92 protein-coding genes, 1 tRNA gene and 1 riboswitch (1 of these 94 running past the window's edge) are annotated in these 115,343 nt (G+C 66.1%); of the genes, 51 read left to right on the plus strand and 42 right to left on the minus strand.

Annotation, left to right across the window (positions count from 1 at the left end; all coding sequences use genetic code 11):
* The first annotated feature begins 32 nt into the window (after positions 1-32).
* From QY325_08220 to QY325_08265, 10 genes are all read left to right on the plus strand, one after another.
* Entirely contained in the window at positions 33-1,088 is a 1,056-nt protein-coding gene (locus QY325_08220) for a class I fructose-bisphosphate aldolase (GenBank protein WKZ67901.1), read from the plus strand.
* Between the two features lie 102 nt (positions 1,089-1,190).
* The gene (gene accD / locus QY325_08225; GenBank protein ID WKZ67902.1) at positions 1,191-2,036 is read left to right on the plus strand and encodes an acetyl-CoA carboxylase, carboxyltransferase subunit beta; all 846 of its coding nucleotides are present in this window, start codon (positions 1,191-1,193) and stop codon (positions 2,034-2,036) included.
* 74 nt (positions 2,037-2,110) lie between these two features.
* Positions 2,111-2,380, plus strand: a complete 270-nt coding sequence (rpsO, locus tag QY325_08230; protein WKZ67966.1) for a 30S ribosomal protein S15 — start codon at positions 2,111-2,113, stop codon at positions 2,378-2,380.
* 167 nt (positions 2,381-2,547) lie between these two features.
* Positions 2,548-4,821, plus strand: a complete 2,274-nt coding sequence (locus QY325_08235; GenBank protein ID WKZ67903.1) for a polyribonucleotide nucleotidyltransferase — start codon at positions 2,548-2,550, stop codon at positions 4,819-4,821.
* Positions 4,822-4,955: 134 nt separating this feature from the next.
* Entirely contained in the window at positions 4,956-5,822 is an 867-nt protein-coding gene (locus tag QY325_08240) for an RNA polymerase sigma factor RpoD/SigA (GenBank protein WKZ67967.1), read from the plus strand.
* 103 nt (positions 5,823-5,925) lie between these two features.
* Complete coding sequence (gene rpe / locus QY325_08245) at positions 5,926-6,579, plus strand: ribulose-phosphate 3-epimerase (protein ID WKZ67904.1); 654 nt, start codon at positions 5,926-5,928, stop codon at positions 6,577-6,579.
* Between the two features lie 121 nt (positions 6,580-6,700).
* Positions 6,701-7,306, plus strand: coding sequence for a porin family protein (locus QY325_08250; GenBank protein WKZ67905.1), 606 nt, complete (start codon positions 6,701-6,703; stop codon positions 7,304-7,306).
* A 33-nt stretch (positions 7,307-7,339) separates the two neighbouring features.
* A complete protein-coding gene (locus QY325_08255) occupies positions 7,340-8,497 on the plus strand; it encodes a 5-(carboxyamino)imidazole ribonucleotide synthase (protein WKZ67906.1) in 1,158 nt (385 codons plus the stop codon).
* Between the two features lie 13 nt (positions 8,498-8,510).
* Complete coding sequence (gene purE / locus QY325_08260; GenBank protein ID WKZ67907.1) at positions 8,511-9,014, plus strand: 5-(carboxyamino)imidazole ribonucleotide mutase; 504 nt, start codon at positions 8,511-8,513, stop codon at positions 9,012-9,014.
* A complete protein-coding gene (locus QY325_08265) occupies positions 9,011-9,436 on the plus strand; it encodes a DNA-binding protein (GenBank protein WKZ67908.1) in 426 nt (141 codons plus the stop codon). Before purE ends, QY325_08265 begins: the two co-directional genes overlap by 4 nt.
* A gap of 3 nt (positions 9,437-9,439) precedes the next feature.
* Here the strand turns inward: QY325_08265 and QY325_08270 are convergent, their stop codons facing one another.
* The 3 genes from QY325_08270 to QY325_08280 all read right to left on the minus strand — a co-directional run bounded on the left by QY325_08270 (position 9,440) and on the right by QY325_08280 (position 13,171).
* Complete coding sequence (locus tag QY325_08270) at positions 9,440-10,045, minus strand: L,D-transpeptidase (GenBank protein WKZ67909.1); 606 nt, start codon at positions 10,043-10,045, stop codon at positions 9,440-9,442.
* 35 nt (positions 10,046-10,080) lie between these two features.
* Entirely contained in the window at positions 10,081-10,665 is a 585-nt protein-coding gene (locus tag QY325_08275) for a type 1 periplasmic binding fold superfamily protein (protein ID WKZ67910.1), read from the minus strand.
* Between the two features lie 184 nt (positions 10,666-10,849).
* On the minus strand, positions 10,850-13,171 hold the full coding sequence (locus QY325_08280; GenBank protein ID WKZ67911.1) for a TonB-dependent receptor: 2,322 nt from the start codon (positions 13,169-13,171) through the stop codon (positions 10,850-10,852).
* A gap of 485 nt (positions 13,172-13,656) precedes the next feature.
* Here QY325_08280 and QY325_08285 point away from each other — a divergent pair, with 485 nt between their 5' ends.
* The 3 genes from QY325_08285 to QY325_08295 all read left to right on the plus strand — a co-directional run bounded on the left by QY325_08285 (position 13,657) and on the right by QY325_08295 (position 19,706).
* Positions 13,657-14,880: a hypothetical protein gene (locus tag QY325_08285; GenBank protein ID WKZ67912.1), complete on the plus strand. Its 1,224-nt coding sequence runs from the start codon at positions 13,657-13,659 to the stop codon at positions 14,878-14,880.
* Positions 14,877-15,863, plus strand: a complete 987-nt coding sequence (gene pfkA, locus QY325_08290; GenBank protein ID WKZ67913.1) for a 6-phosphofructokinase — start codon at positions 14,877-14,879, stop codon at positions 15,861-15,863. The genes QY325_08285 and pfkA overlap by 4 nt, the downstream gene beginning before the upstream one ends.
* Positions 15,864-15,926: 63 nt before the next feature.
* Positions 15,927-19,706, plus strand: a complete 3,780-nt coding sequence (locus QY325_08295) for a gliding motility-associated C-terminal domain-containing protein (protein WKZ67914.1) — start codon at positions 15,927-15,929, stop codon at positions 19,704-19,706.
* 59 nt (positions 19,707-19,765) lie between these two features.
* On the opposite strand, the gene QY325_08300 is transcribed toward QY325_08295, so the two are convergent.
* Positions 19,766-26,872 (minus strand): Ig domain-containing protein, encoded by a 7,107-nt coding sequence (locus tag QY325_08300; GenBank protein WKZ67915.1) that lies wholly within the window; start codon positions 26,870-26,872, stop codon positions 19,766-19,768.
* Positions 26,873-27,055: 183 nt separating this feature from the next.
* Positions 27,056-32,338, minus strand: coding sequence for a thrombospondin type 3 repeat-containing protein (locus QY325_08305; protein ID WKZ67916.1), 5,283 nt, complete (start codon positions 32,336-32,338; stop codon positions 27,056-27,058).
* Between the two features lie 323 nt (positions 32,339-32,661).
* Here QY325_08305 and QY325_08310 point away from each other — a divergent pair, with 323 nt between their 5' ends.
* The 4 genes from QY325_08310 (at position 32,662) to QY325_08325 (ending at position 44,749) form a co-directional block, all read left to right on the plus strand.
* Entirely contained in the window at positions 32,662-39,141 is a 6,480-nt protein-coding gene (locus QY325_08310; GenBank protein WKZ67917.1) for an amino acid adenylation domain-containing protein, read from the plus strand.
* Positions 39,142-39,178: 37 nt separating this feature from the next.
* Positions 39,179-43,123 carry an amino acid adenylation domain-containing protein gene (locus QY325_08315; GenBank protein ID WKZ67918.1) on the plus strand — a complete coding sequence of 1,315 codons (3,945 nt, stop codon included), beginning with the start codon at positions 39,179-39,181 and terminating at the stop codon, positions 43,121-43,123.
* A gap of 121 nt (positions 43,124-43,244) precedes the next feature.
* Positions 43,245-43,991, plus strand: coding sequence for a thioesterase domain-containing protein (locus QY325_08320; protein ID WKZ67919.1), 747 nt, complete (start codon positions 43,245-43,247; stop codon positions 43,989-43,991).
* Positions 43,988-44,749, plus strand: a complete 762-nt coding sequence (locus QY325_08325) for a 4'-phosphopantetheinyl transferase superfamily protein (protein ID WKZ67920.1) — start codon at positions 43,988-43,990, stop codon at positions 44,747-44,749. Before QY325_08320 ends, QY325_08325 begins: the two co-directional genes overlap by 4 nt.
* On the opposite strand, the gene QY325_08330 is transcribed toward QY325_08325, so the two are convergent.
* The gene (locus tag QY325_08330; protein WKZ67921.1) at positions 44,750-46,222 is read right to left on the minus strand and encodes an AAA family ATPase; all 1,473 of its coding nucleotides are present in this window, start codon (positions 46,220-46,222) and stop codon (positions 44,750-44,752) included.
* Positions 46,223-46,325: 103 nt separating this feature from the next.
* Between QY325_08330 and QY325_08335 the strand changes: the two genes are divergently transcribed.
* The 5 genes from QY325_08335 to QY325_08355 are packed head-to-tail and all read left to right on the plus strand — an operon-like array spanning position 46,326 to position 50,383.
* Positions 46,326-47,078 (plus strand): hypothetical protein, encoded by a 753-nt coding sequence (locus tag QY325_08335; GenBank protein WKZ67922.1) that lies wholly within the window; start codon positions 46,326-46,328, stop codon positions 47,076-47,078.
* 5 nt (positions 47,079-47,083) lie between these two features.
* A complete protein-coding gene (locus tag QY325_08340) occupies positions 47,084-47,878 on the plus strand; it encodes a DUF3822 family protein (GenBank protein ID WKZ67923.1) in 795 nt (264 codons plus the stop codon).
* On the plus strand, positions 47,866-48,426 hold the full coding sequence (gene rsmD, locus QY325_08345) for a 16S rRNA (guanine(966)-N(2))-methyltransferase RsmD (protein ID WKZ67924.1): 561 nt from the start codon (positions 47,866-47,868) through the stop codon (positions 48,424-48,426). Before QY325_08340 ends, rsmD begins: the two co-directional genes overlap by 13 nt.
* Entirely contained in the window at positions 48,423-48,890 is a 468-nt protein-coding gene (coaD, locus tag QY325_08350; protein ID WKZ67925.1) for a pantetheine-phosphate adenylyltransferase, read from the plus strand. Before rsmD ends, coaD begins: the two co-directional genes overlap by 4 nt.
* Positions 48,887-50,383 carry a TlpA disulfide reductase family protein gene (locus QY325_08355; GenBank protein WKZ67926.1) on the plus strand — a complete coding sequence of 499 codons (1,497 nt, stop codon included), beginning with the start codon at positions 48,887-48,889 and terminating at the stop codon, positions 50,381-50,383. Before coaD ends, QY325_08355 begins: the two co-directional genes overlap by 4 nt.
* 7 nt (positions 50,384-50,390) lie before the next feature.
* Here the strand turns inward: QY325_08355 and QY325_08360 are convergent, their stop codons facing one another.
* Positions 50,391-51,017: an NUDIX domain-containing protein gene (locus QY325_08360; protein ID WKZ67927.1), complete on the minus strand. Its 627-nt coding sequence runs from the start codon at positions 51,015-51,017 to the stop codon at positions 50,391-50,393.
* Here QY325_08360 and pyrE point away from each other — a divergent pair.
* The 3 genes from pyrE to QY325_08375 all read left to right on the plus strand — a co-directional run bounded on the left by pyrE (position 51,016) and on the right by QY325_08375 (position 54,137).
* Complete coding sequence (pyrE, locus tag QY325_08365; GenBank protein ID WKZ67928.1) at positions 51,016-51,669, plus strand: orotate phosphoribosyltransferase; 654 nt, start codon at positions 51,016-51,018, stop codon at positions 51,667-51,669. The genes QY325_08360 and pyrE overlap by 2 nt on opposite strands.
* 122 nt (positions 51,670-51,791) lie before the next feature.
* On the plus strand, positions 51,792-52,193 hold the full coding sequence (locus tag QY325_08370; GenBank protein ID WKZ67929.1) for a hypothetical protein: 402 nt from the start codon (positions 51,792-51,794) through the stop codon (positions 52,191-52,193).
* 117 nt (positions 52,194-52,310) lie between these two features.
* Positions 52,311-54,137: an ABC transporter transmembrane domain-containing protein gene (locus tag QY325_08375; GenBank protein ID WKZ67930.1), complete on the plus strand. Its 1,827-nt coding sequence runs from the start codon at positions 52,311-52,313 to the stop codon at positions 54,135-54,137.
* Positions 54,138-54,149: 12 nt separating this feature from the next.
* Here the strand turns inward: QY325_08375 and QY325_08380 are convergent, their stop codons facing one another.
* From QY325_08380 to QY325_08395, 4 genes are all read right to left on the minus strand, one after another.
* Entirely contained in the window at positions 54,150-54,893 is a 744-nt protein-coding gene (locus QY325_08380) for a hypothetical protein (GenBank protein WKZ67931.1), read from the minus strand.
* Positions 54,890-55,501, minus strand: a complete 612-nt coding sequence (gene rsmG / locus QY325_08385) for a 16S rRNA (guanine(527)-N(7))-methyltransferase RsmG (protein ID WKZ67968.1) — start codon at positions 55,499-55,501, stop codon at positions 54,890-54,892. The genes QY325_08380 and rsmG overlap by 4 nt, the downstream gene beginning before the upstream one ends.
* Before the next feature lie 230 nt (positions 55,502-55,731).
* Positions 55,732-56,340: a sigma-70 family RNA polymerase sigma factor gene (locus QY325_08390; GenBank protein WKZ67932.1), complete on the minus strand. Its 609-nt coding sequence runs from the start codon at positions 56,338-56,340 to the stop codon at positions 55,732-55,734.
* Complete coding sequence (locus tag QY325_08395; GenBank protein WKZ67933.1) at positions 56,331-57,431, minus strand: glycosyltransferase; 1,101 nt, start codon at positions 57,429-57,431, stop codon at positions 56,331-56,333. The genes QY325_08390 and QY325_08395 overlap by 10 nt, the downstream gene beginning before the upstream one ends.
* A gap of 148 nt (positions 57,432-57,579) precedes the next feature.
* On the opposite strand from QY325_08395, the gene tgt reads away from it, so the two are divergent.
* The 9 genes from tgt to QY325_08440 all read left to right on the plus strand — a co-directional run bounded on the left by tgt (position 57,580) and on the right by QY325_08440 (position 65,928).
* Positions 57,580-58,710, plus strand: a complete 1,131-nt coding sequence (tgt, locus tag QY325_08400; GenBank protein ID WKZ67934.1) for a tRNA guanosine(34) transglycosylase Tgt — start codon at positions 57,580-57,582, stop codon at positions 58,708-58,710.
* 115 nt (positions 58,711-58,825) lie between these two features.
* Positions 58,826-59,905: an LptF/LptG family permease gene (locus tag QY325_08405; protein ID WKZ67935.1), complete on the plus strand. Its 1,080-nt coding sequence runs from the start codon at positions 58,826-58,828 to the stop codon at positions 59,903-59,905.
* 87 nt (positions 59,906-59,992) lie between these two features.
* Positions 59,993-60,322 carry a metalloregulator ArsR/SmtB family transcription factor gene (locus QY325_08410; protein ID WKZ67936.1) on the plus strand — a complete coding sequence of 110 codons (330 nt, stop codon included), beginning with the start codon at positions 59,993-59,995 and terminating at the stop codon, positions 60,320-60,322.
* A gap of 79 nt (positions 60,323-60,401) precedes the next feature.
* A complete protein-coding gene (locus tag QY325_08415; protein WKZ67937.1) occupies positions 60,402-61,322 on the plus strand; it encodes an arsenite methyltransferase in 921 nt (306 codons plus the stop codon).
* Between the two features lie 18 nt (positions 61,323-61,340).
* Complete coding sequence (locus QY325_08420; protein ID WKZ67938.1) at positions 61,341-62,018, plus strand: protein-tyrosine-phosphatase; 678 nt, start codon at positions 61,341-61,343, stop codon at positions 62,016-62,018.
* Positions 62,019-62,124: 106 nt separating this feature from the next.
* Entirely contained in the window at positions 62,125-63,165 is a 1,041-nt protein-coding gene (gene arsB / locus QY325_08425) for an ACR3 family arsenite efflux transporter (GenBank protein ID WKZ67939.1), read from the plus strand.
* Positions 63,166-63,180: 15 nt separating this feature from the next.
* Positions 63,181-63,636, plus strand: coding sequence for a DinB family protein (locus QY325_08430; protein ID WKZ67940.1), 456 nt, complete (start codon positions 63,181-63,183; stop codon positions 63,634-63,636).
* 15 nt (positions 63,637-63,651) lie between these two features.
* Positions 63,652-64,419 carry a sulfite exporter TauE/SafE family protein gene (locus tag QY325_08435; GenBank protein ID WKZ67941.1) on the plus strand — a complete coding sequence of 256 codons (768 nt, stop codon included), beginning with the start codon at positions 63,652-63,654 and terminating at the stop codon, positions 64,417-64,419.
* An 18-nt stretch (positions 64,420-64,437) separates the two neighbouring features.
* Positions 64,438-65,928 (plus strand): MFS transporter, encoded by a 1,491-nt coding sequence (locus QY325_08440; protein WKZ67942.1) that lies wholly within the window; start codon positions 64,438-64,440, stop codon positions 65,926-65,928.
* Between the two features lie 66 nt (positions 65,929-65,994).
* Here the strand turns inward: QY325_08440 and QY325_08445 are convergent, their stop codons facing one another.
* Complete coding sequence (locus tag QY325_08445) at positions 65,995-68,178, minus strand: T9SS type A sorting domain-containing protein (GenBank protein WKZ67943.1); 2,184 nt, start codon at positions 68,176-68,178, stop codon at positions 65,995-65,997.
* A 137-nt stretch (positions 68,179-68,315) separates the two neighbouring features.
* Between QY325_08445 and QY325_08450 the strand changes: the two genes are divergently transcribed.
* From QY325_08450 to QY325_08460, 3 genes are all read left to right on the plus strand, one after another.
* Entirely contained in the window at positions 68,316-68,765 is a 450-nt protein-coding gene (locus QY325_08450; GenBank protein WKZ64798.1) for a rhodanese-like domain-containing protein, read from the plus strand.
* A 223-nt stretch (positions 68,766-68,988) separates the two neighbouring features.
* Positions 68,989-69,393, plus strand: a complete 405-nt coding sequence (locus QY325_08455; protein ID WKZ64799.1) for a clan AA aspartic protease — start codon at positions 68,989-68,991, stop codon at positions 69,391-69,393.
* 520 nt (positions 69,394-69,913) lie between these two features.
* Positions 69,914-70,390, plus strand: a complete 477-nt coding sequence (locus QY325_08460) for a Dps family protein (protein WKZ64800.1) — start codon at positions 69,914-69,916, stop codon at positions 70,388-70,390.
* A 364-nt stretch (positions 70,391-70,754) separates the two neighbouring features.
* On the opposite strand, the gene QY325_08465 is transcribed toward QY325_08460, so the two are convergent.
* From QY325_08465 to QY325_08480, 4 genes are read right to left on the minus strand one after another with little or no spacing between them, the layout of a single operon-like run.
* Positions 70,755-70,994 (minus strand): hypothetical protein, encoded by a 240-nt coding sequence (locus QY325_08465; GenBank protein ID WKZ64801.1) that lies wholly within the window; start codon positions 70,992-70,994, stop codon positions 70,755-70,757.
* Complete coding sequence (locus tag QY325_08470; GenBank protein ID WKZ64802.1) at positions 70,991-71,278, minus strand: hypothetical protein; 288 nt, start codon at positions 71,276-71,278, stop codon at positions 70,991-70,993. The genes QY325_08465 and QY325_08470 overlap by 4 nt, the downstream gene beginning before the upstream one ends.
* A 16-nt stretch (positions 71,279-71,294) precedes the next feature.
* On the minus strand, positions 71,295-71,606 hold the full coding sequence (locus tag QY325_08475) for a M48 family metallopeptidase (protein WKZ64803.1): 312 nt from the start codon (positions 71,604-71,606) through the stop codon (positions 71,295-71,297).
* Positions 71,606-73,258 (minus strand): hypothetical protein, encoded by a 1,653-nt coding sequence (locus QY325_08480; GenBank protein WKZ64804.1) that lies wholly within the window; start codon positions 73,256-73,258, stop codon positions 71,606-71,608. The genes QY325_08475 and QY325_08480 overlap by 1 nt, the downstream gene beginning before the upstream one ends.
* Positions 73,259-73,345: 87 nt before the next feature.
* Here QY325_08480 and QY325_08485 point away from each other — a divergent pair.
* A protein-coding gene (locus QY325_08485; GenBank protein WKZ64805.1) for an IS3 family transposase occupies positions 73,346-74,417 on the plus strand; the annotation gives its coding sequence in 2 pieces (ribosomal slippage) (positions 73,346-73,611 and positions 73,610-74,417; 1,074 coding nt in all).
* Between the two features lie 311 nt (positions 74,418-74,728).
* Here the strand turns inward: QY325_08485 and QY325_08490 are convergent.
* The 7 genes from QY325_08490 to QY325_08520 form a co-directional block, all read right to left on the minus strand.
* Complete coding sequence (locus tag QY325_08490) at positions 74,729-77,086, minus strand: DEAD/DEAH box helicase family protein (protein WKZ64806.1); 2,358 nt, start codon at positions 77,084-77,086, stop codon at positions 74,729-74,731.
* Entirely contained in the window at positions 77,083-77,925 is an 843-nt protein-coding gene (locus QY325_08495) for a transposase (protein WKZ64807.1), read from the minus strand. The genes QY325_08490 and QY325_08495 overlap by 4 nt, the downstream gene beginning before the upstream one ends.
* Before the next feature lie 104 nt (positions 77,926-78,029).
* The gene (locus tag QY325_08500; GenBank protein ID WKZ64808.1) at positions 78,030-78,905 is read right to left on the minus strand and encodes a GIY-YIG nuclease family protein; all 876 of its coding nucleotides are present in this window, start codon (positions 78,903-78,905) and stop codon (positions 78,030-78,032) included.
* Between the two features lie 135 nt (positions 78,906-79,040).
* On the minus strand, positions 79,041-79,439 hold the full coding sequence (locus QY325_08505) for a hypothetical protein (GenBank protein ID WKZ64809.1): 399 nt from the start codon (positions 79,437-79,439) through the stop codon (positions 79,041-79,043).
* Entirely contained in the window at positions 79,436-80,530 is a 1,095-nt protein-coding gene (locus tag QY325_08510; GenBank protein WKZ64810.1) for a hypothetical protein, read from the minus strand. The genes QY325_08505 and QY325_08510 overlap by 4 nt, the downstream gene beginning before the upstream one ends.
* A 159-nt stretch (positions 80,531-80,689) precedes the next feature.
* Positions 80,690-81,832: a restriction endonuclease subunit S gene (locus QY325_08515; GenBank protein ID WKZ64811.1), complete on the minus strand. Its 1,143-nt coding sequence runs from the start codon at positions 81,830-81,832 to the stop codon at positions 80,690-80,692.
* Positions 81,832-83,775 carry an N-6 DNA methylase gene (locus QY325_08520; protein ID WKZ64812.1) on the minus strand — a complete coding sequence of 648 codons (1,944 nt, stop codon included), beginning with the start codon at positions 83,773-83,775 and terminating at the stop codon, positions 81,832-81,834. Before QY325_08520 ends, QY325_08515 begins: the two co-directional genes overlap by 1 nt.
* Before the next feature lie 1,068 nt (positions 83,776-84,843).
* Between QY325_08520 and QY325_08525 the strand changes: the two genes are divergently transcribed.
* The gene (locus QY325_08525) at positions 84,844-85,464 is read left to right on the plus strand and encodes a fibronectin type III domain-containing protein (protein ID WKZ64813.1); all 621 of its coding nucleotides are present in this window, start codon (positions 84,844-84,846) and stop codon (positions 85,462-85,464) included.
* 1,381 nt (positions 85,465-86,845) lie between these two features.
* On the opposite strand, the gene QY325_08530 is transcribed toward QY325_08525, so the two are convergent.
* The 3 genes from QY325_08530 to QY325_08540 form a co-directional block, all read right to left on the minus strand.
* Positions 86,846-88,222: a hypothetical protein gene (locus QY325_08530; GenBank protein WKZ64814.1), complete on the minus strand. Its 1,377-nt coding sequence runs from the start codon at positions 88,220-88,222 to the stop codon at positions 86,846-86,848.
* A 127-nt stretch (positions 88,223-88,349) separates the two neighbouring features.
* Positions 88,350-88,655, minus strand: a complete 306-nt coding sequence (locus tag QY325_08535) for a DUF202 domain-containing protein (GenBank protein WKZ64815.1) — start codon at positions 88,653-88,655, stop codon at positions 88,350-88,352.
* A gap of 79 nt (positions 88,656-88,734) precedes the next feature.
* The gene (locus tag QY325_08540) at positions 88,735-89,916 is read right to left on the minus strand and encodes an MFS transporter (GenBank protein ID WKZ64816.1); all 1,182 of its coding nucleotides are present in this window, start codon (positions 89,914-89,916) and stop codon (positions 88,735-88,737) included.
* A 17-nt stretch (positions 89,917-89,933) separates the two neighbouring features.
* Here QY325_08540 and QY325_08545 point away from each other — a divergent pair, with 17 nt between their 5' ends.
* Positions 89,934-90,536: a hypothetical protein gene (locus QY325_08545; protein ID WKZ64817.1), complete on the plus strand. Its 603-nt coding sequence runs from the start codon at positions 89,934-89,936 to the stop codon at positions 90,534-90,536.
* A gap of 63 nt (positions 90,537-90,599) precedes the next feature.
* Here QY325_08545 and QY325_08550 read toward each other — a convergent pair whose 3' ends face one another.
* From QY325_08550 to QY325_08570, 5 genes are read right to left on the minus strand one after another with little or no spacing between them, the layout of a single operon-like run.
* Positions 90,600-91,139, minus strand: coding sequence for an inorganic diphosphatase (locus QY325_08550; GenBank protein WKZ64818.1), 540 nt, complete (start codon positions 91,137-91,139; stop codon positions 90,600-90,602).
* 41 nt (positions 91,140-91,180) lie between these two features.
* Complete coding sequence (locus QY325_08555; protein WKZ64819.1) at positions 91,181-91,924, minus strand: sulfite exporter TauE/SafE family protein; 744 nt, start codon at positions 91,922-91,924, stop codon at positions 91,181-91,183.
* Entirely contained in the window at positions 91,924-92,364 is a 441-nt protein-coding gene (locus QY325_08560) for a 6-carboxytetrahydropterin synthase (protein WKZ64820.1), read from the minus strand. The genes QY325_08555 and QY325_08560 overlap by 1 nt, the downstream gene beginning before the upstream one ends.
* A gap of 54 nt (positions 92,365-92,418) precedes the next feature.
* Positions 92,419-94,287, minus strand: a complete 1,869-nt coding sequence (locus tag QY325_08565; protein WKZ64821.1) for a proton-conducting transporter membrane subunit — start codon at positions 94,285-94,287, stop codon at positions 92,419-92,421.
* A 49-nt stretch (positions 94,288-94,336) separates the two neighbouring features.
* Positions 94,337-96,841: a DUF2309 domain-containing protein gene (locus QY325_08570; GenBank protein ID WKZ64822.1), complete on the minus strand. Its 2,505-nt coding sequence runs from the start codon at positions 96,839-96,841 to the stop codon at positions 94,337-94,339.
* A 136-nt stretch (positions 96,842-96,977) separates the two neighbouring features.
* On the opposite strand from QY325_08570, the gene QY325_08575 reads away from it, so the two are divergent.
* On the plus strand, positions 96,978-97,493 hold the full coding sequence (locus tag QY325_08575) for a hypothetical protein (protein ID WKZ64823.1): 516 nt from the start codon (positions 96,978-96,980) through the stop codon (positions 97,491-97,493).
* Positions 97,490-97,843: a nuclear transport factor 2 family protein gene (locus QY325_08580; protein ID WKZ64824.1), complete on the plus strand. Its 354-nt coding sequence runs from the start codon at positions 97,490-97,492 to the stop codon at positions 97,841-97,843. Before QY325_08575 ends, QY325_08580 begins: the two co-directional genes overlap by 4 nt.
* Before the next feature lie 31 nt (positions 97,844-97,874).
* Here the strand turns inward: QY325_08580 and QY325_08585 are convergent, their stop codons facing one another.
* Both QY325_08585 and QY325_08590 read right to left on the minus strand, forming a co-directional pair.
* A complete protein-coding gene (locus tag QY325_08585) occupies positions 97,875-99,233 on the minus strand; it encodes a HAMP domain-containing sensor histidine kinase (GenBank protein ID WKZ64825.1) in 1,359 nt (452 codons plus the stop codon).
* Positions 99,230-99,910 (minus strand): response regulator transcription factor, encoded by a 681-nt coding sequence (locus tag QY325_08590; protein WKZ64826.1) that lies wholly within the window; start codon positions 99,908-99,910, stop codon positions 99,230-99,232. Before QY325_08590 ends, QY325_08585 begins: the two co-directional genes overlap by 4 nt.
* Before the next feature lie 165 nt (positions 99,911-100,075).
* Between QY325_08590 and QY325_08595 the strand changes: the two genes are divergently transcribed.
* Together QY325_08595 and QY325_08600 are read left to right on the plus strand one after the other, a co-directional pair.
* Positions 100,076-101,713, plus strand: coding sequence for a SulP family inorganic anion transporter (locus QY325_08595; protein ID WKZ64827.1), 1,638 nt, complete (start codon positions 100,076-100,078; stop codon positions 101,711-101,713).
* Positions 101,714-101,717: 4 nt separating this feature from the next.
* Positions 101,718-102,503, plus strand: a complete 786-nt coding sequence (locus QY325_08600) for a DUF2490 domain-containing protein (GenBank protein ID WKZ64828.1) — start codon at positions 101,718-101,720, stop codon at positions 102,501-102,503.
* 133 nt (positions 102,504-102,636) lie between these two features.
* On the opposite strand, the gene QY325_08605 is transcribed toward QY325_08600, so the two are convergent.
* From QY325_08605 to QY325_08615, 3 genes are all read right to left on the minus strand, one after another.
* Positions 102,637-104,049 carry an MBL fold metallo-hydrolase gene (locus QY325_08605; GenBank protein ID WKZ64829.1) on the minus strand — a complete coding sequence of 471 codons (1,413 nt, stop codon included), beginning with the start codon at positions 104,047-104,049 and terminating at the stop codon, positions 102,637-102,639.
* A gap of 193 nt (positions 104,050-104,242) precedes the next feature.
* Positions 104,243-104,632: a hypothetical protein gene (locus QY325_08610; GenBank protein WKZ64830.1), complete on the minus strand. Its 390-nt coding sequence runs from the start codon at positions 104,630-104,632 to the stop codon at positions 104,243-104,245.
* A gap of 111 nt (positions 104,633-104,743) precedes the next feature.
* Complete coding sequence (locus QY325_08615) at positions 104,744-105,289, minus strand: DUF1599 domain-containing protein (GenBank protein ID WKZ64831.1); 546 nt, start codon at positions 105,287-105,289, stop codon at positions 104,744-104,746.
* Positions 105,290-105,336: 47 nt separating this feature from the next.
* Here QY325_08615 and folP point away from each other — a divergent pair, with 47 nt between their 5' ends.
* Entirely contained in the window at positions 105,337-106,194 is an 858-nt protein-coding gene (folP, locus tag QY325_08620) for a dihydropteroate synthase (protein WKZ64832.1), read from the plus strand.
* On the opposite strand, the gene QY325_08625 is transcribed toward folP, so the two are convergent.
* The gene (locus QY325_08625) at positions 106,185-106,766 is read right to left on the minus strand and encodes a hypothetical protein (GenBank protein WKZ64833.1); all 582 of its coding nucleotides are present in this window, start codon (positions 106,764-106,766) and stop codon (positions 106,185-106,187) included. The two genes, folP and QY325_08625, sit on opposite strands and share 10 nt — an antisense overlap.
* A 72-nt stretch (positions 106,767-106,838) precedes the next feature.
* On the opposite strand from QY325_08625, the gene QY325_08630 reads away from it, so the two are divergent.
* A complete protein-coding gene (locus QY325_08630) occupies positions 106,839-107,195 on the plus strand; it encodes a hypothetical protein (GenBank protein ID WKZ64834.1) in 357 nt (118 codons plus the stop codon).
* Positions 107,196-107,248: 53 nt separating this feature from the next.
* Positions 107,249-108,331 carry an adenylate/guanylate cyclase domain-containing protein gene (locus QY325_08635; protein ID WKZ64835.1) on the plus strand — a complete coding sequence of 361 codons (1,083 nt, stop codon included), beginning with the start codon at positions 107,249-107,251 and terminating at the stop codon, positions 108,329-108,331.
* Here the strand turns inward: QY325_08635 and QY325_08640 are convergent.
* Positions 108,325-109,425 (minus strand): hypothetical protein, encoded by a 1,101-nt coding sequence (locus tag QY325_08640; GenBank protein WKZ64836.1) that lies wholly within the window; start codon positions 109,423-109,425, stop codon positions 108,325-108,327. The genes QY325_08635 and QY325_08640 overlap by 7 nt on opposite strands.
* Complete coding sequence (locus tag QY325_08645; protein ID WKZ64837.1) at positions 109,422-110,465, minus strand: adenylate/guanylate cyclase domain-containing protein; 1,044 nt, start codon at positions 110,463-110,465, stop codon at positions 109,422-109,424. The genes QY325_08640 and QY325_08645 overlap by 4 nt, the downstream gene beginning before the upstream one ends.
* Positions 110,466-110,520: 55 nt before the next feature.
* Here QY325_08645 and QY325_08650 point away from each other — a divergent pair, with 55 nt between their 5' ends.
* Positions 110,521-111,084: a Crp/Fnr family transcriptional regulator gene (locus QY325_08650; GenBank protein ID WKZ64838.1), complete on the plus strand. Its 564-nt coding sequence runs from the start codon at positions 110,521-110,523 to the stop codon at positions 111,082-111,084.
* Positions 111,085-111,139: 55 nt separating this feature from the next.
* Positions 111,140-111,712, plus strand: coding sequence for a DinB family protein (locus QY325_08655; protein WKZ64839.1), 573 nt, complete (start codon positions 111,140-111,142; stop codon positions 111,710-111,712).
* Positions 111,713-111,754: 42 nt separating this feature from the next.
* Here QY325_08655 and QY325_08660 read toward each other — a convergent pair.
* The 3 genes from QY325_08660 to QY325_08670 form a co-directional block, all read right to left on the minus strand.
* Positions 111,755-111,826: transfer RNA gene (locus tag QY325_08660), tRNA-Thr, on the minus strand.
* Between the two features lie 64 nt (positions 111,827-111,890).
* Positions 111,891-113,174: a T9SS type A sorting domain-containing protein gene (locus QY325_08665; GenBank protein WKZ64840.1), complete on the minus strand. Its 1,284-nt coding sequence runs from the start codon at positions 113,172-113,174 to the stop codon at positions 111,891-111,893.
* Between the two features lie 109 nt (positions 113,175-113,283).
* A riboswitch (cobalamin riboswitch) is annotated at positions 113,284-113,463 on the minus strand.
* A gap of 5 nt (positions 113,464-113,468) precedes the next feature.
* The gene (locus QY325_08670) at positions 113,469-114,128 is read right to left on the minus strand and encodes a hypothetical protein (protein ID WKZ64841.1); all 660 of its coding nucleotides are present in this window, start codon (positions 114,126-114,128) and stop codon (positions 113,469-113,471) included.
* Between the two features lie 185 nt (positions 114,129-114,313).
* Here QY325_08670 and QY325_08675 point away from each other — a divergent pair, with 185 nt between their 5' ends.
* Together QY325_08675 and QY325_08680 are read left to right on the plus strand one after the other, a co-directional pair.
* Positions 114,314-114,523, plus strand: a complete 210-nt coding sequence (locus QY325_08675) for a hypothetical protein (GenBank protein WKZ64842.1) — start codon at positions 114,314-114,316, stop codon at positions 114,521-114,523.
* 203 nt (positions 114,524-114,726) lie between these two features.
* Positions 114,727-115,343, plus strand: the 5' end (the start) of a protein-coding gene (locus QY325_08680) for an elongation factor G (protein WKZ64843.1). Its footprint extends 1,513 nt past the window's final position; the window shows 617 of its 2,130 coding nt (coding positions 1-617); its start codon is at positions 114,727-114,729; its stop codon lies beyond the right edge, outside the window.

Below are 115,343 nucleotides of genomic sequence, written 5' to 3' on the forward strand. Positions count from 1 at the left end.
GCGGTAAACGGAATCCACCGCATCTGCCGACCATGAGCAAGATCGAAGAACTCCTCGGCGCCGACGCCAAGAGCCTGCTGGGACACCAGTGCAAGACCATCGACAAGGGCGCGCTCAACCTGCCGGGCCCGGATTTCGTGGACCGCTGCTTCATGCAGAGCAACCGCAGCCCCCAGGTGCTGCGCAGCCTGCAGGCCCTCTACGGCACGGGCCGCCTGGCCAACACCGGCTACATGAGCATCCTCCCGGTGGACCAGGGCATCGAGCACAGCGCCGCGGCCAGCTTCGCCCCCAACCCCATCTACTTCGACGGGGAGAGCATCGTTAAGCTCGCCATCGAAGGCGGCTGCAACGCGGTGGCCAGCACCTACGGCGTGCTGGGCAGCGTGGCGCGCAAGTACGCCCACCGGATCCCCTTCATCGTGAAGATCAACCACAACGAGCTGATGACCCTGCCGAACAAGTTCGACCAGGTGCTCTTCGGCACGGTGGAGAGCGCGTGGGACATGGGCGCGGTGGCTGTGGGCGCGACCATCTACTTCGGGAGCGACGAGAGCACCCGGCAGATCACCGAGATCGCCGAGGCCTTCCAGCTCGCTCACGAGCTGGGCATGGCCACTATCCTGTGGTGCTACCTGCGCAACCCGGGCTTCAAGAAGGATGGCGTGGACTACCACACCGCCGCCGACCTCACCGCACAGGCCAACCACCTCGGTGTCACCATCCAGGCGGACATCATCAAGCAGAAGCTCCCCGAGGTGAACGGCGGCTACAATGCGCTGAGCGGCTACGGCAAGACGCATAAGAAGGTGTACAGCGACCTGACCACCGACCACCCGATCGACCTGTGCCGCTACCAGGTGGCCAACTGCTACATGGGCCGCATCGGCCTGATCAACAGCGGTGGCGCCAGCAGCGGTGCCGGCGACATGGCCGAGGCCGTGAGGACCGCCGTGATCAACAAGCGCGCCGGGGGCCAGGGCCTCATCAGCGGCCGCAAGGCCTTCCAGCGCCCCATGGGCGAAGGCGTGCAGCTGCTCAACGCGATCCAGGACGTGTACCTGGACAAGGGCATCACCATCGCCTGATCCGGGGAGGACCGGGCAATGGCTGAAGGCGAGCATCCCCGCCTCATCCCAGGCCCGGCCCCGCGGCACAGGAACTAACTTCGTCATCCCGAACACGCACCCATGGGCTGGTTCACACGCACCAAGGAAGGCATCACCACCTCCACGGAGGAGAAGAAGGAGACGCCGGAGGGCCTCTGGTACAAGTGCCCGAGCTGCGATGAGATCGTGACCAGCGAGGACCACGAGAACAACCTCTGGGTCTGCGCGAAGTGCAGCTACCACGAGAAGATCGGCAGCGCGGAGTACTTCGCCATCCTCTTCGATGACCAGAAGTACACGGAGGTCGGCGCCGACCTGGTCGCCGGCGACCCGCTCGCCTTCGAGGACACGAAGAAGTACACCGACCGCTTGGTGAGGACGCGCAAGGAGACGGGGCTGAACGATGCCCTGCGCGCCGCCGAGGGCAAGCTGGACAAGCACTCGGTGGTGATCGCCTGCATGGACTTCCGCTTCATCGGCGGCAGCATGGGCAGCGTGGTGGGCGAGAAGATCGCCCTGGCCGCCGACCAGGCCTTGAAGCGCAAATGCCCGCTGGTGATCATCAGCAAGAGCGGCGGCGCCCGGATGATGGAGGCCGGCTTCTCCCTGATGCAGATGGCCAAGACCAGCGCGAAGCTGGCGCAGCTGGCTGCGAAGAAGCTGCCCTACATCAGCATCCTCACCGACCCCACCACCGGGGGCGTCACCGCCAGCTTCGCCATGCTGGGCGACCTGAACATCGCCGAGCCCAAGGCCCTGATCGGCTTCGCCGGCCCGCGTGTGGTGAAGGAGACGATCGGCCGCGACCTGCCCGAGGGCTTCCAGACCAGCGAATTCGTATTGGAGCACGGCTTCTTGGACAAGATCGTGGAGCGCAAGGACCTGAAGGCCACCCTGAGCCGGCTCTTCACCCTATTCCGGAGCTGATACCCAGTATTTTACGCCGGAGCGGTGGCGGGTAAGGCTCCTCCGCTTATCTTCGCGGCCTGTTACGAATGACCATGTACCTGACCACGGAGGCCAAGAAGGCCATTTTCAAGGAGCACGGCGGCAGCGAGACGAACACCGGTGGGGCCGAGAGCCAGATCGCGCTGTTCACCAAGCGCATCGACCACCTGACCGGGCACCTGAAGCAGAACAAGAAGGACCACGGCACCGAGAAGGCGCTGATGGACCTGGTGGGCAAGCGCAAGCAGCTGCTCAACTACCTGAAGACGCACGACATCGAACGCTACCGGGCCATCATCGGCAAGCTCGGGCTGCGCAAGTGAGCCGGCACATGGCCGCCCACGCGGCACCGGCATCTGTATCCTGATCGAAGGGGGGCGATCGCGAAACGGTCGCCCCTTCTCTTTTGGATCCACCGGCCGCCGAGAACGGGGGCCTTATTGAGGAGAAACACAACCACAAAACCGGCGCGAAAGGCGCGCCCAAGAACATGAGACCACAAGGCATCACCAAGACCATCGACCTGGGCGATGGCAAACCCCCGATCATCATCGAGACCGGCGTCCTGGCCAAGCAGGCGGACGGCAGCGTAACGGTGCGGATGGGCGACACCATCCTGCTGGCCACCGTGGTGGCCACCAAGGAGGCCCGCGAGGGCATCGACTTCCTCCCCCTCCAGGTGGAGTACCGCGAGAAATTCAGCGCTGCCGGACGCTTCCCCGGCGGCTTCTTCAAGCGCGAGAACCGCCCCAGCGACCACGAGATCCTCGTGAGCCGCCTGGTTGACCGCGCGCTGCGCCCGCTCTTCCCCGACGATTTCCACGGGGACACGCAGGTGCAGGTGATGCTGATGAGCACCGACAAGAAGAACCACAGCGACGCCCTGGCCTGCCTGGCCGGCGCCGCCGCCCTGGCCGTGAGCGACATCCCCTTCGGCGGGCCGGTGAGCGAGGTGCGTGTGGCCCGCATCGATGGCCGTATCGTCATCAACCCCGATATGGAGGAGGTGGCCAAGGCCGACATGGACCTGATCGTGGCCGCCACCGAGCGCGACATCCTGATGGTGGAGGGCGAGATGAAGGAGGTGCAGGAGGCCGACATGATCGAAGCGATCAAGGCCGCCCACGAGGCCATCAAGGTGCACTGCCGCGTGCTCAACGAGCTCAGCGCCGCTGTGCCCAAGAGCCAGACGAAGCGCACCTACAGCCACGAGCACAACGACCCCGCCGTGGAGCAGCTGATCCACGACTTCTGCTACCAGCGCTTCTACGACATCGCGCTGGTCCCCTCCGCCAAGGAGCAGCGGCATGAGAGATTCAACGCCGTGAAGGAGGAGTGCCTGGCCACGCTGACCGACGAGCAGAAGGCTGACAAGGCCATGCTGGCGCGCTTCTTCAAGAAGACGCAGAAGAAGGCCGTGCGCAACGTGGTGCTCGACAAGGGCATCCGCCTCGACGGCCGCAAGACCACCGAGATCCGCCCCATCTGGTGCGAGATCGACATGCTGCCCGGCACGCACGGCAGCGCCATCTTCACCCGGGGCGAGACGCAGGCCATCAACACGGTGACCTTGGGCAGCAGCATGGATGAGCAGACCATCGACCTCGCCACCCGCAAGGGCAGCGAGCGCTTCATGCTCCACTACAACTTCCCCAGCTTCAGCACCGGTGAGGTGAAGCCCATCCGCGGGCCCGGACGCCGCGAGGTGGGCCACGGCAACCTGGCGCTGCGCGCCCTGAAGCCGGTGATCCCCGGAACGGAGTCCAACCCCTACACCATCCGCCTGAACTGCGACATCCTGGAGAGCAACGGCAGCAGCTCCATGGCCACCGTATGCAGCGGCACCCTGGCCCTGATGGACGCCGGCGTGAAGATCACCGCCCCGGTGAGCGGCATCGCCATGGGCATGATCAGCGACGGCAAGCGCCATGCGATCCTCAGCGACATCCTCGGCGACGAGGACTTCCTGGGCGACATGGACTTCAAGATCTGCGGCACCGCCAAGGGCATCACCGCCACGCAGATGGACATGAAGGTGGACGGCCTGCCCTACGAGGTGCTGGCACAGGCGCTCGAGCAGGCGCGCCAGGGCCGCATGCACATCATGGGCGAGATGCTCAAGACCATCGACAAGCCGCGCGCCGACTACAAGGACCATGCGCCGCGCATCATCACCATCACCATTCCGAAGGAGAGCATCGGCGCGGTGATCGGACCCGGCGGCCGCGTGATCCAGGAGATCCAGGCCGAGACGGGCGCCCACATCAGCATCGACGAGATCGACGGCATGGGCCATGTGGAGATCATGAGCGAGAACAAGGCGAGCATCGACGCCGCCCTGGCCCGCGTGAACGCCATCGCCAACCCGCCGCAAGCGGAGGTGGGCGCCACCTACAAGGGCAAGGTGAAGACCATCATGCCGTATGGCGCCTTCGTGGAGGTGCTGCCCGGCACCGATGGCCTGCTGCACGTGAGCGAGCTGGACTGGAAGCGCATCGAGCGCGTGGAGGATGTGCTGAAGGAAGGCGACATGGTCGAGTTCCAGGTGGTGGGCAAGGACCCGCGCAGCGGCAAGCTGAAGCTGAGCCGCCGCGTGCTGCTGCCCAAGCCCGAGGGCTGGGTGGACCGCGAGCCCGCCATGGCCGGTGAGCGCCGCGACCGTGGCGACCGCCCGCGCCGCGATGACCGCCCCCGCCGTGACGACCGCCCGCGCCGCGACGACCGGCCCCGCCGCGATGACGGCGGCGAGCCCAGCCACAACTGAGGCCCGCCCGGATGATTCCATGCGAAGGCCGCCCCCAGGGGCGGCCTTCGCCGTTCGGCGCAGCATCGGTAACCCTGCCCCGAGCGCCGCCGTTCAAAGCGCCTCATCCCATATCCCACGCCCGAATGGCACGCATGCGTCAGTTGAAGATCGTGAAGCAGGTGACGAACCGCGACACCCCGTCCCTGGACAAATACCTCCAGGAGATCGGCAAGGTGAAGCTCATCACCGCGCAGGAGGAGGTGGAGCTGGCGCGCCGCATCAAGCAGGGCGACAACGATGCCCTGGAGGCCCTCTGCAAGGCCAACCTGCGCTTCGTGGTCTCCGTGGCCAAGCAGTACCAGGGCCAGGGCCTGAGCCTGCCGGACCTGATCAGCGAAGGCAACCTCGGCCTCATCAAGGCGGCCGGCCGCTTCGACGAGACACGCGGCTTCAAGTTCATCAGCTATGCCGTGTGGTGGATCCGCCAGCAGATCCTGCAGAGCCTGGCCGAGCAGGCCCGCATCGTGCGCCTGCCCCTGAACAAGATCGGCTCCATCAACAAGATCAACAAGGCCTTCGCCAAGCTGGAGCAGGAGCACGAGCGCCCGCCCACCGCCCATGAGCTGGCCGAGGTGCTGGAGATGACCCTTGAGGAGGTGAAGACCAGCCTCAACAACACCGGCCGGCACCTGAGCATGGATGCCCCCTTGCGCGACGACGGCGACAGCGGCACCATGATGGATGTGATGTCGAACGACGACCTCCCCAGCCCGCTGGAGAGCCTGATGACCGACAGCCTCAGGAACGAGATCGAGCGCAGCCTGCGCGCGCTGGCCGGCCGCGAGGCCGATGTGATCCGCCTCTATTTCGGGCTCAACGGCAACCAGCCGCACACCTTGGAGGAGATCGGCCAGAAGTTCGACCTCACCCGCGAGCGTGTGCGCCAGATCAAGGAGAAGGCGATCCGCCGCATGAAGCATACGAGCCGAAGCAGCGTGCTGAAGGCCTACCTGGGCTGAAGGGTACCTCATTGTCGGTTGTCAGTTGCCGGTTGCCGGGGTGTGTTGTACCCGGTAATGGACAGCTGACAACTGCTTTTCAGGGTCCACCTACCTTCGCGCCATGCCCCACCTCCTCGCCCCCTCCCTGCTCTCCGCCGACTTCGCCGAGCTGGGCGCAGCGGTCCGGCTCATCGAGGAGAGCGATGCGGGCTGGCACCACATCGACGTGATGGACGGCGTCTTCGTGCCCAACATCAGCTTCGGCCTGCCCGTGATCAGGAGCATCCGCAAGCATGCGAGGAAGCCCTTCGATGTGCACCTGATGATCGTGGAGCCCGATAAGTACATCGGCGCGTTCCGCGATGCGGGCGCGGACCACCTCACCGTGCATTACGAGGCCTGCCCGCACCTGCACCGCAGCATCCAGGCCATCAAGGCGGCAGGCATGAAGGCGGGCGTGGCCATCAATCCCCACACGCGTGTCGACCTGCTCGAGGACGTCCTCGCCGACATCGACCTCGTCTGCCTCATGAGCGTGAACCCCGGATTCGGCGGCCAGCGGTTCATCGAGCGGACCTACGAGAAGATCGCCGCGCTGAAGCTGCTGCGCAGCAGGACCGGGTCCGCTGCCCTGATCGAGATCGACGGTGGCGTGGATGCGGGCAACGCCGCGCGGCTGGCGGATGCCGGCGCCGATGTGCTCGTGGCCGGCAACAGCGTGTTCGGAGCGGGGGATCCGCGCTCGGCCATCACTCAGTTGGCCGCCGCGCGGTGAGCGCATCCGTCGTAGCCTTGGCCCGATCCGTGGGCGACCGGGCGACGATCGGCGAATTGCCGGCCATTGCGGAAACCCGCGGGGACCTGGCCTGCGTAAAGCACCCGTGAAACCGGTCCCGATGCGTCCCCTGCTGCTCCCCCTGCTCGCCCTCACCGCAGCGCCCCTGTGCGCGCAACGCTCCGGCCTCGGCGTGAAGGGCGGCATCCTGGCCTGTGAGACACGCACCGGAGCGGTATCCACCCGCATGATCCCCGGCGGGGCCGCTGGCGCCTATTTCGCGCTGCGGGCGGCTCCGCGCATGGAGATCCAGCCGGAGCTGCTCATCACGGCTCTGGGCTCCGGCTACACCCTGCCCGATGGCGACCGCAGCAGCGTGCGCACGCTGTACGCCCAGGTTCCGCTGTCCGTCAAGCTCTACGTGGGCAACGCGTTCAACGTGCAAGGCGGCTTCCAGGTGGGACGCCTGCTGCTGGCGCAGCAGCACGGCCCCGAGGGCGATGCCGACGTGACGTCCAGCTACAAGAGCTGGGATCAGGGCCTCATCCTCGGCGCCGGCGTGGACCTCGTGAGCGGCCTCGACCTGGGCGTGCGCTACTACAACGGGCTCTCCACCATCCTCGCGGATGACCAGGCCATCTTCCCGCGCAACCGGTCGCTGATGCTCTCGGCCGGCTACCGCATCACCGGCATGCGGGCCCCAAAGCTGATCCGCAAGCGCCACTGAGCGCTCCGGTGCCACCGGGTATCTTCGCCCCCGATGGCCAAGGCACCCGTCATCGCATTGCTGGGCGGCGGCCAGTTGGGCCGCATGTTCATCGAGAATGCCCTGCGCTACGGCGTGGCGGTGCATGTGCTCGATCCGGACGCCAAAGCACCCTGCGCAGGGATCGCCACGCGCTTCGTCACCGGCGATTTCCGCGACCGCGACACGGTGCTGGCCTTCGCCCGGGATGCGGATGTCGTCGGCATCGAGATCGAGCAGGTCTCCGTGGAAGCGCTGGAGGCGCTCCAGCGCATGGGCAAGCGCGTCATCCCCGACCCCGGGGTGCTCCGAATCATCCAGGACAAAGGGCTGCAGAAGCGCTTCTATGCCGAGCACGGCATACCCACCGCCCCCTTCGCGCTCATCGAGGCGCCCGGCGGGATCGCTGCGCATGCCCGGCTGCTGCCCGCCTTCCTGAAGACGCGGACGGGCGGATACGACGGGAAGGGCGTGATGCCCATCGACACGGTAGCGGATGCTGCCAAGGCCTTCGACGCACCGGCGGTGCTCGAGGAGCGCGCTGACATCGCGCTCGAACTGGCCGTGATCGTGGTGCGCAACGAAAAGGGCACCGAGGCCGTGTACGACCCCGTGGAGATGGTCTTCGACCCGCGGCTCAATCTGGTGGACCACCTGAGGGCGCCGGCCCGCATACCGCATCACACGAGCGATGCGGCGCGCCGGCTCGCGAAGCGCGTGGCGGAGGCCTTCGGCGCGCCCGGGCTGTATGCCGTGGAGATGTTCCTGACCAAGGATGATGAGCTGCTCGTGAACGAGACGGCGCCCCGCGCCCACAACAGCGGCCACCACACCATCGAGGCCTGTGCCAGCTCCCAGTTCGACCAGCTGCTGCGGGTCTACATGGGATGGCCGCTGGGCGATACGGCCTTGCGGGGCCGCGCGGCCATGATCAACCTGGTGGGCGAAGGCGGAACCGGCGAACCCGAGGTGAAGGGCCTGGACGACATCCTGCACATCCCTGGCACCTTCGTGCACCACTACGGCAAGCACGAGACGCGCACCGGCCGGAAGATGGGCCATGTGACCGCGATCGCCGCGGACGACTCCGGCCTGGACCAGGCCATCGCCGTCACCAAGGTGCATGGGCGCGTGGTACCGCGCACCTCTCCCCCGAGCAACGCAACAACCTGACAACCCCAACCGCATGGTAGGCATCATCATGGGCAGCCGCAGCGATCTGGAGACGATGCGCGAGGCCGTGGACACGATGAAGGAATTCGGCGTACCGCATGAGCTCACGGTGGTGAGCGCGCACCGCACGCCCGACCGCATGTTCGCCTACGCCAAGGGCGCTGCCGCGCGCGGCGTGAAGGTGATCATCGCCGGAGCCGGAGGCGCCGCGCACCTGCCGGGCATGGTGGCCTCGCTCACCACCCTTCCTGTCATCGGCGTGCCCATCAAGAGCCGGAACAGCATCGATGGCTGGGATTCGCTCCTCAGCATCGTGCAGATGCCGGCCGGCGTGCCGGTGGCCACCGTGGCGGTGAATGGCGCGCGCAACGCAGGGCTGCTGGCGGTGCAGATCCTCGCCATCCACGATGCGCAGCTCGCCGGCCGGCTGGCCGCCTTCAGGGGCGAGCAGGAGGACCGGGTGCGCGATGGCATCGCCGCACTCAAGCAGCAGTTCCCCAACGGCTTCGACGCATGATCACGGCCGCCGGCAGGCCCTATGCGCTGCATGCCCTGCGCTTGCTGCCCGGCGCCGATGTGAGAGCGACGCTGCGCGACTGGGCCCATCAGAACGGCTTGGAGGCCGGCGTGATCGTGAGCGCGGTGGGCAGCCTGAGCATCGCAGCATTGCGGTTCGGGGGGCGCTCATCCGCCGAATCCATCAGCGGCGACCTGGAAGTGTGCGCGCTCAGCGGCACCTTGTCACGGCATGGGCTGCACCTTCATCTGGCCGTGGCCGACAGCGAGGGGCGCATGAGCGGCGGCCACCTGCTGGAGGGCTCCCTTGTCCGCACCACCTTGGAGGTGGTCATCCAGGAGATCGGGGGCATGCGCTTCGCGCGACGGCGCGATGAGCGCACGGGATACGACGAACTCTTCCCGGAAGCCATCGTGCCCTGAGCCTCACGGCACCACCTCGATCAGGGTGCGTCCCGGGATGATCCAGGGGTAGATCTCGTCCACGTCGGCATTGCGCAGGGCGATGCAGCCCCAGGTCCAATCGGCGCCGGCTGTGATCCAATGGTCCATGCCCTCCGGCACGCCATGGATGCCGATCTCCCCGCCGATATCCCTGCCGGCCGGAATCAGCCCCTTCGCCTTCCGCTCACGATAGCGCCTCCAGCTTTCGGCATTGGGGTAATCGAGCCAGATGAAACGGTGCCAGCGGTCGTGAACGCGCTTGCCACGGATGCCGAAGACGCCCTCGGGGGTGCGGCGGTCGCCTTGATGCCGCTTGTCGCCCTCAGGCACCTCGCCGAGCACGCAGGGATAGCTCTTCACCACCGCACCGCCCGCCAGCACGGAGAAGCGGCGCTCGCTCTTTTCGACCCGGAAGGACACCTCGGCGGGCCGCGCCACGAAGGTGTCCAGCAGGGCCTGCAGCGTCGCGCGCTCGCGCTGTTCGGTGGCTGCTGCGGGCGCTTCCGGAGGGGAACCGCCGCTCTGGCAGGCCAGCAAGGCCGGCACCGCCCAGGCCAGGAGGAGGGGCGCGATGCGCGCTCGCTTCATGGCCATGCAATGCGCTCCCCCTTCCGGCGTAACGGCTATTGGATGACCAGCGGGAAGGTCACCTCGATATCGGTCTCGCCGCCCGCATTGGTGATGTCGCCGGCCGCAACGCCAGGCGCGCCCTTGTTCGGTTCGTGGCGCAGGGTGACGGTGATGGTGCCGGTGCTGGATGCGCCGGTGATGGCCGTATTGAGCACGCCGACTGGCTGGCCGTTGGCATCCTGGTCGGCGTAGGCCACAGTCATCGCCGCGCCGCTCACCTGGAAGAAGAACTGGTGTTCCTCGTCCTCGGCCTGCACTTCATGGGTCACCGTGTCGGCGGGGTTGACGCTCTCATCGAGCAAGCCCACGAGCAGCCCAAAGGTGCGCCCGGCGGGCAGGGTGTCGATGTGCAGCACGGCTGCGGCACCGCCGTCGCCGTCGCTATCGGTGAAGCGCAGCTCGTAGGTCTGCGACGGGTCGGCGATGTCGGCGAAGGTGAGGATCAGCGTGGTGATGAGCTCCTCCTCATTCGGCGGGCCGCCTCCGGAAGGACGGTTCGGCTCCTCCTCCTTCTTGCAGGCGGTGAGGCTGGCGGCAGCGGCCATGGCGATGGCCAGAATGATGCGGTTGGTCTTCATGGTCTTCGGGTTTCAAGGTTCTTTGTCGATTCTGCTGCTTCGATTGCTGTTGCGTGCCCGCTGCGCGGTGGCGCGCGGGCCGGCGATGCAGGCGGTGCGGCCGGCTGAAGGGCATTCGCTTGCACCGGCATCGGTGATGGACGGCGCGGCGCGCAGTGTGAGGCGATGCATAGGCACTTTGGGTTCATGGTCGGGCCACGCGGCCGAAGCGGTATGTGATCCACAGGCTCACATCCAGCCCGCGGGCATCGGCGTAGTACCTGAAGCGGTCGAGGTAGTCGCGGTAGGCCATATTGAGCGCATTGGCGGCACGCAGGCCGAAGCGGATCTCGCCGGTGCCCCAGGGGCGCGCGGCGGAGGCCGTGAAGCCCAGCAGGTGGTAGCCTCCTGGCGGAGCGGCGAAATCGAGGGCTTCGGGGATGCGCTGCTGGCGGCCTACGATGCCGCTGATGGCACCTGCGGCCAGCTCGGTCCAGGCGCCGCGGGGCCGGTTCAGGCGCAGCTCTTGCTCCACCCGGTCGGAGGGCATCTGGAAGAGCCATTCATCGCGGCCGAGGTCGCGTCCGCGCACCGTGGAGCCGCGCAGATGCCAGGCGAGGCCGCGAGCGAGGCGCACGCGCACGGCAAGGTCGGCACCGGTGACCCAGGCGTCGGTGGCCACGTAGCGAAACACGGGGAAGGCACCGCGGATGGTGAGGCGCGTGCCGTCAGGGCGCAGGTAGATGAAGTCGTCGATCAGCGCGGCGTGGAGGGTGGCATCGATCCGCACGCGACCAGCGGAGGCCTGGGCATCGAGCACGCCCTTCAGAGCGCGCTCGCTGCCCAGCGCGGGGTCGCCCAGCTCGATGGCGGCGGCGCCATGGTGGAGCCCTTCGCTGTAGAGCTCGCTCACATGCGGCGGGCGGAAGGCGGAACTGAGGTTGAAGCGGAGACCGACTCTGTCGGCGGGGCTCCAGTTGGCACCGATGCTCAGCGCATGGTTGAGGAAGGCGTGCTCCGGTTGCTCGAGCCGGCCATCGGCGGCAAATCGGGCCACGGCCAACCGCGTGGTCTCGATGCGCGCACCGGCCTCCAATTCGAAGCGGTCGCCTACCGGCAGGTGCTCCAGGATGAAGAAGCCCGTGCTCTCCTTCCGGTAGTCGGGCAGAAGCGGGCGCACGCCGGTGCCCGGGATATTCGCGTTGTCCTGAAGCAGGGCATTCACACCAACCTTGCCGTGCAACCGGGGCCCGATCCAGTGCTTGAGGACGGCCTCGGCGGTGTGCGTAGCCAGATAGAGGTCGAGCGAGGGCAAGGCGCTGCGGCCGCTGCGCCGGATATCGTACTCCTGCCGATCGTTGGCCTGGTAGGCATAGGTGAGCGCCAGGCGGCTGCGGTCGCTCACGGCCATGGTGGCCTCGGCCTTGAGAAGATGGTGCTGCACCACCTGCCGCGGGGCTTCGATGGCATAAGTGGGGTCGGCGATGTACCAAGGACGCCCTGATGCGATGGCGTTGGCCAGGTCGGTGAGGTTGCCGATGTGAGCCGCTCGCAGTATGCCGAGCTCCCGGCCGAACCAGCTGTAGTAGAGCTGCGCGCTCCAGCGGTGGTCGCGGTAGCCGATTGCGGCCGAGGCGCCCGCCTCACGGAGTCCGGTGTTGCTCAGGGTGTAGCGGGCCGATTCGCTGTCGCCCAGCATGCGCCCGCTTCCCTGCACGCGCCAGCCCAGGCCGCGCAAGCCCTTCACGCCGCCCTGCAGCACGCCGCTCGCTCCGCCGCCGCGTCCGTTGAGCACGCCAAGGCTGCGCAGCTCGCCGCCGATCCCCGCTTCGCGCGGGAGCTCCACCGGCTCGGTGACCACCACCCCTCCGATGGCATCACTGCCGTACTGCACGCTGGCAGCGCCCTTCACCACGGTGATCCGGTCGCTGCTCAGCGGATCAAGGCTGGGCGCATGCTCCGTTCCCCACTGCTGGTCCTCCTGGCGGACCCCTTGGTTGAGCGTTAGCACCCGGTTGCCGCTGAGCCCGTGCACCATGGGCTTGGCGATGGTGGGCCCACTGGACTGGATGGCCACGCCGGGCACCACGGTGATCATATCGGCCAGCGCACCGCCTGCACGTTCATCCATGGCGCGCCGATCGAGCCCTTGCCGCGCATGGCCCACATTCTCGTCAGGCCGCTTCTGGACCACCTCCAGTTCGCGCAGCTCCTCCGCGTGATGCTCCAGCATGAAGTCAGCGGTGATGGACCGGCTCAGGGTCATCTGGCGCATCACCGGCTCGCATCCGAGGTGCGCGACCTTCACCAGGTAGGTGCCGGCGCAGAGGCCTTCGATCCGGTACCGGCCCATCGCGTCGGCCACGCTGCCCTTGCCCAAGGCAGGGATGAATACCTCGGAATAGGAAAGAGGCTGCCGGTCATGCTCGTCCAGGACGACGCCGGAGAGCACGATTGCGCACGAATCCGCCGGTTGCGCCGTCACCCCTTGGGTGGCGACGAACGTCAGGACGAGGAAAAGGGACAAGAGCCGATGCAACGACATGGTTTGGATTCGACCTGAAAGGCGGGAATGCATGCAGCAGCATGCGGAATGGTGCGCCTCAGCGCATCACTGCGTCAGCAGCGGGTCACGCTTGCGGCGGACCTCTTCCCTTGTGGTCGAATCCGGGGGCCGGCAGGACCTGCTGTGCGCAGGGAGCCCATCGCCCTTCCATGGGCTGCTCAGGCTCGGCCATCCCAATGGCTGGAGCAGCCAGGAAGCCCGGCAGGACGAGATCGCAGATGCTGCAGTCACCGTGCACGATTGCCGCACCGGAGGCCCCCTCGACGGGCACAGCCTCGGCGTGCTCGTCGCAATGGTGCGGAATCACAGGCCCGACGAGCAGGACCCCCATGAGCAACGCCATGAGAGCGGCCGTACCCCTTTCGAGCAGCAACCTGAGCATTGTGCAAAGTTACAGTGCCCCAGATACGTTCCAGACCTATTTTCGCAGCCCCACCCCCCTCTCCATGAATCGACTTCTCCTCTCGGCTGCCGCAGCGGCCATCATCTTCGTGAACAGCGCCATTGCGCAGTGGACGCAGATCAACCACCCCGGCTACACCGCCGTTCAGAGCATCACCACCTCACCCGGTGCCATCTACATGGTTAGCTACCCCAACGGGGTGATCATGAGCACGGATAACGGCGCATCCTGGAACCCGGCGAACACGGGGCTGCCCACCACCCTCACGCAGATCCACTCGGTATTCTACAACGGCACCGTCCTGCTTTGCGGAACGGAATCGGGCATCTACCGCAGCACCAATGGCGGCGCTTCCTGGAGCCTTGCGAATACCAGCCTGCCGACCGCGAGTTCCTCGAACTACGCGAAGAAGTTCATCCGTGCCGGGTCCACCACCCTTGCGGTGTACAGCGCCACCATCGGCGGCGGCGGCGGCATCTACCGCACCACCGACAATGGCGACTTCTGGTTCAGCGGCAACAATGGCCTGGCCCTGAACATGACGGTCTACCAAGTGGCGCAGGTGGGAAGCCTGCTCTATGCGGCCACGAGCACCGGCCTTTCCTCCTCCAGCAACCTGGCGGTGACGTGGAGCCCGATCGCCTCGGCCAACTTCACGTGCTACGCCGTGCAGGGCACCCCTGCGCGCCTCATGGTGATCTCGGGGCTCGGCTTCCGCTACAGCAACAATGGCGGCTCCACCTGGATCGGTTCCAGCGGGGCACCAGCGGCGCCGCAGGCAGGGGAGCTCATTCTCTACGATGGGAAGTATTGGGCGCTCACCGGGGCGCCGGACAACAATGTGCTTCGCTCCACCGACAATGGTGCGACCTTCAGCGTCTACGAGACCGGACTCAACGGCCCCGATGTCATCTCCCAGAACACCTTCCACGCCAGCGGCAACACGCTGTACCTGGGCTGCATCTTCAACCTTTACAGCCACCCTGGCACCACCACCGGAATCGAACAGCCGGCGGCAGGCGCGATGGCCAAGCCCTATCCCACCGTCTTCACCGATGGCTTCAACCTGGACCTCGGCCGGACCAGCCAGGGTGCGCAAGTGGTCCTGATCGATGCGGCAGGCCGTGAGGCTGCTCGGCATCCTCTGGTCTTCGGCCCCACGGCGTGGATCGAGCGCGGCAACCTGCCGGGGGGCACCTACCGGGTGCTGCTTGCCGAGGGGCTCAACGGCCAGCCCCGCTGGGTGGGCACGGTGATCGCCCAATGAGCGCAGGCCCGGGCATCGGGCACATCGGCGTCTTCACCTCGGGCGGAGACAGCCCAGGGATGAATGCCGCGATACGCGCCGTGGTGCGCAGCGCGGCCTATCATGGGCTGCGGTGCTCGGGCATCATGGGCGGCTACGATGGGATGATCCGCGATGAGGTGCGACCGCTCGGGCCGCGTGATGTGAGCAACATCATCCAGCGCGGAGGCACCATCCTGCGGTCGGCGCGGAGCGATGGGTTCCGGACGCTCGAGGGCCGCAGCCAAGCGACCGCCACGCTCCAGCGGCACGGCATCGATGCCCTCGTGGCGATCGGCGGGGACGGCACCTTCGCAGGAGCCCGCGCGCTGTTCCAGGAGCATGAGATCCGCATCATCGGCTTGCCTGGCACCATCGACAACGACCTGGCCGGAACGGACCGCACCATCGGTTTCGATACCGCCGTGAACACCGCGGTGGAGGCCATCGACAAGCTGCGCGATACGGCGGCGTCCCACGACAGGCTCTTCTTCGTGGAGGTCATGGGACGGGATACAGGATTCATTGCGCTGGCCAGCGCAATCGCCGCCGGAGCGGAGTACGTGATGCTCCCAGAAGTGCCGCAACGCATCGAGGAACTGGCGGCCGCATTGGCCCGTGCCGAGCAGAGCAAATCATCCAGCATCGTGGTGGTGGCCGAAGGCGATGAGGAGGGCGGCGCCGCCGAGGTTGCGCGGAAAGTGAAGCTCATCCATCCGCAGTATGACATGCGCGTGACGGTGCTGGGCCACCTGCAACGTGGCGGCTCGCCCACCGTGGTCGACCGTGTGATGGCCAGCCGGATGGGCGTCGCTGCCGTGGACCAGCTGCTCCAGGGCGCGCGCGATGCCATGGTCGGCGAGGTCTGCGGGCAGATCGTGCTCACCCCCTTCGCTGAAGCCATCGGCCATCGGAAGCGCATCCCGGATGACCTCCTCCGGTTGATGCCTGTGCTGGCAACTTGAGGACAGGCAACCTTGCGGGTTGGGCGGCGGTCGTTATACTTGGAACACCTAGCCCCTTCCCGCGTGCCCTCCTTCCGATCGCTCCTCTGCATTGCAGCGCTCGCCATCGGCATTGCAGGCCATGCACAGCCCTGCCTGGTCGCCTACAATTTCACGCAATCGCCGCCACCGGTGAACGGCACCTATGGTTGCGGAGAGACGGTCACCTTCTGCTTCACCGTCACCAACTGGAATTCCACCAACGCCAATTGGTTCCACGGCATCGCGGCCAGCTTCGGCCCGGGCTGGGACCTGAGCACGCTCACTCCCGGACCTCCGCCGGCCTCATGCTCCGGCACCGGCACCTGGGCCTGGTACCCCAGCGTGCAAGGCACGGCGGGCACGAACATCGGACCGCAGGGCCCGGGGTTCTTCTACAACTATTCCGTCCCGGCCGATGGCAACCCGGGGAACAACTTCGGCGATTTCTGCGTGGGCGCCGTGAACTGGCAGTTCTGCTGGACGATCAGTGTGCTGAGCGGCCCAGCGTGCTTGAATGGCCTGGGCCTCGGCGTCACCTTCAACACCTTCGGCGACAGCGAGACCGGCGGCTGGAGCGGCGCCGGCTGCGGCGGGGATGCCGTGGTGCCCTCCTCGCCCGCGGTCATCCAGGCGTGCCCGGCCAACGCAGGCTCCAACGGCAGCCTTTCGGCATGCAGCAGCGGGGCGGCGCAATCGCTCTTCAGCGCCCTCGGCGGCTCGCCGCAAGCCGGTGGCGCATGGACCGGACCTTCGGGCGCAGCGCACAGCGGCTCGCTCGATCCGTCCGTTGATGCAAGCGGGGCCTATGTCTACACCGTGACCAGCGCAGCACCGGTTTGCTCTGCTTCCGCGACGGTGACGGTGACCATCGCGCAGCAGCCCGATGCAGGAGCCGATGCGACCACCACCGTGTGTGCTGGCGATGCCCCCTTCGGATTGACCAGCGCCCTTGGAGGCACTCCCGCACCGGGTGGGAGCTGGTCCGGCCCCGCCGGTGCCTTCGCCGGTCTCTTCAGCCCTGCCACAGATGCATCTGGCGTGTACACCTACACGGTGAACGGCACCGCCCCATGCCCGAATGCGAGCGCCAGCGTTACGGTCACCGTGAATCCTTCGCCGAGCGCTGGGTCGGATGGGGCCCTCACCCTCTGCTCCAGCGATGCGCCGGTGGACCTCGTCACCGCCTTGGGTGGAAGCCCCGACCCCGGTGGTGCCTGGACCTCGCCGAGCGGCACAACGGTCACCGGGCTCTTCTCCCCGGGCATCGATGCGGCTGGCGCCTACACCTATGCCGTGCCCGGAACACCCCCTTGCCCCACGAGCTCAGCGACGGTGGCGGTAACGGTGAATGCCTTGCCCAACGCTGGTTCCGATGCGACGGCGGTGCTCTGCGAAACAGCAGGGCTCACCGACCTGCTCGGCCTTCTGGGAGGTAGCCCCGACGCCTCGGGGCAATGGACCGACCCAACCGGTGCTGCGATCGGCGGCTCGGCGCTTCCTTCAGCGCTCGTGGACGGGGATTACCAATACACGGCGACGGGTGCGGTACCCTGTCCGAACGCTGTGGCGACCTTGAGCCTGACGGTAAGCGATCAGCCGGATGCCGGATCGGATGCTTCCGTCACCTTGTGCGAAGCCTCGGCACCGTTGGACCTCCTTTCCGCGCTGGCCGGTGCACCGGATGCCGGCGGTGATTGGACGGGGCCCGGCGGTGCGGCAGTGAGCGGAACGTTCTCGCCGGGATCCTCCACCCCTGGCGTCTACATCTATACCCTCTCCGCTTCACCGCCCTGCACCACTGCTCAAGCCATCCTTACGATCACCGTGAACCCCGAGCCCTATGCCGGTATTGACGGCACCGTGGCGGTATGCAGCGAGGATGCTGCCGTCGATCTGCTGGCCGCACTGGGTGCCGGGGCGCAACCCGGTGGCACATGGACCGACCCGGTCGGCGCCCCCACCAGCGGAAGCTTCTCGCCCGGGTCATCAGTTGACGGAACCTACACCTATACGATTCCAGCAGCGGCACCCTGTCCAGCAGCCAGCGCCACGGTGAGCATTACCACCACTCCCGCAAGCGACCCGGGAACCGATGGCGTCCTCTCGATATGCAGCAGCGATGCGGCAATCGCGCTGATCGACTACCTCGGCGGCGCACCGCAGGCCGGGGGGACTTGGACGGGCCCTGGTGGATGGGGCGTGGCCGGAACGCTGGACCCGGCGATTGAAGCCAGCGGCGTGTATTCCTATACCCTTCCGTCGAACGGACCGTGCCCAGCGGCTACGGCGGCCGTGACCGTGACCATCGCTCAAGCGGTAAGCAGCGGACTGGATGGCTCGCTGACGGTGTGCAGCAGCGCTGGAGCCCCTGCCAGCCTATTCAACGCACTTGGAGGCTCGCCTGCGGCCGGAGGCGCATGGTCAGCCCCGGATGGCAGTCCGCATGGCCCCACGTTCGCTGCTGCTGCTGACCAGCCAGGTATCTATACCTATTCGGTACAGGGCATCGCCCCCTGCCCCGCCGCATCGAGCACCGTGGATGTTGCCGTAACCCCGGCGCCATCCGCCGGCACGGGGGGAAGCGTAACCCTTTGCGCGGACGAACCGCCGGTGGACCCCTTCAGCTGGCTTGGGGGATCACCGGAGGCCGGCGGCTCGTGGACAGGGCCTGACGGACCTGTGGCCGTGCCGATCGATCCGCCTACCGCTGCAGCCGGGGCTTACACTTACACCGTGCCCGGCACCGCGCCCTGCCCTTCCGCTCAGGCGGTCATCCAGCTGACCGTTGACCAGCTGCCGCAAGCGGGCGTGGACGGCATCCTGAACATCTGCGCCGATGGACCATCGACCAATCTGCTGGGCCTGTTGAGCGGCGCGCAGGCGGGCGGCACATGGGCAGGCCCCGCAGGCACCGCCAGCGGCACCTTCTCGCCGGGTTCTGACATCCCTGGCACCTACACCTACCTCCTTTACGGTACCGGGGCCTGCGCGGGGGCCTTCGATCAGGCCACCGTGGCCGTCACCGTTCACCCGCTGCCCTTGCCCTCCTTCTCGGTGGCGGAGGGCGCTGGTTGCGCACCGCATCAAGCGGAATTCACCAATACCACGGCCGGCAGCCTGCTGAGCGCGGCTTGGGCATTCGGGGATGGCGCGGCGGGGAACAGCACGGCCGTGGCCTATCACACCTATACGGGTGCAGGCGCTTACGATGTCGCCCTCACCGTGACCGACGCGAACGGATGCGTTGGAAGCACCACCATGGAGGGGGCCGTGCTCGTCTCCGCGGGACCTGAAGCCTCCTTCTATGCCTTGCCGCCGCGGGTCAGCATCGAGTCACCAACCGTCACCGTATTCCACGCCGCGGATTCACTCGCCCTCTACAGCTGGACGATAGATGACCTTGTGCTGGACACCAGCGGGACCTTTCAATGGACCTTCAGCGCGGAGGTGGGTGAGCGCGTGATCTGCCTGACCGCAACGGATACGCTCGGGTGCGCGAACTCGGAATGCCTGCGTGTGCTGGTGGACGACAACCTCACCATCCATGTGCCCAATGCATTCACCCCGAATGCGGATGACATAAACGAGGTATTCCGCCCCTCCATCATCGGCGTCCAGGAGGACTGGTATGAATTCATGGTCTTCGACCGATGGGGGCAGCTGGTCTTCCGGACAACCGATCCTGCGCAGGGATGGGATGGCAGCTACCTGAACGGCGGGCAGGAACTCCCGACAGGGGTGTACGTGTGGACGCTGAAGGCCAAGGATCAATTCACGCCGGATAAGGCGGACCTCATCGGATCGGTGACCCTGCTGCGGTGAGGGCGTGAAAAGGAAAGGCCCCGGCATCCGCCGAGGCCCGTCCATCCAACACAGGTCCATCATTGATTGACGAACCGGGCGTGCGCCAGCGGTCTGCCTTCCGCATCCAGCGCAACGATCGTATACAGGCCCGGCGCCAGGGCATCCACATCCAGGAACCGGTGCCAGGGAATATCCAGGACCAGGCTGCCCGTGGCGCTCAGCATCCGCAAGCGCTGAACATGCCTGTCATCCATATCGAGCCTTACCAGGCCGCCGCGGGCCGGATTCGGGATGACGGCCAGGACTGACTGCTGACCGGGCTCTTCCAACCCCGTGGTGATATCGCAGGCATCGCCCTGCCCATTCACATCCGTATCGGCCTGGTCAGGATTGTAGACCCAGACGCAATTGTCGCAGGCATCGCCGATGCCGTCACCATCGAAGTCGTCCTGGCCAGGGTTGAAGGAGGTGGCGCAGTTGTCCATGCAGTCAAGCAGGCCATCGCCGTCGCCATCCGGGTTGGGGATGATGCCTGTGGTGCCGCCCGCACAGGTGCCGCAGGCATCCAGGAAGGCTCCGCCGCCGACCACACCCGCGCAATCAACAGCCTGCAACACGCCCACGCAGAAGCACTGCTCATTCCAGGTGTCGTCCACCGTATTCGGGTTCCCGTCGTTGCAGGGCGTACCAGGGAGGGCGCTGCCGCCGATGGTGCCCGTGCAATCGATGAGGACACCCGTGCATTCGCAGTTGGCATTCCACGTGTCGTTGCCGGTGTTCGCGTTGCCGTCGTTGCAGGGCGTACCGGGCAGGGCCGTGCCGTTCGCCACTCCGAGGCAGTCGAAGGTCACGGGCGTTCCGGCACAGGTGCAGTTCGCACCCCACACGTCGTTGATGGTGTTCGCATTGTTGTCGTTGCAGGCCGTGCCAGGTAGAGCGCTTCCACCGGCCACGCCAAGGCAGTCGATCACTTGACCCACGCACTGGCAGCTGGCGTTCCACGTGTCGTTGCCGGTGTTCGCGTTGCCGTCGTTGCAGGGCGTACCGGGCATGGCCGTGCCGTTCGCCACTCCGAGGCAGTCGAAGGTCACGGGCGTTCCGGCACAGGTGCAGTTCGCACCCCACACGTCGTTGATGGTGTTCGCGTTGTTGTCGTTGCAAGCCGTGCCGGGCAGAGCGCTTCCACCGGCCACGCCCAGGCAGTCGATCACTTGACCCACGCACTGGCAGTTGGCGTTCCACGTGTCGTTGCCGGTGTTCGCGTTGCCGTCGTTGCAGGGCGTACCGGGCATGGCCGTGCCGTTCGCCACTCCGAGGCAGTCGAAGGTCACGGGCGTTCCGGCACAGGTGCAGTTCGCACCCCACACGTCGTTGATGGTGTTCGCGTTGTTGTCGTTGCAAGCCGTGCCGGGCAGAGCGTTTCCACCGGCCACGCCCAGGCAGTCGATCACTTGACCCAGGCACTGGCAGCTGGCATTCCACGTGTCGTTGCCGGTGTTCGCGTTGCCGTCGTTGCAGGGCGTACCGGGCAGGGCCGTGCCGTTCGCCACTCCGAGGCAGTCGAAGGTCACGGGCGTTCCGGCACAGGTGCAGTTCGCACCCCACACGTCGTTGATGGTGTTCGCGTTGTTGTCGTTGCAAGCCGTGCCGGGCAGAGCGCTTCCACCGGCCACGCCAAGGCAGTCGATCACGTCACCCACGCACTGGCAGTTGGCATTCCACGTATCGTTGCCGGTGTTCGCGTTGCCGTCGTTGCAGGGCGTGCCGGGCAGCGCAGTGCCATTGGCCACACCCAGGCAGTCGAAGGTCACGGGCGTTCCGGCACAGGTGCAGTTCGCGCCCCACACGTCGTTGATGGTGTTCGCGTTGTTGTCGTTGCAGGCCGTGCCGGGCAGCGCGGTGCCACCGGCCACACCGAGGCAGTCGATCAGCTGGCCCACGCACTGGCAGTTGGCATTCCACGTATCGTTGCCGGTATTCGCGTTGCCGTCGTTGCAGGGCGTGCCGGGCAGCGCAGTGCCATTGGCCACACCCAGGCAGTCGAAGGTCACGGGCGTTCCGGCACAGGTGCAGTTCGCACCCCACACGTCGTTGATGGTGTTGGCGTTGTTGTCGTTGCAGGCCGTGCCGGGCAGCGCGGTGCCGCCGGCCACATCGAGGCAGTCGATCAGCTGGCCCACGCACTGGCAGTTGGCATTCCACGTGTCGTTGCCGGTGTTCGCGTTGCCGTCGTTGCAGGGCGTACCGGGCAGGGCCGTGCCGTTCGCCACGCCGAGGCAGTCAAATACCACCGGGGTACCAGCGCACTGGCAGTTCGCGCCCCACACATCGTTGATGGTGTTCGCATTGTTGTCGTTGCAGGCCGTGCCAGGCAGAGCGGTGCCGCCGGCCACACCGAGGCAGTCGATCAGCTGGCCCACGCACTGGCAGCTGGCATTCCACGTATCGTTGCCGGTGTTCGCGTTGCCGTCGTTGCAGGCCGTGCCGGGCAGGGCCGTGCCGTTCGCCACGCCGAGGCAGTCGAAGGTCACGGGCGTTCCGGCACAGGTGCAGTTCGCGCCCCACACGTCGTTGATGGTGTTGGCGTTGTTGTCGTTGCAGGCCGTGCCGGGCAGCGCGGTGCCGCCGGCCACATCGAGGCAGTCGATCAGCTGGCCCACGCACTGGCAGCTGGCATTCCACGTATCGTTGCCGGTGTTCGCGTTGCCGTCGTTGCAAGCCGTGCCGGGCAGGGCCGTGCCGTTCGCCACTCCGAGGCAGTCAAATACCACCGGGGTACCAGCGCACTGGCAGTTCGCGCCCCACACGTCGTTGATGGTGTTTGCGTTGTTGTCGTTGCAGGCCGTGCCGGGCAGAGCGCTTCCACCGGCCACGCCAAGGCAGTCGATCATTTGACCCACGCACTGGCAGCTGGCATTCCACGTATCGTTGCCGGTGTTCGCGTTGCCGTCGTTGCAGGGCGTGCCGGGCAGCGCAGTGCCATTGGCCACACCCAGGCAGTCGAAGGTCACGGGCGTTCCGGCACAGGTGCAGTTCGCACCCCACACATCGTTGATGGTGTTCGCGTTGTTGTCGTTGCAAGCCGTGCCGGGCAGCGCGGTGCCGCCGGCCACGCCAAGGCAGTCGATCACTTCACCCACGCACTGGCAGTTGGCATTCCACGTATCGTTGCCGGTGTTCGCGTTGCCGTCGTTGCAGGGCGTGCCGGGCAGCGCAGTGCCGTTCGCCACTCCGAGGCAGTCGAAGGTCACGGGCGTTCCGGCACAGGTGCAGTTCGCACCCCACACGTCGTTGATGGTGTTCGCGTTGTTGTCGTTGCAAGCCGTGCCGGGCAGAGCGTTTCCACCGGCCACGCCCAGGCAGTCGATCAGCTGGCCCACGCACTGGCAGCTGGCATTCCACGTATCGTTGCCGGTGTTCGCGTTGCCGTCGTTGCAGGCCGTGCCGGGCAGGGCCGTGCCGTTCGCCACGCCGAGGCAGTCAAATACCACCGGGGTACCAGCGCACTGGCAGTTCGCGCCCCACACGTCGTTGATGGTGTTCGCGTTGTTGTCGTTGCAGGCCGTGCCGGGCAGCGCGGTGCCACCGGCCACACCGAGGCAGTCGATCAGCTGGCCCACGCACTGGCAGCTGGCATTCCAGGTATCGTTGCCGGTATTCGCGTTGCCGTCGTTGCAGGGCGTGCCGGGCAGCGCAGTGCCATTGGCCACACCCAGGCAGTCGAAGGTCACGGGCGTTCCGGCACAGGTGCAGTTCGCGCCCCACACATCGTTGATGGTGTTCGCGTTGTTGTCGTTGCAAGCCGTGCCGGGCAGCGCGGTGCCGCCGGCCACACCGAGGCAGTCGATCAGCTGGCCCACGCACTGGCAGCTGGCATTCCACGTATCGTTGCCGGTGTTCGCGTTGCCGTCGTTGCAGGCCGTGCCGGGCAGGGCCGTGCCGTTCGCCACGCCGAGGCAGTCAAATACCACCGGGGTACCAGCGCACTGGCAGTTCGCGCCCCACACGTCGTTGATGGTGTTCGCGTTGCTGTCGTTGCAGGCCGTGCCGGGCAGCGCGGTGCCGCCGGCCACACCGAGGCAGTCGATCAGCTGGCCCACGCACTGGCAGCTGGCATTCCACGTATCGTTGCCGGTGTTCGCGTTGCCGTCGTTGCAGGCCGTGCCGGGCAGGGCCGTGCCGTTCGCCACGCCGAGGCAGTCGAAGGTCACGGGCGTTCCGGCACAGGTGCAGTTCGCGCCCCACACGTCGTTGATGGTGTTGGCGTTGTTGTCGTTGCAGGCCGTGCCGGGCAGCGCGGTGCCGCCGGCCACACCGAGGCAGTCGATCAGCTGGCCCACGCACTGGCAGCTGGCGCCGATCGCATCATTACCGGTTGCGGGATTGCCATCATTGCACGCGGTTCCCGGCTCAGGGTTCCCGCAACCGCAACTGCCCGGGGAGGTCTTCTGCGGGTCGCTGGGGCAGCCGTCCCCACCAGCAGCGATGTAGCCGTTGGGTGCCGTGCAGGCCTGAGTTGCCGTAGCCGGATCACCGGCGCCATCGCCATCCGCATCGGCGTACCAGGTGCTGGCCGCCACAATGGTCACATTCGCCGTGGTGCTGAAGGCGGAGCAGCCGCCGCTGGCCGCGATGGCATAGGTCACCGTATAGTTCCCGGGCGAGCTGCCCGAAGGGTTAATTGCTCCGGTGCTGCTGTTGATGGAGAGCCCGGTCGGTGAGGCGCTGTACGCGCCACCGGCCGTTCCTGTCCGCACCACACTGACCGGACCGCCAGCTGAACAGACCGGTGCAGCCCCGTAAGAGATTGTGGCCGACGGCGATGTCATGATGACAACCGTCGCCGTGGTGCTGAATGCCGGGCATCCACCCGAAGCGGCCAGCGTGTAGGTCACCGTGTAGTTGCCTGGTGTGCTGGAGACCGGCGCGATATTGCCATTGAAGGTGTTGATGGAAAGGCCTGCAGGGGTCACGCTGTAGGATCCGCCGGAAGCCCCGGTGCGCGTGACGCTCACACCCGCCACCGTGGTGCAGAATGGAGAGCCCACGTAGTTGATGGTGGAGGACTGCTGGGCGTTCACGGCCACATTGATGCTCTGCTGGGCGCTGCCGCAACCGTTGCTCACGGTCACCGTGTAGGTTCCTGCTGCAGCCGTCGTAGCTGCTGCAATGGATGGGCTCTGCTGGCTGGAGGTGAAGCCGTTGGGGCCCGTCCAGCTGTAGGAAAGGGGAGCGGCACCCGTGACGGAGAGCGTGAAGGCCAGGTTGCTGCCGGTGCACACCGGGCTGTTGCTCACAAGGGAGGCGATCACCGGCGCCGAGGCATTCACACCGACGCACTGGCAGCTCGCATTCCATGCATCGTTGGTGGTGCAGGGGTTGCCATCGTTGCAGGCGGTGCCCGGCACGGCCGCACCACCGGGAACGCCCAGGCAATCATTCGCCGTAGCGCCTCCTGCGGTGCCGATGGCGCCGAGCGAGAGGTTGTAGTAGCTGCCGCTCGTGCTCACCTGCAGCTTGACCGCCCGAACCATGTACTGGCGCCCGTTCACGAAGGGAATGGCGGGGTTGACATAGCTGTTGCCCGTGACCGGTGAGCCCGTCAACCGCGTGACTCCCCCATCCGAAGCGAGCTCGTATACATGATAGCCCGCGAGCCCGGGCTCGCTGCTCGCTGTCCAGCTGAAGGCCGCCGCTCCCGCGCTATTGCTGACGATGAGGTCCTGAGGAGGAGCGACCATGGCCATCCGCAGCGAGGGATCGCCCATCAGGCCCAGGTGGACCCGTCCAATCGAGCCTTGCCAGCCATCCGTCAGCGGCGTGTAGAGGCTCGTGTTGTTCATGGTGACCCATGTGCTGTAGCCGATGTTCTCTCCCAGGCCCATGTGGTGGAAGTACCAGCCCGGGATGGCCGACCACACATTGGTGAGGGCCTGACCGCTGCAGAGCGGGGCCCGCAGGAAGTTGTTCTTGTTGTCCCAGTCGCCGAAGTAGCTGCCGAAGGCCATGTTGAACACGCCGTTCATGTTGCTGGCGGCATAATCATGGACCGAACCCACATTGCCGGCGCCGTGATAGGTGATGACACCCTGGTAGGTCTCCTGCGCGCCACCGCCGCTGCTGTAGGTCCAGAGGTAGCTGTTGTTGTTCACCAGCGTATAGAACGGCCAAGCCGACTGCTGCGCGGTGGTGATGTTGGATGGTCCAACGAGCGGCGCGATGCTCCGCCAGCCCGAGGCCGCCAAGGGATTGCTCACCCACTGGAGATTGTCGAACATGATGCCCCGCACCTGGGGCGTCCATGTCTTCACCTTGAAGTCATGCGCCTTGTTGAGGTAGTTGCGCATCAGCTGCACATAGGAGGCGCTGAAGGCAGGCATGTCCGAGAGGTCCACACGGCCCACCTGCAGCTCAACCGCCGTGGGGAAGTTGTTCTGGTCGAACTTGCCGTCGCCCGGGACATTGGTATTCTGCGGGCGCTGCATGCCGCCGCTGTTCACCGTGTTGTCTGTCCAGGTGCCGTTGAGCTCGCCGTAGTAGCCGTCGCAGGGCCAGGCGCCGCTGTGCTCGCCATGGCCATCGGGGGCCTGGTTCCCCGAATAGGGTACCGGTACATGGCCGACGATGTACACGGCCCTCACATTGGCGGGGTCGCTGTTGTAGTGGCCGATGATGGTGTTCCGCACGCTCGACACGGTGGCCGTGGGCGCCACATCGCTCCGCAGCACCCCCCAGCCATCGGCGCGGAGGTCCTGCTCGAGCTGCTGCAGCTCGGTGTAGAGGGGCGTGCTGAGCGTGTTGTCGACGAGCAGCACCATCTTGCCGCGGTAGTCCACCGCCGGGACCTCGATGCCGGTGCAGATGTAGCCGTTCCCGGTCACCCCGTTGCTCACGCGCACCACCCGGTACTCGTAAGCCGTGCCCACGGCAACGGCGTTATCCTGCCAGCTCAGGTCGCTCGCTGCGGGGTTGGCGATGGCGCTGCCCCAGCTCGTGGCCGACTTGAGCTTGCGGTAGATGGTGATGCTGGTGGTGCCGGCCATGGTGGGCCAGGCCAGGGTGATGCGCGCCGGAGCGGCCTGCACCGTGGCGGAAAGCTGGACGGCCGCCCGTTGAGAGCTCGTCTGGCCGAGCAGGAGCGCAACGGACAGCACGAACGTGAAGGACAGGATGTAGCGCAGCATGGGATGCGGTGTTGGATGGACCAACCGGGCATCACCGTCGGCTTTCGCCGGGAGCGTCGCGAGGCAGCGCGAGCGTTCCCCGATGGATGAGCGGCTGAACCGAGGCTTTCTACCCCGGAAGCCGGTATCGGGTTACATGGAGCGGCCCGGGCTTGCAGGGGCGCCCCCCTGCCCACCCGTTGATCAGTGCTTCACGATGCGTGCGCGGCCAAGGACCTGGCCGTTGGCATCGAGCACGGCCAGGGTATAGGTGCCTGGGGCAAGCCCCTGCAGGTCCACCTGCGGCGTGAAGCGGAGGTCGAGCGCCCGGCGGCCCACGGCATCCCAGAACAGGATGCGCTGCGCGAAGGCGACCCGTCCGATGTGGAGGATGTCCCGTGTCGGATTCGGATGCACGACGAGTTGCGGTGCCGCCGCCACCTCATCGATGCCGATGTCCTCGCAGGCATCGCCCACGCCATTCCCATTGGCATCCGCCTGCGCGGGATTCGCCACCCAGGGACAATTGTCGCATACGTTCCCGATGCCGTCCCAATCGAAATCCTCCTGGTCGGGGTTGGACAGGCCCGGGCAATTGTCCAGGCAATCCGCAACCTGGTCGCTATCGGCATCGGGATTCGGCTCCACCCCGGTGGTTCCGCCTGCGCAGGCCCCGCAGTCATCGATGAACGCCGTTCCGTTCGGCACTCCGGCGCAATCCAGTGGCAGGCCCAGGCAGGTGCAATCCAGGGTCCAGGCGTCATCGACCGTCTGCGGATTCCCGTCATCACAAGGGGTGCCGGGCAAGGCTGTGCCACCGGCGGCACCGGTGCAATCGAATGCTTCCCCGAGGCATTGGCACAGACTGTTCCAAGCGTCATTGCCCGTTGCCGGATTGCCATCATCACATGGAGTGCCCGGCAAAGCGGCTCCGCCAGGCTCGCCCTCGCAGTCGATGAGCAGGCCCAGGCATTCACAATCGGCCGTGAAGGCATCGTTCGCTGTCGCCGGATCACCATCATCGCAGGGGGTGCCGGGCAGATTGGGGCCTGCGATCACCCCCAGGCAGTCGGGGTACTGACCGAGGCAATCGCACCCATCGGTCCAGGCATCGTTCACCGAGACCGGGTCCCCGTCATCGCAAGGGGTGCCGGGCTGAGCGGGCCCGCCGGGCTCACCCTCGCAGTCGTAGACGAGGCCGGCGCATGTGCAGTCCTGCTGCCACCGGTCGTCGCCTGTGAAGAAGTCCCCATCATCGCAGGGCGTTCCAGGGAGCGCTGCGCCGCCCGGGACACCCGTGCAGTCGATAAGCAGGCCGGCACAATCGCAATCCGCCGTCCACGCATCGTTCGCTGTGGCCGGATCGCCGTCATCGCAGGGCGTCCCTGCGAAGGAAGCCCCCCCGGGGACGCCGGCGCAGTCGATCAGGAGGCCGGCGCACGCGCAATCAGCGGTCCAGCGGTCATCGCCGGTCAGGGGGTCGCCGTCATCGCAGGGACTTCCAGGCAGGGCGGAACCGCCCGGCACGCCTGTACAATCGATGAGGTCGCCGCTGCATGCGCACGCGATGGTCCACTGGTCATTCCCGGTTGCGGCGTTGCCGTCGTCGCAGGGTGACCCGGGCAGCGCCGGGCCGCCGGCCATACCGAGGCAATCGATCACCTGGCCTTGGCATTGGCAGTCCGCTGTCCAGGTATCCCCCCCGGTGCCGGCATCGCCGTCGTCGCACGGGGTTCCGGGCAGTTGCGGCCCACTCGGAACACCCTCGCAATCCAAGGGCACGCCCATGCAGATGCAGGCTTCGTTCCAGGCATCACCACCGGTCGAGGGATCGCCATCATCGCATGGGCTTCCTGGAAGCGCTGCCCCACCCGGAACGCCGGCACAGTCCAGCGGGAGCCCGGCGCAGAGGCAGTCGGCGTCCCAGGTGTCCCCTCCGGTGGCCGGGTCACCGTCGTCGCAGGGGGTGCCGGGCAGCGCGGTGCCACCGGGCAGGCCAGCGCAATCCAGCGGCAGCCCCACGCAGCTGCATTGATTCGACCAGAGGTCCCCACCGGTGAGCGGATCCCCGTCGTCGCAAGGGGTGCCGGGCAGCGCGGCGCCGAATGGCGTGCCCTCGCAATCCGCATCCAACGGCTGGCCTGTGCACAGGCAATCCACGCCATAGGCATCGCCGATGGTGAGCGCCAGGCCATCATCGCAAGGAGTACCGGGCAGAGCGGAGCCACCGGCCTCTCCTGCGCAGTCCAGCGGCAGCCCAGCGCAGGTGCAATCAATTTGCCAGGTGTCCGCCCCGGTAGCGGGATCCCCATCGTCGCAGGGGCTCGCGGGAAGCGCGGAGCCACCGGGCACGCCGGCGCAATCCAGCGGCAGCCCGGCGCAGGTGCAATCCGATTGCCAGGTATCCAGCCCCGTCAAGGGGTTGCCATCGTCGCACGGTGCACCCGGCACTGATGGACCGCCGGCAACGCCTTCGCAATCCAAGGGTGGCAGGGCGTAGTCGACGCAGAGCCGCGCCGACCGTGCGGGGTCCTGGTCCCAGCTCCAGCTCGAGCGCCGGCCGGTGCCCCTGACGATGGCTACCACGCTGTTCCCCTGCTGCCATCCCTGCCGGTCGATGACCGCCTGCAGGATGCCGGCCAGGTTCGGTGTGCGCTGGGCCGCACCGGCCTGGTTCGCGGTAGGCCATAGCGGAGGGGCCCAAGGCACGGCTGCGGTGAGCGGACGGCTGCTGAAGTTGAATGGTGTCCATCCCAGGGTCGCCGCATCATCAGCATCCTGGAAGGCCACTTCCAGCGCGCAGGGATTGATGCCGCTGGTGCCCCGCGAGGTGAACTGCAGGTATGCATTGACGATGGTGGATCCAGCGGGGATGCCGACATCGCCGTAATGGAGGGCGGTCACCTGGTGCCCGCGCCACGGATTCGACTCGCTGTCGAACACCAGATCTAGCGCCCCGGTGTTGTTGTAGATGTTGCCGTTTCCGGCCTCCTCCCCATCCGGGTTGGAGGGCCCCGCCAGCGTGAAGCACGTGCTGACGTCGATGCAGTCGTTGCTGCCTCCGCACACCCCGCAGAGGTCGAACATGGCGGTGCCTCCGGGTACACCGTTGCAGTCGATCGGCAGGCCTGCGCATTGGCATTCGGTGCTCCAGGCATCATTGCCGGTGGCTGGATTCCCGTCGTCGCATGGCGCTCCCGGAAGAGCAGGCCCATTGAGCGTCCCCTGGCAATCGACCGGTAGGCCAGCGCACTGGCAATCCGTGCTCCATGCATCGTTCGCCGTGAGCGGATCGCCATCGTTGCAAGGCGTTCCGGGCAGCGCCGGACCACCGGCCACGCCCAGGCAATCGATCAGCTGGCCCACGCACTGGCAGGCAGCGCTCCACGCATCACCGCCCGTTGCCGGGTTGCCGTCATCGCATGGGGTACCGGGCAATGCCGGACCGCCTGGCGTGCCGAGGCAATCCACCAGTTGGCCGGCACAGACGCAGTTGGGCCCCACCACATCACCGGTGGTGGAGGGGTTGTTGTCGTTGCACAGCGCGCCTGGCTCAGGATTCCCGCATCCGCATTGGCCAGGGGCGGTCTTGTTGGGGTCGCTGGGACAGCCGTCCTGCGCATTGCACACCCCATCGCCGTCAGTATCTCCGCTGAATACCCCTGCGCACTGGCAGGTGGCGCTCCAGACATCGTTGAGCGTGCAGGCATTGCCGTCGTTGCACGGGGTTCCGGGCAGGGCACTGCCGCCCGGCTGACCGGTGCAGTCCGTGACCGTCTGATTGAGGTTCACCTGTCCGGATGCGCCCAGGCTGAGGTTCCAGTAGCTGCCGCTCGGGGACACCTGCAGCTTGAGCGCCCGTACCATGTACCGCACGGTGCCGCCAAGCCCGGTGGTATTGTCCGTGAACGAGGTGCCGGTAACCGCAGCGGACGTCCGCCGCTCCCACAGCTGCGTGGCCGTGTTGAAGCGGTAGACATGGTAGCCGGCAAGGCCGGGCTCCGGCGAGGCGGTCCATGCAACAGTGGTGCTGGTGCCATTCGCCGAGGAGGCCTGCACGGCGCTGGGCGGCGCCACCACATGCATGCGGAGGCTGGGATCGCCCAGGAGCGAAATGTGCACACGGCCTGCCTGGGGGTTCGCCGGCTCGTAGTGGCCGTTGCCGTTGTTCTGGGTGAGCGTGGTGGCGTAGCCGATGGTCTCGCCCATGCCCATGTGGTGGAAGTACCAATTGGGATATCCCGCCCAGAAATTGGTGAGCGCCGTGCCCGAGGCAAGCGAGGCCCGCATCAGGTTGTTGGTGAAATCCCAGTCTCCGAAATAGCTGCCGAAGAGAATGGTGAAGATGCTCTGCGGGCTGGTACTGGCGAACTGCGCGGTGTTGCCCACGCCGTTGGAGTTGGTCCACCATCCGCCGCCGCAGCCATAGCTCCAGAGGTAGCTGCCTGAGGTGAGCGCTGTGAAGTAATCGCCGGCGGCCACGTTGTTCGGGTTCACCAGCGGCGCGAAACCCCGCCACGCATTCTGCGAGAAGGCATCGCCATAGCCGGTGAAGTTGTCGTCCACCACGGCCCGCTCCTGCGCGGTGATCTGCTTCACCTTCCATTGATGGAGCTTGTTCAGGTAGCTCGCAGTGAGTTGGGTCTCGGTCTGACTGAACGCTGGCAGGTCGTAGAAGTCGATCCGGCCCACGGCCAGTTCAACGGCCGTAGGGATGATGCTCTGGTCGAACTTGCCGTCGCCGGGCACATTGTGGTTCCGTGTCCAGGCTGCGGACGTGCTGTTCACGCTATTGTCCGTCCAGTTCCCGTTCATCTCCCCGTAGTACGCATCGGCCACCCAGGCGCCGTAATGCTCACCATGGCCATCGGGAGCCAGGTTCCCGCTCATGGGGATGGGTACGTGCCCGACGATGAAGACCGCCTTCACATTGGCCGGGTCAGCGCTGTAGGCCGATGACACCAGGGCCTTCACCGAAGTGACAGGTGCCGTCCGGCTCACATCGTGCCGTATCACCCGCCATCCGTCGGCCTCGAAGTCCTCCGTGAGCTGGGTGAGCTGGGCGGCCAGCGATGCCGTGAACGTGTTGTCCACCAGCAGGATGAGCTTGCCACGGCTCTCCACCATCGCCAGTTCGATCCCTGCGTTGATGTAGCCGAAGCCATTGCCCAGATTGCTGGTGGTGCGCACCACTTTGTACTCGTAGCTGGTATTCACCGCCACGTTGTCATCCACGTATTGTTGCGCCCCAGCACCCAAGGTGGCGACGGCGCTACCCCAGGAGGTCCCGCCCTTCAGCTTCCGGAAAACGGTGAATCCCGTGGTGTTGGCATGCCCCAGCCAGTTGAGGGTGATGCGGGGCGGTGATGCCTGCACAGCGGCCCACATCCGTACCGACCGGTCATGGCCGACCGTTTGAGCCATGGCTGCATCCAGCAGGAACAGCAGGGGCAGAAGAAGGCCGGCTCTGCGCAAGTAGGCGGTCATGGTCCGGAAAAGGCCGGCTAAGATAGGTCCCATGGCAAGCATCGGAGTAGACGGCGGTGGTGATATTCCCGGTTGGACGAAGGAGCCGAATGAATCGACCAAGGCCCGCCAGCCTCCAACCAATACCACTCAAGACCGAAGCATGGCCAGCACCGCAGGCTACCTTCGCCAGCGTTCGGAACCACTGGCAACCCGGGCACCTGCACTGCCGTTGAAGGTCCTCTTCATGCAATCTAGCATCACGGTTGATTCCAGCAGGCGACTCACGCCATGGGCTCCGTGACCTGAATCCTGAATCCACCCGCATGGCACGTCCTCGCCCAATGAATCTCACGGAACTGGTCGATCTCAACCGCATTCTCCTCGCCGACCGCCCCGCACTCATAGCCGATTCGAAGACGCTGACCTACACCGCATTGCGTGCTCATAGCGGGCGTATGGCACAGCTACTGATCCATGCTGGCACTGGCCCCGGCTACACCATCGGCCTCTGCCTCGACCGCTCCCCCGAGCTCATCGTCTCCGTCCTCGGCATCGTGCAGGCCGGCGCCGCCTACGTGCCCATCGACCCCACCTACCCCGCCGAGCGCATCGCCGGTATGCTGGAGGATGCGAACCCGCCGGTGGTGATCACCAGCAAGGCCCACCAGCACCTCTTCAAGGGCACCTCGGCCAAGGTCATCCTCATCGAGGAGATCGACCTGAACAATGGACCCGTGTTCGAAGGCCCCTGCCCCGCCACGGCGGACGACCTGCTCTACGTGCTCTTCACCAGCGGCAGCACCGGCCGGCCCAAGGGCGTGGCCATGCACCACGCGCCGCTCACCAACCTGATCCAATGGCAGCTGCGCACCAGCGTGTGCAAGGCCGGTGACCGAACGCTCCAATTCGCGCCCATCAGCTTCGACGTCAGCTTCCAGGAGATCTTCACCACGTTCGCCCAGGGCGGCACACTGGTGCTGATCACCGATGAGGACCGCCTGAACAGCACGCAGCTGCTGCGGAAGATCATCGCGCAGAAGATCAACCGCATCATCGTGCCCTTCGTGGCGCTGCAGTACCTCGCGGAAGCGGTGGAGCGCACGGGCGAAGTGCCGTCCACGCTGAAGGAGGTCTTCACAAGCGGCGAGCAACTGAAGATCACGCCTGCCATCGCGAACCTCTTCAAGCATTTGCCCGGCTGCCGCTTCTGCAACCAGTACGGCCCCACCGAAGGCCACGTGGTGAGCGAGCTCGAGCTGAAGGGTGACCCCTCCAGCTGGCCTGCGCTGCCCAACATCGGCACCGCCATCGACAACGTGAAGCTCTACGTGCTCGATGAGCAGATGAAGCCCGTCGCGAAGGGCGAGGAAGGTGAGCTGTACCTCGGCGGCGCCTGCGTGGCAAAAGGCTACATCGGTCGCGACGACCTCACGGCGGAGCGCTTCCTGGCGGATCCGTTCATCCCCGGCGGACGCCTCTACAAGACCGGCGACCGCGCGGCGGAACTCCCCAACGGCGAGGTCGACTACAAGGGCCGCATCGACGGCCAGGTGAAGGTGCGAGGCTACCGGATCGAACTGGGCGAGGTGGAGGTGGCCATGGAGAAACATCCCGCGGTGGAGCAGGCCGTGGCCACCGTCCGCGAGGACCGTCCGGGTCTCAAGCGCCTGATCGGTTACTACGTCGCCAAGAGCGAGTTGAGCACGAACGAACTGCGGAAGCACCTCGCCTCCCTCCTGCCCGACTACATGCAGCCTTCCGCCTTCGTGGCCGTGAAGGAACTGCCGCGCACGCCCAGCGGAAAGATCGACCGCAAGGCCCTGCCCGCACCCGATGTGAAACGCCCCGACCTCGACGTGGCCTTTGCCGCACCGGCGACCAGCGTGCAGAAGACGCTCACCAACGTATGGGCCGACCTGCTCGGCATCGACCGCGTGGGCATCGACGACAACTTCTTCGACCTCGGTGGCAACTCGCTCCTGAGCATCCAATGCGTGGCGCAGCTGGAAGGCCACGGCCTGAAGCTGCCGATCGTGAAGCTGTATCAGCACCCGACGGTGCGCGCCTGCGCAGCCTTTCTGGAAGGGGATGCAACGGCAATATCCCCCGCCGAAATGGCGTCGGCACGCGTAGGGGCGCGTCATGACGCGCCCAAGCGTGCCGACGTAGCCATCATTGGCATGTCGGGAAGGTTCCCCGGCGCCGAGAACGTGGAGCAGCTCTGGAAGAACCTGCTCGCGAAGAAGAACAGCATCAGCACGTGGACGGTGGACGAGCTCGACCCGAGCATCCCCGCCGAGCTGCGCAACGACCCGGATTACGTGAAGGCCCGCGGCGTGATCGCCGATGCCGACAAGTTCGACCATGCCTTCTTCGGTGTGAACCCCAAGGTGGCCGCGCTGATGGACCCGCAGCAACGCGTGTTCCTGGAGACCGCCTGGGCCGCGCTGGAGGATGCCGCCTACGACCCTGCGCAGTTCGCCGGGCTCATCGGCGTGTACGCCGGCATGGGCAACAACACCTACTTCACCCGCAACGTCATCGGCCACCCCGAGCTCATCGAGCAGGTCGGCGACTTCGCGGTGATGACGGCCAACGAGAAGGACTACATCGCCACGCGCCTGGCCTTCGAGTTCGACCTGCGCGGTCCGGCCCTGAGCATCCACACCGCGTGCAGCACCTCGCTCGTGGCGATCGCACAGGCGTTCAAGGCGCTGCGCGATGGCGAGTGCGACATGGCGCTGGCCGGTGGCATCGCCCTGACGGTGCCGTTCAACAGCGGCATCGTGTACAACGAGGGCGGTATGTACAGCCCCGACGGCCACACGCGCACCTTCGACGCCAACGGCAAGGGCACCTCGTTCAGCGACGGTTGCGGCATCATCGTGCTGAAGCGCCTGGACGATGCAGTGCGCGACAAGGACCACATCTACGCGGTGATCAAGGGCGCCGCGCTGAACAACGACGGCAGCGACAAGGCCAGCTTCACCGCACCCAGCGTGCGTGGACAGGCCGAAGTGATCGCCATGGCGCAGGCCGATGCGGGTGTGGCACCGGGCCAGATCACCTATGTCGAAGCGCACGGCACCGCCACACCCCTCGGCGACCCGATCGAGGTGGAGGCGTTGACGTTGGCCTTCCGATCAGATGATCAGACGATCAGACGATCAGATGATGGGAATGCACACCCTTGTGCGATCGGTTCGATCAAATCGAACATCGGTCACCTAACCGCCGCCGCTGGTGCTGCGGGTGTGATCAAGACCGCGCTCGCCCTTCAGCAGGAGAAGATCCCGGCGAGCATCGGCTTTGAGAAGCCGAACCCCGCGATCGACTTCGCGAATTCGCCGTTCCGCGTCGCGCAGGACAACCTCGCCTGGCCGCGTGTACCGGGCACACCGCGCATCGCCGGCGTGAGCAGCTTCGGCGTGGGCGGCACGAACGCGCACGTGATCCTCGCGGAACCGCCGGTGGCCGTGGCCTCCAGTGCCTCGCGCAGCAAGCAGTTGTTCCTGCTCAGCGCGAAGAGCAAGACCAGTCTCGACGCCATGACGGACAACCTCCGCACCTGGCTTGAGGCACACCCGGAAGCATCGCTCGCGGACGCCGCGTACACCCTGCAGGTGGGCCGCCGACACTTCAAACACCGTCGCCTCATCGTAGGCGGTTCGCATGGTGAACTGATCGAGGCCATCGCCAACAAGGACACCAACCTGATCGGCACGCGCGAGCTGCACGAGGCCGCGCCCGGCGTGGTGTTCATGTTCCCCGGCCAGGGTTCTCAGTACGTGAACATGGGCCGCGACCTCTGCGACAGCGAGCCCGTCTTCAAGCAGCACTTCGATCAGTGCTGCGAGCTCTTCACGAAGGAGTTCGGTACCGACCTCAACGCCATCATCTTCCCGAAGGCCGGTGAAGAGGAGAAGGCCGCCGAGCAACTGAAGCAGACCATCTACACGCAGGCCTCGCTCTTCACCATGCACTACAGCCTCGCCAAGCTGTGGATGCACTGGGGCATCACGCCGGATGCGATGATGGGCCACAGCATCGGCGAGTTCGCCGCTGCCTGCCTGGCCGGCGTGTTCTCGCTGGAGGATGCCGTGAAGCTCGTGGCCAACCGCGGCCGCATGATGCAGGAACTGCCCGGTGGCAGCATGCTCAGCGTGCGCGCGGCGGAGGAGGATGTGCTGAAGAAACTCCCCGCCGGCTGCAGCATCGCCGCTAACAACGGTCCGCAGCTCTGCGTGGCCAGCGGTCCGCACGAGGCGATCGCGAAGCTGCAGGCCGACCTGGAGAAGGATGGCATCACCTGCAAGCTACTGGTGACCAGCCATGCGTTCCACAGCCCCATGATGGACGCCATCGTGGAGCCCTACCGGAAGGTGGTGGAAGGCGTGAAGCTGAGCGCGCCCCGCATCCCGATCGTCAGCACCGTGACCGCCGATTGGCTGAAGGACGACGAGGCCACCTCACCCAAGTACTGGAGCGACCACCTGCGCGCCACGGTGCGCTTCGCACAGGCCGTGAAGTTCGCCTGGAGCGATGCCGACAGGGTGATGCTCGAAGTGGGTCCGCGCACCACCGCGACCACGTTGGCACGCCAGCAGAGCGCGGACACCAAGAAGCAGGTGGCCGTGGCTTCGCTGGGCGATTCCGCCGGCAACGGCAACGAGCTCACGCAACTGTTGAAAGCCGTCGGCGGCCTGTGGCAGAGCGGCGTGCTCATCGACTGGAACAAGTTCTACGAGCGCGAGGAGCGGTGCCGCATCTCGATGCCGACCTATGCCTTCGAGCGCATCCGCCACTGGGTGGACCCCGTAGCCATGGTGGCCGATGGTGGAAGGGCAGTTGCCTCCACCGCGATCGAGGCACCCGTTCCCAACAGTGGCGATGCCAACCTCAGCCCCAAGGAGGCGCTGATCGCACAGATCAAGCACCTGCTGGAAGAGAGCTCCGGCCTGGAACTGGCGGAGGTCAGCAACGAGGAGACCTTCCTGGAGATGGGCCTCGACTCGTTGTTCCTCACGCAGGTGGCGACCTCGCTGAGCAAGAAGTTCGGCGTGAAGATCTCGTTCCGTCAACTGAACGAGGAAGTGCCGAACCTGGACAAGCTGGCGGACTACATACTGCCACATTGGAACGGTGGCACGTCTTCCGCAGCGGCAAGCGGCACGTCACAAGCGGCAAGTGCTGCCCCTGCAGTGAATGCGCTTGAAGACGCCCCCGAACTGAAGAAGGTATTCGGTGCGCAAGCGCGGATCAGCAAGGAGAAGGTGGACGACATGACGCCGCAGCAACGCGCGTGGTTCGATGCCTTCGTGAAGCGCTACGTGGCGAAGACCGCGAAGAGCAAGGCCTTCACCCAGGAGAACCGCAAGCCGATGGCCGACCCGCGCGTGGTCACCGGGTTCAAGCCACAGACCAAGGAGCTCATCTACCAGGTGGTGGTGGACAAGAGCGTGGGCTGCCACCTGTGGGACATCGACGGCAACGAGTACGTGGACATCCTCAGCGGCTTCGGCTCATCGATGTTCGGCTACATGCCCGACTTCATCAAGAAGGCCTGCCACGAGCAGCTGGAGCAAGGCATCGAGATCGGCCCCATGCATCCGCTGGCCGCAGAGGTCTCGAAGCTGTTGTGCGAGCTCACCGGCGCCGATCGCGCAGCGGTGTGCAACACCGGTTCCGAAGCGGTGCTCGGCGCCATGCGCATGGCCCGCACGGTGACCGGTCGCAGCCTCATCATCTCCTTCAGCGGCAGCTACCACGGCATCAACGACGAGGTGATCATACGCGGCAGCAAGAGCAAGAAGAGCTACCCCGGTGCGCCCGGCATCATGCCCGAGAGCGTGCAGAACATGCTCGTGCTTGACTACGGCACACCCGAGAGCCTGGAGATCATCAAGCAACGCTGCCATGAAGCAGCGGCCGTGCTGGTGGAGCCGGTGCAGAGCCGCCGCATGGAGTTCCGTCCGGTGGACTTCCTCCGCGAGGTGCGCCGCATCACCCAGGAGAACGGCACCGCGCTCATCTTCGACGAGGTGATCACCGGCTTCCGCACGCACCCCAACGGCACGCAGGCGCTCTTCGGCATCCAGGCCGACATCGGCACCTACGGCAAGGTGATCGGCGGCGGCATGCCCGTGGGCGCCATGATCGGCAAGAGCGAATGGATGGACGCCCTCGACGGCGGCCACTGGCAGTATGGCGACGACAGCGTGCCGCCCGCCGGTGTGACCTACTTCGCCGGCACCTTCGTGCGCCACCCGCTGACGCTGGCCGCGATGAAGGCCGCGCTGGTGTACATGAAGAACGAAGGCCCGGCCCTGCAGGAGCGCCTCAACACCATCACCGAGGACATGGTGGCCCGCGTGAACGGGCTCTTCGACCAGTACCAGCTCCCCTACCGCTGGGTGAACTTCGGCAGCGCCTTCAAGACGAAGTACGACGAGAGCGTCAACTACACCGAGCTCTTCTTCATGCTGATGCGCTACCACGGGGTGCACGTGCTGGACTTCCCGCACTTCATCACCACCGCGCACACCACGGCGGACATCGAGTTCATCATCAATGCGGTGGAGAAGACCTGCAAGGAGCTGCGTGAGAGCGGATTCATGCCGGAGCGCACCTACCCCATCCCCGTGGTGAACAGTGTGCTGGGCGGGCATCTGCGCAAGCTGAGCGAGCGCGTGATCAGCGCCATGGAGCCGCCGGTGCCGGGTGCGCGCATGGGCCGCACGCCGAAGGGCGAGCCCGCGTGGTTCGTACCCGACCCGAAGCGGGAAGGCAAGTACCTCATGGTTGAACTGGACGAGAACTGAGCGAATAGCACCTACGCCGAGGCTTCGGCGCTTGAAAATGGAGAAGTTCATCCAAGACCCCCGATTCGTCGCCGTCGACTTCGACCCCTTCACCGGGCCGGCGATCGAACGCACCATCCCCACCACGGAAGCACAGCGCGAAGTGCTCACCGCCTCCGAGATGGGCGTCGATGCCAGCTGCGCCTACAATGAGAGCGTGTCGCTGGAACTGAAGGGCACGCTCGACCGGTCCGCCCTGGAGCACGCGATGCACGAGCTCGTGAAGCGCCACGAATCACTGCGCTCCACGCTCAATGCCAGCGGCACACGCATGCTGGTGACCGACGAGGTGAAGTTCGAACTGCCCTTCACCGACCTCTCGGTGCTGAGCGAGGCGGACCGCACCAGGCAGCTCGACGCCATCGCGCAGAAGGACATGACCACGCCCTTCGACCTGCGCAACGGCCCGCTCTTCCGCGCGCAGCTGATCCAGGTCGCGAGCGATGTCCATCTGCTCCGCCTCTCCGGCCACCACGTGGTGTGCGACGGCTGGAGCCTCGGCATCATGATGGCCGAGATCAGCGCGTTGTACAACGCAGCGAAGAACGGCGGTGCACCGAAGCTGCCCGAAGCGAGCACCTTCAGCGCTTACAGCCTGGCGACGATCGACTTCGCCAAGAGCCCCGACCACGCGGCTGTCGAGCGCTACTGGCTCGACCTCTACAAAGGGTCCGTCCCGCGCCTCGACCTGCCCACCGACCGTCCGCGGCCCAAACAGAAGACCTACAAGGGCCACCGCCTCGACCTGCTGCTCCAGCAGGACCTGGTACGCGGTCTGAAGGAAGTGGCCACGCGCAGCGGCGCCAGCTTCGTGACCACCTTGATGACCACCTTCGAGGTGCTGCTTCACAAGCTCACCGGCGACAGCGACATCGTGGTGGGCCTGCCCGCCGCCGGTCAGAGCGACCTGGGCATGAAGCACCTGGTGGGCCATTGCGTGAACCTGCTCGCGCTGCGCAGCCGCATCGATGAGGAAAGACCCTTCATCGAGCACCTGAAGGCCCGGCGCACCGGCGTGCTCGACGCCTTCGACAACCAGAAGTACACCTTCGGCACCCTGCTGCGCAAGCTGAACGTGCCGCGCGAGCCCGGCCGCATCCCGCTCTGCCCGGTGGTGTTCAACATCGACATGAACATGGACGATGGCGTGGCCTTCGACGAGCTGCAGCATCGCTTCATCAGCAACCCGCGCGCCTTCGAGAACTTCGAGCTCTTCCTCAATGCCACCGGCAACGAGGGGCACCTCACGCTCGAATGGAGCTACAACACCGACCTCTTCGACGAGGCCACGGTGCGCGGCTGGATGGACCAGTTAGTGTCGCTGATCAAACGCGTGAGCGCCGCGCCGAATGCCACCATCGCAGACCTGATCAGTGACGCTGCCCTTGTTGGTGAGCAACAGATGCCGAAGCCTGAGTGGACCGGTCGTGCCACGGCGTATCCGAAGGTGGACATCGGCAGCCTCTTCGATGAGGTGGCTGTGAAGCACGCCGATCGCACCGCCGTGGAACTGCTCGATCAAAAGCTGAGCTACCGCGAGCTGCAGCAGCGTGTGCATGCGTTGAGCGCCGCGCTCATCGGCATGGGCGTGAAGCCCGGCGAGCCGGTGGGCCTGTGCATGGACCGCAGCTTCGACATGGTGGTGGCCATGCTCGCCACGCTTCGCGCCGGCGGCTGCTTCGTGCCCTTCGATCCCGCCTACCCAGCCGACCGCCTAGCCTTCATGTTCAGCGACACCGACGTGAAGGTGATGCTGACGCAGCGCCACCTGGCGAATGCATTGCCGAGGCACAACGCGCGCAGCATCTTCCTCGATGAAGTGAAGCCAAGCGGTGATTCACCCGCGCCTAAGGTCTCGCCGGACTCACCCGCTTACATCATGTACACCAGCGGGAGCACCGGCACACCGAAAGGCGTGGTGGTGCCGCATCGTGCCATCCTCCGCCTGGTGCGCGAGCAGAACTTCGTCGCCTTCGGCCCCGACCTCTGCTGGCTGCAGCTCTCGAACATCAGCTTCGATGCGAGCACCCTGGAGATCTGGGGCGCCCTGCTCAACGGCGGAAGGCTCGCCCTGCAAGCCCAGCAGAAGCCCACGCTGCCGGAGATCTGCGATGCCATCGCCAAGCACAAGGTCACCAGCGCGTGGTTCACCGTGGGGCTCTTCAACATGCTGGTGGATGAGCAGCTCGACCGCTTGCGCGGACTGAAGCACATCCTCACGGGTGGCGATGTGCTGAGCGTGCCGCACGTGAAGAAGGCCTTGAAGGCACTCGGCCCCAACGTGCTCATCAACGGCTATGGCCCCACGGAGAACACCACCTTCACCTGCTGCTTCCCCATCAACAGCGAAGCGAGCATCACCGACAGCGTGCCCATCGGCTTCCCGCTGAACAACACCACCGTGCATGTGCTCGACGAGCAGCGCAATCCCGTGCCCGTGGGCCGCAAGGGCGAGCTCTACACCGGTGGCGACGGCGTGGCGCTGGGCTATTGGAGGCGCGACGACCTCACGGCGGAGAAGTTCATCGACGACCCCTTCAGCGGGAAGAGCGGCGCCAAGCTCTACCGCACCGGCGACATCGTGAAGTGGCAGGCCGATGGCAGCATCGCCTTCGTCGGCCGCGCCGATGGGCAGGTGAAGATCCGCGGCTTCCGCGTGGAGCTCGGCGAGATCGAGAACGCGCTGAACGACCTGCCCGCCGTGAAGGACAAGGTGGTCATCGCCCGTCAGGATGGTCCTGGCGAGAAGCAGCTGGCCTGCTATGTCGTGCCCTCGGAAGCGCACAAGGGCCCACAGGACGAGCTCCTCGACACGGTGCGTGAGCACTTGCGCGGGAAGCTGCCCACCTACATGGTGCCCACGGGTTTCGTGGTGATGACCGAATTGCCGCTCACCGCGAACGGAAAGGTCGACCGCCGATCCTTGCCCGCACCCACCGCGCAGACCAGCGCGCTGAAGGCCGAGCACGTGGCGCCGCGCAACAACATCGAGCGCGCGCTCGCCGCCATCTGGGGCAAGGTGCTCAACACAGCGGACATCGGCATTCACGACGACTTCTTCGACCTCGGCGGCCACTCGCTCATCGGGATCCAACTGCTCGGGCAGGTGGAGCAGCAGTTCAACCGGACGCTGCCGCTGAAGTCGCTCTTCGAGGCCCCGACCATCGCGCAGTTCGCGGAGCTGCTGAAGGGCGAAGGCGCAACCCACGATTGGAAGAACCTCTCGCTCATCCAGCCCGAGGGCGATGGGCTTCCGCTATTCTGCGTGCACGGCGATGAGGCCAGCCACTTCATCCCGAAGCACCTCGGAAATACGCGGCCTTTCTATGCCTTCTTCCACCAAGGCGAGGACGGCAGGCGCATCGAATACGCATCCGTGGAAGCGATCGCCGCGCACTTCATCCGCGAGTTGAAGCAGGCGAAGCCCAAGGGCCCGTACCTCCTCAGCGGATACTCCTTCGGCGGCATCGTGGCCTACGAGATGGCCCAGCAGCTCACCGCGGCTGGCGAGGAAGTGCCGGTGCTCGCCGTGTTCGACACCTATGCGCCCGGGCTGCACATGAAGGCGGTCCAGGCGGATGCGAAGCCCTGGGACGGCCTGAAGAAGGCGGTGATGCGGGGCATCGTGGGCAGGGCCTTGCGCAACGGGGGCATCGTGCCCGCGCGATTCCGGAACTTCTACATCACCGATACCTACGACCAAGCGGTCATGTCCTATCGCGCGAAACCATACCGCGGCAGGCTCACCGTGTTCAAGGCCGAACGGTCATGGGGCCCCCAACAGATGGGATGGGAATCCCTCGCCTCAGGCGGCCTTGAGGTGGCGGTGGTGCCCGGCGACCACTACGACCTGATCAAGGAGCCCAACGTGGCCGTGCTGACGGAGCGCCTGACCGCGATCCTCGACCATGCCGGTGCACTCGAGCGCCGCGCCGCAGGCTGAATCCGGCAGGCCGTGCATCCATCGAATCGGCCGATGCATCGAACGGGATGCCGTCTCGGTCGAAGTGGCACGGCCGGCACCGGCTGAATCCTAAAGTTCGCGTGGTGATAACGCTGGACGGATGGGCTGGACGAACCTGATGGTCATCCGTCGGTCGGGAAAAGGCGCGCCCTTGGTATGCGTGCAATGCGACGCGGGCAACCGCCTGCTTCCTAGATACCTTCAACAGGACCGTCCGGCGTTCGCATTCAAGCACCAGGGCGATGACGGCAAGCGCATCGCCCTGAAGACCGTGCCCGCCATCGCCGCGCACTACCTCGACGAGCTCCGGGAGGCGCAACCGAGCGGCCCCTATATCCTCTGCGGCTATTCATTCGGAGGCATCGTGGCCTACGAGATGGCGCAGCAGTTGTCGGCTGCCGGTGAGCGGGTGCCCCTTTTGGCCATCATCGATTCCTACGCCCCATCGCTGCACAGCGAGGCCATGCGCGAGGGACGTCGGCTGCATACCCTCCTGAAGGATGCGGTGATGCGCCGGATCGTGGAGGATTGCCTGGCAAAGGGACTGCCCCTCTCCGGGAAGCTCCGCCACTTCCACATCATCGACACTTACAGCAAGGCGGTGACGGCGTACCGCCCGCTTCCGTATGCCGGGCACCTCGCCGTGCTCCGCTCAGCCGACGGCTGGGGCCGCGTGGACCTGGGCTGGAAGCCATTGGCCGCAGGAGGGTTCAGCCTCCACCTCGTGCCCGGCGATCACTACGACCTGGTGAAGGAGCCGAATGTGCGCCGCCTGGCGGGCTACCTCGGGGAGTGCATCGCTGCGGCGGAGGATCTGCCGCCCTCCGCCGTTCCTTCGCGGTCGTGACCGTCCGGACCATCACCCTTCATTGCGCCCTGCCTGAGCCGGCCGGCACCGTCGCCCACCGTGCGCAGGGCCTTCCAGCGCCCGGCTCCGTCCACCTGTGGTTCGCCCCCCTCCGCGATCTGGAGGCCTTCCATGACCGCTACCTGGGCATGCTGGATGCCGAGGAGCACGAGCGTGCAGCCCGCTTCAGGCAGGAAGCGGACCGCATGCGCTACATCCTCGGCCATGGATTCCTGCGCGAAACGCTTGCGCACTGCCTCCAGGCGCAGCCCGAAGCCCTCCGCTTCAGCCGCGGGCCGTTCGGCAAGCCCGCCGTTGACGGGAGCGGAATTCGGTTCAACTTCAGCGACACCAAGGATGCCGTGCTCATCGGCGCTTCCTCCGACGAGGAGATCGGGGTGGACCTGGAGACGGCGCACCGGCGCGTGGAGCACGATGCCGTGGCCCAGCACTACTTCACCCCCGAGGAAGTGGAGGAACTGGAGGCGCTCGCGCAAACGGCTGCGAAGGAGCGCTTCCTGGAGCTATGGACCCGCAAGGAGGCCGTGCTGAAGGCCAGCGGCGTGGGCATCATGGATGACCTCCGCGCCATGCGCGTGAGCACGGGCCGCCACTGCATGCGCGTGCAGCACCCCGCATTCGCGGCGCATGCGGCGGCGGAATACCACATCGGCACCTGGCGGATCGGCGATGCCCACATCGCGAGCCTTGCATCCGCGCGCCCGCTGACCCCGATCTGGGTGCGGCTAGGTGCTTGATCAAGCCTCCTCGCCCCAGAACCGGGGGTGGAAATTGAGGAGGTACAGCCTATCGGTGGCCCTGGTGACAGCGGTGTAGAGCCATCGGATGTACTCCCGGTCGATCATCTCCTCCGTGATGTAGCCCTGGTCCACGAACACCGTGCGCCATTGGCCGCCTTGGGCCTTGTGGCCGGTGACCGCGTAGGCATACTTCACCTGCAGGGCATTCGCATAGGGGTCCTCGCGGAGCTGCTTCATGCGCGCGGATCGCGAGCTGCTTGGCACGCCTTCGGCCACCGCCTGCGCAAGCAAACGCATGCGGGGCAGAGGGAGCGCTGGGCTCTCCAAGGCCAGCGTATCGAGCATCACCTTCGCCTCCAGCTCGCGCTCCTCGAGGCCGGTCCACCAGCCGAGCACCATGTCGGCGAACCGCAGCCCATGGCGCTCCTCGATGCCGCGCACGCGCTTCACCAGCACCTGCTCGCCGTTGGCGATGAGCCCGGGACGGCCATTGAGGCCTGCCCAGAGGTAATTGTTGCGCACCACCATGAGCCGGTCGCCAGGGGAGACCTCCTCCTCGTAGCCATGGATGCGGACGCGCACCTGCTGGTTGTAGAGGTAGGCCCGCTTGTTGCTCCGGCACACCACGCACACCTCGTCATCCCCATCCCGTGCATAGGCGGACTCCAGGGCCTCCTGGAGCTCATGCCCATTCACACGGATGACATCGCTGAAGGGCATGAAGCGCGGCAGGAGCACCGCTGAGGCGCCGCCGGAATCGTCCGCCGGGCCGTGCTCACCCAGCGCAACCGAGCGCCCGAGCAGCGCCCGCAGCGCAGTGGCGTTGCGCAGGATACCCGAGGCATCGGCCTGCCGCACCACCTCGGTGAGGTCCACTGCGCCCGCAGTGAGGCCGAGGGCCCGCAGGTCGGCGACGGTGAGCGCCGGGCTGCGGTCGCTGCCCACGGGTGGCAGCTGCGCCGGGTCGCCCACCAGCAAGAGGCGGCATCCGGGGGCGCCGAAGACATGCTCAAGGAGGTCGCGCAGGAGGTCGCGCGTCCCGAAGGCTTCGTCGCCGCCGGCAGCGCCGATCATGCTGGCCTCGTCGACGATGAAGAGCGCGCCTGCATCCTTGTTCGCCGCGATGCTCACGCCCGGGCCATCTTCCCCCTCACCCACCCGATAGATGCGGCGATGGATGGTACTGGCCTCCGCACCCGCGTGCGCCGCCAGCACCTTGGCCGCCCTGCCCGTGGGTGCCAGCAGGATAACGGGCGACCGCATGGCTTTGAGCGCCCGCACCAAGGCACCCACCAAGGTGGTCTTGCCCGTGCCGGCGTAGCCCCGCAGCACGAGCGTCGGCAGCTCGCGCTGCGTGAGGAGCAGGCGCTCGAATGCCTCGATAGCCCGCTGCTGGCCCGCGGTGGGCGCATGGCCCAGGTCGGCGAGCAAGCGTTGGGAAAGGGGCCTGGCTGCGGTGTTCTGGGGCATCGGCTTCGGAACAGGGAACGGCCTCGCGGGGGCAGCCAACGCGCCAAGGCACGGGGTGAAATTATTCTACTTTTGACCGCCTTCCAGGGCACCCTTGACCACCATGAAGAGCATCGGCGGCTACATCTTCCCGGTATTGCTGATCATCCTCGGCGGGATCATCTTCGTGATCGGCCTTTCCTCCGGACAGAACATGTGGGTGAAGCTCGGCTCCTTCCTCACCCTGCTCACCGGGGTCATCGCGCTGCTGCTGCAGCTGGGAATCCTGGGGCGCAAGGCCGGGATGGCCATCGGCATCGCCTTCGGCCTGATCGCGGTTTTCCTGGCCTTCCGGAACTACCGGTCCATCGCGGAGGTGATCGAGTTCAACGAACGGAAGGCCGCCTATGACGCGCGCATCATCCAGGCCTTGAAGGACATCCGCGATGCGCAGTCGAAATACAAGGAGGCCAACAACGCCTACACGGGGAACCTGGCGGTGCTCCGCGATTTCGTCAAGAACGGCACCTACCCGATGGTTCGCAAGGAGGGCCAGGTGCCCGACACCCTGACCGAGCTGCAAGCGCTGCAAATGGGGATCATCGTGCGTGACACCATCCGCGCTTCCGTGCTCGATTCCGTTTTCCGCACAGCGCGCGCCTTGGAGAAGCGCGTCTATCCCTTCAACCCGGACAGCCTGGGCTTCTCCCCGGTCTCCGGAAAGCCCTTCCTGCTCACCGCTGGCATGATCAACTCCAGCGGCCGCAACGTGCCGGTGATGCTGTGCAAGGACCCCAGCCCGATGGTGGCCGGCGACACCCTGCTCTTCGGCAGCATGGAGAAGGCCACGGTGGCGGGCAACTGGAAGGGCGACTGACCCCCATGAAGAGCGGAGGCTGGTCGTCGCCGCGCTACCAGAGCGCCCGGGAACGGGCGTGGCACCTGAGCATCCTGATGGCGCACGAAGCCATCGCCTGGTGCGCCCACGCCATGGACACCGGCGAGCCCACGGCGCTGCAGTGGTCGGCCGATGCCTCGGCCCTCGATTCGGAGGCGCTGCCTCAGGCGCCGGCATCCGTCTCCTTCGTCACCCTGCCGGAGTGGAGCACGCTGGTGCCCGAAGCCGCCTTGGAGCCGGGCACCGAGGCCGCGCACCTGCGCCTGGTGCATGGCGGCCTGCCCACCGGGGCCTTGCGCAACGAGCCGTTCGACAGCCTGGGGGCGGTATGCATCTATGTGCACGACGACGAGAGCGAGCGCATGGTGCTGGACCGCTTCCCTGGGGCGCAGCCGGTACCCATGCAGGCGCTCATGCTGCGCGGCGCGCTGGCGCTGGCCGGCGAGGGGCCTGCCCTCCTCCTCCATCGGAGCCACGACCGGCTGGATGCGGCCGTCGCCGACCAAGGCCGGGTGCTTCTCACCAACACCTATCCGGCGAAGAGCTCGCAGGATGCGCTGTACTACGCGCTGCTGGCCGCGGAGGGGTGCGGGCTGCGCCCCGGCGACCTCATGCTGCATCATGGCGGCACACACCTCACCGCGCACGAGCGTGACCTGCTGAAGCGCTATTTCCCTCGGGAGCGCGATGCAGCGGCACGCTGGCCCGCGCTCCAAGGCGCCGGCCTTGATCCGTTCCGCTGGTCGGCGCTGCTGGAACAGTTCGCATGCGCGTCATAGGCGGCAAATACCGCAACCGCCGGATCCATCCGCCGGCCGGCACCGATGCCCGGCCGACCACCGACTTCGCCAAGGAAGGGCTCTTCAACGTGCTCCGCAACAGCGTGCCCCTCGAAGGCATCCGCGTGCTCGACCTGTTCGCCGGCACCGGCAACATGTCGCTCGAGTTCCTCTCCCAAGGGGCCGACGAGGTGATCAGCGTGGAGAGCGACCGAAAGCTCTTCGACTTCATGCAGCGCACGGCCCGCGAGCTCGGCGAAACGCGCTGGCGGATGGTGAAGGGCGACGCATTCTCCTTCCTCGCCGGCCACCGCGGCCAGTACGACATCATCTTCGCCGACCCCCCCTTCGCCATGGAAGGCATCGAACGCATCCCTACCTTGGTGCAGCAGGCCGGATCGCTCGGGACGGAAGGGCTGCTGATCGTGGAGCACTCGGAGCGGGTGAGCCTTGCGCACCTGCCGGGGTTCCAGCGCCAGCGGAGCTACGGCCTGGTGCAGTTCAGCTTCTTCGCCCCCCTCCCCGCCACGAACCCTGCATCCGCATGAACGCCCCGATCGCCGTCTTCCCCGGCACCTTCGATCCGATCACCATCGGGCACGTGAGCATCGTGCGCCGCGCACTGCCGCTCTTCAGCCGGATGATCATCGGCATCGGCGTGAACACCACGAAGCGGACCATGTTCAACGAGGCGCAGCGCGCCGCTTGGGTGCGCGAGGCGTTCCAGGGCGAGCCCAAGGTGGAGGTGGTGGCCTTCGAGGGCCTCACGGTGGACCTCTGCCGGCGCGTGGGCGCCACCTTCATCGTGCGCGGCCTGCGCAACAGCACCGACCACGGCTACGAGCGCAGCATCGCCCTGATGAACCGCCAGCTCGCCGGGGTGGAAACGCTCTTCCTGCCCTCCGCACCGGAGCATGCCCACATCAGCAGCACCATCGTCCGGGAGCTCATCGCCAACAAAGCGGATGTGGCTGCGTTGGTACCCATGGATATCCGCGCCGCCCTGGGATGAGGAAGGCCCTTGCCGCATTCGCTTTCATCAGCGCGCTCGCCGCAACCGCGCAGGAGGCGGTGATCGATGTGCATGCGCCCGCCTACGCGGGCAAGGCCATCCTGCTCTACCGCTATCAGGACCTCTTCACCCTGCGGACCGAGCGGCTCGCCACAGCGCCGATCGGCGAGGACGGGCACGCCCGGCTCTCCGCCCCGGTGGAGGGCACGGCGAAGCTGCGGCTGCGCGTGGGCGAGGCCTTCGCTGACCTCTACGCCCGGCCGGGAGCGCGGTACAGCGTGGCCTTCCATCCGCCCGCGAAGGGCATGGCCACCAGCCTGGGCGGCAGCACCCGCGCCGCCCTGGTGTTCACCGCCCTGGATGCGCTGGACGCCAATGCGCTCACCGCCGACCTCAACGGCCGGATCGATGCCTTCATCGCGGAGGACCTGGCCACCGACCAGGCGGCCGGGATGCAGGCGCTGGAGGTGCAGCGCAAGCAGGGCGCAGCGCCCGACTCGGCCAAGCGGCCGCCCACGCTGTTCGTGATGCCCACCTGGAGCAAGGTGCGCGTCGACACCTTCGAGCAGAAGGTGAGGCGCTACTACCGCGATGTGGATGACCCCTGGTTCGCGCATTACCTCACCTACAGCTTCGCCGGCCTGCGGCACGGCCCCCGGGTGAATGAGGCCGAGCTCTTCGCCCAGTACCTGAAGGGGCAGCCGGTGCGGTACGACGACCCGGAGTACGTGCGGTTCATCCGCAGTTTCTTCGCCGAGCAGCTGGTTGCAGCGGAGCGCTTCCATGGCCCCGCCTTGGCCCGCGCCTTCGAGCTGGGCCAACCGGACAGCCTTGGTGCCATCCTCGCCGCGAACGACTTCCTCCGCGACGATGCCCGCCTGCGGGAGCTGGTGATGATCGACCTGCTGCACCAGCAGTACCACGGCCGCATCGTGAAGCGCGCCGGCGCCGAGGCCATCCTGCGCCGCGTGAGCGAGGCCTCGCCGTTCCCGGAGCACCGGCTCATCGCGGCCAACATGCTCTGGGACCTGACATCCATGCGCGTGGGGCAGCGGCTGCCGCCGATGCGGCTGGAGGATATGCAGGGGCGGGATCTGGCGCTCGACAGCCTGCTGGCCGGGCCGGTCTGCATCGTCTTCACCGCCAGCTGGTGCAGCTACTGCGACCTGGAGATGCAGGGCCTGGAGCAGCTCCACAGCGAGTACAAGGGCATCGTGCCCATCATCGCCATCGGCCTCGACCAGGACCCCGAGCCGCTCCGGCGCTACATCAAGGCGCACCCGGGCATGGGGTTCCGGTGGCTCCGCGCCCAGGCCGAGCAGCAGGTGCGCGACGACCTCCGGCTGAAGAGCCTGCCGGCCGTCTTCCTCCTCAACGATGGCGTGCTCGCACGCTCGCCTGCACCATTGCCCAGCAGAGGCCTCGGTGCCGTGTTCCACCAGGTGAAGGCCGAGGCGGAGCGCAGCGGCCGCATCAAGGTGTGGGACGAATGAGCGCTGCTCAGCGGCGGAGCGCCGCCCACGCCTCGAACACCGGCCGCAGGGAGGGATAGGTGTCGCGGATGAGGGCCGGCAGCTCCTCGCGCTCCGCCCATCGCACCTCCTCGATCCCCTCCTCGGCCTGCGCGGTCAAGGGCTCCGACGAGGATGCACGCATCAGGTACCAGTCCGTCCGCTTCAGGTGGTCCGCTCCCTTACGGCGGTAGGTGTGCCAGGTGGCGTGCAGGGGCGCGATGAGCCGGATGCCGTGCACGCCGCACTCCTCCTGCACCTCGCGCACGGCGGCCTCCTCCAGGCCCTCGCCCTCCTCCACCTTGCCCTTGGGCAGGTCCCACTTGCCCAGGCGCCGGATCACCAGCAGGCGCCCGCGCTCATCCTCCACCGCCCCGCCCGCCGCGGGCACGAAGCGGTAGCCTGCACGGAACGCGTCCCACACGGGAAGGCCGGATGAGGAGTAGAGGCGCACGCCCGCCACCTCGGGGCGCTCAAGGGCCGCCACCGCAGGCGCGATCTCCTGAGCCTCACGCACATTCACCACCAGCCAGTGCTCACGGAGCACCGTATCAGGGTCGCCCTCGATGACCTCCAGCGGCTTCCCCTCCATCCAAACGACATACTTTCGCTCCATGGCTTCCCCGCTCGATCCTTCGCTGAAAGTCGCCGAATTCCTGCTCCAGATCAAGGCCGTCAAACTTAGCCCGAAGAAGCCCTTCACCTGGGCCAGCGGCTGGAAGAGCCCCATCTACTGCGACAACCGGAAGACGCTCTCCTACCCGGCGGTGCGCACCTACATCCGGCAGCAGTTCGTGCACATCATCAACAGCGAGTTCGGGCGTCCGGACATGATCGCCGGTGTGGCCACCGGCGGCATCGCGCATGGCGCGCTGGTGGCCCACGACCTGGGCCTTCCCTTCCTCTATGTGCGCAGCGGCGCCAAGGAGCACGGCATGAAGAACCAGGTGGAGGGCGACCTTACCGTGGGGCGCAGCGTGGTGGTGGTGGAGGACCTGGTGAGCACCGGGCAGAGCAGCCTCAACGCCGTTCAGGCCCTGCGCGACGCCGGCTGCGAGGTGAAGGGGATGGTGGCCATCTTCTCCTACGGCTTCGATGCGGCGAACAAGGCCTTCGCCGAAGCCAAGGTGAACCTGCACTCCCTCACGAACTACAGCATCCTGCTCGACCAGGCGCTGCGCAGCGACTACATCACCGAGAAGGACCTGCTGCCGCTGAACGAATGGAGGAAGGACCCTGCGAACTGGGGCGTGGGGAGCAAGGTGTAGCGGCCCAGCGGGTGCGCGTGGATGCCGCTGAAGGCTGACGCTCCCCGTCCCGGACTGCCGCTGGCCCTCTACGGCGGTAGCGCCCACTCTTCCATCGCCCACCATCGGAAAACCCATCCATCATGACGCGCATCGAGAGCAAGAGAGTCACCATCGCCAAGCCGGCTTCCGAGCTGCACGCCTTCCTGCAGGACATGAACAACTTCAGGCAGCTGCTGCCCGAAGGGCGCATCAGCGATTGGCAGAGCGATGGGAAATCGTGCTCGTTCAAGGTGCAGGGCGCCGCGACCATCGGCCTGGAGCTGGCGGGCGGCGATGCCCCTGGCCTGCTGAAGCTGAAGGCCACCGAGCGCAGTCCCTTCCCCTTCACGCTCGATGTGCACCTGAAGGAGGAGAACGGCGCCACCACAGCCTGGCAGGAGTTCAATGCCGAGCTCAACCCCTTCATCAAGATGATGGTGGAGAAGCCGCTGGGGAACCTCTTCGATCATATCGCGGATAGGATGGCGGCGGTGCATGGGTAGCCCACGTGTTCATGCGGTCCTGTGCAGATGGGCTCACGGTCTCAAGTGCTCTCGTATGGATATGGGCAGAATAGCGGACAGGACCAACGGGGGTTCCATACAGCTCGTTGACTAACGATGGCGGGTCGCAGGAACCGAGTGAGCGACGATGATGCGAAGCCTGCGAAGCTCTCCAGAGCCGCGCTGCGCAAGTTCTTCCGCGTGTTCCGCTACATGCGCGAGCAGCGTGGGCTCTTCGCGGTGGGGATGCTGTGCCTGCTGCTCACCAGCCTGCTGAGCGCGGCCTTCCCCTGGCTCATCGGCCACCTGATCGATGCGCGCGCCACCACGGGCTTCTGGGAGGCGCCGTTGATGGACACCGCCAATGTGCACTCCATCCTCAAGCTGCTGCTGCTGGTCTTCGCCGCGCAGGCCTTCTTCGGGTTCTGGCGCATCTGGAGCTTCGGGGCGGTGACCGAGAACGCCCTCACCCGACTGCGGCGCGACACCTACGCCCACCTGCTGAAGCTGCCCATGTCCTTCTTCGCGCAGCGCCGCGTGGGCGAACTGAACAGCCGCATCAGCGCCGATGTGGCCCTGCTGCAGGACGCCTTCACCAGCGTGCTAGCCGAATTCCTCCGGCAGTTCGTGGTGCTCACCGTGTGCATCGTGGCGCTCACCTACCTCAGCACCGAACTGATGCTCACCATGCTGGCCACGCTGCCCGTGGTGATGCTCGTGGCCGTCTTCTTCGGGCGCTTCATCCGCAAGCTGAGCAAGCAGGTGCAGGACCGTATCGCCGAAAGCAACGTGATCGTGGACGAGACGCTGCAGGGCATCCAGAGCGTGAAGGCCTTCAGCAACGAGGGCCACGAGACGCAGCGCTACAGCGCCAGTGTGCTCGGCGCGCGCCAACTGGCCCTGAAGAGCTTGCGCTGGCGGGGCGGCTTCGTCAGCTTCATCATCTTCTGCATGTTCGGCGTGGTGGTCTTCGTGGTGTACCGCGCGGCCCTGCTGAAGGAGGCCGGCGAGATGAGCGTGGGCGGCATCACCTCCTTCGTGGCCTTCAGCATCATGATCGGCGCCAGCATCGCGGGCATCCCCGAACAGGTCACTTCCCTGTTGAAGGCCGTGGGCGCCACCGAGCGCCTGATGGACCTGCACGACGAGGCCACCGAGCCCGTGAGCCTGGCCGCCCGCAAGGAGCACCTGCCGCTGCGGGGCGCCATCACCTTCCAGCGCGTGGCCTTCCACTACGCCTCACGGCCCGACATGTCCGTGCTGCACGAGGTGTCGTTCCATGCCGAGCCCGGACAGCGCATCGCGCTGGTGGGCCCCAGCGGCGCCGGCAAGAGCACGGTGGCCTCATTGGTGCTGCGCTTCTACGATCCGGTGAGCGGGCGCGTGCTGATCGATGGCCAGGATGCACGCGAATACGACCTTTCGGCGCTGCGCGACCGCATGGCCATCGTCCCGCAAGAGGTGCTGCTCTTCGGGGGCAGCATCCGCGAGAACATCGCCTACGGCAGGCCCGGCGCGAGCGATGCCGAGATCGAGGCGGCGGCGCGCAAGGCCAATGCGCACGATTTCATCGCCTCCTTCCCCGAGGGCTACAAGACCATCGTGGGCGAGCGCGGCATCCAGCTCAGCGGCGGCCAGCGGCAGCGCATCGCCATTGCCCGCGCGGTGCTGAAGGACCCCGCGATCCTCATCCTCGACGAGGCCACCAGCGCATTGGACAGCGAGAGCGAGCGCCTGGTGCAGGAGGCCTTGGAGCAATTGATGAAGGGCCGCACGAGCCTCGTGATCGCGCATCGGTTGAGCACCATCCGGGATGCCGATCGCATCCTTGTGCTCGACAAGGGCGTGGTGGCGGAGAGTGGCACGCACGAGGAGCTGATCGCGAATGCGAACGGCTTGTACAGCAGCTTGAGCCGCCTGCAGTTCGACCAGAGCTTGGCCTAGTCAGGCACTCATTCAATCCAATGCGACGAAACGCCTGACCCGCGTAGCGGAAGCGTTGCGAAGCAGAGCCAGCCGCACGCCGCCAGAGAAGCCAGGAGGTGCTGGGATCGTTTCCTGGCCCCCGCTCACCTGCTGCTGAAACAGGACTCGACCGGATGCATCCGTGATCATGAGGTCACCACCGGAATGTCCACCCAGCCGGATCAGTCCATTGGCATAGTGCACAGAGAAATCGTCAGCAGCTTCCGCGTCCTCGATGCCCACGGCGCTTTCGTAGCTGATCAAGCAGACCGTCCCTGAATACTGAAAGATGTCAACGATGTCGAGGTATGCCGTGCCCAGGTGCCTGAACACATGCCGATTGGCAACCGACCAGGGGAAGTGATGCAGCAACTCACCCGGTGTGTCCGACGCACCGCAGGCATCGAACACCTTCATCCTCGGATAAATGCCACCGCAATACATGTTCTGATCGAGGTCAACGACGATTGAATCGCCGGGAGTGAGGTATACGGTGAGCCCCACCATGAAGCTGGAAGGAGAGACATTGGCCAACAACTCAATGGAGCCATCCGCCCGTTTGATCGACACCGTGAAAGGAACAAGGCAATCCTTCGCGAAGGCTGCTGGCAAACCCGATCCAACGCCCAAGCAGAGCCCGAGCAACGCGCGACAAACCGGTGATCGTATCAGCATGACCACGATACAACGATAACTGCGCTGGATCATTGCCGCTGCCGGCAGCACATGGCTCACAATACCACCTCCACCACCTTCTTCGTCGCGAAGAACTCCTCCTCGAAGTGCTCGGATAGTTCGTGCACCCGGTAGCGCTGCTTGATCGGCAGCAGCTCATCGGCGAGCTCGCCGCCCTTGAGGTAGTAGAGCTTCCCCTCCCCTTTCGGCACCAGGTGCCTGGTCATGCGCAGGAACTCGGGCAGGGTGGTCACCGCGCGGCTCACGATGAAGTCGTAGCGCTGCTTGTGGTCCTCGCTGCGCACCTGTTCGGCCGTGCAGTTGGTGAGGCCCAGGCCCTGGATGACGCCCTGCACGGCGGCGATCTTCTTGCCGATGCCATCGATGCCGTGGAAGGTGCAGTGCGGAAAGAGCACGGCGAGCGGCACCAAGGGGAAGCCACCGCCGGTGCCCACATCCACGATGCGCGTCCCTTTCTTGAACTGGACCACCTTGGCGATGCCGAGCGAGTGCAGGATGTGCCGCTCGTAGAGGTGCTCGAAGTCCTTGCGCGAGATGAGGTTGACGCGGGCGTTCCATTCGGCGTAGAGCGGGCCGAGGCGGGTGAAGAGCTCGCGCTGGTGGGCAGTGAGCTCGGGGAAGTACTTCAGGAGGAGGTCCATAATCAGATGATCAGATGATCAGAGAATCAGAATATCAGATGACCCGCTGCGGAAGAAGCATATGCGTATGGCGCGGCCGCTTGCTGTTCGGTCGCATCGTGCTTCGATGAACGGCGGTCTTCATCCGCGCCATAGCCGACCTCGCCTAAGCCGCCGATCAAGCCGATTCATTGAAGCAGGACCCGAACGCGCATTCCATTCTCTGATCCTCTGATTCTCTGATCATCTGATCGGGCTCAGATCGTGTCCTTGCGCGCGTCGAGGAGGCCCATGAGGAATTCGCGGGCGCGGAAGAGCTGGGCCTTGACGGTGCCCAGGGGCAGGTCGAGCTCCTCGGCGATCTCCTCGTAGCTGTATTCCTTGTAGTAGCGCAGCTCCACGAGGGTGCGGTAACGCGGCTTCAGCTTCTCCACCACCTCGCGCATGATGGCGTTCTTCTGCTCGCGGATGGTGACCTCGGCGGGATCGAGGCCATGACCCTTGAGCTCGATGGTCATCTCATCGCCGTCGTCGGTGCCGATGGGCGCATCGATGGAGAAGGTCTTCTTCTTCTGCTTGCGGATCCAGTCGATGCAGTTGTTGGAGGCGATCTTGAAGAGCCAGGTGCTGAAGGCGTAGTTGGGGGTGTACTGCTTCAGGCGGTTGAAGGCCTTCCCGAAGGCCTCGATGGTGAGGTCCTCCGCGTCGTCCTTGTTGTTGATCATCTTCAACAGCATGAAGTAGATGGAGTCGCGGTAGCGGCTCATCAACTCGGCATAGGCCTTCTGGTCGCCCTTGTCCACGGCGCGCCGCACGAGGAGGTAGTCGTATCGGGCCTTCTCGCTGAGGTTCTCGTTCACTTCCATCGCTTGGGCTTTACGAGGATCGTGCTGGCATAGAGCAACGGATCCAAAAGTAGGAACAGCCATTCCAGGGGCAGCGCGAACCACGCCACGGCCCCGGCCTGGAGCCGGCGCAGCGCGCTGATGGTGACCGGCAGGAGCAGGAGCAGCTGGGCGCCCAGGCCGATGGCGGCCTCGGCCCAGCGCTGCTGGTGCGCGAGAAGGGCCAGCGCCGCCCAGAACACGAGCCGGGCGAGCGGCAGCAGCATGAGCAGCACCTGGTGACCGAAGCGGTAGTGCACCGCAGTGGTGTAGTGCCGCCGCTTCCTGCGGATCCAGGCGGCGAGGCCGGGGGTGGGGCGCGTGGTCATGAAGCTGCGCGGATCGGCCACCACAGCGGTGTTGCCGCGCCGGGCCACCTCGTTGATGAAGAGGTCGTCATCGCCGCTCATGAGGTGGTTGTGGCGGCGCGGGCCGCTGGCGCCGAAGAAGACCTCGCTGGCGTAGCCCAGGTTGCGCCCCACGCCCATGTACGGCACGCCGGCCTGCGCGAAGCCCATGAACTGCATGGCCTTGACGGCCCCATCGTAGCGCTCCAGGATGGAGCCCAGGCCCGGCGACTTGGCGTAGGGGCTGTGCCCGATGACGATGCGGCGGCCGCTGCGGAAGCCCGCCGCCATCACCGAGATCCAGTCGCGGCCGGGGGGTACGCAGTCGGCATCGGTGAGCAGCACGAAGGGGTGCCTGGCGGCCCGTACGCCCACGCCCAGGGCGATCTTCTTGCCGTAATTGAATTTCTCGTCGGCCTGGATGTTCACCGGCCGGAGCCTCGGGTGATGGGGCTTCATCCATTGCAGGATCTCCCAGGTGTCGTCGTCGCTGCGGTCGTTCACCACCACCACCTCGAACTCGCGGTGGTCCTGGTCCATGAGCACCGGGATGAGCTCCTCCAGCGTGCGGGCCTCGTTGCGTGCGCAGATCACCACGCTCACGGGGAGGTCGCGGTCGGGCTCCACCTCGCGCTTGCCGAAAGCCAGCCGGGTGAACATGAGGGCGTGGTAGGCCAGCAGCACGATGAGCGCGCCCAGCAGCACCTGGAATTCGATGGACCACATGGAGAACGGCCGGTGCGCAAGCGGCCCCGGAGCGCTGGCGAAGCTATCCGGGGGCCTCGCGGGCGTCCCCCTGCGGGCGGGCCAGTTATGAACACCGGCAGCGGGGAAGACCCAGCGCCGGGCCCTCTACCTTCGCGGCCCTTCGCCCATGCGCTTCGACCTCCTGGCCACGGACCCGGCCTCCAACGCCCGCGCCGGGCTGCTGCACACCGACCACGGCGCCATCCCCACCCCCGTGTTCATGCCCGTGGGCACCCTGGGCGCCGTGAAGGCCGTGCATCCGCGCGAGCTGCGCAACGACCTGGACGCGCCGATCATGCTGAGCAACACCTACCACCTGTACCTGCGGCCCGGGACGGAGGTGCTGGAGCATGCGGGCGGGCTGCACCGGTTCAACGGGTGGGACCGCCCCATCCTCACCGACAGCGGGGGCTTCCAGGTGCACTCGCTCAGCGACATCCGCAAGATCACCGAGGAGGGCGTGAAGTTCCAGAGCCACATCGACGGCAGCCGCCACCTCTTCACCCCCGAGCGCGTGATGGACATCCAGCGCAGCATCGGGGCCGACATCTGCATGGCCTTCGACGAGTGCACGCCCTGGCCCTGCGAGCAGGCCTATGCCGAGAAGAGCATGCACCTGACCCACCGCTGGCTGGACCGCTGCATCGCGCGCTTCAGCAGCACCGCCCCCAGGTACGGGCACGAGCAGGCGCTCTTCCCCATCGTGCAGGGCAGCACCTTCCCCGAGCTGCGCAAGCGGAGCAGCGAGTACATCGCCGCCAAGGGTGCCGTGGGCAATGCCATCGGAGGCCTCAGCGTGGGCGAGCCCGAGGAGGAGATGTATGCCATGGCGGAACTGTGCTGCGGCATCCTGCCGAATGACAGGCCCCGCTACCTGATGGGCGTGGGCACCCCCTGGAACCTGCTGGAGAATATGGCCCGCGGCGTGGACATGTTCGATTGCGTGATGCCCACCCGCAACGGCCGCAACGGCATGCTCTTCACGCGGGAAGGCGTGGTGAACATCAAGAACAAGCAGTGGGCCGACGACCATTCGCCCTTGGACCCCGGCGGACACAGCTGGGTGGACACCGCCTACTCCCGCGCCTTCGTGCGCCACCTCTTCCAGAGCGGGGAGATGCTGGGGCAGCAGATCGCCAGCCTGCACAACCTGGGCTTCTACCTGGCGTTGATGCAGGAGGCCCGCGAACGCATCCTGGACGGTAGCTTCACCAGCTGGAAGAACACGTTGCTGCCGAAACTGAAGGTGAGACAATGATGATGCGCCACATCGACGTTCAGCTTCGGGCTTCGGGCCGCGGGCTTGTCCCGGATCCAGCCCGCAGCCCGAGGCCCGTGGCCCGTGCGCAGGCCCTTGCGCGATAGCCCTGCACATGCTCCGCATCCTCGACCGCTACATCCTGAGCCGGTTCCTCGGCACCTTCTTCTTCATGCTGGTGCTGATCATGCTCATCGCGGTGGTCTTCGACCTCAGTGAGAAGACCGAGGATTTCGCCGGAACGAAGGCCACCACGGGCGAGATCATCCTCGACTACTACGTCAACTTCGTGGTGTTCTACGCCAACCGGTTCAGCGGCCTGTTCACCTTCCTCGCGGTGCTGCTCTTCACCAGCCGGCTGGCGCACCGCAGCGAGGTGATCGCCATGCTCAGCAGCGGGGTGAGCTTCCCGCGCATCATGTGGCCCTACTTCCTGGGCGCAACGCTCCTCACCATCCTCTCCCTGGTCATCAACCACCTGGTGCTGCCCAAGGCCAACGAGGTGCGCCTCGCCTTCGAGGAAGCCTACATCCGCGTCACCTTCTCGGTGAAGGACCGGCACCTGCACCGCGAGATCGAGCCGGGCACCATCGCCTATTGCGAGCGCTACGGCGCCAAGGAGCGCACCCTCTACACCTTCGGCCTGGAGCGGTGGGAGAACGGCGCGCTGCGCAGCAAGCTCGATGCCGACCGTGCCGAGTACGACAGCCTGGGCGGCCGCTGGCGCATCATCAACTACAGCGCCCGCACCATGGGGCCCGAGGGCGACCGCCTCACGCGCGGCGCCCTCCTCGACACCGTGCTGCCCCTGCGCCCCGAGGACCTGGGCCAGCGCGTGGAGATGGCCATGGCCATGAGCACGCCCGAACTGAACGCCTACATCGAGAAGAAGCTGCGCCAGGGCGACGGCAAGGTGGGCCCCTACCTCATCGAGAAGCACCAGCGCACCGCCTATCCCCTGGCCACCTACATCTTCACGCTCATCGGCGTGGGCATCGCCAGCCGCAAGGTGCGCGGCGGCACGGGACTCCACCTCGCGCTCGGCGTCATGCTGGTGCTGGTGTACTTCTTCGTGGTGCAATTCACCACGGTGGCGGCCACCAATGCGGGGCTCGACCCCTTCCTGGCCGTCTGGATCCCCAACATCGGGTACGCCCTCATCGGCGCCTGGATCTACCGGAACGCGCCCAAGTAGCCTTCCCATCCTGAACGGGGATATTCATCGGCATTTGCCGATGATTCGCCTCTATATCGTAATATTGCGATCTATTCAGCATCCTCCATGGGCGTCACCAAGACCGACCTCTTCACCGCGCCGCAGAACCAGCTGGCCACCTGGGCCAAGGTGCTGGGACACCCCGCGCGCATCGCCATCCTCCAGTACCTCTTGAAACAGAACGCCTGCGTGTGCGGCAGCCTGGTGGAGGAGCTGGGACTGGCGCAGGCCACCATCAGCCAGCACCTGCGGGAGCTGAAGGATGCCGGCCTGATCACCGGCACCGTGGAAGGCACCAGCGTGTGCTACTGCATCGAACCCAAGGCCTGGGCCAAGGCGGAGGCCGCCTTCGCCAAGCTCTTCGCCGCCTACAAACCCATCGATACCTGCTGCTAGAACAAGCAATGGGCGGATCATGATCCGCCCCAACGACGCGTACGGGCGCGTCATGACGCGCCCCAACAAGCAACAACCAATGAATACCCCCCAAGAGACCAAGGACCTCGTCCGCGCCAAGTACGCCGAGATCGCCCGCCAGGACAAGGCCACCAACGCCAGCAGCTGCTGCGGCGCCGGCGGCTGCAGCACCGAGGTGGCCACCATCATGAGCGACGACTACACCAAGCTCGCGGGCTACAACCCCGACGCCGACCTCTCCCTGGGCTGCGGACTCCCCACGGAGTTCGCGCAGATCACCCCCGGCCACACCGTGCTCGACCTCGGCAGCGGCGCCGGCAACGACTGCTTCGTGGCCCGCGCGGCAACCGGTCCCGATGGGCGCGTGATCGGCGTGGACTTCACCCCCGAGATGATCGCCAAGGCCAGGGACAACGCCCGCAAGCTGGACTACCAGAACGTGGAGTTCCGGCAGGGCGACATCGAGGCGCTGCCCCTTTCCGCCTGCATGGTGGACGTGGTGGTGAGCAACTGCGTGCTGAACCTGGTGCCCGACAAGCGGAAGGCGTTCAGCGAGGTGCTGCGCGTGCTGAAGCCCGGCGGGCACTTCAGCATCAGCGATGTGGTGCTGGTGGGCGAACTGCCCCCTGCGATCCAGGGCGCAGCCGAGATGTACGCGGGTTGCGTGAGCGGCGCGCTGCAGGAGAGCGAATACCTCGGCATCATCCGCGAGCTGGGCTTCGAGGATATCACCGTACAGAAGCGCAAGCCCATCGTGGTGCCGGACGATATCCTCACGAACTACCTGAACGCCGAGGAGCTCGCCGCCTTCAAGGCCAGCGGCACGGGCATCTTCAGCATCACCGTGTTTGCCCGCAAGAGCAGCGTGGACTGCTGCGCGCCCAAAGCGGAAAAGCAGGCCCTGAAGGCCCCCACCCCCGCCAACCCCGAAGGCATCCATGCCCTGCCGGGCTGCGACCTGGGCGCGGGCTGCTGCTGAGCGTACGATTCTGCCACCATGCTGCTTCCCACCCTGCTCCTGTCGCTGCTCTTGCCTGACGCACCCATGGACCGCACCCTGTACCCCGACCTGCAACGCTATGTGGACGACCGTGTGGTGCCCGCCATGACCGCCATCCCTGCCGAGCGCAAGGAAAGCCTCGACCTCATCGCGGCCTTCGTGAAGGAGCGCAAGGCCGCCGGTGCCACGGCCGACCTCACCTTCATCTGCACGCACAACAGCCGGCGCAGTCACCTGAGCCAGCTGTGGGCGGCCACCGCGGCCTGGAGCTTTGGTCAGGACCATGTGCGCACCTACAGCGGCGGCACGGAGGCCACGGCCTTCAACCCGCGTGCGGTGGCGGCGGTGGAGCGCGCTGGATTCCAGGTGGTGAAGCCCGAAGGGAAGAACCCGATGTACGAGGTGTCGTTCGCGAAGGACCGCGCGGCGGAACGCTGCTGGAGCAAGGTGTACAACGACCCCGCCAATCCGCAGAAAGAGTTCTGCGCGGTGATGACCTGCTCGGAGGCGGACAAGAATTGCCCGATCGTGTTCGGCGCCATGGACCGCATCAGCCTGCCCTACAACGACCCCAAGGAGGCTGATGGCACGCCCGAGGAGGCCACGCGCTACGACGAGCGCTGCCTGCAGATCGCGGCGGAACTGTGGTACGTGATGCAGCAGGCCGCGCGTTGACAGCTCACCACAGAGGCACAGAGGGCACGGAGCACCTATGCCGGAGCACCTGCTCATCTTTTCTCTGTGTCCTCCGTGCCTCTGTGGTGAATGAACCGACTCCTCGATGAACTCCTCCCGACCCTCCATCGGCTTCTTCGAGAAGTACCTCACCGCCTGGGTGCTGCTGTGCATCGCAGCAGGTATCGCCCTGGGCCAGGTGGCCGGCAGCGGCATGCAGGTCATCGCCGACCTCGAGGTGAACACGGTGAACATCCCCGTTGCCATCCTCATCTGGCTGATGATCTACCCCATGATGGTGCAGGTGGACTTCGACAGCGTGCGGCGTATCGGTCCGCAACTGAAAGGGCTTGGGCTCACCGTGGTGGTCAACTGGCTCATCAAGCCCTTCACCATGGCCTTCTTCGCGTGGGTCTTCTTCACCAAGCTCTACGCGGCCTGGATCACGCCCGAGCTGGCGCAGGAATACATCGCCGGAGCCATCCTGCTCGGCGCGGCGCCCTGCACCGCCATGGTCTTCGTGTGGAGCTACCTCAGCGGCGGCGACCCCAACTACACGCTGGTGCAGGTCAGCGTGAACGACCTGATCCTGCTCGTGCTTTTCATCCCCATCGTGCAATTGCTCCTCGGCATCACGGGCATCGCCATCCCCTGGGGCGTGCTCAGCACCTCGGTCATCGTCTTCGTGGTGATCCCCTTGGTGGCCGGATACCTCACCCACCGCTGGCTGATGCGCACCAAGGGCGAAGCCTGGTTCAAGACCCGCTTCCTGCCCGCGCTGAAGCCGCTCTCCATCACCGCGCTGCTGCTGACCTTGATCCTGCTCTTCGCCTTCCAAGGCCAGAAGATATTGGCCAACCCCTTCGACATCCTGCTCATCGCCATCCCGCTCGCGCTGCAGACCTATTTCATCTTCTTCCTCAGCTGGAAGGGTGGTCGCTGGCTGGGACTGAACTACCGCACCTGCGCTCCGGCCAGCATGATCGGCGCCAGCAACTTCTTCGAGCTGGCGGTGGCCGTGGCCATCGCGCTCTTCGGGCTGAACAGCGGCGCGGCGCTCGTCACCGTGGTGGGGGTGCTGATCGAAGTGCCCATCATGCTGCATCTCGTACGCATCGCCAAGCGGTGGAAGTACGATGCCGCATAGGGATATCTTCAAGCCATGGACGCCCGCACCGCCTCCCTCCTCGCCCTCTTCACCGAAGGCCGCACCCGTTTCACCAACCTGCTGGACAAGCTCACCGAGGCCGACCTGCCGAAGAAGCTCGCTCCCGCGCCCAACAGCATCGGCTTCCTGGTGCGGCACATCGGCGATGTGGAACTGCTCTTCGCCAAGAACGTGTTCGGCTTGCAAGGCGTGAACGTGCATGCCAGTACCGTTGCGAAGGGGCACGACACCGGCGAGTGGACCGACCTGGCCGCACTGAAAACCTACGTGCAGCAGAGCGCCGATACCCTGCGCCGTGCCATCGAAGCAACGAGCGCAGCCGACTGGGACACCGTGATCGAGACGAAGGAATTCGGGAAGAAGACCAAGGCCGAAGCGCTGGGCCGCATCGTGACGCACACGGCCTACCATGCCGGGCAGATCGGGATTATCCTCAAGTACGGCGCTTGATTCCGCGGTGCGCCCATGGACGCCTCCCACCTCCTCATCCCCGCTGTAGCACTGGCCGCCTCGCTGGTCACGCTGATCAGCGGCTTCGGGCTGGGCACCTTGCTGCTGCCGGTGTTCGCGCTGTTCTTCCCGCTGGAAGTGGCCATCGGGCTCACGGCGGTGGTGCACCTGCTCAACAACCTCTTCAAGCTGGGCCTGCTGTGGAAGGACATCCATTGGAGCACCGTGCTGCGCTTCGGTGTGCCGGGCATCGTGGGGGCCTACCTCGGCGCGCGGCTCATGCTGCTATTGGGCGCGCGTGATGCGCTCTACCAAGGCCTGGTCCATCCCGTGGACCCGCTCGATCTGGTCATCGCCGGGCTGATGCTCGTCTTCGGCCTGTTCGAGCTCTCGAAGACCCTCAACACGCTCTCCCTGCCACCGCGCTGGATGGTGCCCGGCGGACTGATCAGCGGATTCTTCGGCGGACTCAGCGGACACCAGGGTGCATTGCGCAGCCTCTTCCTGTTGCGCAGCGGACTCGCCAAGGAGGCCTTCATCGCCAGCGGCGTCGCCATCGCCTGCCTGGTGGACCTCACCCGCCTGCCCGCCTACGCCACCAAGGACCTGGAGGCCGTCGCGCAGGAACAAGGCCTGCTGCTGCTGGCCAGCACGCTCGCGGCCTTCCTCGGTGCCTGGTGGGGCAAGAAGCTCATCCCCAAGGTGACCATGCGCGGCGTGCAGCTCACCGTAGGTGTGCTGATCCTCGCCATCTCTGTGATGCTCGCAACGGGCATCATCTAGCGGTCAACGCAACCTGCCATGGCCCAGTCCACCACTCTCGGCCTCCGCGCCAACTGGAAGCAGTTCACCCTGCTCGTCATCGTCAACGCCTTCGTGGGCGGCATGGTGGGCATCGAACGCACCGTGCTGCCCGTGCTCGCCGAGCTGGAGTTCGGCATCGCTTCGCACGCGGCCGCGCTCAGCTTCATCCTGGCCTTCGGCGTCAGCAAGGCGCTGGCCAACTACTTCACCGGCCGGCTGGCGGGGCGCTACGGACGCAAGGCCTTGCTCGTCACCGGCTGGCTGCTCGCACTTCCCGTTCCCTTCCTGCTCATTTACGCCGATGCGTGGGCCTGGGTGGTGGCGGCCAACATCCTGCTGGGCATCCACCAGGGCTTCGCGTGGAGCAGCACCGTGGTGATGAAGATGGACCTCGTGGGCGAAAAGGACCGCGGCCTCGCCATGGGCCTCAACGAGTTCGCCGGCTACCTCGCCGTTGGGGCGATGGCCTTCCTCACCGGCTACCTCGCCGCGCACTACGGACCGCGTCCCGTGCCCTTCCAGGTGGGCATCGGCATCGCGGTGGTCGGTCTGCTGCTCACCCTGCTGTGGGTGAAGGACACCGTGCACCACGTGGCGGCCGAGGGCGCCACCAGCGTCCTCCCCAAGCTGAAGCGCGTGTTCGTGGAGACCAGCCTCACGCACCGCACGCTGGGGCCCGTGACCCAGGCCGGGCTGGTGAACAACCTGAACGACGGCATGCTGTGGGGCCTGCTGCCCGTGCTGCTGCTGCACGAGGGCCTCGGCCCCGACCGCATCGGCCTCATCGCCGCCGTGTACCCCGCCGTGTGGGGCCTCGGCCAGCTCTTCACCGGCAAGCTCGCCGATGTGGTGAACCGCCGCTCCCTGCTCATCATCGGCATGGTGCTGCAAGGCGTGGCCATCCTCGGCCTGCCCTTCGTGCATGCCCAGGGCGCCTACATCGCGCTCAGCGCCGCGCTCGGCCTGGGCACCGCGCTGGTCTACCCCACCTTCCTGGCCGTGCTGGCCGCGCATACGCATCCGCAGCAGCGCAGCGAGGCCGTGGGCGTGTTCCGCCTGTGGCGCGACCTGGGCTATGCCATCGGCGCGCTGCTCACCGGCCTCATCGCCGACCGTTTCGGCATCACCGCCTCCATCGGCGCCATCGGTGCGGTCACCGTGGGCAGCGGCGTGGTGGTGTGGCTGCGCATGCCCAGCGAAAGGAAGTGCCTGCAACCGGAGGACCTGAAGCCGCTGCTGAACCAACCCGGTGTGCGCGTGGTGGATGTGCGCAGCCCCGAGGAGTATGCCACCGGCCACTTGCCCCAGGCCATCAACATCCCCCTGCCCGAACTGCTGGAGCGCGCACGCAGCTGGTCGCCGCGGGAGCGCATCATCACCGTGTGCGCCAAGGGCGGCGGGCGCAGTGCCCAGGCCGCGCAGGTGCTGCGGGACATGGGGTTTGGGCGCACGTGGTGGTTGTGCGGGGGAACGGTGAGGTGGCGGTGAGGATGGGTAAGTGACCTTCCACCCGACAACTTGAATGGGAGCCTTCGCGGAGATCCGAGGATCGGCTCACTCCTTCGCGAAGCGCGCTACTGCCCGACCGTGCTCGGTGATCACCGCTGCGGTATAGAGGCCGGTCGGAAGCCTGCCCACGTCGAGAGAACTGAGGGAACCAGACCATCGGCCTTGCAACACCACGCGACCCTGAGCATCGTGGACGAGCCATTGCCCCGTGCCGCTCGAGCTCAACAGCAAACGGATCTCGTCGCTCGCTGGATTCGGAGCGATCACGAGCGATGATGCCTGGTGCGCTGGAACGCGCGTGCTGAGCTCCGCCACCACGGTAGCCGTGTTCGTGCGGATAGGCGGATTCACATCAAAGTAGATATCGGCCTTGTTAGCCAGCACCGTACCGGGCACTATCCAAGGGTGTGGCGCGATGGCAAAGGAGAAGGCCCCTTGGCTGCCCATCAGGTCGCTGGTGCTATCAGGGAGCATGATGTCCGGGAAGTCGATGATGAGGATGGAGTCGCTCTCCAAGCGCGCCTCAAAGGCATGTGTTGCGCCAAGGATCCGCAAGCTCGCCACATCAAGCACGTGCGACAGCGTGTCCACCAAGCGCACATGCAGTGCTTCTGCGTTGCCCGTGTTCTGGAAACGGATGGTGTAGGCCAGCGACGTATCGGCATCGAGAAAGAAGTGCGACCCGCTCAGGCGCGAGCTCGTGCTCACCAACTTATCGTTCGGGTCGTAGGCGCCCACCACCAGGGTACTGAGCGTTGCCACATCGTTCACCGGATCGGCATCCGCGGGCGATGGCGCCAGCGTGAGCGTGGCGTTCACGTTCGTACCGATCAGCAACGGGTCGGGGGGCACCTGCAGCACCACCGCGATGTTCAGCTGCCCGAAGGCAGTGAGCGAAGGCACCGTGAACTGCAATTGCCCGGGCGTGTTCACCGTGGGCGGCATACTGCTGCTCACGTAGCTGAGCACCGGGTCGTAGTCCAGCGTTGCGGTGAAGGGGCCGAAGGAATACGCACCGTTGTTGAGCGCGCGCAGGCCATAGCCGAACGTGAAGCCCGGTCGCGGCGTGCCGGACCAGAGCACCGCCTCCATGTCCGGGCCGTAGAGCGGCTGCAGCGCCATGTCCATCGTCACGTTGGGCGTGACGGCATTGAGCGTGAAGGGCGCAGGCAGCACGGCCGGACAGAGCGGCGCATGGTTGCCCGCATCGGCGATGGTGGCGGTGTACACACCATAGGGCAGCGCTTCGCTGTAGTATCCCGCGCCATCGGTGAGCTCGTAATGCCCGCCGGGGGCGCATTGCACCACGCGCCAGGGATAGGGCACATCACCGGGGTCCTGGATGCAATCGCCGTTGAGATCAACATACACTGTGCCATCCACCTGGCCGCAGGGAGCCGCACTCACGGGGATGGTGAACTGCACCAGCGCGCCGCAGGAGCCCATCATTGGCGGCGCGCCCCCTCCGCTCGGATCGAAGGGGTAGGCCTCCACGCCGTAGTCCCCCGGAGCCAGGTGGTCGATCGTCACCTGGTTGCCATTGGGATAGTAGTAGGTAAAGAGCCCTGTCCAGAAGAACATGCTCACGATGCCCACCTGATCGAAGGTGAGCACCGCGCTGCCCGTCTCCCCACCCGCGCAACTGGGCGTCACCACCACGTTCTGAAGCACCGGTGTGCTCAGGTCCATCACCTCGATGTTGCTGAACGTGCTCGCGCAGCCGTTGGCATCGGTCACGGTGCAGGTGTACGTGGTGCCCGGACAAAGGCCGCTCAGGAATACGTTGTTCGCGCCCACGCTGCCGCTGCCACCGGGGGTGACACTTGCGCTGTGTGGCGGAGCACCGCCCCAGGCGAAGCCGAAATAGCTCAGCGCACCGCTGCCGTTGCAGGCTCCATCGCAACTGGTCACAGCGCCCGTGAAGGTGTTGCCCGGCAACAAGGTGCCGATGGCCTGCACCGTGCCCGTGGCCATGGCAGTACCACCCAGCGCATCTTCGACCGTGACGGTGTAGCTCCCCGCGAACAGCTCCCGCGCAGTACTGGTACCCTGCCCGATGGGCGGAGCGGGGCTCCACGTATACGTGTACGGGCCTTGTCCGCCACTGACGATGGCGTGGATCCAGCCGGTGCCGTTGCCGCAGGCGTCATTGAAGACGTTCAGTGTGACGGAAAGCGCCGCGTTAGCCTTCAAGGCGCAGAGGAGCAGTAGCCAGGCGAGGTGACGCATAAGGTGGATCTTACCACCAAGTTAGGCCGATCTAAAGCATCGGAACCGAACCGTTGCAAGGAACTTATCCACCACCCGCATCGGCTCTTGGTTGGTCTTTGCATGGCGTCACGGCCACACCGTTCTACCGAAGCACCTTGCCAGGGAAGAGCTCCATAGCGCATCGCTTCGCGTTCACCATCGGCGCGCTGCTCACCGGCCTCATCGCCGACCGCTTCGGCATCACGGCCTCCATCCTCGCCATCGGCGCGGTCACCGTGGGCAGCGGCGTGGTGGTGTGGCTGCGCATGCCCAGCGAACGCAAGTGCCTGGAGCCCGCCGACCTGAAACCGCTGCTGGACCAACCCGGTGTGCGCGTGGTGGACGTGCGCAGCCCCGCCGAGTACGCCAGCGGCCACCTGCCGCAGGCCATCAACATCCCCCTCACCGAACTGCTGGAACGCGCGCGCAGCTGGTCGCCCCGGGAGCGCATCATCACCGTGTGCGCCAAGGGCGGCGGGCGCAGCGCCCAGGCCGCGCAGATCCTTCGCGACCTGGGCTTCGGACGCACGTGGTGGTTGTGCGGGGGGACGTTGGGGTGGCGGTAAGGAGAGCCCGCCGGTACACCATGCTACATGGCGCAGGGTCCCCTGCGGGAGACCCTGCTCAGGTATGGGCTTCGGACGCACGTGGTGGTTGTGCGGGGGGACGTTGGGGTGGCGGTGATCGGCCCCATACCTTGCAGAATACCACAACACCAGCTGCATCACCTTCCGCAGCTCCATGCAGCACGTTCATGGACATACCCTCGCAACGGCTTAAATTAGGGGCATGGCACTCGTGAACGGCCACCTCATTCTGAAGAACCCGCGCCTACCGGAGTTGGAGCCCGTGCCCGTGAATGCCTTGGTGGATACCGGGGCCGTTCATCTCTGCATCCCCGAGCATGTGCGCATTCAGCTGAAGCTGGAAGCCATTGACCAGAAGGAAGTGACCCTGGCGGATGGGAGCCGCAAGCTGGTGCCCTATGTGGGTCCCATCGAGATCCGCTTCAAGAACAGAACCGGGTTCGCAGGGGCTTTGGTGCTCGGCGACCAGGTGTTGATGGGGGCCATTCCCATGGAGGACATGGATCTGGTGGTGATCCCCAAGACACGCACCATCGACGTGAACCCGGACAGTCCCAATGTGGCCTCCAGCGTGGCCATGGGTGTTCTACCGGCACGTCGTTCTTGATCGGCCAAGGCACATCACCAACCGCATCCTTGGAACGAACCGAGGCTGACAGGTTCCCGTTGGCACAACCACCGAAGGAGCGCATCATCACCGTGTGCGCGAAGGGTGGCGGACGCAGCGCCCAGGCCGCGCAGGTGTTGCGGGACATGGGTTACAGACGGACGTGGTGGTTGTGCGGGGGCACGGTGGGGTGGCGGTGAGCAGCTGCCGCCGGTTCACCAGGCTACCTGGTGCAGGGTCCCCAGCGGGAGACCCGGCACAGGTCTGGGGCGCAGGGTGCACTTCGTGAGGCCCTGCTCAGGTATGGGTTACCCTGCACAGGCCTGTGTGACCCGGCTCACCCCGGCTGCAAAGCCCACCGCATACCTTGCACCGTGGCAGGGATCACCTGCCGATCTTTAAGGACCAGGAACAAGGCCCCCGGGACGGGACGGCGCATGGCCGCTGGAGTCCGGTGGCCGCAGGAACAGAACAACACAACAGGGCAACCCCTGAGCGATCACGATCAACACCCTTTCCCATGAAGAAGACCAACACCATCGGCCTGGATGCGAAGAAAGCCGACAAGCTCGTGAGCGGGTTGAACCGGCTGCTGGCCAACTACGCCGTCTTTTACCAGAACGCCCGGGGCTACCACTGGAACATCAAGGGCGAGAAGTTCTTCGAACTGCACCTGAAGTTCGAGGAGCTGTACAACGACCTGCTGTTGAAGATCGACGATGTGGCTGAGCGCATCCTCACCCTGGGCGGTACCCCCGAGCACAACTACTCGCACTACCACAAGGTGGCCACCATCAAGGAGAGCAGGCACGTGAGCGACGGGGTCGCCGCCGTAAAGGAGGTCCTGGCGGCCTTCAAGACCGTGATCCTGCTGCAGCGCGAGCTCTTGGAACTGAGCGCTGACGCCAAGGACGAGGGGACCAATGCCCTCATGAGCGACTACATCCGCGCGCAGGAAAAGCTGGTGTGGATGTACTCCGCCTTCCTGGCCAAGTAAGGGCGGCCTGTGCCCCCTGGGCCTGCCCTTGGAAGGCACACCTGCCCCGCATCCGCAGCGCCGCTGTGCGATCCCCGCCGTGCATGCTGGCGGCCTGGTGCCCCAGGCCATCAACATCCCATCACCGAACTGCTGGAGCGTGCGCGCAGCTGGTCGCCCCGGGAGCGCATCATCACCGTGTGCGCCAAAGGCGGCGGGCGCAGCGCCCAGGCCGCGCAGATGCTGCGCGATAGGGGCTTTGGATGGACGTGGTGGTTGTGCGGGGGGACCGTGGGGTGGCGGTGAGGAGAGGCCACCGGTTCAACATGCTACCTGGTGCAGGGTCCCCTGCGGGAGACCCTGCGGAGGAACGCGCTTTGAGGAATTACTTTGAGAATATTGCCTTCAGCAAGTGGCCAATTAGGATGATTGCCCCAACAGCCAAAGCCGCATTGAGGATCTCATCAGCATTCCGGCCTGCGCGGTAATCGTTGTACTGCTGCCGGGTGATGCTTCCATTGCGATAGAGGAGTTCCATGTATTCATCGCGCTCCTGATTGGTAGCCGAACCAGCCCTGACCTTCTCACCCAGGGTCGCCAGCCGCATGTAATCCAGCTGATTCATGGGTTCTGCTTTTCTACGGTTTGCTTCATGGCCGCGAGTAGGGCAGGGAACAACTCCTTCAGCTGGTCAATGGTCTGTTGCTGAAGCGCATCCGTTCGCTCAAGATTCTTCATCTCGAGTTGAAGGTCATTGAGACCATCCTTGGTAGCATACCCTTCGCACTTCTTCTCAAGAGCATGTATCTGATCCTTGAGTGCGTGGATGCTCCGGAAATGCCAGACAAGGAAGCCAGCGACGATGACCACTACGCCGAGAACCGTTCCGATCTGTTGCCAGAGTTCCATGTGCACCGAAGGTATCTCAGGCTGTTTCCAGTTGCATGGCATCAAGCTCCTTCCGCACCACCTCCCACTCCCCCAAATACCCACGCATCAAGCTTTTCCAAAGCTTCCCGTGGTTGGGCACGCGCAGGTGCAGAAGCTCATGCACAATGACATAATCCTGCAAGCGGGTTGGCATGGAGAGCAATTCATCGTTAAAGTTCAGGTGCCCGTTCATGGAGCAGCTGGCCCACTTGCGGCGCATGGGGCGGATGCCCAGCCACACCACCTCCACTTGGAGCTTGGCGGCCCAGTCGTGGACCCGTTGCTTGAAGGCGGCCTTGGTGTCCATCAGATGCGGTCCGCTTTCTCCAACAACGTGAACAGGTCATCCACCAATCTTGCCACGGCCTCGGGGTCGTCCACCTGGCTGTAGATGGCGAAGGTGACCTTGGCGCGCAGCTCGCGCAGTTCCTTCTCGCTCGTCTTCCAGTGCGGGAAGGCCACGAAGGCGTCCTTGATCTTGCGGCTCACGGTCTCGCTCTCGGGCACCTGCGCATCCAGCAGGGTGCGGTACACGAAGTAGGTGAGCCCGTCGAAGCCCTTCTCGGCCTGCTCCCGCTTGCGGTCCTCGTTCTGTTGCACCAGGCGCAGCAGGTCGTCCAGGGCCTCTTTGGTTCCCGTCTGGCGGTTCTCGAAGCTCTCCTGGACGGCCTTGGCACGCTCGGCCATGGCGATCAGGAAGGGGTCGTCGCTTTCGGACTCGGCCTTCTTCTCGATGCTCTTGATCAGGTTGATCACCTTGGTGCCGTCGCCCGCATTCTTCTGCTTGATCAGCTCGATGGTGCGCTCGTTGATCTCCACCAGCTCCAGCGGCGCGTTCACGTTGTAGGTGCCCACGTGCTCCTGCACCAGGTTGTTGGTCTTGCGCTGGAAGTCGCGGTCCACCTCCACGCGCTTGGTGTAGGCCTTGCGCACCACGTCGTAGATGGCGCTGAGCGTGGCGTAGGGCTCGATGTAGGGTCGCAGGAAGGCATCGGGGCTGATGATCTCGTAGAGCATCTCCACCTCCTTGTACTCCTTGAAGAACTCCTTGCGGCGCTCGGGGTCGCGGAAGTGCTCGATCAGCGCGTCCACGTCGCGGTCGTCGAAGCGGCCGCCCACCAGCGCGAGGTAGGCGGGTACCTTCTGCTCCATCTTGTTCTTGAACAGGCCCTTCAGCAGGGCGATGTCCTTCACGATGGCGTTGATCTCCTCGCTGTCGAAGGCCAGGGCTTTCTCCAGCTTGTCGAAGATGCCCACGAAGTCCAGCACGAAACCGTGGGGCTTCACCATCTCGGCCTGCTCGTTCTCGTACGGACGGTTCACCCGGGCGATGGCCTGCAGCAGCGTGTGGTCGCGCATGGGCTTGTCCAGGTACATGGCGTAGAGCAGCGGCGCGTCGTAGCCGGTGAGCAGCTTCTCGGTAACGATGAGGATCTTGGGCTGCTGGTCCAGTTTGGTGAAGGCCTTGCGGATCTGCCGCTCCTTCTTCTCGTCCAGGTGCCACTCCTTCAGCGCGGCGCTGTCGTTGTTGTTGCCGGTGTACACCACGGCGCTGTACTCGGGCGGCAGGAACTTGTCGAGGGCGTGCTTGTACAGCGCGCAGGCCTCGCGGTCCACGCCAACGAGGAAGGCCTTGTAGCCGAGCGGCTCCACGTTCTCGGTGTAGTGCTTGGCCACGAACTCGGCCACCTTGGGGATGCGCTCCCTGCCCTTCAGGAAGTTCTTCAGGTTCACGGCGCGGTCCAGCACCTTGTTCAGGTGCTCGATGTCCGCCAGGCCCTCGGCTTCGGCCAGCGAAAGGAACTCCTTGTCCAGCGTTTCGTGGGGCACCAGCAGGTCGTTGGGGGCCAGGTTGTAGTACAGGGGTAGCGTGGTACCGTCGCTGATGCTGTCGGCGATGCTGTACTTGTGCAGGTAGCCCTTGTCGTCCTCGTGTAAGCTTCCCCGAAGTTCGGCCATTCATTGCTGGAGGTGAAGTGATCCTTGGCCCCGCGGGGCCAAGGATCGCTTCGGCCGGCCAGGGGCTACATTCAACCACACGTAGCCATGAGAAAGAGCAAGTTCACCGAGCATCAGGTCATCGCCATCCTCAAGCGTCACGAGGCTGGCTCGAAGGTGGCCGACCTGTGCCGCGAGCACGGGATCAGCAACGCCACGTTCTACCAATGGAAGGCCAAGTATGGCGGCATGGAGCCCAACCAGGTCAAGCAGCTGCGTGACCTGCAGGAGGAGCTCAGCCGCCTGAAGCGCATGTACACCGAGCTGAGCATGGTGCATGATGCCTTGAAGCAGGTGGTGGAAAAGAAGTGGGGCGCCTGACGAGAAGCGCGAGATCGTTCAGGCGATGATACAGGAGCACAGCATCTCCGAGCGCCAAGCCTGCGGCAGCGTGGGCTTGGCGCGCAGCACCGCGCAGTACTGCAAGACCCCAGCGGATGACACGCCCATTATCCAGGTCTTGGAACAGCTCACCCAGAAGCACCCGGCCATCGGGGTGTGGCAAAGCCATCATCGGATGCGCTTGATGGGTCACCTGTGGAACTTCAAGCGGGTGTATCGGGTCTACACCGGTCTGGGCCTCAACATTCGTCGCAGGGCCAAGAAACGGCTGCCTGCACGGGTGAAGCAGGCGCTGTTCCGTCCTGCTGGTCCGGACCAGGTCTACAGCATCGACTTCATGCATGACAGCCTCTGGGACGGCCGGACCTACCGCTTGCTAAATGTGATCGACGACTACAACAGGGAGGTGCTCGCGATCGAGGTGGACACCTCACTGCCCGCACTGCGCGTGATACGCGTGCTGGAACGCATCAAAGCAGTGCGTCCGCTGCCCAAGATGATCCGCGTGGACAACGGCCCGGAGTTCATCAGCGCCAAGCTCGACCACTGGTGCCGCGAACACGGCATTACCTTGACCTACATCCAGCCAGGCAAGCCCACCCAGAACGCCTACATCGAACGCCTCAACGGCAGCATCCGTCGTGAACTGCTCAGCGCCTACGTGTTCCGTACCTTGGACGAGGTGCGCGAGAAGGCCGATGAGTGGATGACCGATTACAACCATCACCGCCCACACAAGGCGCTTGGCTACCGGCCGCCAGCGCCCATCCGATCCTAAACCTATGCCCCAGGAGCCTCTAGTTATGATCGGCCCGAAAACAGGGGAAGCTTACAGAACGCGCGCGCAGCTGGTCGCCCCGGGAGCGCATCATCACCGTGTGCGCTACCGGCGGCGGGCGCAGTGCCCAGGCCGCGCAGGTGTTGCGGGATATGGGCTTTGGAAGGACGTGGTGGTTGTGCGGGGGGACGGTGGGGTGGCGGTGAGGGGAGGCCACCGGCTCATCATGCTACCGAGTTTAGGGTCCACTGCGTGAGACCCTGCTCAGGCTTGGCTTGTCCTTTCGTCCTGTTCATGGTGCGGTCAATTCATCAAGCGGAACCATACAACCACTTCTGGAACCCCACGAACGTCTCCCGGATGCGGGCAACGTCGCCGAGCGCATGGGTGGCGTCGGGGATGGACTTGTACTTCAGTTGCAGGATGATGGGAAGCTTCTCGGGTTGCAGTTCCTCCACACCCGTCTGCACGTACTGGTGCAGCACGAAGTCGAGGAAGGCACGTTGCTGGTCGGTGTAGTGGTCGAAATGTGCGCGGGCCTGTGCGGCACGTTCGGCGCGTTCCTGCGTGGGCGTGCTGTAAGCGATGTACGCCAGCACGTCGAACAGGTCGCTGTGCTGTGCATCGATGATCTTTTGCAGCTCCTGCAACTGCGCCAAAGGAAAGCCCTTCTCCGCCAGCTCATCGAGCAGCTTCTTCCGGGTGTCCGGCAGGCTCCATATGCTGCGCAGCTCGTCTTCCGTGCCAAAGAAGCGCGGCAGTTCGCCGTAGAGCTGGCGAATGAATTCCTCCACGCTGATGGGCCTGCCGTCCGCGCTCCAGAAGCTCGTCTCCACCGTGGCCCGCAGTTGGCGCTCCTTGCCGTCGGCCAGCTTGATGCGCACCTTCCGTCGCGGCTCCTCCGGCTCTTCGGGCCGCTCCCCGGGCTCCTTCTTGGGCTTCGGCTCGGTGCCCCCAGGCTCCAACGGCTCGGTGGGCGCTATCTCCTCGCCATCCCACTCCGGGTCCTGGAACAGTTCGTGGCTGCGGGTGAAATCGTGGATGGTGAAGTAGTCCTTGCCATCGTAGAGGCGTGTGCCCCGGCCGATGATCTGCTTGAACTCCACCATGCTCTTGATGCGGCGCAGCAGCACCACATGGCGCACGTTGCGCGCATCCACACCCGTGCTCAGCTTCTGGCTGGTGGTAAGGATGGTGGGGATGCTCTTCTCATTGTCCTGGAACTCCCGCAGGTGCTGCTCACCGATATCGCCGTCGTTGGCGGTCACGCGGTGGCAGTAGTTGGGGTCGGCGATCTTCTTCTCCTGGTTGATGAGGTCGCGGATCAGCGCCGCATGCGCCTGGTTCTCACAGAACACGATCGCCTTCTCGCGCGGGTCCATGCTGCTCAGGAACTGCAGCACACGGAAGCGTTCCCGGGCTTCGATCTCCACCGTCACATTGAACTCATCCTCCTCGAATACCTCACCCAGTTCCACTTCCCCTTCCACCACGGTATCCTCGCCGGTGAAGACATAATTGTCCAGGTTGGTGCGGTAGCGGCGCACCTTGAAGGGCGTGAGGAAGCCATCGTTGATACCCTCCTTCAGCGAGTAGGTGTAGACCGGATCGCCGAAGTAGCGGTAGGTGTCGGCGTTCACATCGCGCTTGGGCGTGGCGGTAAGGCCCAGCTGGGTGGCGGGTTTGAAATATTCCAGGATCCCACGCCATGTGCTCTCGTCGTTGGCACCACCACGGTGGCACTCATCAATGATGATGAGGTCGAAAAAGTCGGGCGGGTATTCGCCGAAGTAGGGCGTATCGCCCGGACCCGACATGAAGGTCTGGAAGATGGTGAAGAACACACTGCCGTTGGTGGGCACTTGTCCTCTGCGCCTGATGCTCTTCGGGTCTATGCGCACCAGCGCGTCCTCGGGGAAGCTGCTGAAGGCGTTATAGGCCTGGTCCGCCAGTATGTTCCGATCGGCGAGGAAGAGGATGCGCGGGCGTCGCTCCCCGTCGCGGTGCATGTTCCACCGGGCATGGAAGAGCTTCCACGCGATCTGGAAGGCGATGGCCGTCTTGCCCGTGCCGGTGGCCAGGGTGAGCAGGATGCGGTCCTTGCCTTGAGCAATGGAGTCCAGCACCCGCTGGATGGCGATGTCCTGGTAGTAGCGCGGCTGCCAGCTTCCGCTCTTGTCCTCGAAGGGAACAGCGCCGAAACGCTCCTGCCAATCCACACTTTGCTCACCACGCCCCAGCGTGGCCCCTCCACTGGGCTCGCCACGCTCCAGCGTGGCCGGTTGCAGCACATTCCACAACTCCTCCGGCGCAGGCCACGCCTCCACATGACCCTCCCGGCCCGTGAGCATATCCACTTGGTAGATGCCCTTGCCGTTGGTGCTGAAGGCATGCCGCAGGTTCAGCTTGTCCGCATACTTCTTGGCCTGGCCGAGGCCCTGTGTTACCGGCTCGCTGGCCTTCTTGGCTTCCACCACCGCCACCATGCGGCCCCGGTATTCCAGGATGTAATCGGCGATGTCGGCGGCGTTGCGCTTGCCGGCCGCGCCCTGCAGCCGACCCAAGGTGATCTTGAATTCCCGCCGCACCCGGGTGCCTTCCACCACGCCCCAACCCGCCGCGCGCAGCGCAGGGTCGATCAGTTCGGCGCGGGTCTCGGCTTCGTTCATTCTCCACTGGGCTCGCCACGCTCCAGCGTGGCCAGATACGCAGAGGACCACCGCCAGTCCCCGGCCTTCTTCACCAATCCCGCCTTCACCGGGTTCTCGTGGATGTAACTCACAACTGTTGCGAAATGTGCGTGGTCCCGAATGTAGCGATCCCAGTATTCACGGTGCCACACGCGGGTGGGGTTAACGCTGGGTACGCCACGCACCAGCGTGGCACCTGCATGCCCACGCTCCAGCGTGGCAGATAGCCCAGCGCCCCACCCGTTCGCCTTCGCGTATTCGCTGATCCTCCTCCCGGTGTACGATTTCCACGACGCCACGATCTTGCTCATCGTCCAGCCGTTGGTGGGTTGGAAGAGCACGTGCACGTGGTTGGGCATCACGCACCAAGCGTGCAGGTGGTAGCGGGCACCGGCGAAGTGGAGGAAGGTTTCCTGCACCATGTCGGCCAGCTCAGGCACACGGAGGATGCAGCTACCCTTACCTGCATCGAGGTAAGCGGCGATGCGCTTCTCCTTTTCGGCATCGCGGAGCTTGGGCGGCAGACTCTTCATTTGCTCATCCATCGCGGCCACAGCCTCCTTGGGCAGGCTGTCGGCGAGGTGGTAGCTCACGTGCTGCACCAGCTCCGGGCTGTTCACGTGCGGCATGTAGCCGCGGTCGGTCCAGATCTTTTCACTGCTGGGCTCGCCACGCCCCAGCGTGGCCCCATTACCAGCCCCACCACCACTGGGCTCGCCGGGCTCCAGCCCGGCACTCTTCCTACCGGGCTCCAGCCCGGCCGCGTTTCCACCGGGCGTCAGCCCGGTCCCATCATCCCGGTGTAGTGGTTCGTCCATTGTTACCTGCTCCTTGGTGGTAATGGGCCACGCTGAGGCGTGGCGTACCGGGTGTTGCTGCGTTGTGGTACTTGCCACGCTGGGGCGTGGCGTACCCAGTGTGGTCAGCCCCCCGCCTGCCCCTCCTGTATGCTCTTCAACGTCCGCCCCTGCCCATCCTTCCACTCCGTGCGGCCGTTGCTGGGGCGGCCCAGTACGATGGTGCTGGCCATGCTGGGGCTGTTGAAGGTGTAGTCCTGTGTGAAGCGGAGCTTGTCGCCATCGGTCACCAGCACACCGCTCTTCAGCAGGTCCTCGCGCTGCTGCACCACGTAGGGGAAGTGCTCGCCCACGCTCTTGGTGAAGGTGGTGGCGGCGAAGGACCCGGCACGCACGATGAAGCCCTGCGGCGCATCGTAGCCGCTGCCGGTGATGCCCTTGCCCTCGCAATGCAGCAGGGGCAGTTCCTCCTCGGTGGCGGCGGGCGCCTGCGTCTGCTCAAAGGCCGTGATGCCCAGCACCGGCAGCATGCCCAGCAGGTTCTGCAGGAACACCTGCAGGTAGGCGCGGTCCATCTCGCTCAGGGTGGGCTCGGCGGGGCTGTTGGCGTTCTCCAGCGGCACACGCTTGGCGGCGCGGGCGCGTTGGATCAGCTGGGCCTCCAGGTATTGCACGTGGGCCTTGTTCAGCTGGCCGGGACCGGCCACGAAGAAGACCGCCCGTGTCCAGAAATCCTTGTTGGCGTAGTGGCTCTCCAGGCGGTGGTACACGGGGTCGCCCTCGCCCACGTAGATGGTCTCGCCCTCGCCGTCGGCGCGGGGCCCTATGAGCAGGTACACGCCCGGCTGCTGGAACTCCTCGCGCTTGCGAACTGCGGTGTATAAGGGGCGCGGGAACATCACCGCCTTGCCGTTCCAGTTGCTGCGCTCCACCACGCGCAGCCCATCCGGGTCGCCATCGGCCACCAGGATGTGCAGGATGAAGGGAAGGGTGGTGCTCATGGCTTGAACAAGGAACCTGATCTGTTCGCTTTCATCACTTGCAAGATGCGGAAAAGAAAAGCCCCACCGTCGCTACTCAGTATCCTACGCTAACGTGGGACTTCGCTCGGGCAGGGCGTTCCGTGAGGGATCGTATCAAGCTTCAGGATGCAGACGCTTGCGTGAGTTTGCGTACGCCTTGAGCTTGCGGGCCAGCTTCCTGCAAGCCTTCTCGTCACGTTCTCCAAAATCAACGACCGCATGAGCCGGATTGGCCGGTATCCCTTGTGCCTTGTCCTCAGCGACCGGGTCCGCTCGGTAGTCCAGTTCCGCAGACTTCACCTCAGCACACGAAACACCCCATGTGCCCGCTGACTCCAGCTTCCGCTTCTCGGTGTAATGGGTGAATGCCGCGGCGGCTGTGGTCAGGTCGCCATCATCCACGGACAAAAGGCCCTTGTCCTTCGGAAAGGGGAAGAAGGCTTGACTGGTGGCCTCCCCATTCTCCAGAAAGGAAGGATGCACCTGCCGCAAGAGTATCGTCTCCTCGGTCATTCGCTCGCGGGGATATGATCGTTCAGGAACGCCATGAACTTCTTCCAATCCTCATCCGTGCGCAACGTGAACGCTGCTTCGATGTCGGTGCCATCCGGAGCAAATCGCTGAAAGGCGGCATGCATGGTCGATAGGTCCACATCTACTGCAGGCTCACCATGGCCGTTCCACTCCAGCAAAAGGTTGCCGTCCTGTGTTGGCACCACGGCCGGCAGCTTCAAATGCGCAGGGTAGTGTCGGACCAGCATGCGCGAGAGTTCGGAGAGTGCCTTAGCGTCGGGGGCTTTGCCCAGCCCATCATACCAACCATTCTGAAGGACCGACAAGGCCTCCAATTTGCCAGCCAGCTCATGGTTCAGCTGAAGACTGCAGGCTTCAACGTGGTCCACGCTCTGAAGCCGCTCATATGAATCGAAACTGGCCACGCACTTCACCACCACCATGTGGCGCGAAGTGCCACCATACTGCCGTGCCTTCTGCTCAAATGATGTAGCGAGCGGAACAATGGCAGAGGAATTATCCGTAAGGCGCAATCGAAAGGTCTTCCGCTCCCAATCGATCTCGCCGATGTATCCAGCCAGTTCAACAGGTCGCTCGTACACTTTACTGCGTGCCAACACCATATCCTTGCGCCGCTTGGGGGTAAGCACCGCTTCTCCGCCACCTTTCCGCGGTAACTCCAAGCTTTCCCCTTCGCGAAGCGAACTACCCACCTGATTGAAGTAGCTCAACAGATCCTCCGGGAATTCTTCCGGTAGTTGGTCCAGTGGGGCAGCGATGCACTCGGTCACCAATTCCCGCGCCCTGTCGAAATACTGTTGTGCATTCGGCTCTGAGGTCAGGGCTGCGGTCAATGCGATCAAGGGGACGATCGCACTACCCTCCTCAACACGTTCTACATGCAGCTCGAACGCATTGCTGAAGCCCTTCGGTGTTCGCTGCCGTTCGGGATGATCCTTCAGATAGAGGCGCTTGGCCAGCTCGATGACCAGGTTCTGATAGGCCGCAAGGTCGCTGGCCACATCCAGCGGCAAGGAGTGCTGGTCGAAGCGCTCCCCCTTGAACTTAGGCTTGATGAACTCGGACCGCATCTGGACTTGGCTGCAAGTTAATCAGGTTGGATCATGCGCTTGAATGGGTGCGACCCAACAAATGTTACAACTCCCACCTGAACGCCGCCCCCAACAAGCCCTTCTTCAAGCCGGTCCGCCGGGCGCTAGCCCGGCACGAACGGCGATGTGCTCCCCTGATCATAGTTCTCCGCTGAAGGCTGCTCCCAAGACCGACTTCTTCAGCATTTCAAGCTCCCTCAGCTTCTGCTGGTAGGTGGCTTCGAGTTGCTTGGTCTCCTTCTCCAGTGAAGCGAGCGCGTCAACGATGCGTCGTTGTTCGTTCAATGATGTTGGATAGCTCACCTCGACCTCGCCAATCTTGGTAGGTGATGTGTGCCTGACCTTCACACCACTGCCACTTGCATGCACGGCATCCCGGAATGGCTTCGTGTTGAAGATGTGGAAGAGGAACTCGTTCAGCACGACTACGCCATTCGGCTGCTGGACAAGTCCGATCCGTTGATTGTGCAGGAACTTACCCGACTCGGGCACGAGCAAAGGAGCCCCAAGTAGTCCGGCCGCTTGCTCGGTCATGGCAACGACGAGATCGCCTTGTGAAAGCACGAACTCTTCAGGAATCGGTCCTACGTAGTACTTCTGCTTCTCGCCACGGTCGCGGTAACCGCCGCTCTCGAAGAAGTTGCCCATCGTGAGTAGCACATAATCGCCGGATTGGGTGAAGTGCTCTCCAAGAAATGCGAAGCCGTGCTTGACGTGAATGAACTCGCTCAACGGACGAGTCACCCACCCCTCCTTCCCCTCAAACACCCCATTCAAGTAGCTCTCGAACAGCTCCCGGGCATTGGCGCGGTTGCGCTCCACGTGCCCTTCGGCTTCGCGCAGCGCCACGAACGCCGCATCCAGCTTCGTGACGATCCGCTGCTGTTCGGGGACACTATCCGGAATGCTCAACGTGAGCTTCCTGAACGCATCCGATTCCAAGTTCTTCTGTGCAGTGCCTTTGCCGAGTGAGTAGATCGTATCGTTCAGCGCTAACAAGTGGTAATCCAAGAAGCGCTGGTACAATCGACCGCTATCCTTAGCGCTAACAGTGAGGCCACTGTCGTTCAAAAAGAACCTGCCTTCAACAAAGCGAGTGCATTGCTCGGACATCGCGAACCGAGCAACCACTAACCTATCCTCGCGGTTGTACTCGTCCATGCTGAACGTTGCACCACCGCCACCATACACAGGGTAGATGGAGCCGCCATCCTTCTTCTTCACAACCCGAGTTCCGAACTCGACGTCACAGACTTGATCAAGCGCTACTTCCTTCCACATCACTTCAATAGCGCTTCGATACTGGACATCAACTCCTTCGTCCTCGCATCCAACTCCCGCATCTCCTGCAGGATCACCTTCGGCTCCCGCAGCGGCGCTTCCTCCGCCCGGTTGGGGTTCTTCACGCTGAGGTCATAGGTCTCGGTGGCTTCGAGGACCTCAGCCACCGAGCGGCTCCAACTGTTCACGCTGTCCGCCTTGGTCTTGGCCAGTTGCACAAAGTCGGCGAGGTCGGCCTCGTTCAGCGGGTTGGTCTTGCCCAGACTGCGGCCGGGGTCCAGCTGGTAGTACCAGATGCGGCGCGTGGGGCGCCCCTTCTCGAAGAAGAGCACCACCGTCTTTACGCCCGCACCCTGGAAGGTGCCCTGCGGCATGTCCAGGATGGTGTGCAGGTCGCACTCTTCCAGCAGCTTGCGGCGCAGGCTGATGCTGGCGTTGTCCGTGTTGCTGAGGAAGGTGTTCTTGATCACGATGCCCGCGCGGCCACCGGCCTTGAGGCTCTTGATGAAGTGCTGCAGGAAGAGGAAGGCCGTTTCGCCGGTCTTGATGGGGAAGTTCTGCTGCACTTCCGGCCGCTCCTTGCCGCCGAAGGGCGGGTTGGCCAGCACCACATCATGCTGGTCCTTGGGCTGGATGTCCTGCAGGTTCTCGGCCAGCGTGTTGGTGTGTACCACGTTGGGCGCCTCAATGCCGTGCAGGATCATGTTCATGAGGCCGATGATGTAGGCCAGGCCCTTCTTCTCCTTGGCGAAGAAGGTGTTGCTCTGCAGCACCTGGTGGTCGCTGGTGCTGCGGGCCTGGGCCTGCATGTGGGCGAAGGCCTCGCACAGGAAGCCCGCGCTGCCGGCGGCGCCATCGTACACCGTTTCGCCGATGCGCGGGTCCAGCACCTGCACAATGGCGCGGATCAGGGGGCGCGGGGTGTAGTACTCGCCGCCGTTGCGCCCGGCGTTGCCCATGCGCTGGATCTTGCCCTCGTACAGCTCGCTCAGCTCGTGCTTCTCCTCGCTGGTCTGGAAGTGGAGCGCGTCCACGGCCTCCAGGATCTCGCGCAGGTTGTAGCCGCTCTTCACCTTGTTGGTGAGCTCGCCGAAGATCTCGCCGATCTTGTACTCCAGGGTGTTGGGCCCGCTGGCGCGCTGCTTGAAGCCGCGCAGGTAGGGGAAGAGCTTCTGGTCCACGAAGTCGACCAGGTCGGGGCCGCTGAGGGCCTTGTGGTGGTCGATCTTACCCTCCTTGTTGCGCGGGCAGGCCCATACCGGCCAGCGGTAGTCGGCGCTTAGGATGGGCGTATAGGGCTTGCCCTCCAGCTCGGCGGCCATCTGCTTGGTGGCCTCCAGGTCGTCCAGGTATTTGAGGAAGAGGATCCAGCTGGTCTGCTCGGTGTAGTCGAGCTCGTTGCTGCACCCGGCCTCTTTCCAGAGCACATTGTCAATGTTGCGGAAGGCCTGCTCGAAGGCGGAGCCGGAGGGTTTAGGGCCACGCTGGGGCGTGGCGGACCCAGTGGTGGCGGAGCCATTGGCCTTGGGGCCTTTGGGCTTAGGGGCCTCTTGGCCATGGGCCTGTGGCCTATCGGCCTTGCGGGGTCGGCCGGGGCCTCGCTTGGGGTACACGGCAAGCGGTTCGTTGGCCATTGGGCTTAAGGCCTCTTGCTGCGTACCTTCTCGGTCGACCCGGTGGGTCGACGCTACAGGTGCATCCGACGCGGTGGGTGCGGGCCGGGCCTGCTGGCTTACCGGCCCATGGGCCTTTTGGCCTGCGGCCACCAATGCAATGCTGCCTCCACGGCCCCGGCCGATGGCCACTTGGCCTTTGGCCACCAGGGCCTGTTTCACCTGCTCGTAGGTGGCTTCATCCCAGCCCAGCAACTGGCGGGCCTTGCCGTTGCCCAGCGAGGCATGCTCGGCCAGCAGGCGCACCAGTTCGTGTTCACGTTCGTCCATCTCGGGGGTAAAATAGCATACACAATTGGTCAAAACGTGACGTAGCGGGCAGGTGGGTGCGTGGGCAAGTAGCCAGTCAGCCAGCGGCCCCTTCGACACCCTTCGACACCCTTCGACAAGCTCAGGGTGAAAGCTCAGGGTGAATGCTCTGGGTCCGGCAAGTGGGCCAAGAGGCCAGTGATGGAATCGCCGCCCGGCCACCCGGCAGCGGGCCTTCCCTGCGGCGCCATCGGCGTCCATGCCCAAAGCCCCTCCGCCCGGTGGGATTGCCGCTTGGGCTGCGCAGGACCCGCCAATCGGTCGCCGATCCTGCTCCATCGTGACGCGCGTTGCCCTCCACCACGAGCGGACTTGCCTTCCATGGGGGTCGGAGCCATACCCCATTCGATCCGTACCGGCCTTCCACTGCGATCGCCTTTGCCCTCCACTTCGATCCCAGTCACCCGCCACCTGGCCCCAAGTCACCCGCCACGTCGATCGGAATCGCCCTCCACCCGAATCCTGGTCGCCTTCCACTTCAACCCTGGTCGCTCTCCACTTCGATCCAGGTCGCCTTCCACTTCAACCGCAGTCGCCCTCCACTCGGATCCTGGTCGCCCTTCACTTCGATCGCAGTTGCCTGCCACTTCGATCGCAGTCGCCCTCCACTTCACTCGCAGTCGCCCTCCACTTCGATCGCAGTTGCCTGCCACTCGGATCCTGGTCGCCTTTCACATCGATCGCGGTCGCCGTCCGCTTGGACCGAAGTCCTCCCCCACTTCGATCGTAGTCGCCCTTCACGCGGACCGTGGTCGCCTGGCCTCCGGGCGGTGATGGCCGGCCGGCGCAGGCCCCCTTCAGCCCCCCTTCGGGTGCGGTGCTGCACCAAGGGGTTACGAAACGCGTGGAATATGCCATATGGCATGGATGCCCTGCACGGCGGCATGGATGCGGAAGCTGGCACGGGTGCGATATGCCATATGGCATAATGCAGGGGCTTGGGGGCCCTCTTCGCGAAGGCCCCCGTTACAGGCCCAGGACCGCTAACAACCACGGCTTCGCTCCACCGGGTCCACGGAGCGGTAGAAGATGAAGGCGAAGATCAAACTGTCCCTGTACGCGCTCACCGCTGTACGCCTGCTGGCGTTGCTCCGCAATGTGGTGGCCAAGCTGACCGGCAACGCCTTGTTCCCGACCCCTCCGGTGACGATGGCGGAACTGACCGCGAAGGGGGATGAGCTGGAGGCGGCCATTGCGCTGGCCACCGAGGGCAGCAAGGCCAGCAAGGCGGCGCGCAATGCACGGATGGCGGAGGCGAAGGTGATGTTGTCGAGTGTGGCGGATTATGTGCGGATGGTGGCGCAGGGGGACGAGGCGAAGCTGCTCACCACCGGGTTCGAGATGGCCAAGCGGCCCGAACCGGTGGGCGTGCCCGGCACCACGCGCAACCTGACGGTGCGCGGCAGCAACAGCGCCCGCACCCTTGAACTGCGCTGGCGCCGCGTGCATGGGGCCCATGGCTACCGGGTGTGGAAGACCGAGAGCGACCCCAACGTGGAGGCCAACTGGCAGCCCATCGGCTACACCACCCGTGCCAGCCATGTGGTAGCCGACCTGGAGAGCCTGAAAGCCTACTGGTTCTGCGTGAGCGCCATCGGCGTGGCCGGCGAGGGCCGCCAGTGCGATCCGGCCATGGGCCGCGCCGCCTAGGGCCACCGAGCGCCACGGGCCGCAGCCGCCCCGCCACGCAGCGGCCCCGCGCACAGCAGGTCCTTCCTTGTGTGAAAAGCCCCGGTGTCCAGCCGGGGCTTTTCACGTTCGGGGGGGAGTCATGGCGGAAGGCCTTGGGAGAGACGCCGGGTCATCCACGCGCAAGGCCTGCACACGCCCGGCGTGACGGTCCGGGGGAGGTGGCCGGTGCGGATAGGTTAGCGCATGTTGCTATGTGGGTAGGTCCCGGTGCCCTCGTCGCAACGCACAACACCGCTAAGTCCGTCACGCCGGAAACCGCGCGAGGAAGCATGAGCGCGGGAAGCGGTTATCCGGCGTCTCTCCGATGCACAGCGAATGGCCTTGGGAGAGACGCCGGGTCCCCTACCGCGCAAGGCCTTCACACGCCCGGCGTGACGGTCCGATGCAGGTGGCCGGTAGGGATAGGTTAGCGCATGCTGCCGGGTGGGTAGGTCCCGGTGCCCTCGTCGCAACGCACAACACCGCTAAGTCCGTCACGCCGGAAACCGCGCGAGGAAGCATGAGCGCGGGAAGCGGTTATCCGGCGTCTCTCCGATGCACAGCGAATGGCCTTGGGAGAGACGCCGGGTCATCCACGCGCAAGGCCTGCACACGCCCGGCGTGACGGTCCGGGGGAGGTGGCCGGTGCGGATAGGTTAGCGCATGTTGCTATGTGGGTAGGTCCCGGTGCCCTCGTCGCAACGCACAACACCGCTAAGTCCGTCACGCCGGAAACCGCGCGAGGAAGCATGAGCGCGGGAAGCGGTTATCCGGCGTCTCTCCGATGCACAGCGAATGGCCTTGGGAGAGACGCCGGGTCATCCACGCGCAAGGCCTCACACGCCCGGCGTGACGGTCCGGGGGAGGTGGCCGGTGCGGATAGGTTAGCGCATGTTGCTATGTGGGTAGGTCCCGGTGCCCTCGTCGCAACGCACAACACCGCTAAGTCCGTCACGCCGGAAACCGCGCGAGGAAGCATGAGCGCGGGAAGCGGTTATCCGGCGTCTCTCCGATGCACAGCGAATGGCCTTGGGAGAGACGCCGGGTCCCCTACCGCGCAAGGCCTTCACACGCCCGGCGTGACGGTCCGGGGGAGGTGGCCGGTGCGGATAGGTTAGCGCATGTTGCTATGTGGGCAGGTCAGCTTGTCATATCGCTGCGCACCACGCACGCAGGTCCGTCACGCCGGAAACCGCGCAGGAAGGACGCGCGGGTGCGGCGGTTATCCGGCGTCTCTCCAAGGCCCAACGGGATGCCTGCGGTTGATGCCAACAGTGGCCCGGTCCTCTTCGAGAGACCCTGCCAAGGCACAAGAGGCCCTTGGGCAGCGCCCAGGGGCCTTTGCCGTTGGGGGCGCCCGCTAGCGCAGCACGGCGTCCACCAGCTGCGCATGCCCGCGCCTGAGGTGCTTGGCCTCGAAGCGCATGTGCCGGCGGTAATGCGCGGACATGCCGTCGCGGCAGCCCGTGCACAGGGCGATGTCCTTGTGCAGGTAGGCATCCTCCACGGTGACTGAATTCTGGCAGGCTGCGCAGCGATGGTCGCCCCGCTGCCGCTCCATGGCATCAAGGGCGTGCAGCAGCCGCCGCGACTTCATGAAGCGGATGAAGTCGCGCGAGAAGTAGAGGGGCATGATGCCCCGGCCGTTGAGGAATTGGATGCGGAAGGGCAGGAAGGACCAGCAGTAGTAGTCGATGGACTCGTAGCGCGACTCCAGGTCGAGCACCCCGTAGCAGTAGCGCCCCAGCCAGAGCAGCAGCATGGAGGCCATGGCCAGCAGCACGCTGCCGATCTCGAAGGTCTTCAACCAATCGAATTGCACCGCGCCGAAGCCCACGGCGTGGTGCTTGGCCGCCTCATAGGCCGAGAAGATGAACATGATGGCCATGCCGATGCCGCCCATCTGGGTGAGCTTGCGGGGGTAGCGCCAGCCATGGAAGCGGTAGCTGTCCATGATCTTCATCTGCTTGGTGTCGTAGAGGTGCGCGGGGTTGGCCTGCTGGCTGATGATGTTGGCGAAGCCGTGGCGCAGGCGGGTGAGCAGGCCCACGCGGCGGCGGCCCGTCATGTGCATCACCACCTCCTCGTAGAAGGAGAGGTCGTAGTCCTTCACCTTGCCGGTCGCCTTGTCGGTCGCCTTGTCGGTCGCGGCCCTGTTGAAGAACTCGCCGTTCGCATCGCGGAAGTCGCGGTACCGCAGCGAGGCGCCCAGCGCATAGGCATACTTCGACTTCTCCAGCGGCCGCAGCCACCGGTTGCCGCTGGCGCCCGTGGTGCGCCGGTAGCGCGAGAGCACGAACTCCCAGGAGTGCACCTCGCTGAGCCGCGATACGAAGTCGGGCCCGCTGTCCATCGCCTGCCCGGCCTGGTTGCGGTAGTAGCCCTCCACGATCGTGTCCAGGTAGGCCTTGTAATGGCCGTTCTGCTCCTCATGGGGGGGCGGCAGGGGCGCATAGGCGATCTCGTGGGAGAGCATCTGGATGTAGCCGGCATGCCGGTTGTGCGACCTGAACTTGTACCAGATGATCTCGAAGAGCAGCGTGGTCACCATCATGGTGAAGAGCATCACCAGCAGCACCCCCACGGCACTGCCCACCTCGCCGAAGAAGACCCTGGAGAGGATGCCCGCACCGCCGAGGATGCTGATGATGAAGCCCATGTACTTGGTGATCTGCGCGCGGATCTCGGCCAGGTCCACGCGCAGCAGCTTGTATTCCTCCAGCGATGGCTTGAGCATGCACCCAGGGATGATCGGTTGCGGACTCCGTTGACAGGCGGCCCGTGGCGGGCGCTCCTAAAACTAGCAATCCGCTCCGGCTTGGCCGCGCCTGCCCCCGGCGGCGGGCAGCTGGGGCCTGCGCCGGCTATCCCCCCTCCCCGCGCCCGTCCTCCGGGTAATAGTTGTTGAGCTGCCGGCGCAGGGTGACGTAGCGGTAGGTGCCGAAGAGGATGAAGACCGCGCTGAGGCAGAGCGCCACGATGCCCAGCCAGTGCAGCCGGCCGAGGCCTTCCATCTGCAGCAGCGCCAGGCCGCCGATGAGCAGGTAGAGGGTGCTGCGGATGTAGCTGAGCAGGGTGCGCTCGTTGGCCAGGCGCGTGCGCACCAGGGCCAGGTGGTCCCGCAGGATCAGGTCCTCCCGCAGGTCGAAGTGCTTGTCGACGGGCCTCATGCGGCGGCTTTCCTGCGAAGGTGCATCATCGCGCGCAGCGCAGGTGCACGCGGCTGGGCCCTGCCCCCGGTCCATCGGCTCAGGCACGGGGCGCTGCGCCAGGCGCACCCGTCACCGCCAGCAGGTAGCCCATCACCACCAGCGCCATCACGGCTGTTACCCCAAAGGTGACCGCGGGTCCGAAGGCCATCCACAACGCGCCCGCCAGGCTGCTGGCCACCAGCGCGCACAGGCTTTGCAGGCCGGCATAGGTGCCTGCGGCCGAGGCCATCTGCTCCTTCGGCACCAACTGGCCGATCCAGGCCTTCGCCACGCCCTCGGTGGCGGCGGCATAGAGGCCATAGCCGAAGAAGAGCAGCGCCACCATCACCAGGCCGTTGGCGGTGGCCATGCCGAAGTACACCCCGGCGAAGAGGAGGAGGCCGATGAGGAACACGCGCTTCACCCCGATGCGGTCCGCCAGGGCGCCCAGCGGAAAGGCGAAGAGCGCATACACCAGGTTGTAGAAGATGTAGACCCCGATGGTGTGGCTGTCGCTGAGGCCCGCCTGCTTGGCGCCGAGCAGCAGGAAGACATCGCTGCTGTTGAAGAGCGCGAAGAGCAGCAGGCCGGTGGTGAGGCGGCGGTAGCCGAGCGGGGCTTCCTTCCAATAGCGCAGGAATGCGAAGAAGCCGGGCCAGGCGGCCTTGTTCGCGGTGGTCCGTGGCTCCTTCAGCAGGCGGGTGAGCGCGATGGCCAGCAGCCCCGGTGCGAAGGCGATGAGGAAGAGCGTCACATAATCCGCCGGGTGGAAATGCAGGTAGACCAGTGCCAGCGCCGGACCGAACACCGCGCCCAGCGTGTCCATGCTGCGGTGAAAGCCGAAGACACGCCCCTTGTTGGCCGGCGTGCACGCGGCATTGAGCAGGGCATCGCGTGCGCCGGTGCGCAGGCCCTTGCCCAGGCGGTCGGTGGTGCGGGCGGCGAAGACCCACCACACGGCGCCCGAGAGCGCGAGCATCGGCTTGCTGAGCGCGCTGAGGAGGTAGCCCCATTGCACAAAGGGCAGGCGGCGCTGCAGCTGGTCGCTCCGCAGCCCGAACCAGCCCTTGCTGAGCCCGGCGGTGGCCTCGGCCACGCCTTCCAGGATGCCGATCAGCAGCATGCTGAAGCCGATGTGCTGCAGGTAGAGCGGCATCACCGGGTAGAGCATCTCGCTGGCCAGGTCGGTGAAGAGGCTGACGAGCGAGAGGACCCAGACGGTGCGGGTGAGCGGCTTCACCGGGTGAAGCTATGGCGATGGCCCGGTGGAGCCCACGGGGTGCACCGCCCGCCGAGGACCGCTCCGGCATGACGCCCATCAGCCCCAGCGGCATGTACCGTGCCGTGCTTTGCGGTGCGCAGCAGGCTTTCCGCAGCCATCGTGCGGGCGCTGCTGCGCCATCAACCATCCCCGCCATGCACCACCGCCCCCATCTGCTCCTGCCGGTCACGGCCGCGTTCCTGCTCAGCTGCGGCGGGCCGGGCCACGACCATGCCGATCACGCCCCGGCGGCGCAGGACAGCGCCACTACCGCCGACCAGGAGGCCCTGCCCGCCGTGACGCTGGACAACGGACAGCGCTGGAAGGCCAACCCGGAGACCACCGCCGGCATCGCCAGCATGCAGCGCATCCTGGGCGCCTACGACCCCGCCGGCGGCGACCCCAAGGCGCTGAAGGCCGCGCTGGAGGAGGAGTTCGGCCTCATCTTCGAGCGCTGCACCATGACGGGCGAGGCGCATGAGCAGCTGCACAACTACCTGCTGCCCATCCACCACCAGCTGCGCGACTTCGCGGGCACCGAGGCGCAGCGCGCGGACCTCCGCAGCCACCTGGCCGCCTACGCCACCTACTTCGAGTGAGGGCCAAGGCTCCGGCGGCGATGGCCGCGTGACCCCTGCGGGGAGCAACTCCGCCCGCGCCGCTCAGCCCTTGCCGCCGAAGGTGGACGCATAGAGCGCCATGCCCTCCTGCACGATCCGCAGCGCCTCCGCGCGCCCCTGGAATGCCTCCACCTTCACCTCCTTCCCCTCCAGCACGGTGTAGTCCATGAAGAAGCGCCGGATCTGCTTCTCGGTGTGCGGCGCCAGCTGCGCGATGTCGGTGATGTGGTTCACGCTCTCGTCCTTCGTCGCCACGGCGATGATCTTGTCGTCGGCCTCGCCGCGGTCCACCATGCGCATCACGCCGATCACCGTGGCATCCACCAGGCAGCGGTGCGGCAGGGCGAGGCTGCTGAGCACCAGAATGTCCAGCGGGTCCTTGTCGTCGCAATAGGTCTGCGGGATGAAGCCGTAGTTGGCCGGGTAGTGCACGGCGCTGAAGAGGGCGCGGTCGAGCATGAGGAGGCCGCTTTCCTTGTGCAGCTCGTACTTGCCGGAACTGCCCTTGGGGATCTCGATGATGGCGTTGACGCGCTGCGGGGCGTGCGCGCCGGGGGCGATGCCGTGCCAGGGGTGGGTCATGCCGGTGAAGATCGGCGCTTGGGGCGATCCGGCGTGCGGGCTCATCCGGCCGCCAGCATCTTCACCCCGGCGGTCAGCAGCACCAGGAAGAGGGCGGCGAGGATGGCCCGTGCACCGAAGCGCGTGGCGCCCAGCTGGGAACCGACGAGGCCGCCGGCCACCACCGCAAGCAGCCACCACGGCAGGAAGGGCTCCAGCACCAGCTCCGTGCTGCACTGGCCGATGAGCCCCGCGACGGAGTTGACGAGAATGAACATCGCCGCGATGCCGGAGACGTGCCGCACCTGTGCCCAGCGACCCGCGATGAGGATCGGCGAGAGGAAGATGCCCCCGCCCACCCCGATGATGCCCGAGACCAGGCCGGTGGGCAGGCCGATGAGCGCTGCGGTCCAGCGGGGCATGGGCCGCGCTTCCACCTCCCGCGGAGGGGACAGCGCACGCCAGGCCATCAATACCGCCGAAGCCAGGAGGAACACGCCGGCCACCAACTTGAACGCCTGTGCCGGCAAGCGCAACGCGCCGCCCAGGTAGGCCATGGGCAGGGCGATCAGCGCAAGGGGCCAGAACACCTTGGCATCGAAAAGGCCCGCTCGCACATAGCGCCAGCTGGCGATGCCCGCCACGGCGATGTTGAGCACCAGCACGGTGGGCCGGATGGTCTCGGGCGCGAAGGAGAGCAGGGCCATCACCGCCAGGTAGCCGCTGGCGCCCGCATGGCCCACGCTGCTGTAGAGGGTGGCGATGAGGAGGAAGAGGACGAGGGCGATGAGGTGGGGGTCCATCATCAGGCTTCCCACTCCGCCCAGCTGGTGGCCGTCTCCTGCAGGCGCGCCGCCACCAGCTTCGCATCGCCCGGCAGCTGCGGCGCCAGCTCCTCCACGATCGCCAGCAGGATGTTCTCGCAGGTGGGCTGCCAGGGCGTGAGGATCACGCGGCCGAAGAGGGGCTCATCGGGCTTCACCGCCCCCTTGTCGCGCTCGTGCAGGAAGAGGGCGTGATCGAAGCGGTCCACGATGGGCCTCACCATGCGCTTCAGGTCGGCGAAGTCGATCACCATGCCGTCCTTGGGATGGCCCGGCGCCTCGGCGGGCGTGCCGGCGATGGTGACATCGAGCACGTAGCTGTGCCCGTGGATATTGGCGCACAGGCCATCGTGGCAGCGCAGGGCGTGGGCCATCTCGAAGGTGAAGCGCTTGGTTACGCGGACGGTGCGGTGCATGCTCATGGGGCCCGAAGATCGGGGTGGCGCCGCCAATCGCCCCCAGGGCCCGGCCGCCGGCTAGGCGGAGCGATAGGCCACCTCGTGGTAGGTCTTCACGTGCGGGCCCAGGAAGATGCGCGCGTAGAGGCGGATGAGCGCCAGCCCGTTGAGCACGAAGCTGAGCGCCACCAGCGCCGCCAGCAGCAGCTGGTCGGCATGGATGTGCGAGAAGATGAGGTCCTCGCCGAGGAAGGTGGGCGTGATGGGGAAGCCGGCCAGGCCCAGGCAGGCCAGCAGGAAGAGGAGCGCCAGCCGGGGATGCTCGAAGGCGTGCCCGTGGAAGCGGCCGAGGTCCACGTTGCGCTCGGTGCGGCGCAGCCGGTTCACGGCGAGGATCGACAGCGTGCCGCAGACCACCACGCCGCTCAGGTAGATGGCGATGTGGCTGCCGTCGAAATGCGCGTTGAAGGAGATGGCCAGCGCCACCCAGAAGTGGCCCATGATGACCATGGAGAGCGCCCGGCGCACGTGCTTGCGCTCGGTGAAGGCGCGCAGCACCAGCACCAGCCCGATGAGGGCCATGGCCACGGGCAGGGCGTGCCGGAGCCCCGCGGGCATGCGCTCCGCCTGCCAGAGCGCCACCAGCCCGGCGATGTAGAGGGGCAGCAGGATGGAGAGCATGCGGTTGATGTTGAGCGCATCGAGGCTGCGGCCCATGCGCTTCAGCGGGTTCCACAGGCGGCGGTACATGAACGACTCCAGGTCCCACTCCCGCAGGCAGAGCAGGTACAGGGTGTACTCCAGCCGCTTGGGCAGGGTGTCCTCGAAGGTGTGCTCGCGCGGGGTGAAGTGGTAGAACTGCTCGCGGATGAGGTAGGTGACCACCGAGGGCGATACCAGCAGCTGGTAGGTGCGCAGGAAGGCATTGCCCATGAAGTGGATGAGCGCGAGCAGCTCCAGCCCCAGGGCCACCTCGATGAAGATGAGCCCGATCTGGGCGATGGAGCTGTAGGCGATCTGGGCCTTCACGCTGCTCTGCACGCGCGCGGTGCCGGCGGCCATCAGGCTCGTGGCCAGGCCCAGCAGGCCGATGAGCACGCGCACGCTGGGCTGGTGCTCCCAGAAGGGGAAGGTGCGCAGCAGCAGGAACACGCCGATGTGCACCGAGAGCGAGCCGTAGAAGATGGCGCTGCTCGGCGTGGGGCCCTCCATGGCGCGCGGCAGCCACGAGCTGAAGGGCAGCTGCGCGCTCTTGGCCGCGGCCGCCAGCAGCACGGCCAGCGAGATGAAGATGCCCACCAGCGAATGCGCCGCCAGCTGGTCGTGCACCAGCACGTAGTCGTTGAGCTTGTGGAAGGTGATGTTCTCGTGCCACAGGTGGTGGCTCATCCACATGGCCAGCAGCAGCCCCACGTCGCCCACGCGGTAGATGGAGAACACCTTCACGCTGTTGCGCACCGGCAGGTAGCGGTCGCGGTAGAAGCCGATCAGCAGGAAGGACGAGAGGCCCAGCACCTCCCAGCCCAGGAAGAGCGTCTCGAAGTTGCCCGCGAGCACGGTGAGCGAATAGCCCGTGAAGAAGAAGAGGATGGTGTTGAAGAAGCGCTTGTAGCCCTCCTCGCGGTGCAGGTAGTAGCGGCTGTAAACCGTGATCAGGAAGGTGAGGATGGCGCCCATGAAGAGGTACACGGCCGTCACCCGGTCGAAGTAGAGATCGATGAAGAACTCGTAGCCCTCGGAGCGGAACACCGACACCTCCTTCACGTTGATGGCGTCGAAGCCGCCCAGCGCCCAGGCGATGATGTAGCCGGTGATCAACGCGGCCTGCACCGCGGCGGTGAGGTAGGCCGTGCGCGAGAGGGCCATCTCGGCGCGCCGGTGCACCAGCAGGCTGATGAGGAAGCCCGCGAGCGGAACCAGTACGAAGAGGGGGAGCAGCAGCTGCATGGGGCTCTGGGTTATCGGATGCCTTGCCTCAGGGTCCTTTGGCCGGGGCTCAATCCATCAGCAGCATCACCTCGGCGTTGTCCTCCTGCCGGGCGATCACGGAGAGCTCATCGGCGGCCACCGGCAGCTGGGTGCGCAGCGGGGTGAAGTCCTCGAAGGCGCCGCCGCGGAAGCGGTGCATGGTGCGGCGCTCGGGATGCACCGCCACCAGATGCACCCAGTCGTTGGCGAACCACCCGTAGGTGGCCGGCACCTTCTGGATCGTGCGCAGCACCACTTCGGGCACCTGCTCCACCACCACCAGCAGCCGCAGGGGGTCGTGCACCTCGATCATCTGGCTGGGCAGGCCGGGGCGCAGGTCGCCCTCGATGCCGTTGGCCACGCCGATGAGGCCCATCACGTTGTGCGGCAGCTTGGTGCCCGCGCCGAGCTTCTGGTTGTCCATGCGCGAGAAGTAGTACTCCAGGTTGATGCCGCCGCACACGGGCGCCACGGCGTTGAGGATGCCCAGCAGGTGCTGCCCCTCGGGGTCGAGCAGCGGGTCGTAGGAGTTGAGGAAGGCGCGGCGGTCGAGGAAGATGCCGCGCGTCATGGCCCTGCGGCCCACGATGGCGAGGGCGTTGGTGGCATGGTTCAGCTCCGGGCGCGGCTCGAAGAGCGAGACGCTGCGCCGCTTCACGCGCTCGTGCACCGTTTCGCCGGGCAGCGCGCTGTCGATGCTGAGGAAGCGGCGCGAGCGCTCGCGGGCGTTGCGCTCCAGTGCCTCGGCGATGATGCGCTTGTTGCGCTCGTGGGCATGCACCTGCGCGCCGGCCAGCAGCTCCTCGTCGTAGTAGGCGATCTCGTCGCGCGTGGTGTCGTGCAGCGCGCCCAGGAAGCGCGTGGTGTACGGGATGTCGATGCCGCGCTCCCGGAGCAGGGCCCGCACCTGCGGATGGTTCGCCATCTGGCAGAACACGCGGGCGTTCACCGAGCCGGGCCGGCCGCTGCACGCGCCGCAATCGTAGGCCGCGTAGTGCGGGTTGTTCACGCTGCTGGCGCCATGGCCCACCACGTACACCACCGGCGCGAAGCCCTTCACCAGCCCGATGCTGCGCAGCGTGCCCTCCACGCGCTGCGCCATCTCGGGCACCGTGAAGCCCACCTGCAGGCCATCCTCGTGCACCCCGCAGTGCTCCACGGTGAGCGATGCCTGCGCATCCATGTGCTGGAAGGAATCGCTGGTGCCCGGCGTGCTGCTGGGCCTGAAGATGCTCACGAAGAGCTTGAGCGCCGACCAGAAGCCGAGGGTCTGCGAGATGAGCCAGCCGGCCACCAGGCCGTGCGTGTGGCGGGTGAAGTGCGGATCGCGCCCCAGCTTGTGGCGCTTGTCCACCTCCTTGATCAGGTAGCGGGGCTGCACGGGGGCGGGCGCCACCTTGGTGTGGAACTTCCCGTGCTCGGGCTTGTAGTGGAACTCCACGCCGAAGAAGCCCGCGGTGCCATAGGTGTCGAAGCCGTGGTCCAGGTGCTCCAGGTGGCGCCGCAGGCTGCACTCGCGGTCGTCGATGCAGAAGAGGCCCTGGGCGGTGGGGCCGTCGGTGAGGGGGCGCGGGGCGGCCATGTCGATGCCGGCCAGCGCGTCGTCGTACAAGGTCCACTCGAAGGCCTCCTGCCACAGCGCCCGCACCGCATCCACCTCGGCCCTGGGCACGGGGTCGAAGAGCGGGCGCGGCCGGTGCTTCATGCCCTCGGCGAGCGGGCGCCAGCCCTTGGGGTACTGGCGGTCCAGGGCATCGATCTCCAGCAGCAGCTCGAAGAGGATCACCTCCTTCAGGCTGATGCGCCGGCGGTCGAGCAGCGTGCCGGGCTGGTCCTCGATCACGCTCACCAGGCCGCTCCAGCCGCTGTGCGCGAACTGCTGGTCGAAGAGGTAATCGGCATAGAGCGACTCATCGCCCACCAGGATGCCGAGGAGCTGGGCGATGGTGGTGCCCTCCTCCAGGAGCAGGCCGATGGCGCGCCGGCCGCGCAGCAGCCCGCTCCACGCATGCCGCTGCAGCTCGCGCACACTGGCCAGGAAGCCCTTGTCCCAAACGGGGAACCGCCAGATGGCGATGCCCTGGTCCAGGTAGCTGTTCAGCACCCGGAAGAGGAGCGTGTGGGTGAGCGCGTCGAGGTCGATGCGGCGGTCGCGCTTCCAATGGGCCCGCAGCGAGCCGATGCGCGGCACGATGGCGTTGTCGTAGGGCTTCTCCAGCAGCCTGTGCCGCCATGCCGCGAGGCCGTCGATGCCGTGGTGGTCGGCGATGACGCGGTCCATCACGGCGGCATTGATGCGCCCCTCGTGGAAGAGCCGGCGGTACTCGTTCACCGAGAGGTACACCTTGTACCCGAAGATCCGCGAGGCCCGGGCCAGCGCCTCGTGGAAACGCTCCTGCTGGAAGGCATGCAGCGTGTTGTGGTGGATGAAGTCCTTGAGCGGGGCCTGCGCCGGCAGGTAGTGCTTCAGGTCGTGCAGCACCGCATGCTCATCGAATCCAGCGGTCATCTGGCGTCGCTCGAGGATCTCCATGCGGATGCGGTTCTTGGACGGCACAAAGATGCCCGGGAATGCGGCGGGCGTTATGAGAGGCGGATTAAAGCACCGGTCGCGGCCGTGAACGGGAGGTAACGAAGCCGTTGAGGCCAACGCTCGCCAACTTGCGGCCATGCCCGACAACTACGCGCGATTGCTGCGCCTGGCCGACGAGGTCTTCGCCGTGCGCACCGACCCCGAGCAGCTCAACGTGGACGAGGCCGTGCTGCAGCGCCTGCGCCGCATGCACCCGGCCAGTGTGCAGGAGGAGGCCACCACCGATGGACCTGTGGCGTGGGTGCTGCTCATCCCCACCACCGCCGACCTCATGCAGCGGTTCGTGGCGGAGCGCATCACCGAGCGCGAGCTCTACGAGCGCACGCCGGAGCACGGGCCCTACGAGGCCGTGTACCTGTGCAGCGGGCTGGTGCTGCCTGAATGGCGGCGCAGGGGCATCGCCGGCCGACTCGCCGTGCGGGCCATCGGAGCCATGCAGCGCGACCATCCCATCCGAGCCCTGTGCTCCTGGGCCTTCACGCCCGAGGGGCTCGCCGCCGCGCGCGCGCTGGCCCGCCATTGCGGCCTTCCGCTGCACGAGCGCCCGCCGCACGGCACCCGGCACGATGCGCCGCCCACCTTTGCCCCATGACCCCGCCCGAGATCGCCGACCGCTGGTTCGCCGCCTTCAACGCGCACGACCTGCCTGCCCTGCTGGCCCTCTACCACGACGATGCGGAGCACTTCAGCCCCAAGCTGAAGCAGCGCCGGCCCGAGACCGAAGGCCGGGTGCGCGGCAAACCCGCGCTGCACGCCTGGTGGGCCGATGCCTTCGAGCGCCTGCCCAGCCTGCGCTACACCGCTTGGAACCTGATCACCGATGGCACCGCGGTCTTCATGGAATACATCCGCCAGGTCGACGGCGAGGAAGACCTCCGCGTGGGCGAGGTGCTGGTGATCCGCGATGGCCGCATCGCCGCCAGCCGGGTGTACCACGGATGAGCGCTTCTCCGGCCCGCGCACGCCGGAGACCCTAGCCCACCAGCGCCATGCGCACCGCCGCCACGGTGCCCTTGCCCTCCACGGCGCTCAGCTCCAGCCGGCCGCCATGCACCTGCATGATGCGGTCCACGAGGGCGAGGCCGATGCCATGGCCATCGAGGGGTGCGGCGTCCGCGGTTCGGTAGAACAGCTCGCGCACGCGGGCCAGCGCGTCGGGCGCCATGCCCTTGCCGTGATCGGTGACGGTGGCCACCGCATCGCGGCCCTGCACGGCCACGCGCAGCTCGATGCGCTCGCCGCCGTACTTCACGGCATTGGTGAGCAGGTTGTAGAGCGCTGCGGTGAGCAGCACCGCATTGCCCTGCACCAGCGGCTCGCGCCCCTCCGGGTCCTCATCCATGCCGAAGCGCACGGGGCGCTCGGGGTAGCGCGCGCGGCAACGCTCCAGGGCGCGCTCGGCCACCTCATCGAGGCGCACCTCGGCGAAGGGGATGCGCTCGGCGGCGCCGCGCGTCTGGGCCAGCCAGAGCAGCTGCTCCAGCAGGTCCTGCATCACCATGGCCTGCTCCTCGATGGCGCGCAGGCGTTGGGCGGTCTGCGCGCTGATGTCCGACTGCCGGGCCTGGTGCGCCTCGCCGCGCAGGATGGTGAGCGGCGTGCGCAGCTCGTGCGAGGCGTTGGCGATGAAGGAGCGCTGCACGCTGAAGGCGCTGTCGATGCGCGAGAGCAGCTCGTTGAAGGTGGTGGCGATGGCGGCCAGCTCATCGCCGCTGCGGCCGGGGGGCACGGGGATGCGCTCCGATGGCTCGTGGATCTCCGCAGCCTTGCGCACCAGCAGGCGCACGGGCACCAGCGCCCAGGTGGCATAGAGCCAGGCGATGCCCGCCGTGAGCAGCAGCGCCACCAGGCCGGTGAGCCACATGGAGCGGCGCAGCTCGCGCAGCGATTCATGCCCCGCGGCGTCGATGGCCGAGGCCATGGTGTAGAGGATGCCCAGCGGGCGCGTCTCGGGACGGTCCACCACCACGAACTGACGGTCGCCCTGCGTGATGCGGGCCCTGCCCTTGCGCGTGGCGGTCTCGCGCCAGCTGGTGGGCAGGTCGATGGGCTCGCGCTCGAAGAGCACCTGCCCGTCTATGCCGATCACCACGATGCTCTCCTCGGGCAGCGCGTCGCGCAGGGCCTTCGCCAGGTGGCCCGCCTCGCTCTTCGTCATGCCCCGCGATTCCTCGATGAGCCGCTCCACCAGCACGGCGCGGTCCTCGAGCCGGTCGAAGAACTCCTCCTCGCGCAGGTGCTCGGCGTGGGCATGCACCAGCACGCCGAACAGGGCCAGCAGCGCGCCCACCAGCAGGGTGAACACCACGGCCATGCGCGATCGGAAGCTCATGGCCGATCGTTGCGCAGCACATAGCCCATGCCCGTCACCGTGTGGATGAGCGGACGGCCGAAGGGCTTGTCCACCTTGCGGCGGAGCATGTTGATGTACACGTCCACCACGTTCGATTCGGTCTCGAAGCTGGTGTCCCAGACCTGATCCAGGATGGTGGCGCGGTCCAGCACCCTGCCCTGATGCGTGAGGAGGTGGTGCAGGAGGGCATACTCGCGGGCGGTGAGCCGGATCTCCTGGTCGGCGCGGGTCACCCGCTTGGCCTCATGGTCCATCACCAGGTCGCCGCACACCAGCAGCTTGTCGGTGCCGCGCCCCTGCGTCCGGCGGATGAGCGCATTGACCCGCGCGAGCAGCACGGCGATGTCGAAGGGCTTGGCCAGGTAGTCGTCCGCGCCGGCGCCCAGGCCCTTCACCTGCTCCTCCACGCCGTCCAGCGCGGTGAGCATGAGGATGGGGACATGGGGGTCGGAGGTGCGGATGGCCTTGCACACCTCGATGCCGTTGCGCTTGGGCAGCATCCAGTCGAGCAGGATGATGGCATAGCGGTGCTCCTGCGCCTGCCGGATGCCCTCCAGGCCATCGGCCGCTTGATCCACGGTGAAGCCCATCCGGCCGAGCTCCGCGGCGATGAAGGCGGCCACCTGGGGTTCGTCCTCGACGATGAGCGCACGCATGGCTTGAACGGCTGAAAGGTAGTGGCCCCGCGCGCGGTCGCTATGCGGATGCAGCTCAGCCCCCCGCCTTCACACCTGTTGGCACCGCTTTAATCCCACTCTCATAACGCCCCCTCCGTCCCGCGGGAATTTTGGCACCGCGCAGAACCCGTAGTGCGCATCCGCATGAGCAACACGAAGCTTCCCCTCACCGGGCTCGCCGGCCTCAAGGAGAACTGGCGCAGCGACCTCCTCTCCGGTTTCATCGTCTTCCTCATCGCCCTGCCGCTCTGCCTGGGCATCTCGCTCGCCTCCGGCGTGCCGCCCATGGCGGGCCTCATCACCGCGATCATCGGCGGCCTGCTCGTCTCCCGCATCAACGGCAGCCACGTCACCATCAACGGCCCAGCCGCAGGCCTCATCGTGGTGATCCTGGGCGCCGTGGAGAGCCTCGGCGGCGGTGATTCCATGGCGGGCTACCGCAGCATGCTGGCCGCCGTGGTGGTGAGCGGCGCGCTGCTCTTCCTGCTGGGGCGCATGAAGGCCGGCCGCTTGGGCGACTTCTTCCCCAGCAGCGCGGTGCACGGCATGCTTGCGGCCATCGGCGTCATCATCCTCAGCAAGCAGGCGCACGTGGCCCTGGGCGTGAAGCCGGAGGGCAAGGAGCCGCTGGAGCTGCTGGCCGAGATCCCGAACAGCCTCCTGCACATGAATCCCGAGGTGGCCATCATCGGCGGGGTGAGCCTGCTGATCATGTTCCTGCTGCCGGTGATCAGGAACAGGTGGGTGAAGATGATACCCGCGCCCATGGTGGTGGTGCTCGTGGGCATCGCGCTCGGGCACTGGTTCGATCTGGAGCACGAGCACAAGTACCTCTTCCTCGACGGCCACGAGTACAGCATCGGCCCGAAGTTCCTGGTGACGCTTCCGGAGAGCCTCGCCGATGGATTCGTGTTCCCCGACTGGTCCAAGGCCTTCACGCTGCCCTTCCTCATCGCGGTGGTGAGCATCACCCTGGTGCAGGGCATCGAATCGCTGCTGAGCGCCAAGGCGGTGGACAAGCTGGACCCCTGGAAGCGCGAGAGCGACCTGAACAAGGACCTGAGCGCGGTGGGCGCCGGCAGCGCGCTGGCGGGCCTCGTCGGCGGGCTGCCCATGATCGCGGAGATCGTGCGCAGCAGCGCCAACGTGAACAACGGCGGGCGCACCGGCTGGGCCAACTTCTTCCACGGCGCCTTCCTGCTGGTGTTCATCGCCGCCTTCCCCACCCTCATCCACAGCATCCCGCTGGCCGCATTGGGCGCCATCCTCATGTACACCGGCTACCGCCTCGCCGCCCCGCAGCACTTCAGGCACACCCTGCAGATCGGGCGCGAGCAACTCAGCATCTTCGTCACCACGCTGATCGTCACCCTCGCCACCGACCTCATCATCGGCGTGTTCAGCGGCATCGCGCTCAAGATCATCATCCACCTTTCGCGCGGCGCCAGCCTCCGCTCGCTCTTCAAGCCCAACCTGCACCTGCGCTACGACAGCCTCGCCGACCGCTTCGTGCTGGAGGTGCACGATGCGGCCATCTTCAGCAACTACCTCGGGCTGAAGAAGCGGCTCGACTCGATACCGCCGAAGAACCACGTGCGCGTGGATTTCGACCGGGCCACCCTGGTCGACCACACCGTGATGGAGCACGTATTCGCCTACAAGGAGAAATACGAGCGTGACGGCGGCACCTTCGAAGTGACCGAGATGGGCCATCTTGTGCCCCGCTCGCAGCACCCTCATGCCGCGCGCCGGAAATCGCGGAAAGCCGTCATGCACGCCTGAGCGGATGAGCGTCCGAATCCTCCTGCCCCTCCTCCTGGCCGCCGCGCTGCCGGCCGCGGCGCAGCGCGTCAGCGAGCCGCAGCAGCACCTGTGGGTGTCCCATTGGGGCGATCAGCGCATCAGCGACCGCTGGAGCTTCCACACCGAAGGGCATTGGCGACGCGACAACCTGGGCAAGGATTGGCAGCAGCTGCTCCTGCGCCCCGCCATCAACTTCCATTTGAACGACCAGGTGCTGCTCACGCAGGGCTACAGCTATTACTTCAACTACGCGTACGGCGATCACCCCATCCGGTACCAGAACTGGGAGCATCACCTCTTCCAGCAAGTGCAGCTCAGCGGGCAGGCCATCGGGCGCGCGCGGCTGCAGCACCGCTTCCGCATGGAGGAGCGCTTCATCGCCAGGCTGAAGCCCTCGGCCGATGACCCATCGCAGGGTGAATTCGACGGCTTCGCGTACCAGAGCCGCTTCCGCTACCGCGTGTGGCTGACGGTGCCCCTCGGCCATGACCAGGTGGAGCCCGGCGTGTTCAGCGCCAACCTCTACGATGAGGTCTTCCTCAGCTTCGGCGACAGCCAGCGCTTGGATTACATCAACCAGAACCGCATCTCAGCGCTCGTAGGCTACCAAGTGAGCAAGCCCGTAAGCCTCCTGGCCGGCTATCTCTACCAGACCATCCAGCGCCCCGGCGCGGCCAGCGGCGCTGACCTCATCGAGCTGAACAGCACCCTGCACCTCGCGCTGGTGTGCAACCTGGACGTGCGGAAGCCGAAGGTGCCGGCGCAATAGCTGACGCCATTACCCCACCGGCCACAGCTTCCTCACCGCGTGTCCCGACGCCGGGTCAAGCCCGGCATGGCAATCCTGAAATGCGGGGGCGCCCCTCCTTCCGGAAGGGCGCCCTCTCTTCGACCTTGCAGGTTCAGAGCAAGGTGGTCGGGCACACGTACTCCGTGCGCTTCACATCGGTCTCCTTGATGGCGCTGAAGCCGCCCTCCACATCCACGAAGTTGTCCCAGCCGCGCGACTTGAGGATGCTGGCCGCGATCATGCTGCGGTAGCCGCCTGCGCAGTGCAGGATGAAGGGGGTCTCCTTGGGGAATTGCGCCAGGTGCCTGTTGATCTGATTCAGCGGCACATTGATGGCGTCCACCACGTGCTCGCTGTCGAACTCGCTCTGCTTGCGCACATCGATGATGACGGGCTTGGCGGCATAGCGCTTGGCGAACTCCTGCGCGCTGATGCGCGCCACCGTGTCGACCTCCTTGCCGGCCGCCTTCCACGCCGGGAAGCCGCCCTTCAGGTAGCCGATGGTGTTATCGTAGCCCACGCGGCTCAAGCGGATGATGCTCTCCTCCTCCTTGCCCGGCTCGGTCACCAGCAGGATGGCCTGCTTGATGTCGGGGATCATCTCGCCCACCCACATGGCGAAGTTGCTGTCGAGGCCGATGTTGATGCTGTTGGGGATGAAGCCCTTGGCGAAGTCGGCCGCGCTGCGCGTATCAAGCACCAGCGGCCGCTCCTCGTTGGCCACCACCTCGAAGGCCGAAGGGTCGTAGCCGGTCTTGGCGCGCTCCATGATGGTGTCCAGGCTCTCGTAGCCCTGGATGTTCATGAGCACATTCTTGGGGAAGTAGCCCGGTGGCGTGGTGAGGCCGGTGAGCAGCTCCTTGATGAACTCCTCCTTGGTCATGTCCGGACGCAGCGCGTAGTTGGTGCGCTTCTGGTTGCCCAGGGTATCCGTGGTCTCCTTGCTCATGTTCTTGCCGCACGCGCTGCCTGCGCCGTGGTTCGGGTACACGATCAGCTCATCGCTCAGCGGCATGATCTTGTTGCGCAGCGAATCGTACAGGTGCCCGGCCAGCTTCTCCTCGGTCAGGTCCGCGATCACGTGCTGCGCCAGGTCGGGGCGGCCCACATCGCCGATGAAGAGCGTATCGCCGGTGATGATGCCGTGCTCCTTGCCGTTCTCGTCGATCACGAGGTAGGTGGTGCTCTCCATGGTGTGGCCCGGGGTGTGGATGGCCTTCACCTTGGCTTTGCCCACGTGGAACACCTCGCCATCGGTGGCCACATGCGCCGTGAAGCCGGGCTTCGCGGTGGGGCCGTAAACGATGGTGGCACCGGTCTTCTTCGCCAGGTCCAGGTGGCCGCTCACGAAATCGGCATGGAAGTGCGTCTCGAAGACGTACTTCACCTTCGCGCCATCGGCCTTGGCCTGGTCGATGTAGGGCTGCACCTCGCGGAGCGGGTCGAAGATGGCCACCTCCCCCTCGCTCTCGAGGTAGTAGGCGGCGTGGGCGATGCACCCGGTGTAGATCTGCTTCAGTTTCATGGGGTGATGGTTTTTCCGGTTGATGGCAGCCCGGCATTCCGGCCGCCTGCACCGCGAAATTGCCGTGGCCCCGCACCCGCGGGAGTGACATCCATCACCCCACCCCCTCCAGCGTGATGCGAGTCACCGAGGGCCTGAACGCGAAAGGCCCGGGCGCAGGGCCCGGGCCTTTCCGTGGTGCGGCCGCGGCCGCTTACTTGTTCGGTGCTGCGGCAGGGGCCTCCTCGGCCTTGCCGTGCTCATGCTGATGGCCGTGCGCTTCCGCCTTATCGTGGCAGGCGGTCTTGGCCTTCCCGGCGCAGCAGGCAGCCTTCGGGGCACCCTCGGCGGGGCTCGCCTCGGCGGCGGCGCCAGCGGGAGCGGTGCCCGCATCGGACTTCATCTCGCCCTTCGCATGGCAGCTGGCCTTGTCGGCTCCGGCCTTCGCGGAGCAGCAGGCAGCCTTGGGCTGATCGGCAGGCGCAGCGGCAACGGCCTCGGTCTTCTTGGCCTTGCGGGCCTTCCTCTTGTCGGTGGTCTCGCTTTGGGCGGAGGCCGTGGCCACGATGGCCGTCAGGGCCAGGATGCTCAGCAGGATGCGCATGTGTGCTGGTTTGGTGTGGGTCAAAGGTAAGGGTGTCGCCCGGCCTTCCAGCAGGAATCGGGCCAGGATGGGGCCCTGAGCCGGCGCGCATCCTTGCGATCCCAACAGCGCCTAGCCCCTGCCCTCCTCCAGCTGGATCATCGCGAAGACCGCGTAGTTCACGATGTCGAGGAAGTTGGCATCGATGCCCTCGCTCACCAGCGTGGCGCCCTGGTTGTCCTCGATGCTCTTGATGCGCAGCAGCTTCATCAGGATGAGGTCCACCAGGGAGCTCACCCGCATGCTGCGCCAGGCCTCGCCGTAGTCGTGGTTCTTGCGGGTCATCAGCGCGCGGGCATGCCGCTGCTGGGCCAGCACGCGGGCGGCGGCCTCGTCCGGGCCCAGGTCAGGCGCATCCACCACGCCCAGCTCCAGCTGCACCAGTGCCATCGCCGCGTAATTGATGATGCCGATCAATTCGGGCCGGATGCCCTCGCCCACCTTGCTCTCCCCCACCTGCTGCAGGGTGCGGATGCGCTGCGCCTTGATGAGGATCTGGTCGGTGAGCGACGGCACGCGCAGGATCCGCCAGGCCGTGCCGTAGTCCTTCGCCTTCTTCAGGAAGAGGTCGTGGCACTCATCGATGACGGCGTCGTACTGCTGCAATGTGCGTTCCATGTTCCTCACCCAGCAGGAGCGCCTGCGCTGACGATCTTCGGCCCCTGATGGCGGGCGAAAGTAGTCCACGGCGATCGGCCCTCTGGCGGGTGAAGGACCGGCTGGTGGAGCTGCCGCTGCCCGCTGTGATGGGCATCCTCAATGCCACGCCCGACTCCTTCCACGCCGCCAGCCGCGTGGACGTTGATGCCGCGCTGCACCGGGCGGAGCGCATGCTGGAGGAAGGCGCCGCCCTCCTCGATGTCGGCGGGGCCAGTTCGCGGCCGGGCGCCGTGGAGCCGCCCCAGGAGGAGGAGCTGCGGCGGGTGCTGCCCGTGGTGGAAGCGATCCACCGGCGCTTCCCGGAGGCCCTGATCAGCGTGGACACCTGGCGCGCGCGCGTGGCGCAGCAGGCGGTGGCGGCCGGTGCCGGCCTGGTGAACGACATCTCCGCCGGCACCCTCGACGCGGACATGCTCGGCACGGTGGGCGCCCTCGGCGTGCCCTACATCGCCATGCACATGCAGGGCACGCCGCGCACCATGCAGCTGGCGCCCGCCTATGCCGACCCGGTGGCCGAGGTGACGCTGCACCTGAGCCGCCGGCTGCAGGCGGCGCACCAGGCGCGCATCGCCGATGTGATCCTCGACCCCGGCTTCGGCTTCGGCAAGACCACTGCGCACAACTACGCCCTGCTGCGGGGCCTTCCCTCGCTCTGCGCGCTTGGCGCGCCCGTGCTGGTGGGCCTCTCGCGCAAGCGGATGATCAACGAGGTGCTCGGCATCGGCCCCGCGGAGGCCCTCAACGGCACCACGGCGCTCCATGCCATCGCGCTGCTCAAGGGCGCCGCGCTCCTCCGGGCGCACGACGTGCGCGAGGCGGTGCAGTGCGTGCGGCTCGTGGGCGCGCTGGAGGATCAGAAGTAGGCGCGCCGGCGCTTCCGCTGCTTCTCGCGCACGGCCGCGGACTGCCGCCGGCGCAGGTCGGCCACGGCCCGCTCATAGAGCACCATCACCCGCGCGATGGCGGCCTGCCGGCGCTCGGTGTAGTCGATGTCCCAGTTCAGGTTGCGCACGGTGTGCTTGTAGGAGGCCATCGCCACCGGCTCGTCGAAAGCGCTGAAGTCGAAGCCGGTGATGAGCGCGAACATGGTCATCTGCACATCCATCTCATAGAAGGGCACGTCGGGGAAGAGCGGCACCCCTGTGGCATCGATGCGGATGTACTTCGGCACCAGGTCCTCGCGGTAGTACCACACCTGGTAATCGTAGCCGCGCTCCAGGTAGAGCTCGTACTCGCCGCGGCCGTTGGTGCGGATGGTCTGCCGCTCCACGCTGTCCTTCACCAGGCGCACCTGCACATCGCGGAGCCCGTCACCGCTGAAGTGCTCGGTGACCAGGCCATGCAGGCGGATATGGAAGGCGCGCGCCTCGCCCGCTCCCAGCAGGATGAGGATCGCCAGGCAGGCCCGCTTCACCATCGTTCGCTCCGTCATCATCCCCAAAGTACCGGGTTCGCGTGCGAAGGTGCGGAATCTTCGACGGATCCATCTTTGCGCCAAACGAACGCCATGCTCCGCTCCATCCGCGCGGCCGAGAACTTCCACATCGTGCTGTGGCTGCTGAAGGACCTCTGCTGGGTGATGCTCTGGAAGCCCTTGGGCCTGGCCATGTTCGTCCCCACCTTCTGCATGGCGGCCTGGATCGCCTGGCGCAGCCGCACCGACCTCGGCGAGCTGCTGCACAGCGTGGCCGTGGTGTGCTGGATCACCGCCAACGGCGTGTGGATGATCGGGGAGTTCTGGTTCGACGACACCCGCCGCGCATGGGCGGTGCCCTTCTTCGTGGCGGGCCTGGTTCTGGTGGGCTGGTACTACCTGGTGCTGCGGCCCCGGGCACGCAGGGCGCCGCTGGTAACACCCGGTTAACGGGCCGCCGTCCGGGCCCCGCTACCTTCGCCGGCCTTCCGATCGCCACCCCTATGGATTCCCTGGCGCGCCTCCGCCTGCGGGCGAACAGAACGCTGCGCATCACGGCGGCATGGATGGCCATGGGCGCGCTCAGTGCGCTCTTCGAGCACGATGCGCTGAGCGCTGCCGGCCTGGGCGACGACCTGGGCCGCCGCGTGGAGGACCACCTCCTGCAGGCCCTCACGGCCGGGCTGCTCGGCGGCGGCGCCTACATCTTCCTGCTGCGCGACCGGCTGCGGCACCTCGCCTACCTGCCGGCGCTGGCCATCATGGCCGCGCTGGTGGCCGCCGTGGTCTTCGCCCTGGGCGCGTGGCTCCCGGCGCAGGCGGATCCGATGGGCGGGAGCGCGACCGAGCGCTTGCTAAGCCTCATCTGGCTTGGCAAGTACCTCTACTGGCTGGCGCTCATGGGCGCCACCATGCTCATGGTGCGGCTCAACGACCAGTACGGCAACGGCGGTGCGGGCCACCTGGCGGGCCGCTACCATCAGCCCCGCCAGGAGCTGCGGATCTTCATGTTCCTCGACATGCGGTCGAGCACCGCCATTGCCGAGGAGCTCGGGCATGTGCGCTACTTCCAGCTCATCAACGAGCTCTTCACGGACATCACCGACCCCATCGTGTACTCGCGCGGGGAGATCTACCAGTACGTGGGCGACGAGATCAGCGTGAGCTGGCCGCTGCGCCGCGGGCTGGCGCGCCAGCGGTGCATCCGCTGCTTCCTCGACATCCGGGCCAAGCTGCAGCGCAGGGCCGACTATTACCGGGCGCGCTACGGCATCGTGCCGGCCTTCAAGGCGGGATTCCACTATGGCGAGGTGACCACCGGCGAGGTGGGCCTGGTGAAGAAGGAGCGCATCTACAGCGGCGATGTGGTGAACACCGCCGCCCGCATCCAGAACACGTGCAACGAGCACGGCGTGGACAACCTCATCAGCAAGGAGCTGCTCGACCTGCTGCTCCCCAAGGGCCGCCTGCCGGTGCGCGAGATCGGCAGCATCGCGCTCAGGGGCAGGCGCGCGGCCATCAGCCTGTGGACCATCGAGCCCGGGGCCGCTCCGCCTGCCGCACGGGCCAAGCCGGCCGCTCAATAGGTGTAGGTGCGCCGTCGCGTGGCCACCACCGTATGGCCCAGGGGGCTGCGATACACCACCGCATCGCCGTAGAGCCGGAAGGCGGCGATGGCCGCCTCAGAGCCGAACCGGAAGCGCTCCCCGCCCGCGATACCGCGCAGCTCGCGGTTGATGTCGAGGTAGGCGAGCAGCCCGCCCTCCACCTGCCAGTCCTCGGGCACGTAGGGCTCCACCAGCGTGCTGGCGCCGTCCTTGAAGAGCATGAGCCGTCCGCGGTCCAGGTAGAGCAGCAGGCTGTCCTTCACCCAATAGGCCGATGGCACTCCATCAAGCACCCGGTGCACCACGCCCCGCTCGAAGCACTTCAGGCGCCCGTTGCCGTCGACGAAGGCGATGAGGCCCTGCCCCGCCTGCGCACTGGCCGGCCGCAGGTCGGAGAGCGCATGCTCGGCCCCTCCGAACGCGGCCATGAACACACGGCGATGCCCGTCCCACCAGCCCACGATGCCCCCTCCCGCCACGGCGATGCCCACGTCGGTGCTGTCGCTCAGCACCCGCAGGCGCCCGCCCTGGAAGAGCGAGAGCCGCCGCGCCTCCTTGTTGAAGAGCACCAGGGCATTGGTGCCGAGCAGCCACTGCGGCCGGTCGCTGCCCCGTTCCACCTGGGCCACCGGGTGCACCCGGCCGCGCCAGATCGCCTGCAGCTCGTGGAGCGCCGTATCGTGCACGGCCACCAGGCTGTCGCTGACGCCGAAATCGGCCACCTGCGAGGCCAGGACATGGGCACGGCCCTCGCGGATGCCCTTGAGCGTATCGCCCGCGAGCCAGGCGATGCGGCGGCGGGTGCCCCGCGGCTCGCCGCCCCCCTTGTCCAGCAGGTGCAGTCGCCATCCATCGGGCAGGAAGGCCTTCAGCTGGCCCTGGTGGTCGCGGTACACCAATTGGCCCTCCATGGCATGCATCCATTGCGGCGGACGCGGCTCCAGCTTCTCGAACCGCCCTTCGGCGAAGACCATGAAGCGGTCCTCGTCCGTGACGAAGGGCACGGGCACCTGCGCCTGCATGGCCAGGCGCACAGCGCAGGAAGCGAGCAACAGGGCGATCGGCCGCATCATGGCTCCAGGGTATGGCGGCGCACCACGTGCACGCGCACCTCGCGGCGCTTGCCCTTCACGGGCACCAGGTGCTGGGGGCCGATCTCGAAGCGCCGGCCGGCATCGGGCATGCGCTCGAGCAGCTCGGCGCTCACCAGGATGTCGGTCTTCATCGCCTTGGCGAGCCCCAGCATGCGCGAAACGCTGTTCATCACGTCGCCGCTGAGGTCAACCGTGCGCTTGATGTGCCCCACCTGCGCGCTGAGCACCCGCCCCCCGTGCAGGCCGGCGCGGAACCGCGGCACCAGGCCGAACTCGCGCTTGAGGTCGTTCTCGTGCTCCGCGATCCGCGCGGTGATGTCGAAGTAGAGGTCGAGGCAGTTGAAGCGGCGGATGCCCACGCGCATGGGCCAGGTGAAGATCACCTCATCGCCCACGTACTTGTGGATGTCCGCCTCGTTCCGCAGCACGGCGTCCGTCATCAGCGAGTACACCTGGTTGAGGAAGCGGTAGTAGCGCATGTCGCCCAGCCGCTCGGCGATCTCCGTGCTGCCCACCAGGTCGAGGCTCAGCACCACGCGCTCCTCGCGCTTGGGCCGCTCGTAGCGGCCGAGCAGGAAGCCGAGGAAGGTGCGGCGGCCCATCCACTCCTCCACCTGCACCACCAGGATGGCGATGGAGCTCACCACCACCACGCGCAGCACCAGCTGGTAGAACTGCGCCATGCCGAAGATCTCGTGCATGCGGTAGGGCGTGTCGCTGGCGATCATGGTGAACCGCTCGGAGCCCCACAGCCAGGCGATGCCGATGAGCAGGATGGTGAAGAGGTTCACCAGCAGCACCTTTCCCAGGAACTGCAGGGGCACGGCCAGGGCCCTGAAGCGCCGGCCGAAGAAGTACTCCTCCAGCACGCCGGTCCACAGGCCGAGCAGCATCCACGATCCGAAGATGGCCGCGCTCATGCCCTCGCCGCTGAAGAGGGTGAGCACCAGCGCCACGATGGCCGCCACCAGCGCGTACTTCGCCAGTTTGCGGAGCTTGTAGCGGGTAATGGCGTTCATCAAGCGCGCGAAAGTACGGGGGCCGGAGGCGGCTTCCGGCGCGCATCTTTACGCCATGGACCTCGTGCGCCGCGCCATCGCCCGCTATGTGGCGCTCACCGACGCCGAATGGGAGCGCATCGCCCCGCTGTGGGCCGAGCACGCCTTCAGCCGCGGCGCCGCCATCTGTGCCGTGGGGCAGGTGGAGCGCCGCTTCTACGTGGTGCAGTCGGGCGTGCAACGGCTGTCGTTCCCCCACGATGGCCAGGACATCTGCGTGGGATTCGCCTACGATGGCAGCTGGTGCGGCGAGTACGCCTCCTTCATCACCCAGCGCCCGGCGCGGTTCGATGTGACGGCGCTCACCGACAGCGTGCTGCTGGGCATCGCCCACGCTGATCTGCAGGCGCTCTACCGCGACCTGCCGGTGATGGAGCGCTGGGGCCGCCTGATCGCCGAGGAGCTGCTGGTGGCGCGCGCCGCGCGCGAGATCGAGCAGATGAGCCTCAGCGCCGAGGAACGCTACGACCGGCTGGTGGCGCGCAGCCCCCACCTGCTGCAGCTGGTGCCGCAGAAGGACATCGCCAGCTACCTGCGCATGACGCCGGAGACCTTCAGCCGCCTGCGCCGCCGCCGCTGACCGTTCTTGACCTGCATCAAGCCCCCTCGGGCGCTTCCCGTGCTTGCTTCGCGGCATGGCCCGTGAACCCATCCCCGTAGACCGCCTCGTGAGCGAGCTCTCCGCCGCGCTGCACCAGCAGATCGAGCGCGCCCGCAGCATCGCCAGGCTCCCCGCCGACACCCTCCTGCGCCGTCCGCCGAGCGGCGGATGGAACGCCCTGGAGGTCTTCGAGCACATGAACCTCAGCAGCGGCATCTACCAGCGCGGACTGGAGCGCGCCTTCGCCCGGCCCGGCCCCGCCACAGGCCGCGGAGCCACCTTCCGCCCCGGCCGGATCGGGGAGTTCGCCACGCAGGCCATGCGCCCCAGGCCCGGCGGCCGCATCGCCTGGCGCATGCGCACGCTCAAGCTCTTCGATCCCGCACGGCAGCACGGCGCCACCAGCGAGAGCATCACGCGGTTCATCGCCCTCTGCGAAGGCTTCCTGCGCCTCCTGGAACAGGCGCCCGGCAAGGACCTCGAGGCGCTGCGTGTCACCAGCAGCCTGGGGCCCGTGATCCGCTTCAAGGCGGGCGATGCCTTCCGGTTCCCCATCGCCCACCAGGAGCGGCACTTCCTGCAGATCGCGCGCCTGCTTGCCGCCTGAGCGGAAATGCGGAAGGGACCGCCGGCGGCGGTCCCTTCCCGGAGCCTCCTGTCAGATTTGAACTGACGACCTGCTCATTACGAATGAGCTGCTCTACCGCTGAGCTAAGGAGGCCTTTGCCCCGCCGGCCGGCCCGGGGACCGGGCGACGGGGCGGCAAATGTAACGGACCGGAGCGATCAGCGCTTGGTGAAGCGCACCGTGCCGACGCCCTCCGCCTGCACCGTGTAGAGCCCGGGCTTCAGCGCGGCCACCTCCAGCCGGCGCACCGGGCCTGCGGGCCCTTGGTCCACGGCCACTTGACGGCCCGTGGAATCGAACACGCGCAGCGCGCCCGACGGGGCCGCCAGCTGCAGGAACACCTCATGCTCGGCGGGGTTGGGGTACACGGCAAGCGCGGCACCGGCGCGCTCGGGCAGCGCGGTGGAAAGCCGCAGGTCGAGGGCCATGCTGCCGGCAGCGATGGCCGCAGGCACGGTGGATTGCACCTGCCCGTCGAGCGACAGCACGTGCAGCTCGCCGCTGCTCACGAAATCGGTGGTGGTGGCGTAGAGCACGCCGTTCACGGGGTCCTCGATGAGGCCGTAGACCGTGGGGCTGCCCGCAAGGGTATCGCTCACCGATCCGGCGCCGATATCGAACCGCACCAGCTCGCCCTGGGCGTACTCCAGGAAGTAGACCATCTCCGCAGCCTCCACCAGCGCCGAGGCGGCGCAGCCGGAGTTCTCCGCCACGGTCACCGTGTACTCCAGCGCGGCGGCATCGGCCTCCACGCGGCTGATGGAGCTGCGCGAGAAGTCGGTGTTGTTGAAGGTGAGCACCGCACCGTCGCGCACGAAGAGCTTCTCCGGGTTGAGCCCCTCGGGCCCCAGGTCGATCTCCTGCGCATAGGACTGCGCAACCAGGTCGACCACGCCGACCTTGCCGGCGAGGCTGCTCCAATCGAAGGCGTTGTTCACCGCCAGGTAGGCCTTGTCGCCCACCACCAGCACATCCTCGGCACTCATGGTGAGGCCGTCGGCCGGCGCGATGGTCCACAGCAGCGCGAGGGTCGCCTTGTCGCGGGCCTCGAAGTAGTGCGGAAGCCCGCCCAGCTCACCCCGCGTGAGCAGCAGCAGGTCGTTCCATACGGCCAGCTTGCGCACGCCGGGCACCAGGGCCTCTCCGGTCTGGGCGTAGGAGTCCGCATCGAAGCGCACCACGCGGTCGTCGGCCGCCACGTAGACGCTGCCCGCATCCACCAGCACATCGCTGCCGAAGCGGGGACCGTTGAGCGTGGCCACGGTCTGGTAGGTGCCCGCAGCGGGGTCGTAGCTCCCCAACGTCACGGGAATCAGCTGGCCCCCGCCGCCGAAATAGTCGTAATAGCCTTCGCTGAGCACGAAGACCTGCCTGACCTGCTGCTGGGCCTGCAGCAGAAGCGCTGATGCGAGCGCCGCGCACGAGAGGATGGAACGGTACATGGATGAAAGGTTTGGGCTGCCGCGTTCACCGCGCGGCGTTCTCGATGGTGAAACCCCGGGAACGGCCGTTCGCCTGTACCGCAAGCGACGCGGCCATGGTCCCGTGGCCGTATGACGAAGGCGCACTGGCAGGTCTTCTGGCTCACCGCCCTACCCATCGCGCCTTCCCCTTGCGAGTGGCGATTGCGACGGGCGTCAGCGGTTCACAGCTGCGGGAACAGCTCCCGGTTCGCACGGGATTCCCTTTTCATCCCGCCCGCAGGCGGGAACCATTGCGCGGGCCGAATGTAGGTGCTAGCTCCCACCGAAATGGAAGGCCAGGCCCAGCTGGGCCAACACACCGCCCGAGCGCAAGGTGGCCTCATAGAAATCCATCGTGCTCCGATCGTTCACCTCGCGGGCCTTCAGGTCCATCACCGTGCCCATGTAGCGCACATGGAACTCGAGCCCGAAGGCATCGGTGAACTTCAGCCCCACGCCGGTGCCCAAGCCCACCGCCGCGCCGGAATAGCGCGCATCCTCCTTCACCGCGCCCTCCTCGCGCTGAATCCGCAGCGCCGATGCCCCGAGCTGCAGGGAGGCCATCCACGCGAAGCGGTCCTTGTTCACCAGGTAGAAGCGCGGCTGCAGGCCCACGAGCAGCAGGGCATTGGTGGCCGCCGAGCCGCTGGAGTCGACATAGGCGCCGGGCTCCAGGAAGAGCCCGATGCTGAACGCCCTGCCGAGCCCCATGCCCAGTTCGATCGGCAGGGTGGTGGTGGCGGCCGCATCAGTGGTGCTGCGCGACTGCGAGATGGTGGCGCCGAAGAGGCTCACCTTGAAGGTCTGGTCGTACGCGATGCCGTGCGCGCCGATCGCGCCGCCGATCCCGGCGTGGAAGGTACTCTTGGCGTTGTATTGCGCATGGGCGGCGGCGGAGGCGAGCAGGAGCAGCGGCAGCAGGATGCGGTGCATGGGCAAGAGGTTGGACGGATCGAAAGGTAAGCGACCGGCCCCGGACGCTTCGGGATCCCAACCCTGGCACGCACCTGCCGCGCGCGCCCCTTTACACGGACGGCCGCACCGCCTACCTTCGCCATGCTTCTGATGAACGATGCGGCTCCGGCTGTGTTATAAAGAGGCGAACCAGCGGAACCGTGATGAAGACCCCTGCGAATGCCCAGCCTTCGGGTGAGGAAAAACCGACCGAGGCCTCCAACGAGCAGGCCGTGCAGAAGCCCGGCTATCAGGCTGATGGCAAGTTCGCCTTCGACCCCATGAAGGAACTCAACCTCCCCGCCAACTACGACGAGGTGCTGGCCCGCTTCAAGCGCCTGCAGGGCAGCAGGGCCATGGAATCGCTCAACTGAGCGCTTTTGCTCTTCCGCATCGGGCCCGCCACCGGCGGGCCTTCTGCTTTTGCGGCCCGGCACTGACGGATGCTTGTTTTCGGCGCAACAGGGTTGCTACCTTCAGCCGTCCTCCGCGCGTCCGTTCCGGACCGTGACCCATGGCCCGGAGGGACCTCCACGGTGGCATGTGACCCCAACATCCACCCCAAACCCTTTGTGCCATGAGAGTCTTCGATGCCAAGCACATCAAGAACATCGTCCTCCTGGGATCCCACGGATGCGGCAAGACCACGCTGGCCGAAACCATGCTCTTCGAAGCGGGTCTGATCCAACGCCGCGGCCGAGTCGAGGACAGGAACACCGTGAGCGACTACCACGAACTGGAGCATGAGCGCGGCAGCAGCGTCTACAGCACCGTGCTCCACACCGAGTGGCAGGGCTACAAGATCAACATCATCGATACCCCGGGCCTCGACGACCTGGTGGGCGAGACCATCCCCGCCCTTCGCGTGGCCGATACCTGCGTGCTGCTGCTCAACGCCCATCATGGCGTGGAGGTGGGCACCGACCTGGTTTGGGAGCATTTGCAGCGCTATGACCGTCCGGTGATCATCGGCGTGAACCAGCTCGACCATCCCAACGCCGATTTCGAGGCCACCGTGGGCCAGGCGAAGGAGCACTTCGGCCCGGCCGTCACCGTGATGCAGTATCCCGTGGAGCAGGGCGACGGCTTCCACCGCATCATCGATCTGCTGAAGATGACCATGTATGTCTTCAAGGACGCCGGCGGCAAGCCCGAGAAGCAGCCCATCCCCGCCCATGAGCTGGAGAAGGCCAA

The sequence above is a fragment of the Flavobacteriales bacterium genome (genome assembly GCA_030584065.1).
Lineage (GTDB): Bacteria > Bacteroidota > Bacteroidia > Flavobacteriales_F > PHOS-HE28 > PHOS-HE28.

What these genes read in the sequence shown, in the direction of transcription:
- QY325_08610 (WKZ64830.1), bottom strand. Translation starts at nt 104,632, where the DNA reads ATGCGCATCCTGCTGAGCATCCTGGCCCTGACGGCCATCGTGGCCACG.
- QY325_08235 (WKZ67903.1), top strand. Translation starts at nt 2,548, where the DNA reads ATGAGACCACAAGGCATCACCAAGACCATCGACCTGGGCGATGGCAAA.
- QY325_08430 (WKZ67940.1), top strand. Translation starts at nt 63,181, where the DNA reads ATGGACGCCCGCACCGCCTCCCTCCTCGCCCTCTTCACCGAAGGCCGC.
- QY325_08435 (WKZ67941.1), top strand. Translation starts at nt 63,652, where the DNA reads ATGGACGCCTCCCACCTCCTCATCCCCGCTGTAGCACTGGCCGCCTCG.
- QY325_08315 (WKZ67918.1), top strand. Translation starts at nt 39,179, where the DNA reads ATGGAGAAGTTCATCCAAGACCCCCGATTCGTCGCCGTCGACTTCGAC.
- QY325_08605 (WKZ64829.1), bottom strand. Translation starts at nt 104,049, where the DNA reads ATGAAACTGAAGCAGATCTACACCGGGTGCATCGCCCACGCCGCCTAC.
- QY325_08555 (WKZ64819.1), bottom strand. Translation starts at nt 91,924, where the DNA reads ATGATGGACCCCCACCTCATCGCCCTCGTCCTCTTCCTCCTCATCGCC.
- rpsO (WKZ67966.1), top strand. Translation starts at nt 2,111, where the DNA reads ATGTACCTGACCACGGAGGCCAAGAAGGCCATTTTCAAGGAGCACGGC.
- QY325_08335 (WKZ67922.1), top strand. Translation starts at nt 46,326, where the DNA reads ATGAAGAGCATCGGCGGCTACATCTTCCCGGTATTGCTGATCATCCTC.
- QY325_08340 (WKZ67923.1), top strand. Translation starts at nt 47,084, where the DNA reads ATGAAGAGCGGAGGCTGGTCGTCGCCGCGCTACCAGAGCGCCCGGGAA.
- QY325_08570 (WKZ64822.1), bottom strand. Translation starts at nt 96,841, where the DNA reads ATGGAGATCCTCGAGCGACGCCAGATGACCGCTGGATTCGATGAGCAT.
- QY325_08395 (WKZ67933.1), bottom strand. Translation starts at nt 57,431, where the DNA reads ATGTGGTCCATCGAATTCCAGGTGCTGCTGGGCGCGCTCATCGTGCTG.
- QY325_08270 (WKZ67909.1), bottom strand. Translation starts at nt 10,045, where the DNA reads ATGAAGCGAGCGCGCATCGCGCCCCTCCTCCTGGCCTGGGCGGTGCCG.
- rpe (WKZ67904.1), top strand. Translation starts at nt 5,926, where the DNA reads ATGCCCCACCTCCTCGCCCCCTCCCTGCTCTCCGCCGACTTCGCCGAG.
- QY325_08475 (WKZ64803.1), bottom strand. Translation starts at nt 71,606, where the DNA reads ATGGACACCAAGGCCGCCTTCAAGCAACGGGTCCACGACTGGGCCGCC.
- accD (WKZ67902.1), top strand. Translation starts at nt 1,191, where the DNA reads ATGGGCTGGTTCACACGCACCAAGGAAGGCATCACCACCTCCACGGAG.
- QY325_08375 (WKZ67930.1), top strand. Translation starts at nt 52,311, where the DNA reads ATGGCGGGTCGCAGGAACCGAGTGAGCGACGATGATGCGAAGCCTGCG.
- QY325_08665 (WKZ64840.1), bottom strand. Translation starts at nt 113,174, where the DNA reads ATGTACCGTTCCATCCTCTCGTGCGCGGCGCTCGCATCAGCGCTTCTG.
- QY325_08630 (WKZ64834.1), top strand. Translation starts at nt 106,839, where the DNA reads ATGCTCCGCTCCATCCGCGCGGCCGAGAACTTCCACATCGTGCTGTGG.
- QY325_08550 (WKZ64818.1), bottom strand. Translation starts at nt 91,139, where the DNA reads ATGACCCACCCCTGGCACGGCATCGCCCCCGGCGCGCACGCCCCGCAG.
- QY325_08580 (WKZ64824.1), top strand. Translation starts at nt 97,490, where the DNA reads ATGACCCCGCCCGAGATCGCCGACCGCTGGTTCGCCGCCTTCAACGCG.
- QY325_08445 (WKZ67943.1), bottom strand. Translation starts at nt 68,178, where the DNA reads ATGCGTCACCTCGCCTGGCTACTGCTCCTCTGCGCCTTGAAGGCTAAC.
- QY325_08420 (WKZ67938.1), top strand. Translation starts at nt 61,341, where the DNA reads ATGCTGCTTCCCACCCTGCTCCTGTCGCTGCTCTTGCCTGACGCACCC.
- QY325_08640 (WKZ64836.1), bottom strand. Translation starts at nt 109,425, where the DNA reads ATGATGCGGCCGATCGCCCTGTTGCTCGCTTCCTGCGCTGTGCGCCTG.
- QY325_08525 (WKZ64813.1), top strand. Translation starts at nt 84,844, where the DNA reads ATGAAGGCGAAGATCAAACTGTCCCTGTACGCGCTCACCGCTGTACGC.
- QY325_08330 (WKZ67921.1), bottom strand. Translation starts at nt 46,222, where the DNA reads ATGCCCCAGAACACCGCAGCCAGGCCCCTTTCCCAACGCTTGCTCGCC.
- QY325_08520 (WKZ64812.1), bottom strand. Translation starts at nt 83,775, where the DNA reads ATGGACGAACGTGAACACGAACTGGTGCGCCTGCTGGCCGAGCATGCC.
- QY325_08390 (WKZ67932.1), bottom strand. Translation starts at nt 56,340, where the DNA reads ATGGAAGTGAACGAGAACCTCAGCGAGAAGGCCCGATACGACTACCTC.
- QY325_08650 (WKZ64838.1), top strand. Translation starts at nt 110,521, where the DNA reads ATGGACCTCGTGCGCCGCGCCATCGCCCGCTATGTGGCGCTCACCGAC.
- QY325_08415 (WKZ67937.1), top strand. Translation starts at nt 60,402, where the DNA reads ATGAATACCCCCCAAGAGACCAAGGACCTCGTCCGCGCCAAGTACGCC.
- QY325_08405 (WKZ67935.1), top strand. Translation starts at nt 58,826, where the DNA reads ATGCTCCGCATCCTCGACCGCTACATCCTGAGCCGGTTCCTCGGCACC.
- QY325_08360 (WKZ67927.1), bottom strand. Translation starts at nt 51,017, where the DNA reads ATGGAGCGAAAGTATGTCGTTTGGATGGAGGGGAAGCCGCTGGAGGTC.
- coaD (WKZ67925.1), top strand. Translation starts at nt 48,423, where the DNA reads ATGAACGCCCCGATCGCCGTCTTCCCCGGCACCTTCGATCCGATCACC.
- QY325_08505 (WKZ64809.1), bottom strand. Translation starts at nt 79,439, where the DNA reads ATGACCGAGGAGACGATACTCTTGCGGCAGGTGCATCCTTCCTTTCTG.
- QY325_08635 (WKZ64835.1), top strand. Translation starts at nt 107,249, where the DNA reads ATGGATTCCCTGGCGCGCCTCCGCCTGCGGGCGAACAGAACGCTGCGC.
- QY325_08595 (WKZ64827.1), top strand. Translation starts at nt 100,076, where the DNA reads ATGAGCAACACGAAGCTTCCCCTCACCGGGCTCGCCGGCCTCAAGGAG.
- QY325_08670 (WKZ64841.1), bottom strand. Translation starts at nt 114,128, where the DNA reads ATGCACCGCATCCTGCTGCCGCTGCTCCTGCTCGCCTCCGCCGCCGCC.
- QY325_08300 (WKZ67915.1), bottom strand. Translation starts at nt 26,872, where the DNA reads ATGCTGCGCTACATCCTGTCCTTCACGTTCGTGCTGTCCGTTGCGCTC.
- QY325_08510 (WKZ64810.1), bottom strand. Translation starts at nt 80,530, where the DNA reads ATGCGGTCCGAGTTCATCAAGCCTAAGTTCAAGGGGGAGCGCTTCGAC.
- QY325_08305 (WKZ67916.1), bottom strand. Translation starts at nt 32,338, where the DNA reads ATGACCGCCTACTTGCGCAGAGCCGGCCTTCTTCTGCCCCTGCTGTTC.
- QY325_08255 (WKZ67906.1), top strand. Translation starts at nt 7,340, where the DNA reads ATGGCCAAGGCACCCGTCATCGCATTGCTGGGCGGCGGCCAGTTGGGC.
- QY325_08560 (WKZ64820.1), bottom strand. Translation starts at nt 92,364, where the DNA reads ATGAGCATGCACCGCACCGTCCGCGTAACCAAGCGCTTCACCTTCGAG.
- QY325_08535 (WKZ64815.1), bottom strand. Translation starts at nt 88,655, where the DNA reads ATGAGGCCCGTCGACAAGCACTTCGACCTGCGGGAGGACCTGATCCTG.
- QY325_08645 (WKZ64837.1), bottom strand. Translation starts at nt 110,465, where the DNA reads ATGAACGCCATTACCCGCTACAAGCTCCGCAAACTGGCGAAGTACGCG.
- QY325_08310 (WKZ67917.1), top strand. Translation starts at nt 32,662, where the DNA reads ATGAATCTCACGGAACTGGTCGATCTCAACCGCATTCTCCTCGCCGAC.
- QY325_08355 (WKZ67926.1), top strand. Translation starts at nt 48,887, where the DNA reads ATGAGGAAGGCCCTTGCCGCATTCGCTTTCATCAGCGCGCTCGCCGCA.
- QY325_08250 (WKZ67905.1), top strand. Translation starts at nt 6,701, where the DNA reads ATGCGTCCCCTGCTGCTCCCCCTGCTCGCCCTCACCGCAGCGCCCCTG.
- QY325_08495 (WKZ64807.1), bottom strand. Translation starts at nt 77,925, where the DNA reads ATGGACGAACCACTACACCGGGATGATGGGACCGGGCTGACGCCCGGT.
- QY325_08275 (WKZ67910.1), bottom strand. Translation starts at nt 10,665, where the DNA reads ATGAAGACCAACCGCATCATTCTGGCCATCGCCATGGCCGCTGCCGCC.
- QY325_08585 (WKZ64825.1), bottom strand. Translation starts at nt 99,233, where the DNA reads ATGAGCTTCCGATCGCGCATGGCCGTGGTGTTCACCCTGCTGGTGGGC.
- QY325_08625 (WKZ64833.1), bottom strand. Translation starts at nt 106,766, where the DNA reads ATGATGACGGAGCGAACGATGGTGAAGCGGGCCTGCCTGGCGATCCTC.
- QY325_08285 (WKZ67912.1), top strand. Translation starts at nt 13,657, where the DNA reads ATGAATCGACTTCTCCTCTCGGCTGCCGCAGCGGCCATCATCTTCGTG.
- QY325_08530 (WKZ64814.1), bottom strand. Translation starts at nt 88,222, where the DNA reads ATGCTCAAGCCATCGCTGGAGGAATACAAGCTGCTGCGCGTGGACCTG.
- QY325_08440 (WKZ67942.1), top strand. Translation starts at nt 64,438, where the DNA reads ATGGCCCAGTCCACCACTCTCGGCCTCCGCGCCAACTGGAAGCAGTTC.
- QY325_08460 (WKZ64800.1), top strand. Translation starts at nt 69,914, where the DNA reads ATGAAGAAGACCAACACCATCGGCCTGGATGCGAAGAAAGCCGACAAG.
- QY325_08370 (WKZ67929.1), top strand. Translation starts at nt 51,792, where the DNA reads ATGACGCGCATCGAGAGCAAGAGAGTCACCATCGCCAAGCCGGCTTCC.
- arsB (WKZ67939.1), top strand. Translation starts at nt 62,125, where the DNA reads ATGAACTCCTCCCGACCCTCCATCGGCTTCTTCGAGAAGTACCTCACC.
- QY325_08410 (WKZ67936.1), top strand. Translation starts at nt 59,993, where the DNA reads ATGGGCGTCACCAAGACCGACCTCTTCACCGCGCCGCAGAACCAGCTG.
- QY325_08515 (WKZ64811.1), bottom strand. Translation starts at nt 81,832, where the DNA reads ATGTGGAAGGAAGTAGCGCTTGATCAAGTCTGTGACGTCGAGTTCGGA.
- QY325_08675 (WKZ64842.1), top strand. Translation starts at nt 114,314, where the DNA reads ATGAAGACCCCTGCGAATGCCCAGCCTTCGGGTGAGGAAAAACCGACC.
- QY325_08565 (WKZ64821.1), bottom strand. Translation starts at nt 94,287, where the DNA reads ATGCAGCTGCTGCTCCCCCTCTTCGTACTGGTTCCGCTCGCGGGCTTC.
- QY325_08220 (WKZ67901.1), top strand. Translation starts at nt 33, where the DNA reads ATGAGCAAGATCGAAGAACTCCTCGGCGCCGACGCCAAGAGCCTGCTG.
- QY325_08490 (WKZ64806.1), bottom strand. Translation starts at nt 77,086, where the DNA reads ATGAACGAAGCCGAGACCCGCGCCGAACTGATCGACCCTGCGCTGCGC.
- QY325_08265 (WKZ67908.1), top strand. Translation starts at nt 9,011, where the DNA reads ATGATCACGGCCGCCGGCAGGCCCTATGCGCTGCATGCCCTGCGCTTG.
- QY325_08465 (WKZ64801.1), bottom strand. Translation starts at nt 70,994, where the DNA reads ATGAATCAGCTGGATTACATGCGGCTGGCGACCCTGGGTGAGAAGGTC.
- QY325_08500 (WKZ64808.1), bottom strand. Translation starts at nt 78,905, where the DNA reads ATGAGCACCACCCTTCCCTTCATCCTGCACATCCTGGTGGCCGATGGC.
- QY325_08655 (WKZ64839.1), top strand. Translation starts at nt 111,140, where the DNA reads ATGGCCCGTGAACCCATCCCCGTAGACCGCCTCGTGAGCGAGCTCTCC.
- QY325_08590 (WKZ64826.1), bottom strand. Translation starts at nt 99,910, where the DNA reads ATGCGTGCGCTCATCGTCGAGGACGAACCCCAGGTGGCCGCCTTCATC.
- QY325_08545 (WKZ64817.1), top strand. Translation starts at nt 89,934, where the DNA reads ATGGCCCGGTGGAGCCCACGGGGTGCACCGCCCGCCGAGGACCGCTCC.
- QY325_08320 (WKZ67919.1), top strand. Translation starts at nt 43,245, where the DNA reads ATGGGCTGGACGAACCTGATGGTCATCCGTCGGTCGGGAAAAGGCGCG.
- purE (WKZ67907.1), top strand. Translation starts at nt 8,511, where the DNA reads ATGGTAGGCATCATCATGGGCAGCCGCAGCGATCTGGAGACGATGCGC.
- QY325_08600 (WKZ64828.1), top strand. Translation starts at nt 101,718, where the DNA reads ATGAGCGTCCGAATCCTCCTGCCCCTCCTCCTGGCCGCCGCGCTGCCG.
- folP (WKZ64832.1), top strand. Translation starts at nt 105,337, where the DNA reads ATGGCGGGCGAAAGTAGTCCACGGCGATCGGCCCTCTGGCGGGTGAAG.
- QY325_08240 (WKZ67967.1), top strand. Translation starts at nt 4,956, where the DNA reads ATGCGTCAGTTGAAGATCGTGAAGCAGGTGACGAACCGCGACACCCCG.
- QY325_08470 (WKZ64802.1), bottom strand. Translation starts at nt 71,278, where the DNA reads ATGGAACTCTGGCAACAGATCGGAACGGTTCTCGGCGTAGTGGTCATC.
- pyrE (WKZ67928.1), top strand. Translation starts at nt 51,016, where the DNA reads ATGGCTTCCCCGCTCGATCCTTCGCTGAAAGTCGCCGAATTCCTGCTC.
- tgt (WKZ67934.1), top strand. Translation starts at nt 57,580, where the DNA reads ATGCGCTTCGACCTCCTGGCCACGGACCCGGCCTCCAACGCCCGCGCC.
- pfkA (WKZ67913.1), top strand. Translation starts at nt 14,877, where the DNA reads ATGAGCGCAGGCCCGGGCATCGGGCACATCGGCGTCTTCACCTCGGGC.
- rsmD (WKZ67924.1), top strand. Translation starts at nt 47,866, where the DNA reads ATGCGCGTCATAGGCGGCAAATACCGCAACCGCCGGATCCATCCGCCG.
- QY325_08575 (WKZ64823.1), top strand. Translation starts at nt 96,978, where the DNA reads ATGCCCGACAACTACGCGCGATTGCTGCGCCTGGCCGACGAGGTCTTC.
- QY325_08615 (WKZ64831.1), bottom strand. Translation starts at nt 105,289, where the DNA reads ATGGAACGCACATTGCAGCAGTACGACGCCGTCATCGATGAGTGCCAC.
- QY325_08455 (WKZ64799.1), top strand. Translation starts at nt 68,989, where the DNA reads ATGGCACTCGTGAACGGCCACCTCATTCTGAAGAACCCGCGCCTACCG.
- QY325_08480 (WKZ64804.1), bottom strand. Translation starts at nt 73,258, where the DNA reads ATGGCCGAACTTCGGGGAAGCTTACACGAGGACGACAAGGGCTACCTG.